Source organism: Caulobacter sp. GW822-FHT01G02 (assembly GCF_058802865.1).
Window position 1 is genome coordinate 167,691 of the sequence record NZ_JBXAON010000006.1, and the last position, 113,061, is coordinate 280,751.

At 67.2% G+C, this 113,061-nt stretch carries 101 protein-coding genes, 3 tRNA genes and 1 pseudogene (1 of these 105 cut by a window edge); 61 read left to right on the forward strand and 44 right to left on the reverse strand.

Annotated features, from left to right (window positions below; translation table 11 throughout):
* The first annotated feature begins 9 nt into the window (after positions 1-9).
* Positions 10-1,158, forward strand: a complete 1,149-nt coding sequence (locus tag AC1RNC_RS18400; protein ID WP_492887765.1) for an HlyD family secretion protein — start codon at positions 10-12, stop codon at positions 1,156-1,158.
* A gap of 21 nt (positions 1,159-1,179) precedes the next feature.
* Entirely contained in the window at positions 1,180-2,736 is a 1,557-nt protein-coding gene (locus tag AC1RNC_RS18405; RefSeq protein WP_492887766.1) for a DHA2 family efflux MFS transporter permease subunit, read from the forward strand.
* Between the two features lie 63 nt (positions 2,737-2,799).
* Here AC1RNC_RS18405 and katG read toward each other — a convergent pair whose 3' ends face one another.
* The gene (gene katG, locus AC1RNC_RS18410; RefSeq protein WP_492887767.1) at positions 2,800-4,977 is read right to left on the reverse strand and encodes a catalase/peroxidase HPI; all 2,178 of its coding nucleotides are present in this window, start codon (positions 4,975-4,977) and stop codon (positions 2,800-2,802) included.
* 343 nt (positions 4,978-5,320) lie between these two features.
* On the opposite strand from katG, the gene AC1RNC_RS18415 reads away from it, so the two are divergent.
* A complete protein-coding gene (locus AC1RNC_RS18415; protein ID WP_492887768.1) occupies positions 5,321-5,575 on the forward strand; it encodes a hypothetical protein in 255 nt (84 codons plus the stop codon).
* A gap of 76 nt (positions 5,576-5,651) precedes the next feature.
* Positions 5,652-7,478, forward strand: coding sequence for an acetyl-CoA hydrolase/transferase C-terminal domain-containing protein (locus tag AC1RNC_RS18420; RefSeq protein ID WP_492887769.1), 1,827 nt, complete (start codon positions 5,652-5,654; stop codon positions 7,476-7,478).
* Between the two features lie 110 nt (positions 7,479-7,588).
* On the opposite strand, the gene AC1RNC_RS18425 is transcribed toward AC1RNC_RS18420, so the two are convergent.
* Positions 7,589-7,663 (reverse strand) — tRNA-Thr (locus tag AC1RNC_RS18425).
* Between the two features lie 89 nt (positions 7,664-7,752).
* Here AC1RNC_RS18425 and AC1RNC_RS18430 point away from each other — a divergent pair.
* The 20 genes from AC1RNC_RS18430 to AC1RNC_RS18525 all read left to right on the forward strand — a co-directional run bounded on the left by AC1RNC_RS18430 (position 7,753) and on the right by AC1RNC_RS18525 (position 22,832).
* Entirely contained in the window at positions 7,753-8,205 is a 453-nt protein-coding gene (locus AC1RNC_RS18430) for a hypothetical protein (protein WP_492887770.1), read from the forward strand.
* A gap of 98 nt (positions 8,206-8,303) precedes the next feature.
* On the forward strand, positions 8,304-9,593 hold the full coding sequence (gene murA / locus AC1RNC_RS18435; RefSeq protein WP_492837999.1) for a UDP-N-acetylglucosamine 1-carboxyvinyltransferase: 1,290 nt from the start codon (positions 8,304-8,306) through the stop codon (positions 9,591-9,593).
* Positions 9,594-9,595: 2 nt separating this feature from the next.
* Positions 9,596-10,036, forward strand: a complete 441-nt coding sequence (locus AC1RNC_RS18440; protein WP_492887771.1) for a DUF2948 family protein — start codon at positions 9,596-9,598, stop codon at positions 10,034-10,036.
* A gap of 202 nt (positions 10,037-10,238) precedes the next feature.
* Positions 10,239-10,433 carry a hypothetical protein gene (locus AC1RNC_RS18445; RefSeq protein ID WP_492887772.1) on the forward strand — a complete coding sequence of 65 codons (195 nt, stop codon included), beginning with the start codon at positions 10,239-10,241 and terminating at the stop codon, positions 10,431-10,433.
* Positions 10,434-10,493: 60 nt separating this feature from the next.
* A complete protein-coding gene (locus tag AC1RNC_RS18450; RefSeq protein WP_492887773.1) occupies positions 10,494-11,936 on the forward strand; it encodes an NCS1 family nucleobase:cation symporter-1 in 1,443 nt (480 codons plus the stop codon).
* 76 nt (positions 11,937-12,012) lie between these two features.
* Positions 12,013-13,299, forward strand: a complete 1,287-nt coding sequence (gene hisD, locus AC1RNC_RS18455; RefSeq protein WP_492887774.1) for a histidinol dehydrogenase — start codon at positions 12,013-12,015, stop codon at positions 13,297-13,299.
* A 20-nt stretch (positions 13,300-13,319) separates the two neighbouring features.
* Complete coding sequence (locus tag AC1RNC_RS18460; RefSeq protein ID WP_492887775.1) at positions 13,320-13,814, forward strand: UPF0262 family protein; 495 nt, start codon at positions 13,320-13,322, stop codon at positions 13,812-13,814.
* 112 nt (positions 13,815-13,926) lie between these two features.
* Positions 13,927-14,382, forward strand: a complete 456-nt coding sequence (locus AC1RNC_RS18465) for an arsenate reductase ArsC (protein ID WP_492838005.1) — start codon at positions 13,927-13,929, stop codon at positions 14,380-14,382.
* Between the two features lie 97 nt (positions 14,383-14,479).
* The gene (infA, locus tag AC1RNC_RS18470; protein WP_035044427.1) at positions 14,480-14,698 is read left to right on the forward strand and encodes a translation initiation factor IF-1; all 219 of its coding nucleotides are present in this window, start codon (positions 14,480-14,482) and stop codon (positions 14,696-14,698) included.
* A 19-nt stretch (positions 14,699-14,717) separates the two neighbouring features.
* The gene (locus AC1RNC_RS18475; RefSeq protein ID WP_492887954.1) at positions 14,718-15,314 is read left to right on the forward strand and encodes a Maf family nucleotide pyrophosphatase; all 597 of its coding nucleotides are present in this window, start codon (positions 14,718-14,720) and stop codon (positions 15,312-15,314) included.
* Positions 15,311-16,357 (forward strand): ribonuclease E/G, encoded by a 1,047-nt coding sequence (locus tag AC1RNC_RS18480; protein ID WP_492887776.1) that lies wholly within the window; start codon positions 15,311-15,313, stop codon positions 16,355-16,357. The genes AC1RNC_RS18475 and AC1RNC_RS18480 overlap by 4 nt, the downstream gene beginning before the upstream one ends.
* Positions 16,354-16,527 (forward strand): DNA gyrase inhibitor YacG, encoded by a 174-nt coding sequence (locus AC1RNC_RS18485; RefSeq protein ID WP_492838007.1) that lies wholly within the window; start codon positions 16,354-16,356, stop codon positions 16,525-16,527. Before AC1RNC_RS18480 ends, AC1RNC_RS18485 begins: the two co-directional genes overlap by 4 nt.
* A 98-nt stretch (positions 16,528-16,625) precedes the next feature.
* Positions 16,626-16,701: transfer RNA gene (locus AC1RNC_RS18490), tRNA-Phe, on the forward strand.
* 568 nt (positions 16,702-17,269) lie between these two features.
* Complete coding sequence (locus AC1RNC_RS18495) at positions 17,270-18,172, forward strand: MotA/TolQ/ExbB proton channel family protein (protein ID WP_492838008.1); 903 nt, start codon at positions 17,270-17,272, stop codon at positions 18,170-18,172.
* A gap of 5 nt (positions 18,173-18,177) precedes the next feature.
* Positions 18,178-18,609 carry a biopolymer transporter ExbD gene (locus AC1RNC_RS18500; RefSeq protein ID WP_125158817.1) on the forward strand — a complete coding sequence of 144 codons (432 nt, stop codon included), beginning with the start codon at positions 18,178-18,180 and terminating at the stop codon, positions 18,607-18,609.
* 14 nt (positions 18,610-18,623) lie between these two features.
* The gene (locus tag AC1RNC_RS18505) at positions 18,624-19,355 is read left to right on the forward strand and encodes an energy transducer TonB (protein WP_125158816.1); all 732 of its coding nucleotides are present in this window, start codon (positions 18,624-18,626) and stop codon (positions 19,353-19,355) included.
* Positions 19,356-19,548: 193 nt separating this feature from the next.
* Positions 19,549-19,625, forward strand: a tRNA-His gene (locus AC1RNC_RS18510).
* Positions 19,626-19,836: 211 nt separating this feature from the next.
* The gene (locus tag AC1RNC_RS18515; protein ID WP_492887777.1) at positions 19,837-20,397 is read left to right on the forward strand and encodes a TOL_0243 family YfiR-like periplasmic protein; all 561 of its coding nucleotides are present in this window, start codon (positions 19,837-19,839) and stop codon (positions 20,395-20,397) included.
* Positions 20,394-22,121 carry an ATP-binding protein gene (locus tag AC1RNC_RS18520; RefSeq protein ID WP_492887778.1) on the forward strand — a complete coding sequence of 576 codons (1,728 nt, stop codon included), beginning with the start codon at positions 20,394-20,396 and terminating at the stop codon, positions 22,119-22,121. Before AC1RNC_RS18515 ends, AC1RNC_RS18520 begins: the two co-directional genes overlap by 4 nt.
* A gap of 183 nt (positions 22,122-22,304) precedes the next feature.
* Positions 22,305-22,832 carry a hemerythrin domain-containing protein gene (locus AC1RNC_RS18525; RefSeq protein WP_492887779.1) on the forward strand — a complete coding sequence of 176 codons (528 nt, stop codon included), beginning with the start codon at positions 22,305-22,307 and terminating at the stop codon, positions 22,830-22,832.
* Positions 22,833-23,267: 435 nt separating this feature from the next.
* On the opposite strand, the gene AC1RNC_RS18530 is transcribed toward AC1RNC_RS18525, so the two are convergent.
* The 4 genes from AC1RNC_RS18530 to AC1RNC_RS18545 form a co-directional block, all read right to left on the reverse strand.
* On the reverse strand, positions 23,268-23,549 hold the full coding sequence (locus AC1RNC_RS18530) for an HU family DNA-binding protein (RefSeq protein WP_066682603.1): 282 nt from the start codon (positions 23,547-23,549) through the stop codon (positions 23,268-23,270).
* Between the two features lie 204 nt (positions 23,550-23,753).
* Positions 23,754-24,185: a helix-turn-helix transcriptional regulator gene (locus AC1RNC_RS18535; protein ID WP_492887780.1), complete on the reverse strand. Its 432-nt coding sequence runs from the start codon at positions 24,183-24,185 to the stop codon at positions 23,754-23,756.
* Between the two features lie 136 nt (positions 24,186-24,321).
* A complete protein-coding gene (locus AC1RNC_RS18540) occupies positions 24,322-25,245 on the reverse strand; it encodes a LysR family transcriptional regulator (protein WP_492887781.1) in 924 nt (307 codons plus the stop codon).
* An 81-nt stretch (positions 25,246-25,326) separates the two neighbouring features.
* On the reverse strand, positions 25,327-25,761 hold the full coding sequence (locus tag AC1RNC_RS18545) for an Ohr family peroxiredoxin (RefSeq protein WP_492887782.1): 435 nt from the start codon (positions 25,759-25,761) through the stop codon (positions 25,327-25,329).
* A 242-nt stretch (positions 25,762-26,003) separates the two neighbouring features.
* On the opposite strand from AC1RNC_RS18545, the gene AC1RNC_RS18550 reads away from it, so the two are divergent.
* On the forward strand, positions 26,004-26,276 hold the full coding sequence (locus tag AC1RNC_RS18550; protein ID WP_492887783.1) for a hypothetical protein: 273 nt from the start codon (positions 26,004-26,006) through the stop codon (positions 26,274-26,276).
* 3 nt (positions 26,277-26,279) lie between these two features.
* Complete coding sequence (ligD, locus tag AC1RNC_RS18555) at positions 26,280-28,922, forward strand: DNA ligase D (protein WP_492887784.1); 2,643 nt, start codon at positions 26,280-26,282, stop codon at positions 28,920-28,922.
* A 151-nt stretch (positions 28,923-29,073) separates the two neighbouring features.
* Here the strand turns inward: ligD and ku are convergent, their stop codons facing one another.
* From ku to AC1RNC_RS18570, 3 genes are all read right to left on the reverse strand, one after another.
* Positions 29,074-29,904, reverse strand: a complete 831-nt coding sequence (gene ku / locus AC1RNC_RS18560; RefSeq protein ID WP_492887785.1) for a non-homologous end joining protein Ku — start codon at positions 29,902-29,904, stop codon at positions 29,074-29,076.
* A 54-nt stretch (positions 29,905-29,958) separates the two neighbouring features.
* On the reverse strand, positions 29,959-30,990 hold the full coding sequence (locus AC1RNC_RS18565; RefSeq protein ID WP_492887786.1) for a DNA topoisomerase IB: 1,032 nt from the start codon (positions 30,988-30,990) through the stop codon (positions 29,959-29,961).
* Positions 30,991-31,116: 126 nt separating this feature from the next.
* Positions 31,117-31,524 (reverse strand): helix-turn-helix domain-containing protein, encoded by a 408-nt coding sequence (locus tag AC1RNC_RS18570; protein WP_099576434.1) that lies wholly within the window; start codon positions 31,522-31,524, stop codon positions 31,117-31,119.
* Between the two features lie 217 nt (positions 31,525-31,741).
* Between AC1RNC_RS18570 and AC1RNC_RS18575 the strand changes: the two genes are divergently transcribed.
* Together AC1RNC_RS18575 and AC1RNC_RS18580 are read left to right on the forward strand one after the other, a co-directional pair.
* Positions 31,742-32,752 carry an NAD(P)/FAD-dependent oxidoreductase gene (locus AC1RNC_RS18575; RefSeq protein WP_492887787.1) on the forward strand — a complete coding sequence of 337 codons (1,011 nt, stop codon included), beginning with the start codon at positions 31,742-31,744 and terminating at the stop codon, positions 32,750-32,752.
* 22 nt (positions 32,753-32,774) lie between these two features.
* Positions 32,775-33,938 carry an acyl-CoA dehydrogenase family protein gene (locus tag AC1RNC_RS18580; RefSeq protein WP_125158800.1) on the forward strand — a complete coding sequence of 388 codons (1,164 nt, stop codon included), beginning with the start codon at positions 32,775-32,777 and terminating at the stop codon, positions 33,936-33,938.
* Between the two features lie 67 nt (positions 33,939-34,005).
* Here the strand turns inward: AC1RNC_RS18580 and AC1RNC_RS18585 are convergent, their stop codons facing one another.
* Positions 34,006-34,719: an energy transducer TonB family protein gene (locus AC1RNC_RS18585; RefSeq protein ID WP_492887788.1), complete on the reverse strand. Its 714-nt coding sequence runs from the start codon at positions 34,717-34,719 to the stop codon at positions 34,006-34,008.
* A gap of 193 nt (positions 34,720-34,912) precedes the next feature.
* On the opposite strand from AC1RNC_RS18585, the gene AC1RNC_RS18590 reads away from it, so the two are divergent.
* Positions 34,913-35,785 (forward strand): lytic transglycosylase domain-containing protein, encoded by an 873-nt coding sequence (locus tag AC1RNC_RS18590; RefSeq protein ID WP_492887955.1) that lies wholly within the window; start codon positions 34,913-34,915, stop codon positions 35,783-35,785.
* On the opposite strand, the gene AC1RNC_RS18595 is transcribed toward AC1RNC_RS18590, so the two are convergent.
* From AC1RNC_RS18595 to AC1RNC_RS18605, 3 genes are all read right to left on the reverse strand, one after another.
* Positions 35,772-36,962, reverse strand: coding sequence for a CaiB/BaiF CoA transferase family protein (locus tag AC1RNC_RS18595; RefSeq protein WP_492887789.1), 1,191 nt, complete (start codon positions 36,960-36,962; stop codon positions 35,772-35,774). The genes AC1RNC_RS18590 and AC1RNC_RS18595 overlap by 14 nt on opposite strands.
* An 83-nt stretch (positions 36,963-37,045) precedes the next feature.
* Positions 37,046-37,465 (reverse strand): nucleoside diphosphate kinase regulator, encoded by a 420-nt coding sequence (gene rnk / locus AC1RNC_RS18600; protein ID WP_492887790.1) that lies wholly within the window; start codon positions 37,463-37,465, stop codon positions 37,046-37,048.
* Positions 37,466-37,687: 222 nt separating this feature from the next.
* On the reverse strand, positions 37,688-39,478 hold the full coding sequence (locus AC1RNC_RS18605) for a hybrid sensor histidine kinase/response regulator (protein ID WP_492887791.1): 1,791 nt from the start codon (positions 39,476-39,478) through the stop codon (positions 37,688-37,690).
* Positions 39,479-39,632: 154 nt separating this feature from the next.
* On the opposite strand from AC1RNC_RS18605, the gene spbR reads away from it, so the two are divergent.
* Both spbR and AC1RNC_RS18615 read left to right on the forward strand, forming a co-directional pair.
* A complete protein-coding gene (spbR, locus tag AC1RNC_RS18610; protein WP_492887792.1) occupies positions 39,633-40,781 on the forward strand; it encodes a pole-localized protein SpbR in 1,149 nt (382 codons plus the stop codon).
* 54 nt (positions 40,782-40,835) lie between these two features.
* Positions 40,836-41,615 carry an NUDIX hydrolase gene (locus tag AC1RNC_RS18615; protein ID WP_492887793.1) on the forward strand — a complete coding sequence of 260 codons (780 nt, stop codon included), beginning with the start codon at positions 40,836-40,838 and terminating at the stop codon, positions 41,613-41,615.
* A 9-nt stretch (positions 41,616-41,624) separates the two neighbouring features.
* Here AC1RNC_RS18615 and AC1RNC_RS18620 read toward each other — a convergent pair whose 3' ends face one another.
* Genes AC1RNC_RS18620 through AC1RNC_RS18635 form a run of 4 tightly spaced genes read right to left on the reverse strand, consistent with a single transcriptional unit; the run spans position 41,625 to position 45,170 of the window.
* On the reverse strand, positions 41,625-42,275 hold the full coding sequence (locus tag AC1RNC_RS18620; RefSeq protein ID WP_492887794.1) for an ABC-type transport auxiliary lipoprotein family protein: 651 nt from the start codon (positions 42,273-42,275) through the stop codon (positions 41,625-41,627).
* On the reverse strand, positions 42,272-43,210 hold the full coding sequence (locus tag AC1RNC_RS18625; RefSeq protein ID WP_125158792.1) for an MlaD family protein: 939 nt from the start codon (positions 43,208-43,210) through the stop codon (positions 42,272-42,274). Before AC1RNC_RS18625 ends, AC1RNC_RS18620 begins: the two co-directional genes overlap by 4 nt.
* On the reverse strand, positions 43,210-44,058 hold the full coding sequence (locus tag AC1RNC_RS18630; RefSeq protein WP_492887795.1) for an ABC transporter ATP-binding protein: 849 nt from the start codon (positions 44,056-44,058) through the stop codon (positions 43,210-43,212). The genes AC1RNC_RS18625 and AC1RNC_RS18630 overlap by 1 nt, the downstream gene beginning before the upstream one ends.
* Complete coding sequence (locus AC1RNC_RS18635; RefSeq protein WP_492887796.1) at positions 44,055-45,170, reverse strand: ABC transporter permease; 1,116 nt, start codon at positions 45,168-45,170, stop codon at positions 44,055-44,057. Before AC1RNC_RS18635 ends, AC1RNC_RS18630 begins: the two co-directional genes overlap by 4 nt.
* Positions 45,171-45,416: 246 nt before the next feature.
* On the opposite strand from AC1RNC_RS18635, the gene AC1RNC_RS18640 reads away from it, so the two are divergent.
* On the forward strand, positions 45,417-46,973 hold the full coding sequence (locus AC1RNC_RS18640; RefSeq protein WP_492887797.1) for a methyl-accepting chemotaxis protein: 1,557 nt from the start codon (positions 45,417-45,419) through the stop codon (positions 46,971-46,973).
* Positions 46,974-46,976: 3 nt separating this feature from the next.
* On the opposite strand, the gene AC1RNC_RS18645 is transcribed toward AC1RNC_RS18640, so the two are convergent.
* Positions 46,977-48,029 carry a LacI family DNA-binding transcriptional regulator gene (locus tag AC1RNC_RS18645; RefSeq protein ID WP_492887798.1) on the reverse strand — a complete coding sequence of 351 codons (1,053 nt, stop codon included), beginning with the start codon at positions 48,027-48,029 and terminating at the stop codon, positions 46,977-46,979.
* A 231-nt stretch (positions 48,030-48,260) separates the two neighbouring features.
* Between AC1RNC_RS18645 and AC1RNC_RS18650 the strand changes: the two genes are divergently transcribed.
* From AC1RNC_RS18650 to AC1RNC_RS18660, 3 genes are read left to right on the forward strand one after another with little or no spacing between them, the layout of a single operon-like run.
* The gene (locus tag AC1RNC_RS18650) at positions 48,261-49,517 is read left to right on the forward strand and encodes an MFS transporter (protein WP_492887799.1); all 1,257 of its coding nucleotides are present in this window, start codon (positions 48,261-48,263) and stop codon (positions 49,515-49,517) included.
* A 20-nt stretch (positions 49,518-49,537) separates the two neighbouring features.
* A complete protein-coding gene (locus tag AC1RNC_RS18655; protein WP_492887800.1) occupies positions 49,538-50,344 on the forward strand; it encodes a TrmH family RNA methyltransferase in 807 nt (268 codons plus the stop codon).
* A 58-nt stretch (positions 50,345-50,402) separates the two neighbouring features.
* Complete coding sequence (locus tag AC1RNC_RS18660; protein WP_492887801.1) at positions 50,403-51,371, forward strand: alpha/beta hydrolase; 969 nt, start codon at positions 50,403-50,405, stop codon at positions 51,369-51,371.
* Positions 51,372-51,378: 7 nt separating this feature from the next.
* On the opposite strand, the gene AC1RNC_RS18665 is transcribed toward AC1RNC_RS18660, so the two are convergent.
* Positions 51,379-52,098 (reverse strand): helix-turn-helix transcriptional regulator, encoded by a 720-nt coding sequence (locus tag AC1RNC_RS18665; RefSeq protein WP_492887802.1) that lies wholly within the window; start codon positions 52,096-52,098, stop codon positions 51,379-51,381.
* A 93-nt stretch (positions 52,099-52,191) separates the two neighbouring features.
* On the opposite strand from AC1RNC_RS18665, the gene AC1RNC_RS18670 reads away from it, so the two are divergent.
* From AC1RNC_RS18670 to AC1RNC_RS18700, 7 genes are all read left to right on the forward strand, one after another.
* Positions 52,192-52,920, forward strand: a complete 729-nt coding sequence (locus AC1RNC_RS18670) for a glutathione S-transferase family protein (RefSeq protein WP_492887803.1) — start codon at positions 52,192-52,194, stop codon at positions 52,918-52,920.
* Between the two features lie 87 nt (positions 52,921-53,007).
* The gene (locus tag AC1RNC_RS18675; RefSeq protein WP_492887804.1) at positions 53,008-53,232 is read left to right on the forward strand and encodes a hypothetical protein; all 225 of its coding nucleotides are present in this window, start codon (positions 53,008-53,010) and stop codon (positions 53,230-53,232) included.
* Positions 53,233-53,567: 335 nt separating this feature from the next.
* On the forward strand, positions 53,568-54,332 hold the full coding sequence (locus tag AC1RNC_RS18680) for a FadR/GntR family transcriptional regulator (protein ID WP_492838035.1): 765 nt from the start codon (positions 53,568-53,570) through the stop codon (positions 54,330-54,332).
* A gap of 442 nt (positions 54,333-54,774) precedes the next feature.
* The gene (gene kduI / locus AC1RNC_RS18685; protein ID WP_492887805.1) at positions 54,775-55,623 is read left to right on the forward strand and encodes a 5-dehydro-4-deoxy-D-glucuronate isomerase; all 849 of its coding nucleotides are present in this window, start codon (positions 54,775-54,777) and stop codon (positions 55,621-55,623) included.
* Between the two features lie 52 nt (positions 55,624-55,675).
* Positions 55,676-56,884 carry a glycoside hydrolase family 88/105 protein gene (locus AC1RNC_RS18690; RefSeq protein WP_492887806.1) on the forward strand — a complete coding sequence of 403 codons (1,209 nt, stop codon included), beginning with the start codon at positions 55,676-55,678 and terminating at the stop codon, positions 56,882-56,884.
* A gap of 31 nt (positions 56,885-56,915) precedes the next feature.
* Positions 56,916-57,671, forward strand: coding sequence for a FadR/GntR family transcriptional regulator (locus tag AC1RNC_RS18695; RefSeq protein ID WP_492887807.1), 756 nt, complete (start codon positions 56,916-56,918; stop codon positions 57,669-57,671).
* A 112-nt stretch (positions 57,672-57,783) separates the two neighbouring features.
* Complete coding sequence (locus tag AC1RNC_RS18700; protein WP_492887808.1) at positions 57,784-58,110, forward strand: DUF8776 family protein; 327 nt, start codon at positions 57,784-57,786, stop codon at positions 58,108-58,110.
* A gap of 34 nt (positions 58,111-58,144) precedes the next feature.
* Here the strand turns inward: AC1RNC_RS18700 and AC1RNC_RS18705 are convergent, their stop codons facing one another.
* From AC1RNC_RS18705 to rhmD, 7 genes are all read right to left on the reverse strand, one after another.
* Complete coding sequence (locus AC1RNC_RS18705) at positions 58,145-58,570, reverse strand: VOC family protein (protein WP_492887809.1); 426 nt, start codon at positions 58,568-58,570, stop codon at positions 58,145-58,147.
* An 84-nt stretch (positions 58,571-58,654) separates the two neighbouring features.
* Complete coding sequence (gene rhaT / locus AC1RNC_RS18710; RefSeq protein ID WP_492887810.1) at positions 58,655-59,749, reverse strand: L-rhamnose/proton symporter RhaT; 1,095 nt, start codon at positions 59,747-59,749, stop codon at positions 58,655-58,657.
* 34 nt (positions 59,750-59,783) lie between these two features.
* Positions 59,784-60,098 carry an L-rhamnose mutarotase gene (locus AC1RNC_RS18715; protein WP_492887811.1) on the reverse strand — a complete coding sequence of 105 codons (315 nt, stop codon included), beginning with the start codon at positions 60,096-60,098 and terminating at the stop codon, positions 59,784-59,786.
* Complete coding sequence (locus tag AC1RNC_RS18720) at positions 60,098-60,997, reverse strand: amidohydrolase family protein (protein WP_492887812.1); 900 nt, start codon at positions 60,995-60,997, stop codon at positions 60,098-60,100. Before AC1RNC_RS18720 ends, AC1RNC_RS18715 begins: the two co-directional genes overlap by 1 nt.
* A 47-nt stretch (positions 60,998-61,044) precedes the next feature.
* On the reverse strand, positions 61,045-61,797 hold the full coding sequence (locus AC1RNC_RS18725; protein ID WP_492887813.1) for an SDR family NAD(P)-dependent oxidoreductase: 753 nt from the start codon (positions 61,795-61,797) through the stop codon (positions 61,045-61,047).
* Positions 61,794-62,657 (reverse strand): 2,4-didehydro-3-deoxy-L-rhamnonate hydrolase, encoded by an 864-nt coding sequence (locus AC1RNC_RS18730; RefSeq protein ID WP_492887814.1) that lies wholly within the window; start codon positions 62,655-62,657, stop codon positions 61,794-61,796. The genes AC1RNC_RS18725 and AC1RNC_RS18730 overlap by 4 nt, the downstream gene beginning before the upstream one ends.
* A 21-nt stretch (positions 62,658-62,678) precedes the next feature.
* Positions 62,679-63,857: an L-rhamnonate dehydratase gene (gene rhmD, locus AC1RNC_RS18735; RefSeq protein ID WP_492887815.1), complete on the reverse strand. Its 1,179-nt coding sequence runs from the start codon at positions 63,855-63,857 to the stop codon at positions 62,679-62,681.
* Positions 63,858-64,018: 161 nt separating this feature from the next.
* On the opposite strand from rhmD, the gene AC1RNC_RS18740 reads away from it, so the two are divergent.
* From AC1RNC_RS18740 to AC1RNC_RS18755, 4 genes are read left to right on the forward strand one after another with little or no spacing between them, the layout of a single operon-like run.
* On the forward strand, positions 64,019-64,822 hold the full coding sequence (locus AC1RNC_RS18740) for an IclR family transcriptional regulator (RefSeq protein ID WP_125158772.1): 804 nt from the start codon (positions 64,019-64,021) through the stop codon (positions 64,820-64,822).
* Between the two features lie 32 nt (positions 64,823-64,854).
* Positions 64,855-65,616 (forward strand): L-rhamnose 1-dehydrogenase Lra1, encoded by a 762-nt coding sequence (gene lra1, locus AC1RNC_RS18745; protein WP_492887816.1) that lies wholly within the window; start codon positions 64,855-64,857, stop codon positions 65,614-65,616.
* Between the two features lie 2 nt (positions 65,617-65,618).
* The gene (gene lldD / locus AC1RNC_RS18750) at positions 65,619-66,752 is read left to right on the forward strand and encodes an FMN-dependent L-lactate dehydrogenase LldD (RefSeq protein ID WP_492887817.1); all 1,134 of its coding nucleotides are present in this window, start codon (positions 65,619-65,621) and stop codon (positions 66,750-66,752) included.
* Between the two features lie 32 nt (positions 66,753-66,784).
* Positions 66,785-69,055 (forward strand): hypothetical protein, encoded by a 2,271-nt coding sequence (locus AC1RNC_RS18755; RefSeq protein ID WP_492887818.1) that lies wholly within the window; start codon positions 66,785-66,787, stop codon positions 69,053-69,055.
* Between the two features lie 126 nt (positions 69,056-69,181).
* On the opposite strand, the gene AC1RNC_RS18760 is transcribed toward AC1RNC_RS18755, so the two are convergent.
* Positions 69,182-70,564 carry a pectate lyase gene (locus AC1RNC_RS18760; protein ID WP_492887819.1) on the reverse strand — a complete coding sequence of 461 codons (1,383 nt, stop codon included), beginning with the start codon at positions 70,562-70,564 and terminating at the stop codon, positions 69,182-69,184.
* A 234-nt stretch (positions 70,565-70,798) separates the two neighbouring features.
* Between AC1RNC_RS18760 and AC1RNC_RS18765 the strand changes: the two genes are divergently transcribed.
* The 3 genes and pseudogenes from AC1RNC_RS18765 to AC1RNC_RS18775 all read left to right on the forward strand — a co-directional run.
* On the forward strand, positions 70,799-73,510 hold the full coding sequence (locus AC1RNC_RS18765) for a TonB-dependent receptor (RefSeq protein ID WP_492887820.1): 2,712 nt from the start codon (positions 70,799-70,801) through the stop codon (positions 73,508-73,510).
* A gap of 83 nt (positions 73,511-73,593) precedes the next feature.
* Entirely contained in the window at positions 73,594-74,931 is a 1,338-nt protein-coding gene (locus AC1RNC_RS18770) for an oligogalacturonate lyase family protein (RefSeq protein WP_492887821.1), read from the forward strand.
* Positions 74,928-75,010: pseudogene (locus AC1RNC_RS18775) on the forward strand (hypothetical protein); the annotation flags it as partial. The gene AC1RNC_RS18770 and the pseudogene AC1RNC_RS18775, both read left to right, overlap by 4 nt.
* Positions 75,011-75,045: 35 nt before the next feature.
* On the opposite strand, the gene AC1RNC_RS18780 reads toward AC1RNC_RS18775, so the two are convergent.
* Genes AC1RNC_RS18780 through AC1RNC_RS18790 form a run of 3 tightly spaced genes read right to left on the reverse strand, consistent with a single transcriptional unit; the run spans position 75,046 to position 81,767 of the window.
* Positions 75,046-76,407 carry a glycoside hydrolase family 28 protein gene (locus AC1RNC_RS18780; RefSeq protein ID WP_492887822.1) on the reverse strand — a complete coding sequence of 454 codons (1,362 nt, stop codon included), beginning with the start codon at positions 76,405-76,407 and terminating at the stop codon, positions 75,046-75,048.
* A gap of 8 nt (positions 76,408-76,415) precedes the next feature.
* A complete protein-coding gene (locus tag AC1RNC_RS18785; RefSeq protein WP_492887823.1) occupies positions 76,416-79,508 on the reverse strand; it encodes an alpha-L-rhamnosidase in 3,093 nt (1,030 codons plus the stop codon).
* A 3-nt stretch (positions 79,509-79,511) separates the two neighbouring features.
* On the reverse strand, positions 79,512-81,767 hold the full coding sequence (locus AC1RNC_RS18790) for a glycoside hydrolase family 88 protein (protein ID WP_492887824.1): 2,256 nt from the start codon (positions 81,765-81,767) through the stop codon (positions 79,512-79,514).
* Positions 81,768-82,013: 246 nt separating this feature from the next.
* Between AC1RNC_RS18790 and AC1RNC_RS18795 the strand changes: the two genes are divergently transcribed.
* The 3 genes from AC1RNC_RS18795 (at position 82,014) to AC1RNC_RS18805 (ending at position 86,849) form a co-directional block, all read left to right on the forward strand.
* Positions 82,014-84,968 carry a TonB-dependent receptor gene (locus tag AC1RNC_RS18795; protein WP_492887825.1) on the forward strand — a complete coding sequence of 985 codons (2,955 nt, stop codon included), beginning with the start codon at positions 82,014-82,016 and terminating at the stop codon, positions 84,966-84,968.
* Between the two features lie 58 nt (positions 84,969-85,026).
* Positions 85,027-86,133: a pectinesterase family protein gene (locus tag AC1RNC_RS18800; RefSeq protein ID WP_492887826.1), complete on the forward strand. Its 1,107-nt coding sequence runs from the start codon at positions 85,027-85,029 to the stop codon at positions 86,131-86,133.
* A 92-nt stretch (positions 86,134-86,225) separates the two neighbouring features.
* A complete protein-coding gene (locus AC1RNC_RS18805) occupies positions 86,226-86,849 on the forward strand; it encodes a LamG-like jellyroll fold domain-containing protein (RefSeq protein ID WP_492887827.1) in 624 nt (207 codons plus the stop codon).
* Positions 86,850-87,130: 281 nt separating this feature from the next.
* On the opposite strand, the gene AC1RNC_RS18810 is transcribed toward AC1RNC_RS18805, so the two are convergent.
* Positions 87,131-87,562, reverse strand: a complete 432-nt coding sequence (locus AC1RNC_RS18810) for a glycosyltransferase (RefSeq protein WP_492887828.1) — start codon at positions 87,560-87,562, stop codon at positions 87,131-87,133.
* 189 nt (positions 87,563-87,751) lie between these two features.
* Here AC1RNC_RS18810 and AC1RNC_RS18815 point away from each other — a divergent pair, with 189 nt between their 5' ends.
* The 5 genes from AC1RNC_RS18815 to AC1RNC_RS18835 are packed head-to-tail and all read left to right on the forward strand — an operon-like array spanning position 87,752 to position 93,673.
* Positions 87,752-88,918, forward strand: a complete 1,167-nt coding sequence (locus AC1RNC_RS18815) for a glycosyltransferase (RefSeq protein ID WP_492887956.1) — start codon at positions 87,752-87,754, stop codon at positions 88,916-88,918.
* Positions 88,915-89,874, forward strand: a complete 960-nt coding sequence (locus AC1RNC_RS18820; RefSeq protein WP_492887829.1) for a hypothetical protein — start codon at positions 88,915-88,917, stop codon at positions 89,872-89,874. Before AC1RNC_RS18815 ends, AC1RNC_RS18820 begins: the two co-directional genes overlap by 4 nt.
* Positions 89,875-89,911: 37 nt before the next feature.
* The gene (locus AC1RNC_RS18825; RefSeq protein ID WP_492887830.1) at positions 89,912-90,769 is read left to right on the forward strand and encodes a glucosamine inositolphosphorylceramide transferase family protein; all 858 of its coding nucleotides are present in this window, start codon (positions 89,912-89,914) and stop codon (positions 90,767-90,769) included.
* On the forward strand, positions 90,757-91,893 hold the full coding sequence (locus tag AC1RNC_RS18830; RefSeq protein ID WP_492887831.1) for a glycosyltransferase: 1,137 nt from the start codon (positions 90,757-90,759) through the stop codon (positions 91,891-91,893). Before AC1RNC_RS18825 ends, AC1RNC_RS18830 begins: the two co-directional genes overlap by 13 nt.
* Positions 91,883-93,673: an ABC transporter ATP-binding protein gene (locus AC1RNC_RS18835; RefSeq protein ID WP_492887832.1), complete on the forward strand. Its 1,791-nt coding sequence runs from the start codon at positions 91,883-91,885 to the stop codon at positions 93,671-93,673. Before AC1RNC_RS18830 ends, AC1RNC_RS18835 begins: the two co-directional genes overlap by 11 nt.
* A gap of 95 nt (positions 93,674-93,768) precedes the next feature.
* Here AC1RNC_RS18835 and AC1RNC_RS18840 read toward each other — a convergent pair whose 3' ends face one another.
* The 5 genes from AC1RNC_RS18840 to AC1RNC_RS18860 form a co-directional block, all read right to left on the reverse strand.
* Positions 93,769-94,176 carry a hypothetical protein gene (locus tag AC1RNC_RS18840; RefSeq protein ID WP_492887833.1) on the reverse strand — a complete coding sequence of 136 codons (408 nt, stop codon included), beginning with the start codon at positions 94,174-94,176 and terminating at the stop codon, positions 93,769-93,771.
* 160 nt (positions 94,177-94,336) lie between these two features.
* Complete coding sequence (locus AC1RNC_RS18845; RefSeq protein WP_492887834.1) at positions 94,337-95,722, reverse strand: efflux transporter outer membrane subunit; 1,386 nt, start codon at positions 95,720-95,722, stop codon at positions 94,337-94,339.
* A gap of 2 nt (positions 95,723-95,724) precedes the next feature.
* The gene (locus AC1RNC_RS18850) at positions 95,725-97,668 is read right to left on the reverse strand and encodes a MacB family efflux pump subunit (RefSeq protein WP_492887835.1); all 1,944 of its coding nucleotides are present in this window, start codon (positions 97,666-97,668) and stop codon (positions 95,725-95,727) included.
* Positions 97,668-98,858 carry an efflux RND transporter periplasmic adaptor subunit gene (locus tag AC1RNC_RS18855; RefSeq protein WP_492887836.1) on the reverse strand — a complete coding sequence of 397 codons (1,191 nt, stop codon included), beginning with the start codon at positions 98,856-98,858 and terminating at the stop codon, positions 97,668-97,670. Before AC1RNC_RS18855 ends, AC1RNC_RS18850 begins: the two co-directional genes overlap by 1 nt.
* Before the next feature lie 130 nt (positions 98,859-98,988).
* Positions 98,989-99,552, reverse strand: a complete 564-nt coding sequence (locus tag AC1RNC_RS18860) for a hypothetical protein (protein ID WP_492887837.1) — start codon at positions 99,550-99,552, stop codon at positions 98,989-98,991.
* Positions 99,553-99,901: 349 nt separating this feature from the next.
* Here AC1RNC_RS18860 and AC1RNC_RS18865 point away from each other — a divergent pair, with 349 nt between their 5' ends.
* Together AC1RNC_RS18865 and AC1RNC_RS18870 are read left to right on the forward strand one after the other, a co-directional pair.
* The gene (locus tag AC1RNC_RS18865) at positions 99,902-100,945 is read left to right on the forward strand and encodes a LysR family transcriptional regulator (RefSeq protein ID WP_492887838.1); all 1,044 of its coding nucleotides are present in this window, start codon (positions 99,902-99,904) and stop codon (positions 100,943-100,945) included.
* Positions 100,946-101,322: 377 nt separating this feature from the next.
* Positions 101,323-102,144: a flagellin gene (locus tag AC1RNC_RS18870; protein ID WP_492887839.1), complete on the forward strand. Its 822-nt coding sequence runs from the start codon at positions 101,323-101,325 to the stop codon at positions 102,142-102,144.
* Between the two features lie 198 nt (positions 102,145-102,342).
* Here AC1RNC_RS18870 and AC1RNC_RS18875 read toward each other — a convergent pair whose 3' ends face one another.
* The 3 genes from AC1RNC_RS18875 to AC1RNC_RS18885 all read right to left on the reverse strand — a co-directional run bounded on the left by AC1RNC_RS18875 (position 102,343) and on the right by AC1RNC_RS18885 (position 104,104).
* Positions 102,343-102,840: a sigma-70 family RNA polymerase sigma factor gene (locus tag AC1RNC_RS18875; RefSeq protein WP_492887840.1), complete on the reverse strand. Its 498-nt coding sequence runs from the start codon at positions 102,838-102,840 to the stop codon at positions 102,343-102,345.
* Positions 102,841-102,944: 104 nt separating this feature from the next.
* A complete protein-coding gene (locus AC1RNC_RS18880; RefSeq protein ID WP_492887841.1) occupies positions 102,945-103,508 on the reverse strand; it encodes a cytochrome b in 564 nt (187 codons plus the stop codon).
* 26 nt (positions 103,509-103,534) lie between these two features.
* The gene (locus AC1RNC_RS18885; RefSeq protein ID WP_492887842.1) at positions 103,535-104,104 is read right to left on the reverse strand and encodes a TolC family protein; all 570 of its coding nucleotides are present in this window, start codon (positions 104,102-104,104) and stop codon (positions 103,535-103,537) included.
* 111 nt (positions 104,105-104,215) lie between these two features.
* Here AC1RNC_RS18885 and AC1RNC_RS18890 point away from each other — a divergent pair, with 111 nt between their 5' ends.
* Positions 104,216-104,662 (forward strand): Crp/Fnr family transcriptional regulator, encoded by a 447-nt coding sequence (locus AC1RNC_RS18890; RefSeq protein ID WP_492887957.1) that lies wholly within the window; start codon positions 104,216-104,218, stop codon positions 104,660-104,662.
* A 247-nt stretch (positions 104,663-104,909) separates the two neighbouring features.
* Here AC1RNC_RS18890 and AC1RNC_RS18895 read toward each other — a convergent pair whose 3' ends face one another.
* The 4 genes from AC1RNC_RS18895 to AC1RNC_RS18910 all read right to left on the reverse strand — a co-directional run bounded on the left by AC1RNC_RS18895 (position 104,910) and on the right by AC1RNC_RS18910 (position 110,831).
* On the reverse strand, positions 104,910-106,016 hold the full coding sequence (locus AC1RNC_RS18895; protein WP_492887843.1) for a LacI family DNA-binding transcriptional regulator: 1,107 nt from the start codon (positions 106,014-106,016) through the stop codon (positions 104,910-104,912).
* Positions 106,017-106,019: 3 nt separating this feature from the next.
* Positions 106,020-107,045: a cupin-like domain-containing protein gene (locus AC1RNC_RS18900; protein WP_492887844.1), complete on the reverse strand. Its 1,026-nt coding sequence runs from the start codon at positions 107,043-107,045 to the stop codon at positions 106,020-106,022.
* Complete coding sequence (locus AC1RNC_RS18905) at positions 107,038-107,763, reverse strand: SapC family protein (RefSeq protein WP_492887845.1); 726 nt, start codon at positions 107,761-107,763, stop codon at positions 107,038-107,040. Before AC1RNC_RS18905 ends, AC1RNC_RS18900 begins: the two co-directional genes overlap by 8 nt.
* Positions 107,764-107,897: 134 nt before the next feature.
* Positions 107,898-110,831, reverse strand: a complete 2,934-nt coding sequence (locus tag AC1RNC_RS18910; protein ID WP_492887846.1) for a TonB-dependent receptor — start codon at positions 110,829-110,831, stop codon at positions 107,898-107,900.
* 294 nt (positions 110,832-111,125) lie between these two features.
* Between AC1RNC_RS18910 and AC1RNC_RS18915 the strand changes: the two genes are divergently transcribed.
* The gene (locus AC1RNC_RS18915) at positions 111,126-112,340 is read left to right on the forward strand and encodes an MFS transporter (protein ID WP_492887847.1); all 1,215 of its coding nucleotides are present in this window, start codon (positions 111,126-111,128) and stop codon (positions 112,338-112,340) included.
* Positions 112,341-112,370: 30 nt separating this feature from the next.
* On the opposite strand, the gene AC1RNC_RS18920 is transcribed toward AC1RNC_RS18915, so the two are convergent.
* A protein-coding gene (locus tag AC1RNC_RS18920) for a pectate lyase-like domain-containing protein (RefSeq protein ID WP_492887848.1) crosses the window boundary here: on the reverse strand, positions 112,371-113,061 show its 3' end. 1,088 nt of this gene lie beyond the right edge of the window; 691 of the gene's 1,779 nt are visible here — the last part of the coding sequence; its start codon lies off the right edge, out of view; the stop codon is at positions 112,371-112,373.

Below are 113,061 nucleotides of genomic sequence, written 5' to 3' on the forward strand. Positions count from 1 at the left end.
TTGCCCCTAATGTCCGATCAACAACCCGCCGCCTCCCAAGCCGCGGCGAACAACAAGCGCCGCCGCCAACTGACCCTGCTGGGCGGCGCCGTCGCCGTCGGCCTCGTGGGCTACGGCGCCTGGTGGCTGGTCTTCGACAGCCACTATGTCGAGACCGACGACGCCTATGTCGGAGCCGAGACCGCCCAGGTGACCGCCTTGTCGCCCGGCCCGGTGGCCAAGATCTTCGTGGTCGAGACCCAGGCCGTGAAGGCCGGCGACCCGCTGGTCATCATCGACGACGCCGACGCCCGCATCGCCGTCGCCCAGGCCGAGGCCGCCCTCGGTCAGGCCGAGCGCAAGGTGAAGGGCTACTTCGCCAGCGATACGGCCCTGGCCGGCCAGTTCGACGCTCGCCAGGCCGAAGTCCAGCGCGCCGACGCCCAGATCGTCGCCGCCAAGGCCGATGTCGACCGGGCGCGCCTCGACCTCTCGCGCCGCCAGGCCCTGGTGGGGCAAGGCGCCGTCTCGGGCGACGAACTGACCAGCGCCCAGAACCGCTTCGCCAACGCCCAGGCCGCCCTCACGGGGGCTCAGGCCGCTCGCGCCCAGGCCCTGGCCAGCCGCGCGGCCGCCATCGGCACGCGCGAGGTCAACACCGTGCTGATCTCCGGCGTCTCGGTCACCGAGAACCCGGAAGTGAAGGCCGCCCAGGCTCGGCTCGACGCCGCCCGCCTGGCCCTGGCCCGCACCGTGGTCCGCGCCCCGACCGACGGCGTCGTCGCCCGCAAGTCGGTGCAGGTCGGCCAGCAGGTCGCCATGGGCACGCCGATGATGGCCGTGGTGCCGACGGCCCAGGCCTATGTCGACGCCAACTTCAAGGAAGTGCAACTGGACAAGGTGGTCCCCGGCCAGCCGGTGGTCCTGACGTCCGACCTCTATGGCGGCGGCGTGAAGTTCCACGGCAAGGTCCGCGGCCTGGCCGGCGGCACCGGTTCGGCCTTCTCGCTGATCCCCGCCCAGAACGCCTCCGGCAACTGGATCAAGGTCGTCCAGCGCGTCCCGGTCCGCATCACCCTGGACCCCGCCGAACTGGCCAAGCACCCGCTGCGCGTGGGCCTGTCCATGAAGGCCAAGATCGACGTCGCCCAAGGCGGCGCCCAGACAGGCGCGCAGTAGTCCGTTACCAGGAGCCGCCCCATGGCGTCCGAACAATCCCAGGCGGCCGGTCCGCCGCCGATGACCGGCATCTTGCTGGCCGTCACCTCGATCGCCTTGGCGCTCGGCACCTTCATGCAGGTGCTGGACGGCACCATCGCCAACGTCTCGATCCCCACGATCGCCGGCAATCTCGGCGTCAGCTCCAGCCAGGGCACCTGGGTGATCACCGCCTTCGCCGTGGCCAACGGCGTCTCGGTGCCGCTGACCGGCTGGCTGATGGGCCGCTACGGGGTGGTGAAGACCTTCGTCGCCTCGGTGATCCTGTTCACCATCGCCTCGCTGCTGTGCGGCCTCTCCTGGAACCTGGAGTCACTGATCCTGTTCCGGATTCTGCAGGGCGCGGTGTCCGGGCCGATGATCCCCGGCTCGCAAGCCCTGCTGATCATGATCTTCCCGCCCAACAAGCGGGGGACGGCCCTGGCCATCTGGTCGATGACCACCCTGGTGGCCCCGATCTGTGGGCCGATCCTGGGCGGCTATATCTCGGACAACTTCTCCTGGCCGTGGATCTTCCTGATCAACATCCCCGTCGGGATCCTGTGCGGCGTCATCTGCTGGCGCAACATGGCCAATCGCGAGACGCCGACCCGCAAGCTGCCGATCGACCGCACCGGCTTCATGCTGCTGCTGGTCTGGGTCGGCGCGCTGCAGGTGATGCTGGACACCGGCAAGGAAGCCGACTGGTTCGCCTCGCCGGCCATCGTCGTCGAACTGTGCATCGCGATCATCGGCTTCATCGCCTGGGTGATCTGGGAGCTGAACGAGAAGCACCCGATCGTCGACCTGTCGCTGTTCAAGTCCAGCAACTTCGTCATCGGCACGATCGTCTTCTGCCTGGCCTATGCGGTGTTCTTCGGCAACAACCTGCTGCTGCCGCTGTGGCTGCAGACCCGGATGGGCTACATCGCCACCTGGGCGGGCCTGGTGGCCGCGCCGAGCGGCGTGGTGGCTGTGTTCCTGACCCCGTTCATGGCCCGGCTGATGAACAAGGTCGACGCCCGCTGGATGGCGACCTTGTCGCTGGCCGCCTTCGGCCTGTCGTTCTTCATGCGTTCGGGCTACACGCCGGACGCCAACTTCTGGGCGCTGGTCATGCCGATGCTGGTCCAGGGCGTGGCGATGAGCACCTTCTTCATCTCGATGGTGACCATCTCGCTGAACGGCATCCCGCCGAACCAGACGCCGGCGGCCTCCGGCCTGTCGAACTTCTCGCGGATCACCGCGGGCAGCTTCGCCGCCTCGCTGGCCACGACGATCTGGGATCGCGGCGAGGCCGTTCACCAGACCCGCCTCTCCGAGGTCATGAGCTCGGGCAGCCCGGCCTGGATCGATGCGGTGAACAAGCTGCAGGCCGCGGGCATGAGCCATCTGCAGGCGGTCGGGGCGGTCACCCAGCAGGTGATCAACCAGGCCTACCTGCTGGCGGCGCTGGACTTCTTCCGCGTCTCGGCCTGGCTGTGCTTGATCCTGATCCCGCTGATCTGGCTGACCAAGAAGGCTAACGCCAGCGGCGCGGCCCACGCGGCGGCCGACTAAAAATGAGGGGCGCTAGCCAAGCCGGCTAGCGCCCTTTTTCATTCCGGGCCGAAGCCTCTGTCGTCAGTTCAGGTCGAGGCGGTCGGCGTTCATGACCTTGGTCCAGGCCGCCACGAAGTCCTTCACGAACTTCTCCTGCGAGTCCGAGCAGGCATAGACCTCGGCGAAGGCCCGCAGCTCGGCGTGGGAGCCGAAGATCAGGTCAACGCGGCTGGCGGTCCAGCGGGCCTCGCTGCTCTTGCGGTCGTGGCCGGCGAAGGCGTTGACCGCCGTCGGGGCCCAGGTCGTGCCCATGCTCAACAGGTTGACGAAGAAGTCGTTGGTCAGCGCGCCGACGCGGTGGGTGAACACCCCGTCCTTGCTGCCGCCGGCGTTGGCGCCCAGCACCCGCAGGCCACCGACCAGGACCGTCATCTCCGGCGCGGAGAGGCCGAGCAGCTGGGCGCGATCAACCAAAGCCTCTTCCGGGGCCATGAACTGCGTGCCGCTCTTACGGTAGTTGCGGAAGCCGTCCGACAGCGGCTCCAGCGGCTCGAACGACTCCGCGTCGGTCTGCTCGGCCGAGGCGTCCATGCGGCCCGGGGCGAACGGAACCTCGATGGGCGTGCCGGCGTCGGCGGCGGCCTTCTCGACGGCGGCGGCGCCCGCCAGCACGATCAGGTCGGCCAGCGAGACCTTCTTGCCCCCGGTTCCGTTGAAGCCCTGCTGGATGCCTTCCAGCGTCGACAGCACCTTGGCCAGGACCGGCGGGTCATTGACCTCCCAGTCCTTCTGCGGGGCCAGGCGCACGCGGGCGCCGTTGGCGCCGCCGCGCTTGTCCGACTTGCGGTAGGTCGAGGCCGAGGCCCAGGCGGTCGAGACCAGTTCCGAGACCGACAGGCCCGAGGCCAGGATCTTCTCCTTCAGCGCCTTGGCGTCGACGGCGTCGATCAGCGGGTGATCGACGGCGGGGATCGGGTCCTGCCAGATCAGGGTTTCCTTGGGCACGAGCGGGCCGAGGTAGCGGCTGATCGGACCCATGTCGCGGTGGGTCAGCTTGAACCAGGCGCGGGCGAAGGCGTCGGCGAACTGGTCGGGGTTCTCGTGGAACCGGCGCGAGATCTTCTCGTAGGCAGGGTCGAAGCGCAGGGCGAGATCCGAGGTCAGCATCCGCGGGCGCTGGGTTTTCGACGGATCGAAGGCGTTCGGGATGTCGGCCGGCGCGTCCTTGGCTTCCCACTGGTGGGCGCCGCCGGGGCTCTTGGTCAGCTCCCACTCGAACTTGAAGAGGTTGTCGAAGAAGTGGTTGCTCCACCGTGTCGGCGTCTGGCTCCAGGTGACTTCCAGGCCCGACGTGATCGCGTCGGCGCCAAGGCCTGTACCGTGCTTGCTGCGCCAGCCGAGGCCAGCGTCCTCGATCTGGCCGCCTTCCGGCTCGGGACCGACGAACGAGGGATCGCCCGCGCCGTGGGTCTTGCCGAAGGTGTGGCCGCCGGCGATCAGGGCGACGGTCTCCTCGTCGTTCATCGCCATGCGGGCGAAGGTGGCGCGGATGTCGCGGGCCGAGGCGAGGGGATCGGGGTTGCCGTTCGGGCCTTCCGGATTGACGTAGATCAGACCCATCTGCACCGCGCCCAGGGCCGGATGCAGCTGACGCTCGCCACTGTAACGCTCGTCACCCAGCCACGAGCCTTCCGGACCCCAGTAGAGCTCCTCCGGTTCCCACTGGTCGGCGCGGCCGCCGGCGAAGCCGAACGTCTTGAAGCCCATCGACTCCAGGGCGACGTTGCCGACCAGAACATAGAGGTCGGCCCACGAGATCTTGCGGCCGTACTTCTGCTTGATCGGCCACAGCAGGCGGCGCGCCTTGTCCAGGTTGGCGTTGTCCGGCCAGCTGTTGAGGGGGGCGAAGCGCTGCTGACCGCCGCCCGCGCCGCCGCGACCGTCCGAGGTGCGATAGGTGCCGGCGCTGTGCCAGGCCAAACGGATGAACAGGCCGCCGTAGTGACCGAAGTCGGCCGGCCACCAGTCCTGCGAGTCCGTCATCAGGGCGTGCAGGTCGTTGATGACCGCGTTCAGGTCGAGGCTCTTGAATTCTTCGGCGTAGTTGAACGCGTCGCCCATCGGATTGGAGCGCGGCGAATGTTGGTTGAGACTTTCCAGGCGGAGATTCTCCGGCCACCAGTCGCGGTTGGCTCGTCCGCCCTTGCCACGCCCCATCGGGCATTGACCTTGCACGCTGTCGTCGACCTTGGCGTCCATCGTCGTTTCCTCCGCGCTGCTCGCGCCTGGCTGTCGTTTCCCCCGACCGCGCCCTAGAGAGCCGCCGTTTTCGGCCATTGGTAAAATTGATTGTTCCTATCATCGCGATAGGCAAAATCTTTGCCCTGACGTACGCGGAGGAACTTCAGCTCGGGCGCGGGCGCTCAACTGGGCCTGAGTGTCGTGGCGTTCGGGCGCCGCATTAAAGATTGGACAGGATTGCGCAATGTCCGGGGAGTCCCCTGGCATCGCGCGACAATTCTTGTCAGAAATGTGTCCGACTCGGCTGGGCGAGCAGTAACATTACAAACAGTTCATGATAGCGCTGAGCAAGACTCGGTGGGTGCAAGTGCTCATCGGCGAGAACCACTGGAAAGATGCTGTTATATCCCAGCTGGAGGCCGGCGATATCTTCCGCTTGGCTGAGCCTAGTGGGGCGCTCGCTCATGGCGGCAAGATCTATGTGGTGAGGCAAGCGCCCCAAGTCATCGCCCAGGAATGGCCGGCCGAAGACGATGCGGTCGTGGTCGCGTTCAGCGCGGAAGTCGAACCGGCAACGGCGGCCATCCGGCCAGGGCGCTCAACGCCGCCGAGGTGAAGGCGCGGCTGGAAGCGTTGTCCCGTAAGTAAGGCGAAGGCTTCCAGCCGGCGGAAGGCTGGTCCAAGCTGGTGGGATGACGGACCGCTTCACCGACTCCGAAGTCCTGGCAGACGCCATCATCGCCAAGGTCGGCCGCCGCATCGTTCTGGGTCTGCCGCTGGGCCTGGGCAAGGCCAACCATGTCGCCAACGCCCTGTTCGCGCGGGCCATGGCCGATCGGTCGCTGCACCTGCACATCTTTACCGCCCTGACCCTGGAGCCGCCGCGCCCCAAGTCGGAGCTGGAAGCGGCCTTCCTGGGGCCGGTGATCACGCGTACCTTGGGCGGCTATCCGGCCCTAGCCTATGCCGAGGTCCAGCGCCGCGACGCCCTGCCGGACAACATCGAGATCGACGAGTTCTTCTTCCAGGCCGGCACGCGCCTTTCCGTCGAGAGCGCCCAGCGCAGCTACATCTCCGCCAACTACACTCACGCCGCCCGCTATCTGCTGGATCGCGGCGTCAATGTCGTGGCCCAATTGGTGGCCAGGGACGGCGACCGCTACAGCCTGTCCTGCAACACCGACATCACCCTGGACCTGCTGGCCGCGCGGCAAGCCGGGAAGGCTCAATTCCTGCTGGTCGGCCAGGTCAATGACGAGCTGCCGTTCATGCCGGGCGACGGCGACCTGCCGGCCTCGGCGTTCAGCCACCTGCTGGAAGGGCCCGCCGTCCAGTTTCCGCTGTTCGCCCCGCCCAAGGAGCCGATCTCGGACGCCCACTACGCGATCGGCTTCCACGCGGCCGGCCTTGTCCCGGATGGCGGCACGATCCAGATGGGCATCGGCTCGATCAGCGATGCGGTGACGCAAGGCCTGATCGTCCGCCATCGCGACCCGGCTGGCTTCCTCGACACCGTTAAGCGCCTGTCGCCCGCCGCGGGGCCGCCCAGACATGCCGAGCCGTTCCAGAAGGGCCTCTATGCGGCGACCGAGATGTTCGTCGACTGCCTGCTCGACCTCTGGAAGGCCGGCGTGCTCAAGCGCGAGGTCGACGGGGCGGTGCTGCACGGCGGTTTCTTCCTGGGCCCGCGCGCCTTCTACGCGGCCCTGCGCGAGCTGCCGGCGGCGGACCGCGCCAAGTTCCAGATGCGGGCCATCTCCGGGATCAACGAACTCTACGGCGACGAGGCCGCCAAGCGCATCGCCCGCGTCGATGCCCGCTTCATCAACACCGCCATGATGGTCACCCTGCTGGGCGCGGTGGTGTCCGACGGCCTGGAGGACGGCCGCGTCGTCAGCGGCGTGGGTGGGCAGTACAACTTCGTGGCCCAGGCCTTCGCTCTGGAGGACGCGCGGTCGGTGATCACGCTTGACGCCGTGCGCGGGGCGGGGAAGGCGGCCCGCTCGAATGTCCTGTGGTCCTACGGCCACGGCACCATCCCGCGCCACCTGCGCGACATCGTCATCACCGAGTACGGCGTCGCCGACCTGCGCGGCCGCACCGACCGCGACGTGATCGTCGCCCTGCTGAAGGTGGCCGACAGCCGCTTCCAGCCGGCGCTGCTGGAGCAGGCCAAGGCCGCCGGCAAGCTGGAGCGCGGTTACGCCCTGCCGGCGCAGGTTCGCGACAACACCCCCGAGCGCATCGCCGAGGCGCTGGCGCCGGCCCGCGCGGCCGGCCTGGCGCCGCTGCTGCCATTCGGCTCGGACTTCGATCCGCTCGAGGAGAGCCTGCTGCCGACGCTCGGCCGGCTGAAGGCGGCGCAGGCCGAGCCGAAGGCCCTGCTCGGCCTGATTCTGGACGGCCTGGGGGCCAGGAGCGATGATGGGCCGGCCTTGAAGCGCCTTGGTCTTGAGCGACCCCGAGGTCTCAGCCAGCGCCTGACCGCCCTGGCCGTGCGCGGCGCCCTGCGTCGCTAGAGGGTTTCGAATACGGAACTTCGTCCTGCCGTCGAGCGCTTTGCGCGTCGGCTCTGAACAGTTTTGATTTTCAGGGAATGGTGGGGATCCAAGCTAAGCTTGGATCCCCATGGTGCCACGACAGGGACTCGAACCCTGGACCTCAGCCTTACCAAGGATGCGCTCTACCACTGAGCTACCGCGGCGAAGAGGAGGGGCGTATAGCGAGGTGAATCGCGAACGCCAAGCCCAAAATCGTCTTGACCGACGATCTTTGTCGCCGCACCCCCGACGCATGGCGATCAGCGACGACAAATCCACCCGCGAGGCCAGGCTGGCCGAGGCGCTCCGTATGAACCTCCGCAAGCGGAAAGCCGCCGCCCGTGGGCGTTTGGACGATTCCGCCCCTGCGATCACGGCGGCGGAGGCCGCGCCGAAGCCGTATAGCGTCGTTCGCAAACTGCTGGGGATAACTCATCGCGGCGGCGAGCGGGTCGAGCTGGCGATCGAGCTCTCCGCGCCGTTTCCGAATCCGGATGGTCAGGGTTGGGCGGTCGCGGTGCGGCTGACGGGCGACGGCGGACAGTTCGACACCGAGGTCGGCAAGGCCGCCTTCGGGCGCGATGGACTGGCGGCGACGCGTCAGGCGATCGAGCTGGCCCAGGTGGCTCTCGACCTCGCCAGCACGACCCATGAGCTGCGCTGGCCGGATGACGAGCGTCCCTACGATCTTTCGGCTCCAATTTAGAGGCGCAGCCCTTGCAAGCCCCCTTGCAACGGATAGAACCCGCCCCTCACATGTTGAACCGCGCGGCGACCCCCACCCCGCGCGTTCGAGGGACCTGAATGGATCGCATCGCCATCACCGGCGGCGCGCGGCTGAACGGATCGATCCCGGTCAGCGGCGCCAAGAACTCCGCCATCAAGCTGATGGCGGCCAGCCTGCTCACGGATGAGCCGCTGCGCCTGACGAACATGCCGCGCCTGGCGGATACGCGCTTCCTGGGCAAGCTGCTGTCGCGCCTGGGCGTCGAGGTGACCGAGCGCGACGGCGCCGACGGCCAGGAAACCGTGCTGCACGCGGCCGAGATCACCAGCGGTTTCGCGCCCTATGACCTGGTCCGCCAGATGCGCGCCTCGTTCAACGTGTTGGGCCCGCTGGTCGCCCGCTCGGGCCAGGCCAAGGTCTCGCTGCCCGGCGGCTGCACCATCGGCGCGCGTCCCGTGGACCTGCACCTGCAGGCGTTGGAGGCCCTGGGCGCCAAGATCGACCTACACGAGGGTTATGTCTACGCTCAGGCCCCGCGCGGCCTGAAGGGCGCGGAGATCGTCTTCCCGATCGTCTCTGTGGGCGCCACCGAGCACGCCATGCTGGCCGCCGTGCTGGCCGACGGGATGACCGTGATCCAGAACGCCGCCTGCGAGCCGGAACTGGTCGACCTGCAGGAGTGCCTGAACGCCATGGGCGCCAAGGTCGAAGGCGCGGGCACGCCGACCATCACCATCACCGGCGTCGCCCGCCTGAAGGGCGCGACCCACGCGGTGATCCCCGACCGCATCGAAATGGGCACCTACGCCGTGGCCGCGGCCATGGCCGGCGGCGAAGTGCGCCTGACCAACGCCCGTCCCGGCCTGATCGACAGCCTGCTGGTCAAGTTGGAAGAGGCCGGCGCCGGCGTCGAGCACACCAACGACGGCTGCATCATCCGTCGCAACGGCCAGCGCCTGAACGCCGTCGACATCGAGACCGCGCCGTTCCCGGGCTTCGCCACCGACCTGCAGGCGCAGTTCATGGCCCTGATGACGACCGCGAAGGGCGAGAGCCGCATCCGCGAGACCATCTTCGAGAACCGCTTCATGCACGCCCCCGAGCTGATGCGCCTGGGCGCCGATATCTCGGTCTCGGGCGGCGAGGCCCGCGTGCGCGGCGTCGAGCAACTGGAAGGCGCCGAAGTGATGGCCACCGACCTGCGCGCCTCGGTCAGTCTGGTGATCGCCGGCCTGGTCGCGCGCGGCGAGACCACGGTCAGCCGCATCTATCACCTGGATCGCGGCTTCGAGCGCCTGGAAGAGAAGTTGGGCGCCTGCGGGGCCCAGGTCCGTCGCATCAAGGGCGACGGCGAGCCGGAGCTCTGAGGATGACCGAAACCGCAAAGCCGCTGCGCCTGCTGGCCCACGACGCCGACGATCTCGGCGTGCTGTCGGCCGCCCTGCAGGACGCGGTGGCCAAGATCGGCGACATCCGCTGGGACGCCCAGGGGCGCACCCTGACCATCGCCTGCAACCGCTTCCGCTGGGAGGCGGCCAAACGAAAGCAAGGCGAGCGCGTGCGTTCGGCTCTGCAGTTCGGTGATGTCACCGGCGTGCAGGGGCGCAACCTGCGTCGCGACGCCAGGGGCGCGGTGGTCGAGCTGCTGTCCATCGGCTTCACGCCGGGCGACGAGGCCCCGGCGGGTATCGTCACCCTGACCTTCGCCGGCGGCGGCGATCTGCGGGTCTGCGTGGACTGCCTGGACGTGGCCCTGGCCGACGTTTCGGATCCCTGGACCACGCCCCGGACGCCGGGGCACGCGGACTAGGTCTTCCTGGACCCAAGCTGCTGAATTAGGCGCCTGCTCAATTCCTGAGCGGCGCCTTTTTTCTGGTCTGTTGACGGGCAGGCGCTCCGCCCGGGATTCGTCCCACGCGGTAGTGATCGGTTGGCCAGTTCGCCTGCTGGGCGAGCAGTGTTAGGTTAACGCCATGCGCCCGACAGAGGCGTGCTCGTCAGGGAGGCCTTCGATGGCCAGAAGGACAGCCTATTCGACTGGGGAAACCCAGTCGGTTTTCTTCCGTGCATGTGACATCACCAAGCCCGAGCCGCCGGTGCTGCGCCATGGCGGTCCCTGCTTCGACTGGGGCCGCGCGACCCTGGTGGCGCTGTGCGTCGTGTTCTTCGCCGGACTGGCGACGCTGGCCTACGCCGCGCTGGGCTGATCGGCGGAACGTCGTTCGGTCGATTGCCTGGGACGGCCAAGCGGGCCTAAGCTTCGCCGCATGAGCACGCCAGACAGCGACCTGTGGAACGAGGACCTGGCGCCAACCAGCCAAGCCCAACGCACCTGGCGCTGGCGGCACTTCGCGGCCCTGTGGCTGGGCATGGTGATCTGCGTGCCGGCCTACATGCTGGCCTCGGGCTTGATCGAGCAGGGCATGTCGGCCGGGCAGGCGGTGCTGACCGTGCTGCTGGGCAACCTGATCGTGCTGGTCCCGATGCTGCTGATCGGCCATGCCGGCGCGCGCTGGGGCGTGCCCTATGCGGTGCTAGCGCGGGCGTCGTTCGGCTGGAAGGGCGCGCGGGTCCCGGCCGTGGCGCGGGCCGTCGTCGCTTGCGGCTGGTACGGCATCCAGACCTGGATCGGGGGCGGCGCGCTGCTGACCCTGCTGGGCGTCATCGTCGGCCGGAAACTCGAGGGCGCGCCACTGCCGCTACTGGGCGTCGGCGCCGGTCAGCTTTTGGCCTTCTTCGCCTTCTGGGCCATCCAGCTGCTGTTCGTCACCAAGGGTCTGACCGCGGTGCGCAAGCTGGAGACCTGGACCGCGCCGATCAAGGTTCTGATCTGCGGCCTGATGGTCTGGTGGGCGGTCAGCAAGGCCGGCGGCCTGGGGCCGATCTTCCACCAGCCCTCGGCCTTCGTCGAAGGCGGGGCCAAGGCCGGCCAGTTCTGGAGCGTCTTCGCGCCCGCCCTGACGGCCATGGTCGGTTTCTGGGCGACGCTGGCCCTGAACATCCCCGACTTCACGCGGTTCGCCCGGACGCAAGGCGACCAGATCATCGGCCAGGCCCTCGGTCTGCCCGCGCCGATGGGCCTGCTGGCCCTGGTCAGCGTGGTGACGACCTCGGCCACCGTCCTGGTGTTCGGCAAGGCGGTCTGGGACCCGGTGCAACTGGCCGGCGACATCGGCGGGATCGCGGTGGTCGTGGGCCTGCTGATCATCAGCCTCGACACCGTCTGCTGCAACATCGCCGCCAATCTCGTCGGACCGGCCTATGACTTCTCGGCCCTGTGGCCCAGCAAGATCAGCTATCGCACGGGCGGCTGGATCACGGCCGGCATCGGCGTGCTGATCATGCCCTGGAAGCTGCTGGAGACCACCCAGGGTTACATCTTCACCTGGTTGGTCGGCTATGGCGCGCTGCTGGGGCCGATCGCCGGGATCCTGATCGTCGACTACTGGATCGTGCGGAAGGCGGAACTGGCGGTGGATGACCTCTATGTCCGCGACGGCGCCTATGCCTACCGAGGCGGCTGGAACCCGGCGGCGATCGTCGCCCTGGTCCTGGGCGTGCTGCCGAACCTGCCGGGCTTCCTGGCGGCCGCGGCGCCGCATCTGTTCGGCGGCGTCGGGGCGTTCTGGACCGGGCTCTACACCTACGCCTGGTTCGTGGGCCTGGCGATCGCGGCGATCGTCTATGGGCTGATGATGCGGAGGGCTTGAGCTTCACCTTCCCCCATCAAGGGGGAAGGGGGCATTTGGCTCTTGCCTCCCCGCCAAAAAACCGCATCTAGCAGCCATGCGCCGCTTCTCCTTCGCCGACCCCAGCTTCCAGGCCGCCTTCAAGGCCTTTCTCGACGAGCGTCGCGGCTCGCCGGCCGATGTCGACGCCGCCGTCGCCGAGGTGCTGGAGGCCGTGCGCACCAAGGGGCTCGAGGCGCTGCTCGACTACGCCCGCAAGTTCGACAAGGTCGAGCTGACCGCCGAGACGATCCGCGTCACGGCCGAGGAGATCGAGCAGGGCGCGGTCGACACCCCCGCCGACGTTCGCGAAGCCATCGCCTTCGCCGCCGCCCGCATCCGCGCCTATCACAGCCGCCAGCGACCGGCCGACCAGGCCTGGACCGACGAGGCCGGGGTCGAGCTGGGCTGGCGCTGGAGGGCGCTGGAGGCCGTGGGCGTCTATGTCCCCGGCGGTCGCGCGGCCTATCCCTCGACCGTGCTGATGAACGCCGTGCCCGCCCAGGTGGCCGGCGTCGACCGCATCGCCATGGTCACCCCGCCCGGCAAGCTTCAACCTGCGGTGCTCGCAGCAGCCAAGGAGGCCGGCGTCACCGAGATCTGGCGCGTGGGCGGCGCCCAGGCCGTCGCCGCGCTCGCCTATGGCGCCGGTCCCATCCAGCCGGTCGACAAGATCGTCGGCCCTGGCAACGCCTATGTCACCGCCGCCAAGCGTCGCTTGTACGGCGTGGTCGGCATCGACGCCCTGGCCGGCCCCTCCGAGATCGTCGTGGTGGCGGACAACCAGAACAATCCCGACTGGATCGCCGCCGACCTGCTGAGCCAGGCCGAACACGACCCAGCCGCCCAGTCGATCCTGATCACTGACGACGAGGCCTTCGCCGCCAAGGTGGAGGAGGCGGTCGCCGCCCGCCTGAAGACCCTGGCCACCGGCGAGGACGCCGCCGCGTCCTGGCGCGACCACGGCGCGGTGATCATCGCCCCGCTGGACGAGAGCCCGGCCCTGGTCGACGCCATCGCGCCCGAGCACGTCGAGTTCGCGATGGACAATCCCGAGCGGCTGTCCGACCGCGTCCGCCACGCCGGCGCGATCTTCCTGGGCCGCGTCACACCCGAGGCCATCGGCGACTATGTGGCCGGCTCCAACCACGTGCTGCCGACCAGCCGCGCGGCGCGGTTCCAGTCGGGCCTGTCGATCTACGACTTCATCAAGCGCACCTCGATCGTGAAGTGCGATTCGGCCTCGTTCGGCATATTGGGTCCCCACACCGTGGCGCTGGCCAAGGCCGAGGGACTGCCGGCCCACGCCTTGTCGGCGTCCATACGGTTGCCTTCGGGCGACTGACGCGCGAACGTCCGCGACAGATGAGCACCGCCGACTCCGCCAGCCACAAGATCAAGTCGATCGAGATCGACGAGGACAGCCTCGCGGCCGCCTCGCGCGACCAGGAACAGGAACGCCAGGTCGCGATCTTCGACCTGCTGGACGACAACTATTTCGAGCCCGCCGAGGCGTCGGGCGGGCCGTACGACATCAAGCTGTCGCTGATCGAGAACCGCCTGGCCTTCGACATCGTCGGCCAGGGCCCTGAAGGGACGCGCTACGCCAAGCGACATCTGCTGTCCTTGTCGCCCTTCCGAGGGGTGATCAAGGACTACTTCATGATCTGCGACAGCTACTATTCGGCGATCCGCGGCTCGACGCCGCAGCAGATCGAGGCCTTGGACATGGGCCGGCGCGGCCTGCACAACGAGGGTTCGAACCTGCTGCGCGAGCGCCTGGAGGGCAAGGTCAAGACCGACCTCGACACCGCCCGGCGCCTGTTCACCCTGATCTGCGCGCTGCACTGGCGGGGTTAGGGCGCGTTCCGTGAAAGTGGATCCGGTTTCGCGATGAGAACGCGCCCCAGCTTTAAGTTGGTAAAGCCTCCTTATCCCGATCGGACGAAGTCCGCTCGGGGGAGGCTTTAGCGTGGGCGAGCTACCCGACGCCGTCCTCTTCACCTGCAACTACAACCGCGTGCGATCGCCGATGGCCGAGGGGCTGTTCAAGCGATTCTACGGCACCCGGGCCTTCGTGGACTCGTGCGGGCTGAAGCCGGATCCGGCGGGGGAGGGGGTCGACCCCTTCGTCGTGGTGGTGATGGACGAACTGGGCCTGGACGTCTCGGGCCACAAGCCCAAGACCTTCGCCGAACTGGAGGACGACAGCTTCGACGTCGTCGTTTCCCTGACGCCGGAAGCCCAGCACCGGGCCGTCGAACTGTCGCGTGATCGCGCGGTCGAGATCGAATACTGGCCCACCCACGATCCAACGTTGACGGACGGTTCGCGCGAAGCCCGGCTGGAAGCCTATCGCCTGGTCCGGGACGCCCTGGCCGAGCAAATTAAACGACGTTTCGGGGCGCCATCGACGTTTGGGGGGTGAATGCGTTATAGAGGCGCCTCGCCGCGAAGGGCCGCGTGCTGACTCACTCGTCAGCGCGCCCTCGTGGCTATTCGATTCGCTCCATTTGAGAGGCCTGATGGCTAAGGAAGAACTGCTCGAGTTTCCCGGTACGGTCAGCGAACTGCTGCCGAACGCCACCTTCCGGGTGACGCTTGAGAACGCGCACGAGATCATCGCCCACACCGCCGGCAAGATGCGCAAGAACCGCATCCGCGTGCTGGCCGGCGACAAGGTCCTGGTCGAGATGACCCCCTACGACCTGACCAAGGGCCGTATCACCTACCGCTTCAAGTAGGACGCCCGTGGCTCCCGAGATGGCCGCCCGGCCATCGCTGGTCCTGGCCAGCGCGAGCCCGCGGCGCCTCGACCTGCTGGCCCAGGTCGGCGTTACGCCCGACCGGGTCGACCCCGCCGACATCGACGAAAGTCCGCTGCGCGACGAGACCCCGCGCCGCCACGCTCTGCGCCTGGCGTCGGAGAAGGCGCGCGTGGTCGCCGCGCGCGCGCCGGGCGACTTCGTCCTGGCCGCCGACACGGTGGTGGCCGTTGGCCGGCGCATCCTGCCCAAGGCCGAAACCGAGGCCGACGTCCTTTACTGCCTCAAGCTGCTGTCCGGTCGGAACCACAAGGTGCTGACTGGCGTGGCCCTGATCGCGCCGGACGGCCGCATGGGCTCGCGCCTGGTCGAGACCAAGGTCGGCTTCAAGCGCCTGACCGACGCCGAGCGCGACGCCTATGTCGCCGGCGGCCAGTGGCGGGGCAAGGCGGGCGGCTATGGTGTCCAGGGCCTGGCCGGCGGCTTCATCACCGAGCTGCAGGGCTCATATCCCAGCGTCGTCGGCTTGCCGCTGTACGAGACCCTGAACCTGCTGGAAGGCCTGGGGTATCGCCCCAAGAGCGAGCCGGCATGAGCGAGCGCAGAGCTTATCTTCACAAGGGCGTCGGCGAGACCGTCGGGGTGGTGACGCTGGACGGCCGCCCCGAGCGCCTGTTCGTCGCCTGGCCCACCGACGACCCGCTAGACGCCGAGGGCGTGCGAGGCGTGGCCCGTATCAAGTCGATCGAGAAAGCCTTCAACGCGGCCTTCGTGGCCCTGCCGGGCGGCCAGGACGTGATCCTGCCGCTGCGGCCCGACATGCCCAGGCTGGTCGAGGGCGGGCTCGTCGAGATCGAGATCAAGACCGCCTCTCGCGCCGACAAGGCGGCCGTGGCCCGCTTCGTCGCCGAAGGGGAGGGCGAGCCGCGCGTGCTGGAGGCCGCGCCGTCGGTCGAGGAGCGCCTGCGGCAGGCCGTGAAGGCCGGGTCACCCACGACGGGTGACAAGGCTCTCCTCGCCGTCGAGGAGGCCGAGGCCGACGCCTTGACCACCGTCTTCGCTCTGCCAGGAGGCGGCGACATCGCCGTGGAGCCCACGCGAGCCCTGACGGCGATCGACGTCGACCTGGGTGGTCGCGAATCCGCCGATTCGAAGCGCGCCGCCCGTCAGGCCAACATGGCCGCGCTCGCCGTCGCGGCCCGCGTGCTGCGGTTGAAGGGGCTGGGCGGCATCGTCGTCTTCGATCTCGTCGGCCGCGGCCATGATGGTCAGGCCCTGACCACGGCCGCTCGCAACGCCTTCTCTCCGGATAACCCCGGTGTGGGAATCGGGGCGATCAGCAAGTTCGGCACGCTGGAGATGATCGTCCCGCGCCGCGCGCCGCCGATTCTCGACCGCCTGCTGACCCCGAATGGGGCCGCGAATCCCCGCTACGTGGCCCGTCGCCTGGCGCGAGCGCTGGAGCGCGAGGGGAGGGCGGACCCCGGCGGCCGTCTGACGGGGCGTTGCGCGCCCGCCGTGGCCGAGGCCTTCATGGACGAGCTGGACGCCGGCGTCGCCGAGCGCCTGGGTCGCCGTTTCGTCGTCGAATCCCGATCGGACTGGCCGGTCGACCGTCTTGAGGTGTACGCCACATGAGCACGGGGTGCCCTACTTGCGGCAAGCCGGTCGATCCGGCTTTCCGTCCCTTCTGTTCCAAGCGTTGCGCGGACGTCGACCTTCAGCGCTGGCTAAGCGACCGTTACGTCGTCCCGGGCGGCGACGACGACGAGGAAAATCCTCTGTCCGAAGACATCCACAGAGAATGAAAAAGGGCGCTGGACATCCCATCCGGCCTCACTTATAGACCCGGCTCCTCGCTGCAGAGCGAGGTCGCCGAGGCGGTTTAGACCGCCGAACGCTAGATGCCTGGGTAGCTCAGTTGGTAGAGCAGCGGATTGAAAATCCGCGTGTCACTGGTTCGATTCCGGTCCCAGGCACCACTTCCCTTCGGAAGCTAGACTCCTTCTCAGACCGCCTGAATCCGGGCCGGTCGCCTTGTCGTTTTTCCGTCATGATGGCGGTTGACCCGCCTGCGAGACGCCCCACCTGCTGAGAGGGCAGGCGCCTTTCTTCATCGACCGGCGTTTTATTGCTATGCTGCAGTGCAGCATGGTTTTTCTCGTTGTCAGGGAAAAACCGCCCCTTTTTCCGGAAAACCCTTTTGTGCGCTGCGGTGGGCCCGGGGGGTAAGGGCCGTCGGCGATGTATTTGTGCCCAAATGATCCCCTTGACGGTGCGAAAAGGGGTTGCCAAAGGACCACAGCCGCAATTCTAACATTGCGGTAAGACCGGAGCCCCAAAAGGGCGTCGGTTGCCCGCGCTTCGAAACGATCCTTCTGGAGGCTTTGGTCCTCGTGAGGGGCGTAACGGGTCGAGCGCAGCGAAGCGGGTCCGCCAGGTTGGAAGAGAAATCGACCGCCAGGTGGGCTATTCAGAGTTAGGGTGGAGACGCTCTCGCGCGACGACCCTCGGTCCAAACGTGCTAGACCAATCAGGAACTGGCGACAGATGCTCGACATTAAACGGAAGACCCCCCTCATCGCTCTCGTCGGCGCCATGGCGCTGATGGCGAGCGCCCCGGCTTTTGCCCAGGACGCCTCGGCTCCCGCCGCCGCCTCCTCCACGCAAGCCGCTCCCGCCGACGCCGCCGCTCCGGCCGCGACCCCGGCTCCGGAAGCTCCGCCGGCCGACACCGCCGAAGCTGAAGGCGAAAAGAAGGGCGGCCACTCGCTGACGCCCGTCGGCATGTTCCTCGCCGCTGGCGCCGTCGTTAAGGTCGTCATGATCGGCCTGCTGCTGGCCTCGGTCTTCTCGTGGGTGCTGCTGCTCACCAAGATTTTCGAGTTCGCTGGCCTGAACAAGCAATCGGACAAGTTCCTGGAAGCCTTCCGCGGCGCTCGCTCGATCGCCGACATCGCGCGCATCAGCTCGTCGGAAGAATTCGAAGGCAACCCGATGGCCGACATGGCCGCCGCCGCCTCGCAGGAAGTTGAACTGTCGCGTCAAGCCGGTCTCGCCGTCGCTGGCGAACACCGTGACTCGACGCTGGCTCGCGCCACCTACGCCATCAACGCGGTGCAAGCCTCGCTGGCCAAGCGCCTGTCGGGCGGCATGGTGTTCCTGGCCTCGGTCGGTTCGGCCGGTCCGTTCATCGGTCTGTTCGGTACGGTGTACGGCATCATGACGTCGTTCATCGGCATCGCGAACACCAACACGACCAACCTCGCCGTCGTGGCGCCGGGTATCGCTGAAGCGCTGCTCGCCACCGGTATCGGTCTGTTCGCCGCTATCCCGGCCGTTATCTTCTACAACTACTTCCAGACCCGCATCTCGGGTTACGGCACCCGCTCGGAAGGTTTCGTTGCTGAACTGATGAACGCCATCTCGCGTCAGCTCGACAAGGGGGCGTAACACCCATGGCCGCCAAACTTTCAGGCGGTGGGGGCGACAGGTTCAACGTCGAACAGAACAGCGACATCAATGTCACGCCCTTCGTGGACGTCATGCTGGTGCTCCTGATCATCTTCATGGTGGCCGCTCCGCTGGCCTCCGTGTCGGTCGAAGTGAACCTGCCGCCGGCGGTGGCGAAAGCATCTCCAAACCCGCCGAAGCCGGTTTACATCTCGATCAAACAGTCGGGTCAGATCTTCATTGGGGATTTCCCGACCACCGTGGACGAGATGGGACAGGACATCGCCAAGAACATTGGCCGACGTGATCCGTCCAAGGAGCGCATCTTCATCCGGGCCGACGAAAAGGTTCGCTACGGGGCTTTCATGGAGGTGATGAACACCCTCCAGGATAACGGCTTCTACAGCGTGGCTCTCGTTGGCCGGGATGATAGCTAAGGTAGGGGTGCTGCATGGCTGAACAAAATACGCCCGAGCATCGCCACTACGATCCGCTCACCTCGGACGGCCCGCGTCGCAAGAAGGGTATGGGGCCGTTCGGCGTCGCCCTGATCGTGGTCTGCGGTCTGCACGGATTGCTCTTCGCCTACCTGGCGAAGCAGAAGTTCGAAGCGGTGTTCCAGGAGTACTCGGACGAAGCCGTGGATGTGGAGTTGCCTCCGCCGCCGCCGCCGCCTCCGCCGCCTCCTCCGCCGCCGCCGCCGACCAACGAACCGCCGCCGCCTCCGGCAGTGGTCCAGCCGCGTCCCCCGGTGGCTCCGCCGCCGGACGTGACGCCGCCGCCGCCGCTGCCGATCCCGCCCGTTGAAAAGCGGGTCGAGACCACGGCTCCGCCGGTGATCTCGGCGGTCCCGCCGGTGCCGACGGCTCCGCCGGCCCGCGCGTCGGTGATCACCCGTCCGGACTGGGCCCGCAAGCCCTCCGGCGACGACATGGCCCGGTACTACCCGGACCGTGCTCAACGGATGGAAGTCAGCGGTCGTGCGACGATCTCGTGCACCGTGACGGCTCGCGGTACGCTGGAAGGCTGCTCGATCGTCTCGGAATCGCCCGCCGACATGGGCTTTGGTGATGCAGCTATCAAGCTGTCGCGCCTGTTCCGGATGAAGCCGAAGACCCTCGACGGCGCGCCCGTCGACGGTGGCCAGGTGACCGTCCCGCTGGTGTTCCAAGTCCCGCAATAGGGCCTGGACGCGAGCGACACACAAAAGAAGCGCCCCGGAGTTTCGGCTCCGGGGCGCTTTTTTTACGCCAAATGAGATCGAGCGCGTTTCTTTGGAACGGCTCAAGAATGAACGAGCGCTTTCTTGTGAAAAGAGCGTGTTTCGGCGCTTGATCCGGGGAGCCTGTCCGACTAAAGACACTCCCTCGCGATGCGCCGCCTTAGCTCAGTTGGTTAGAGCGCTGGTTTGTGGAACCAGAGGTCCTCAGTTCAAGCCTGAGAGGCGGTACCATCGCAGACATGAAAGCCCGGGCTTGGTCCCGGGCTTTTTGCTTATCTATCCCCTGCGCAGAAAGGCCCGACGGGTCCCGCCTCCAAAATGTCATGGGGATGGGATCGAAACGGTCATGCTTCGCGTTCAGATCGCTAAGGGGGACTGGCGTATGGTCTTGGGCTTCCCGACGAGCCCCCTGGGGTGGATCCCTGGACGGCGTGCTTCGCCGTTGCGCGTCATCGCGGCGGTGTGTGCGCTTTGCGCCCTGGCCAGCGTGGCCCAGGCCGGCGATCACCGCCCCGTCGCCCACGCCGAAGGCCGCGATCCGACCTACGCCATAAAGGCCGGCTATCTCTACAAGCTCACCGCGTTCGTCGGGTGGCCCGCCGCCGCCTTTGAGGGGCCCGCCAGCCCGTTCCGCCTGTGCGTCGCCGGGCGCGACCCGTTCGGGGGGATGGTCGATCACGCCGTGCGCGGCGCGCGGGTCGGCGAGCATCCGGTCGTGGTCGTGCGCATGCCGGCCGTGGCCAAGAGCACGCCCTGCCACATGCTGTTCCTGGCCGCCGCCCGCACCCAGACCCCGCGGGAGATGCTGGCCATGATCGCCGGACAGCCGCTGCTGACGGTCGCCGACGAGGGCCTCGACGCGCCCGGCGCGATGGTCCAGTTCGTCACGGTCGACAGCCGCATCCGCTTCGCGATCCGGGCGGACGCCGCCCAGGCCGCCGGCCTGACCGTCAGCTCCAAGCTGCTGGCGCTGGCCGCCCAGCCCAGGGAGACCGGCCGATGACGTCGTCTTCCGGACGGCTGGCCTGGCGCCCCGTCCTGACCGTCTCCATGGCGATCGGGCTGGCGATCGCCATCGTCGCGGCCGCGTTCGCCCTGGCCGCCTATAACGAGCACCTGGGCCAGCAGGAGCGCTTCCGCCAGGCCGAGGTGCAACTGCGGATCCTGGCCGGCAGCATGGCCGCGCCCCTGGCCTTCGACGACCGCTCTGCGGCGCGCGAATATGTCGGGGCCCAGAGCTCCAACCCCGATGTCGAGGCGGTCGCCGCCTACGACATGCAGGGGCAATTGGCCGCCAGCTACGTCCGGGCCGGGGCGCCGCCGCCGCCGGCCCGCAACGTCCTGGGGCCGCCGCGCAACGACGGCGCGCGCCTGATCCTGACCTCGCGGGTCACCGAGGGCGAGACCGTGCTGGGTTCGGTCTATCTTCGCACGGTGCTGGAATCGCCTGGCCGCCGCGCCATGCGCTATGCCGGCTTCGCGTTGCTGATCGTCATGGCCGCCTTGCTGATCGGCGTGCTGGGCGCGGCCAACGCCCGCGAAGCCGAGGCCTATCGTCGCCTGAGCCGCGAGACGCGCGAACGCCAGAAGGCCGAGGAGGCCCTGCGCCAGTCGCAAAAGATGGAGGCCATGGGCCAGCTGACCGGCGGTGTGGCCCACGACTTCAACAACCTGCTGATGGTGGCCTCCAGCGGCATGGATCTGCTGGAGCGAACCACCGATCCGACCCGGCGCGAGCGTCTGCGCGCCGGCATCCGCCAGGCCATCGACCGCGGCGCCAGCCTGACCCAGCAACTGCTGGCCTTCTCGCGCCGCGCGCCGCTGAAGCCCGAGGTCGTCGACATCGAAAAGCGCCTGAATGGCATGCACACCTTGCTGGACCGCTCCCTGCGCGAGGACGTGACGGTCGAGATCCGGCTGGCTCCGGACCTGTGGCGGGTCGAGGTCGACGCCTCGCAGCTGGAGGTGGCCGTGCTGAACATCGCCATCAACGCCCGTGACGCCATGCCCGAGGGCGGCGTGATCACCATCGAGGGCCGCAACGAGCCATCCGGCAAACCCGATGGGGCGGGCGACATGGTGCGGCTGTCGATCCGCGATACCGGGGTCGGCGTGGCGCCCGAAGTGCTGAGCCGCCTGTTCGAGCCGTTCTTCACCACCAAGCCGGTCGGCAAGGGCACCGGCCTTGGCCTGTCGCAGGTCTATGGCTTCGCGCGCTCGTCGGGCGGTGAGGCGGGGATCGAGAGCGTCCTGGGCGAGGGGACGACGATCTGGATGCGCATCCCGCGCTGTACCAAGGCCATGGCTCAGGAGACCGCGCCGGCCCTGCTGCGCAAGGCCGGTCCTCAGGCGCGGCGCATCCTCATGGTCGAGGACGACGACAGCGTCGCCCAACTGGTGGAGGAGATGCTGCGCGAGCTGGGCTACGACGTCGTGCGGACCAGCGACGCTCTGTCGGCTCTGGAGACCCTGCGCCAGGACGCCGCCTTCGACCTGGTGTTCAGCGACATGGTCATGCCGGGCGATATCGGCGGGCTGGACTTGGCGCGCGACATCTCACGGCTGCGGCCCGATTTGCCTGTGGTTCTGACGACGGGCTACAGCGCCGCGGCGGCGGCCGCCGCCAACGAGGGCCGGCGGGTGCTGATCAAGCCCTATCGGATCGAAAGACTGGCCACGGAGCTGGACGCGGTGTTCTCGGGCGTCAGCGGGCGAGCCAGGGCTTAGGAGCCGCCGTTCCGGCAATGTCCCAGGGGCGCCGACCGGGTCGCTATCATGCGGTCGAATGTCGGCCGCCTGACACTATCCAGGCCCAGAAAACGCTTCTCGATTAAGAGTTTACCGCAGAGGGAACGCGAGCCAAGACATGCGAGTTGGTTGGCGGTCGGGAGACATCCAAGGGAGACTTTCATGGCCGCCACCGCCAAGACCACCGCCAAGTCCGCCAAGCCGCGCCGCACGCGCCGCACCGCTCGCCGCGATCCGCTGGCGATCAGCCTGCTGAAGAAGGACCACCGCGAGGTGGAAGGGATGTTCGACGAGTACGAACAATTGGAGAAGGACGCCGAGAAGCTGGCCCTGTTCGGCAAGATCGCCCTGGCCTTGAAGGTCCACACCCAGATCGAGGAAGAAATCCTCTATCCGGAGGAACGTGGCGAGGTGGACGATGACATGCTGGACGAGGCCTATGTCGAGCACGACGGGGCCAAGAAGCTGATCGCCGAGATCGAGGCCATGAAGCCCGGCGATGACTACTACGACGCCAAGGTCAAGGTGTTGAGCGAGTACATCAAGCACCACGTCAAGGAGGAGGAGCAGCCCGGTGGGTTGTTCTCGCAGGCCAAGAAGGGCGATGAGGATCTCGACGCCATGGGCGAACGCCTGAAGGCTCGCAAGGATGAGCTGATGGCGCAGTATAGCGGTAAGGCCGTCAACTAAACGCCATTTCCCTGCCCCGGCGAACGCCCGGTCGAATGACCGGGCGTTTTGCCAAGTCCGCCCCGCCAGCCTTGGCCCCGCCGAGGATCCTCCACGAACGCCCTACAGGCCCGCGCCTTGGCGTTTCGCGTACGGCACGCCCAGCGCGACCGTGGCGCCCGCATGGGCGTCCTGCGACGGGGCGTCGGCCGGAAGCCACTCTCTCGAACACCATCGGCCGCTCACGGCGCCAGGCCACGCAGGCGTCGGGTGCTTGGCGTCCGAGAGGATGGCGCGCTTATGCCCGAGATCGAGAACGGCCATGCGTGGCACGTTATCGTTCTCTATTTGTTCTATAAAGTTTTCACGCGCGACAAGCGCAAGAGGCGCAATGTCGCGCGTGAAGGAAAGCGTCGGGAGGCGGACACTTTGCGGCGTCCGCCTCTCGCTGATGGATTAGCCGTTGACGGCGTCCTTCAGTTGCTTGGCCGGCGTGAAGGCGACCTTCTTGCTGGCGGCGATCTCGATGGTCGCGCCCGTGGCCGGGTTGCGGCCGGTGCGGGCCGGCTTGGCCTGGACCTTGAACTTGCCGAAGCCCGGGATCGAGACTTCTTCACCCTTCACGGCGGCGTCGGAGATCGACTTGAAGACGCCGTCGATGATGGCCTTGGCTTGGGTCTTGGTCAGCTTGTCGTCAGCGGCGACAGCGGCGTCGACCAGATCGGAAACGTTCGTCATCTCTAAGCTCATTCCTGTGAATCAGGGAAATGTGAGCCTGACGAGACGGATCGCGTTTGTCACCCATTAGGAAAGGTTAAAAAGCCGATTCACGGGGACAAAACGCCCGTGAGCCGGGGATTTTCAAGGATTCGCCGCCCGCGGAACGGTCAAGCTGGGCGAAAAAGCGTTAACGACCGTCCCGAAAGCAGACTTTCCCGCGATTCACTGCAGCGCGATTCCGGCCTGAGTCGGGGTCCAGCGGGCCCGTCGCCAGGCCAATGGGCTCTGGCCGACGTGCTGGCGGAAGAGGCGCGACAGGTGGCTCTGATCGGCCAGGCCGACCGTCAGAGCGATCTGCGAGAGGGGCTCGCTGGTGGTCAGCATCAGGTCGCGAGCCAGGGCCATGCGCTCGCCCGTGATGTAGGCGTGGGGAGCGACGCCGAAGCTCTGCTTGAAAGCGCGGCCAAAATGGCTGATCGACAGCCGGACCAGACCGGCCAGTTCCTCGACCGTGATGTTGCGGTCGAGATTGCCGTCGATGTGGGCCTCGACGGTCCGCATCTGCCAGGGGGCCAGACCACCGCGCGCGATGTCGAGCGCGTCGAGGTCGCGGTCCTGGGTTTCGCTGCGGACCTGGATCTTGCTGCCGTCCATCGTCTTGCTCCGGGGTGTGTGTTTCCTTGAGCAAAGGGATAGGCCGGCGGTGATCAGCCGATAATCCGGTGTTTCGGTTCTTCAGTGTTTCCAAAACCGCACTAATCGCCGTTCGTCGAGCGCGTCGCGCGGTCGATCAGTGCTCGATCCCGTGCGCCCAGGGCTGTTTGGAGAAGTTCTCGCGCAGGAATTCCAGCAGCACCCGCAGACGCGCCGGTCTGGCGCGTCCCGGTGGCGTGACCAGATGCACGGGGACCGGAACCAGGGTCCATTCCTTCAGCACCTCTTCCAGGCGCCCCTCCTGCAGTTCGTTCCAGATGTAGACCTCGGGCTGAAGCGTGATCGCCAGGCCCTCCAGCAGTACGGGCACCGCCGCCAGGCCGTTGTTCATCCGGATCGAGCCCTGCACCATGACTAGGCGCTCGCCGTGCACGGGATGGAAGAACCGCCACTCCTGAGCCTCGCGCACATGGGTGTAGACCATGGTCGGCATCTTCAGGATGTCTTCGGGCTGTTCGGGACGACCGTACTTGTCGAACAGGGCCGGCGCGCCGACCACCGGCAGGCGGTGGGAAAACAGGCGGCTGGCGCGCATCGAGGAGTCGGCCAGCTGGCCCACCTTGATGACGCCGTCGAAGCCGTCCGCGATCAGGTCGATCTTGGTGTCGGTGATCTGCAGGTCGAGCTCGATCTCCGGGTAGAGCTTGAGGAACTCCGGGATCAGCGGCGCCAGGGTCCGCACCCCGAACGCGCCGGTGCAGGCCAGGCGAATGAGGCCGCGCGGGATGGCCGCCTCCTCCAGGATCTCGGCCTCGACCGCCTCGCCGTCGTTGAGGATGCGCAGCGCCCGGTCCAGCGAGGCCCGGCCGCTCTCGGTCAGGGACAGCTGGCGGGTGGTGCGGTGGAGCAGGGTGGTGCGCATCCGCTCCTCCAGCCGGGTCACGGCCTTGGAAACGGTGGTCTTGGCCAGGCCCAGCTCCTCGGCGGCCGCCGAGAACGAGCCGCGCTCGGCCACCTTGGCGAAGATCGCCCAGGCCTCGAAGTCCGGCAGATGCGGCATGCGACGGTTCCCCAGCGAGTCGCCGAAAGACGACCCGGGCGATCGAAGCGCGACGCGCCGCCGAGCTCAAGGGAAACGACGCTACGTCACCTGGATCCTGACCTCGACGACCTCGCGCAGGGCGCGGGAGTAGGGGCAGAGGGCGTCGGCGTGGGCGACCAGGGCCTTGGCCTCTTCCGGATCGAGGCCGGCCAGGTCGACCGAGAGGCCGATGCGCAGGGCCGGCTTGGCGTCCTCCTCCGAATGGCCGATGGCGACCGTGGTGGTGACATTGGCGTCCTCGACGACGGCGATCTTCAGTTCGGCGGCGGCGGCGGCGGCGGCGGCGCGCAGCGCGTCCAGGAAGCAGGCGGCATAGGCGGCCGCGAACAACTGTTCGGGATTGCTGCCCGCGTCGCCGCGACCGCCCAGGGCCTTGGGCGTCGACAGTTTGACCTTCAGTGCGCCGTCGATGCTGCCGACCCAGCCGTCGCGTCCGCCAACGGCGGTGGCCTGGGTGGAATAGAGGATGTTCATGGGCCTCGCTCTGCGCCGCGATGACAGCGCGGCAGGGGAAACCTACGTCGCGGCATGCGCCAGGACTATCCGGCTTCGGGTCACTTCATTGATGCGGATTTGGCGATAGTCCGGCCAGACAATAGGGATTGAAGACCCTTGGTCTGGATCGCGGCGCCGTTGCGTGATGGCTTGGCGCCGTGAAGGGATCGGAACGCAGCCGACCTCCAATCATTTCTCCTGCAGGCACAGGAGAGACGGCCATGACCGACATCGACAACGGCTACGACGAGCAGGACGGCGCCGAGGCCATGGACGACGACGTGATCGGCAAGGATGGCGAGTTCCGCACCTTCGAGGAGCTGCCCGACGTGCTGGACGTCACCCAGGCCGAGGGTGACGAGGATGACGACGACGCCCTGACGGCTGAGGACCTCGACGACGATGAGATCGTCGATCTTGAGCAGGAGGCCGACGCCGGCGATGGTGTCGACGAGGACGACGACGTGCGCCCGCAAGTCTTCGACGGCGAATAGGCGATGGCCGCGCCGAAGCTGGCCGCCTACCAGGCCAAACGCGACTTCAAGCTCACGGCCGAGCCTTCTGGCGAAGCCAAGGTCGCGGCTTCGGCTCGGGCTCGGTTCGTCATCCAGAAGCACGACGCCACCCGGCTGCACTACGACCTGAGGTTGGAGCATGAGGGCGTCTTTCTCTCGTGGGCGGTGACCAGGGGGCCGTCGCGCGATCCGCACGACAAGCGCCTGGCTGTCCATGTCGAGGACCATCCGCTGGCCTATGGCGACTTCGAGGGCACGATCCCCGAAGGCCAGTACGGCGGCGGCACGGTGATGCTGTGGGATCGCGGCTGGTGGGCGCCCGAGCCGGGCTTCGATCTGGAGAAGGGGCTCAAGAAGGGCGAGATCAAGCTGGTCTTCGCCGGCGAACGGATGAAGGGCGGCTGGGTCCTGGTCCGGATCAACAACGACAAGTTCGCCAAAGGCGGCAAGCGCGAGAACTGGCTGCTGATCAAGCACCGCGACGCGTTCGCTATCGAGGGCGATCTCGATTTCCTGGAGGATACGTCCTTCTCGATCGCCTCGGGCCGGACGATGGAAGACATCGCGGCTGGCAAGGGCAAGGCGCCGACGCCGTTCATGACCAAGGCCGGTCCGACGCCGGACGCGGTCTGGAGCAGCACCAACTCGCCCGAGGCTAGCGCCGAGAAAGCCGCCGAGGACGCTGGCGCGCCGAAGAGCAAATCCTCCAAGGCCAAGCCGAGCGCGAAGACGGCGACGCCCGAGGCGGCCATGCCGGACTTCATCCCACCGCAGCTGTGCAAACTCGTCGACCGCCCGCCCACCGGCGAAGGCTGGGTGCATGAGATCAAGTTCGACGGCTACCGGATGCAGTTGCGCATCGAGGGCGGCAAGGCGACCTTGCGCACCCGGACGGGCCTCGACTGGAGCCAGCGCTTCCCGCAACTGATCGAGGCCGCCAAGGGCCTGCCCGACGCCCTGATCGACGGTGAGGTCGTGGCCCTGGACCAGGCCGGTTCGCCCAGCTTCGCGGGGCTGCAGGCGGCGCTGTCGGAGGAGAAGACCGACGACCTGATCTTCTTCGCCTTCGACCTCCTGCACGCCGACGGACAGGACTTGACCGACCTGCCATTGTCCGACCGCAAGGCCCGGCTGAAGATCTTGCTGCCCGCTGACGGCGAGCGCATCCGCTATGTCGAGCACTTCGCCAGCGGCGGCGAGGCGGTGCTGCGGTCGGCCTGCCGGATGTCGCTGGAGGGCGTGGTCTCCAAGAAGCTCGATGCGCCCTATCGCTCCGGCAAGGGCGCGACCTGGACCAAGGCCAAGTGCCGGGCCGGCCACGAGGTGGTGATCGGTGGCTGGACCACGACCGGCGATGCGTTCCGCTCGCTGATCGTCGGCATCTACAACGACGAGGGGGAGCTGGCCCATGTCGGCCGGGTCGGCACGGGCTTCGGCCGCGACAAGGTGGTCAAGCTGCTGCCGGCCCTGAAGACGCTGGCGCGGAAGACCTCGCCCTTCGGCGGTAAGGGCGCGCCGCGGGGCGGGGCGGACATTCACTGGGTGGAGCCGGAGCTGGTCGCCGAGATAGAGTTCGCTGGCTTCACGGGAGACGGCTCGGTGCGACAGGCTTCGTTCAAGGGATTGCGCGAGGACAAACCGGCGAGGGCCGTCGAGGCCGAAGCGCCCGCGCCGGTCGAAGACGTCGCGCTGGCTCAGCCCAAGGCAGGGCTCGCGAAGCGCGCCGGCGGCAAGGCCTCGGTGCTAGGCGTGGCGATCTCCAATCCCGACAAGCCGCTGTGGCCGGACGCCGGCGATGGGACGCCCGGGACCAAGCTGGATCTGGCCGAATATTTCGAGGCCGTCGGTCCGTGGATGCTGGAGCACGTCAAGGGGCGGCCCTGCTCGGTGATCCGCATGCCGGACGGCGTCGGCGGCGAGACGTTCTTCCAGCGCCATTCGGGCAAGGGCGTCTCGGCCCTGATCGACGAGGTCACGGTGAACGGCGACCGCAAGCCGTACCTGGTCTTCAATACCGTCGAGAGCCTGGTCGCAGCCGCCCAATGGGGCGCGACCGAGCTGCACCCTTGGAACTGCCGGGAGGGCGCGCCGGAGGTCCCGGGTCGCCTGGTCTTCGACCTCGACCCGGCCCCGGACGTCTCTTTCGACGTCGTGGTCGAAGGGGCGCGCGAGATCCGCGACCGGCTGGAAGCCCTGGGCCTGGTCCCGTTCTGCAAGACCACCGGCGGCAAGGGGCTGCACGTGGTCACGCCGCTGAAAGGGACCAAGGTCGATTGGGACGCCGCCAAGGCCTTTGCCCGCGAAGTCTGCGCCCGTATGGCCGCCGACAGTCCCGACCAGTACCTGATCTCGATGGCCAAGAAGGATCGGGGCGGGAAGATCTTCCTCGACTACCTGCGCAACGACCGGATGAGCACGGCGGTGGCGCCGCTGTCGCCGCGTGGGCGTCCCGGCGCGCCGGTGTCGTGGCCCGTGGCCTGGACGCAGGTGAGGAAGGGTCTGGATCCGGCGCGGTTCAATATCCGGACGGTTCCCGGGATGGTGAAGGGGCTAGACGCCTGGGACGCCTACGCGGACAGCGAACGGGACCTGGCGGCGGCGATCAAGAAGCTGGGGAAGGGGTGAGCCAGACCCAATACCGATCTTCCCGGCGAAGGCCGGGATCCAGATCCATCCAGCGCCTTTGCGGTGTTCGCGCCTTACGCCGGCGCCGGGGTCTCGGTCGCCCTGGGTTCGATCTGGGCCCCGGCTTTCGCCGGGGAAAACGGAAGAAGGGTTAGCTGGCCTTTCTCCGCGCCGGAGCCTTGGCCGCAGGCTTCTTCGCCGGCGCCTTGCCCAGGCTGCTCCGCAGCGCCTCCATCAGGTCCACCACATTGGTGTCCTCGGGCTCGGCCGGCGCGGAGACCTTTCGCCCCTTGCCCTTCTGCTTTTCCTTGATCAGCGCCCGCAGCGCGTCCTCGTAGCGGTCGTTGAACTGCTCGGGATCGAAGGGGCCTTCCTTCTGCTCGATGATCTTCTGGGCGATCTGGATCATCGCCGCGTCGGGCTTCTTATCGGGGATGGCGTCGAAATAGGTCGCGGCGTCGCGCACCTCGCGGCGGTTGCGCAGGCTCCAGGCGACCATGCCGTTGTCGCGCGGCTCGATGGCCAGCAGGCGCTCACGCTGGTGCATGACCACGCGGCCCAGGGCGACCTGGCCCTCCTTGCTCATCGCCTCGCGGATCACGCCATAGGCCTCGGCGGCCGGCTTGCCGTCAGGAACCAGGAAGTACGGATTGTCCCAGTACAGCCGGTCGATGTCGTCCGCCGGTACGAAGGTCTCGATGTCGATGGTGCGGGTGCTTTCCAGGCGCACGTCGTCGATCTCGTCTTGGGTGATGACGACGTACTCGCCCTTCTCGTACTCGTAGCCCTTGACGATGTCCGAGCGCTCGATGGGGCCCAGGTCCGGATCGGTCGGGATCATCCGGATCCGGTTGTGGGTCTTCTTGTGCAGCATGTTGAAGTGCACGTCGCCGCGCGCATCGGTGGCGGTGTACATCGCGACGGGACAGGTCACGAGCGACAGGCGCAGGTGGCCTTGCCAGGTGGGACGGCCGGCGGCCATGGGCGTTTTCTCCGTTCGAGCCGACTCAACGGCGCTCGGCGCTGGGGCGTTCCGCTAAGCTTCGGCGCATGAGGCCTGGGCCGCCTCCAGGAAGCGGATGGTGGCCAGTTCAAAGGCGCGCTCCGACCGGCCCGGCTTCAGCGGCAAGACGCCTTGCTGATAGGATTCCAGCACCAGCGGATGGATGTAGGACCCGCGGCAGACGGCGGCGGTGTTGCCCAGCAGGCCGGCGACGGCCTTCACGCAGGTGTTGACGTTGCGCTTGGCCTCGGTGGCGCTGGTCGCCTTGGGGATCAGGCACAGGGCGCGCGCCGCGGCCAGGGTGCCGGCCCAGGTGCGGAAATCCTTGGCCGAGAAGTCCTCGCCCATCGCCGCGCGGATATAGGCGTTGACGTCGGCGCTCTCGACCGAGCGCCGCTGGCCGTCGTCGTCCAGATATTGGAAGAGCCTCTGACCCGGAACGTCTTGGCAGGCCTTGACGATGCGGGCCAGGCGACGATCACGGAAGCCGGTCGTGTGGACCACGCCGCTCTTACCCTTGAACTGAAACGCGCCGCCGACGCTGGACAGCCTGGCGTGGCGATCGCGCAGGGTGGTCAGTCCGAAGCTCTTGTTCTCCTTGGCGTAGGCCTCGTTGCCCACGCGGATCAGGGTCAGCTCCATCAGCCGCACCACGGCGGCGACGACCTTGTCGCGGGGAAGGCCGCGGAGGGCGAGATCCTTTTCGACCTGGGCCCGCAGCTTGGGCAGGGCTCGACCGAAGGCGATCATGCGGCCGAACTTCAACCCGTCGCGGTCGCGCCGCCAGCCGTCGTGATAGCGATACTGCTTGCGGCCCCGCTGGTCGCGGCCGGTAGCCTGGATGTGACCGCGCGGCGAGGGGCAGATCCAGACGTCGGTCCAGGCCGGCGGAATGGCCAGGGCGCGGATGCGGTCGAGCGTCCTGGCGTCGTCGACGCGGTCACCGTCGGGATCGCGATAGTCGAAGCCGTCGCCGCTCTTGATCCGCCGCAAGCCGGGATCGTCGTCGTTGACGTAGAGAAGGCCGGGCGGGGCCGGCTGGAGATCGACCGTGTCGCGTGGCATGTCCTCGGCCTCGTCAGCGCTCCGTCGCCGGATCAACGGCGGGCGTGAGGAGGCGGTTCCGAATGCGAAAAGGCCCGCGATTCGCACATCGCGGGCCTTTCGAAAGCGGTACTGGGCGGAAGCCGTTTAGGGCGCGTCGTCGTCCACCATGGCGCGGACCAGGTCGACGACCCGGCGGCGCAGGCGGCGGTCCGACAGGCGCGGGAACAGGCTCGCCAGCTCCAGGCCTTCGGGCGTGGAGACGAACTCGGTCATGCGCTGGGCGAAACCATCGTCGATGCCGCCGTCGGTGTCCTCAAGGCCCTCGAAGAAGTAGGAGACAGGCGCTTGCAGCAACTTGGCGGCATCATAGAGCTTGCTGGCGCTGATGCGGTTGGCGCCACGCTCGTACTTCTGGATCTGCTGAAAGGTGATGCCCAGAGCGTCCGCGACTTGGGTCTGGGAAAGTCCCATCATCTTGCGGCGAATTCTCAGCCGGGCGCCCACATAGAGATCAACGGGGTGGGCTGGTTCGACTGCGGGTCGATCGTTCATCCGCCTCTATTCCATCTGCGCCGCTCGGCGGCCTTCATGCCAATGTTAACGGGTATAGACACAGCTTGGCTGCATCGTCACGTCCGGACGTGCACGGAACGGGTCTTCGCGCCAAAGTGTCGCGCTCGATTTACTATCGTTAATGATGAATAGATCGAGTAACCAGCATGGTCATTCCGGACTTGACGTTCGCGCGCCTGGAAGGTGTTTGCGCGCCATGACAGTTCAATCAGGCGCGCGTATCGCCGTGGCTGGCGCCGGCGCTTTGGGATCCGCCGTGGCGCTGCGCCTGGCGCGAATAGGGTTCAAGGTCACGATCTTCGATCCGGCCGCGCCGGGTGACAATGCCTCCGGCGTGGCAGCCGGCATGCTGGCGCCGGTCAGCGAGGCGCTGTTCGATCCCGCCTCGCGCGGGCACCTCTCCATCATGCGCCGCGCCCGCGACCTGTGGCCGGCGTTCGCGGATGACCTGGGAATCGCCCTGACTCGCGCGGGCGTGCGGTTCGAGGGTTCCCACGCCTGGCGCGGTCAGGTCGGCGAGCGACTCGCGGCCCTTGGCTTGCCCGACGCCGACACGACCGCCGAGGACTGGCGTATCGAGGCGCAACCCGCGCTGGCGTCGATGCGCGCGGCGGCGCTAGCCGCCGGAGCGCGGTTCGAGACCGGAACGGTCGAGGCCTTCGCGCCCGGCGTCCTGACCTTGGCCGACGGTCGGACCGAAGCCTTCGACGCCCTGGTGCTGGCCACCGGCCCTGGCGTGCGAGATGGCCGCCTGGCGCCCGAGACCCAGGTCCTGGCGCCGATCAAGGGCCAGATCCTGCGAGTTTCCGCCGAGGCCGTTGGCGCGGTGGTGCGTGGCGAGGGCGTCTATCTGGCGCCGGGCGAGGACCTGGCCATCGGCGCGACCATGGAGGCTGGCCGCGACGACCTCGCGCCGGACGCTTCGGCGACACAGGGCCTGCGCGCGGCGGCCTGGGCTCTGAGGCCGGAGCTGGATCTCGACGCGGCCAAGGTCGAGGTCGGCGTTCGCGTCACCACGCCCGACGGCCTGCCGCTGGTGGGCTGGAGCCGGGCGCCCGGCGTCATGCTGGTCGTCGGCGCGCGGCGCAACGGCTGGCTGTTCGCGCCGCTTGTGGCCGACATGGTCGCGGCGTATCTGAATGGCGATAACCCGGGCCCGGACGCCGCTGTCATGGACGCGCGCCGTTTCGAGAAGTCCGAGGGCTGACAACGCAGGGGAGTAGGGCCGGATGTCCGGATTCTGGTTGACCGAAGAGCAGGAAGCCATCCGCGAGGGCGTCGCCAAGGTGTGCGCCGCCTTCGACGATGAATATTGGCGTCGCACGGACGAGACCGGAATCTTCCCCGAGGAATTCGTGGCCGCCATCGCCGAGGGCGGCTGGCTGGGCGTGGCCATGCCGGAGAGCGTCGGCGGGGCCGGCCTGGGCCTGACCGAGGCCGCCGTGATGATGCAGACCGTGGCCCAGTCCGGCGCGGGCTTCTCGGGCGCCTCGGCCATCCACCTCAACATCTTCGGCCCGATGCCGCTGGTGAAGTTCGGCTCGGACGAGCAGCGCGATCGCCTGCTGCCCCGGATCATCTCGGGCGAGGACAAGATGTGCTTCGCGGTGACCGAGCCGAACTCGGGCCTCGATACGTCCAGCCTGGAGACCCGCGCCGAGAAGGTCGACGGCGGCTATCGCCTGAATGGCCGCAAGATCTGGACCACCGGCGCCCAGCGCGCCAACAAGATCCTGATCATCGCCCGCACCACGCCCAAGGACCAGTGCGCCAAGCCGCACCAGGGCCTATCCCTGTTCTACACCGACGCCGAGAAGATCGAGGCCAAGCCGATCCCGAAGATGGGCCGCAAGGCCGTCGAATGTAACATGCTCTTCATCGAGGACTTGTTCGTGCCGGCCGAGGATCTGGTCGGCGAGGAGGGCAAGGGTTTCGCCTACCTCCTGCATGGCCTGAACCCGGAGCGGGTGCTGTTCGCCGTCGAGGCTATCGGCCTGGGCCGCGCGGCGTTGGCCAAGGCCACCACCTACGCCAACGAGCGGATCGTGTTTGGCCGGCCGATCGGCAAGAACCAGGGCGTGGCTCACCCTCTGGCCAAGTCATGGGCCGAGCTGGAGGCGGCCAACCTCCTGGCCTTCAAGGCCGCCGCTCTCTACGACCAGGGCAAGGACTGCGGGGCCGAGGCCAACGCCGCCAAGTACCTGGGCGCCGAGGCGGGCTTCCACGCCTGCGAGAACGCGGTCCTGGCGCATGGCGGCATGGGCTACGCCAAGGAATATGACGTCGAGCGCTACTTCCGCGAGGCGATGATCGCCCGCATCGCGCCGGTTAGCCGCGAGATGATCCTGAACTTCATCGCCGAGCGCGTGCTGGGACTGCCGAAGAGCTACTGATGATGACGAAGGGCCGGGTCGCGGAAGGCTAAGCGACCCGGCCGCCGTTTCAGCGCCGGAGGGGGCTTCAGGCGCCCGCGCTGAACCGGATCGGGATGCGGACCGTGGCGCCGTCCACGGCCTGGCCGTCCTCCATCTGCGGCTTCATCCTGAAGAAGCGCGAAATCTTCAGCGCCGCATTGCCGAAGCCTTCGTCGGCGGGCGTTTCGGAGGCCACCACGCAATCGCGGACCGCGCCGTTGAGGGCGACCGTGCAGCTCAGCGTCGCCGAACCGGACAGGCCGCGCCGCTGGGCGCTTTCCGGATAGTAGCGCGAGACTTCGTCCGCCGAGGGCGTGCGCAGCCAGTTGGCCCGGGTGATCACCTTGGGCTGGGGCGCGGGCGGTGGCGTCGGCGCGGCCGGGATCGTCGGCATCACCGGCGGGCCGGTGACGGTCGGGCCGGGAGGAATCTCCACGGGCTTGATGGGGAGGGGATCGGGTGCGGGGATGGGCGTTGGAACTGGCGTGTGTAACCGGATCTGGTTCCGAGGCGGCGGCTGGGTCGTTGGCGGGGGAGGCGGCGGCTTCGGCGGCGTGTAGGGCAACTCCAGCCTGAAGCCCGGATCCTCCTGCGCCATCGGCAGCGGCGTGACGTACTTGGTGTAGGCGAGGTAGCCAATCAGGCCGAGATGCGCGGCGGCCGAGACGGCGATGCCGATGACCAGCACCTTCGAGGGCTTGCGCGGGGTGTCGTCCAGGCCGGGGATGCCGGAGCCGCTAGGATGGAGAGCCAGGTTCATGTCGATCTCCTACGCTGGATTACAGTTGTAGGATCAGGTCAGCACGAACGCGTGTGGCTGTAAATTGACAATCGTAATCTCAGTGGCGATTTGTCTTACGCTTGTAAGAATGGGTGCGGCATGTCGTCATACGGGGACGGTTGGTCAACGTGGTTAATCGCGAATTAACCATAGTCGCCGACTCCTGATGTCCATGCCCGCCGTCAGTTCCATCCGCAGCGTCGTCGAGTCGGCGATCCAGCGCGCGTCCAGCGCGACGGGGGTCGACTTCACGTTCCTGATGGGCACGGCCAAGCGCGAAAGCGGCTTCAACCCGGCCGCCAGAGCCCGAACCTCCTCGGCGTCGGGCCTCTTCCAGTTCGTAGACCAGACCTGGTTGTCCACGCTGAAGAAGCACGGCTCCAAGTATGGCTACGCCCGTTATGCCGATCTGATCTCGCAGGGGCCCGACGGTCGCTATCGAGTCGATGGCGACGAAGCCCGCAAAGCCGTGCTGGGCCTCAAGGCCGATCCGCACGCCGCCTCGCTGATGGCGGGTGAACTGACCTCCGACCACGCTTCGTATCTGCGAGGGCGGGTGGGACGCGACCCGACCTCCGGCGAGCTCTACGCCGCCCACTTCCTGGGTCCGGCGGGTTCGGCTCGGCTGATCCAGGCCGCCACGGCCTCGCCGGGCGCCAGCGCCGCGGCGATGTTCCCGGACGCGGCCCAGGCCAACAAGTCGATCTTCTACAAGGACGGCCGCGCCGCCACGGTGGGCGAGGTCTACGCCAACCTGACCAGGACCGGCGGCGCGACCCGCGTCACCGAGCAGCCGGATACGGTCAAGCTGCCCGAAGGCGATCAGGGCTTCATGCAATATGCCGGCGGCCGCCGTCTGGAGCGCATCCGCCAGCAGGAGGCGATGGTCGACCTGATCCTGCGCGGCTCGCAGGACGCCGCCAACCCGTTCGGCGGCTCGGGCGCCTCGAGCATGGGCGGTGGTCAGCGCCTGGCCAGCTCGATGTTCTCGGCCGAGATGCTGCGCGTGCTGGCCGAGGCCAACGACAAGGTCAAGCAGCGCTGAGCTTGGTTAGCTCTGATACCTGATCCTCGGACCAACCCAACTCTCTGAACACCGCCGCTGTGTCCGCGCCCAGCTTCGGCGCGGGTCCGCGCGGGCCGTCCTCCGCGCCGGGAAAGCGGGCCGGAGCGGCGGGGGCCTTGAACGTGCCGCCCGCGCCGTCGGGCGTGTCGACGAAGCAGCCGGCGGCTTCCGCCTGCGCATCCGCGGCCAGCTCGCGCGGGGTCTGATAGGGCGCCCAGGTGATGTCGCCGGCGTCTAGGGCTTCGGCGGCGTCGTCATAGGCCATGGCCCCGAAGGCTTCATCCAGGATGTCGACGAGCGCCTGGCCGTTCTCGCGGCGGGCCTTGGCGTTGGCGAAGCGGGGATCCTGGACCAGCTCCGGCCGACCGGCGGCGGCGGCGATACGCGGCCAATCGACCGAACCCTGGCGGGGCAGCAGGCAGATCCAGCGACCGTCGGCGGTCTTGTAGAAGTTGGCCAGCGGCTGCACCGCCTCGCGCCGCCCCCGCGTCGAGGCCAGTTTCCCGAACCGCAGCTGGATCGCCATGTCCGAACCGATCGCGTAGACGCCCGTACGGAGCAGCGAGGTCTCGACCAATCGGCCAACACCGGTGCGTTGTCTCTCGTGGACCGCCGCCAGGATCGCCGACACGGTGGCCAGCGAGGTGACGTGGTCACCCATGCCGGTGCGGATCGGGAAGGGTTCGGTCCCCTTCGGCGCGGTGATCGATCCCACGCCGGCGCGGGACCAGAAGGCCGCGACGTCCATGCCGGGCTTGTCACGATCAGGGCCCGTCAGGCCGTAGCCCGTCAGGCTGCAATAGATCAGGCGCGGATTGACCGCTTTCAGCGCCTCGTGGTCGAGGCCGGCGCGGGCCAGGGCGGCGGGGCGGACATTGGTGAGGAAGATGTCGGCCGTGGCGGCCAGGGCCTTCAGCGCGTCGCGGCCCAGGTCGGACCGGATGTCCAGCACCACCGCCCGCTTGCCGCGGTTGTCGAGCTCGAAGATCGGGTTGGCGTCCTGGTCCGAGCCGATGGTGTCGAAGAACCGCCGCATCGGATCGCCCTCGGGCGACTCGACCTTGATCACTTCGGCGCCCCAGTCGGCCATGATCCCGGCCGCGCCGGGGGCGGCGATATAGGTCGCCAGTTCGACGACCCGCAGTCCCTCCAGCATCGCTCTCTCCCTTTTCTCATTGCGCAAGAGTGTGCGGATCGGGGAGGAGGTTGGAAAGGCTTACCTGGCGGCAAGCCCTCCGTTCAGAACATGATACAGCCGGGCGGTTCGACCTTGAGGATGCGCAGCGAACGCTCGTGACCGTCGCGATCGGGCCACTGGATCGACTGGCCGACGGAGAGCCCGATCAAACCGGCGCCGACCAGGGACAGGACCGAGATCTTGCCGGCGGCGATGTCGGCCTCCTTCGGATAGACCAGCAGCACCGAGCGCGCCACGCCATGGGCGTCGTCCTCGAACCGGACGGTCGAGCGCATGCGAACGACGCCATCGGGCATGTCGCCGTCGGGGCGGATCTCGGCGCGGTCGATCTCCTGCAACAGCATGTCCGCCGCGAGCGGCGCCGCCTGCTCCATCTGCAGGGCCAGGGTGGAAAGGCGGTCGACCTCGGTCTCGGCCATGATGATGCGCGGACGCGCGACGGCGTCCTCTTGCGGGGGCATGGAAAGCTCCTGGCGATGATGTAATGGCGCGACGGCGCGGGCGGCGCGCCGTCAGATGACGATGGGAGTGATGTTCGCCCCGAACGCCCGCGACGGATGCGCGGACGGTTCGGGGCTACGAGCCCGCGAGCAGGCTACCGCCGTGATGGCGAAAACGCCGAAAGGTCGAGCGCGAGAACATGCGTCATTCTCCACTCGCCGTCTGGCTTGTCAAACCGAAGCTCAGGCGGCTTCCGATCGAGCGGCGCGACGGTCGAGCGCGGCGGCGTCGGCCAGGGCGCGGGCGACGCCGGCCACGCTGACCGGCTTGCGCAGCATGATGTCGGCGCCGGCCTCCAGGAAGCCGGTGGCCTCTTCGCCGTCGCCGTCGATGATGGCGACGATCGGGGCGTGGCGGTTGGGGCCTTCGCTGTCGCGCAGGCTGGCGGTGGCGGTGGGGCCGTCCATCACCGGCATATGGTGGTCCAGCATGAGGAGGTCGAATTCGGCGATCTTGGCCAGGTCGGCGGCGCGGCGTCCATTCTGGGCGTGAACCACCTGATGGCCCAGCTGCTCCAGAATGGCGCGCAGCATCGCCGCGTTCAGGGCGTCGTCCTCGGCGATCAGGATGCGCAGGGCGCGCGGCGCGCCCGAGGTGTCGGCGGCCGCAGCCTCCATCTCTTCGGCGTCGGACGCGTACTGTGCGTCCGGATCGAAGGGCAGGGTCAGGGTGAAGCAACTGCCGACGCCCACGGCGCTACGCGCCTCCAGGGCGCCGCCCATCAACCGGGCCAGCTGGCGCGATAGCGACAGGCCCAGGCCCGCCCCGTTGACGCCGGCGCCGGTGCGCTCGATGCGGCGGAAGGGCTCGAACGCCTGCTCGATCTCCTCGGTCGACAGGCCGGGGCCGGTGTCGGCGATCTCGATGGCGATCTGCCCGTCGCGGGGTTCAAGACGAACCTCGATGCGACCGCGCACGGTGTACTTGACCGCGTTGCCCAGCAGATTGGCGATGATCTGGCGGGTGCGCAGGGCGTCGGCGACGGTCGCGCCCCTGTCGCGGATGCGCAGCAGCGGGTCGACATGGACCGTCAGCTCCAGGCCCTTGGCCGCGGCGTGCGGCTTATCCAGCAGGGCCAGGTCCTGGACCAGGCGGACCGGGTCGAACGGCTGAGCCTCGACGCTGAGGCGGCCGGACTCGGCGATCTCGGAATCGAGCGTGGCGTTCAGCACCGCGATCAGGTCCTGGGCCGCGTCGAGGGCGGCGTTCAGCTGTTCGCGCGAGGGCGCGGCGCGGCCGCCCTTGCCGGCGGCGGCGGCCAGCACGTGGGTGACGCCGGTCAGGCCGTTGCGGATCTCGTGGCTGAGGGTGGCGACGATGTCCGACTTGCTGCGCGCGGTGCGCTCGGCCGCCTCCAGCACCCGCAAGCGTTCGTCGACCAGATGTTCGTGTCGGACGGCCAGGTCGTGCTGGCGGCGGAACATTCGGTTCAGGATCAGCGCCAGGGTCATCGCCAGGGCGGTGGCGCCCCAGGTCAGCTCGCCCAGCTGGCGGTCGCTGGCGAAGGAGGCGATCAACGGGCCGGCCGCGGCGATCGGCGCGACGATCAGCAGGCCCGCCAGATAGGGCGCGGCGAAGAAGGCGCAGAGCACCGCGCCGGCCGTGGCCAGCATCAGCAGGGGCTCTCGCGCCGGTCCGGCGCCCAGGGCGAAGACCGAGACCTGCACCGAAGCCAGGGCCCAGAGCACGCCGCCCATCACCTGGACTCGTGCTCTGCGGTTAAGATCTTGCGACGCTTCGTCGCGCAGCCAGTTCACCACCGCGTAGAAGGCGCCCCAGTTGATCGCGAACACCGCGAAGCTGGCGGTCATCCAGACGCGGTTGGCGGCGAACGATCCGATCCATACGAACAGGGGCAGGCTGACCGCGAAAACCCCAAGCGCGTAAGGCAGCAACGCCGTCTGGGCGTCCAGGGCCTTGGCGAGGTGGGCGCCCTCTGTCGAGATATCTTGTGGGCGGCGCTCGGCGAGCAAGGTCGCGCTCCTCGTGATTGAGGACGCACCTTAGGGGAGCGTGGTTTGTACCCGGTTACGGGGTATCGTTAATCCACAGGTACAAAGTTCAAACAATCATTAAGCCTAACCGTCGAAGATGAGGCTCCAAGTCCCAGACTCTCGGCAGGCGACCATGGCCACCACACGCGCCGCTCTCACCGATTCCGACATCCGCATGCTCGTGAAGGGCGCGACGCCGGACGAACGGGCGCTGGCCGCGCACAAGCTGTGCCGCACCATCGACCGCGGCGCGCTCAGCGATGAGGACCGCCAGGTAGCGCACGAGATCCTGCGGGTGATGGCCGCCGACGCCGCCGAGCTGGTGCGTCGCGCCATGGCGGTGACGCTGAAGAATTCCATGGCTCTGCCGCCGGACGTCGCCAACCGCCTGGCCCGTGACGTCGAAAGCGTCAGCCTGCCGATCATTAGCTTCTCGCCGGTGTTCACCGACGCCGACCTGGCCGAGATCGTCCGCGTCGGGGGCGCGGCGCGCCAGAAGGCGGTGGCCAGGCGTCCCAAGCTCTCCAGCCGTATCACCACCCTGCTGGTCGAGCAGGGGGACGAGGACGTGGTCGCCACGGCCTGCGCCAACGACAACGCACGCTTCTCGGAAGTGACGCTGCAGAAGGCGCTGGATCGCTTCTCCAAGTCGGAGAGCGTGCTGCAGGCCGTCGCCTATCGCGCGGCTCTGCCTCTGGCGGTCAGCGAGCGCCTGATCGACATGGTCGGTGAGCAGCTGCGCGACCATATCCTGACCAGCCACGCCCTGTCGGCCGAGCGCACGATGGAGCTGATCATCGGCGCCAAGGAACGGGCGACGATCGATCTGGTCGACCAGGCCGGCCGCGCCGGCGACCCGAAGGCTTTCGTGGCGCATCTGAGCAAGGTCGGCCGCCTGTCGCCGTCGCTGCTGCTGCGGGCCCTGGCCCACGGCCACATGACCTTCTTCGAGTGGGCCGTCGCCGAACTGGCCGGCATTCCGCACCACCGCACCTGGCTGATGATCCACGACGCGGGCCCCCTGGGCCTGAAGGCGATCTGCGAGCGGGCCGGGCTGCCGCCGCGCCTCTACTCAGCCTTCCGCGCTGGCGTCGACGCCTTCCACGGTCTGGAGTTCGACGGTGGCGCGAACGACCGGGAGCGTTTCCAGGAGCGCATGATCCAGCGCTTCCTGACTTCGTCGCACACGGTCTCGCGCGAGGATAGCGAGTACCTGATGGACCGCATGGATCGCAGCGCCAACCGCCGTCGCGCCAATCGCGAGGATCAGGGCGCGGCCTAACAACTGTTCGAAAGGGGTATGGGCAAGCTCGCGCGGCGGCGCCAGACTTGCCGCATGTCCGACTCCTCGCAAGGCGCGATCCGCCTGGCCGCCACCGTACTGCTGCTTCGAGACGCGCCTTCGTTCGAGGTGCTGATGGTCAAGCGGCATCACCAGATCGACTTCGCCGCCGGGGCCCTGGTGTTCCCTGGCGGCAAGAGCCACCAGGGCGACAGCGATCCGCGCTGGCGCGAGCTGGCCATCGGGTTCGACGAGGTCGGCCCAGGAGAAGGGGGGCAGGATGGCGTGGCCCTGCGCATCGCCGCGATCCGCGAGGCCTATGAGGAAGCCGGCGTGTTGCTGGCCCGCGACAGGGACGGGGCCTTCTATGCCGGCGAGGCGGCCAAGGACGTCCGCGCGGCGGTGGCCGAGGACAAGGTGGCCTTTCTTGACGTGGTCGAGGACCTGGGCCTGAAGCTGGATCTCTCGGCCCTGACGGTGTTCGCGCGGTGGATCACCCCCAGGCTGATGCCCAAGCGCTTCGACACCTGGTTCTACGTCACCCACGCGCCCCTGGCCCAGCAGGCGATCTGCGATGGCCACGAAGCGGTCGACGCCGAGTGGATCGCCCCGAGCCTGGCGCTCGACCTGGCGGCCTCGGGCGAGCGCAAGGTGATCTTCCCCACGCGCATGAACCTTCAGCTCCTGGCCGAGAGCACCAGTCCCGTCGACGCCGTGACGCGGGCCGAGGCCCGGGAGCTGGTCACGGTCGAGCCTTGGGTCGACGGGCGAGTCCTGCGGATCCAGGAGAACGCCGGCTATGGCGCGGTGACCGAGCCCCTGGAAGCGCTCTGAGCGCGCGCTTTAGGTCTTGATGCCGGGTCCCGCCGCGTTGACCCAGCCCACCACGTCGCCCAGCACCTTGGCCACGGCCTGGTCGTAGGCCGGCACGATGGCCGAGACGCGGTTGTCGGCGGCTTTCACCCTGGCCTCGAAGATCTGGTCGCCGACCAGGGCCCGGTCGCTGTTGCGGTTCAGGACGCCGCGCACGCGGACCACGATCTCGGGAGCGGCCTTGGGGCCGTTGACGTAGTCGGCCTCGAACTTTCGAACCTCCAGGCGCAGCACCAGGTCGGCCTTGGCCACCTCGCCTCGACCGATCAGGCGAGCGCGGCCCGGATCGTTGTCGAACGCGCGGGCGATGGCTTCCTCGAACAGGATGAAGGCTGGGGAAACCCACCGCGCGTCGGCGATATAGGCCACTTCGCCATTGGTCACGGTCAGGAGGCGGTCGCCCGCCGCGGCGCGGGTGAAGGCCGACGGGGCCTTCAGAACGCCGAACATCGCGCCGGGAGGGCTCTTGGCGACGCTGAGGTCAGCGTCGCCGAAGCGATAGGTGGTCACCGGCTTGGTCTTCGGGAAGACGCTGATGCAGGCCGAGAGGCTGAACGCCACGGCCGAGACGGCCAGGACGCGTCCAAAGGTCTTGGCGACGTTGCGGATCATCGGGCTCACGGCTTGACCTCCACTTCCTTGGCTGGGGCCTTGCCGACCACGCCACGGGGGTTCTGTTCGACGTCGGCGACCAGGCGGTCCAGGGACTCGGCGGCCGACTGCAGGGTGACGATGGCCGCCGAGAGTTGGGGCAGGCCGGTGCTGGCGAAATCGCTGGTCGGGCCTTCCAGCTTCGAGATCATCGAGCGGGCGTCCTTGGCGGCGGCCTTGAGCTCGGCGGCGGCGTCGCCGGCCTCCTTCAAGGTGCGCTTGGCGTCGCCATCGACCAGACCGTTGGCGCTGTTGGCCAGGTTGGTGATCGACTGAGCCGTCGCATCGATGCTCTGCAGAGCCTTCTGCGCGTCGGCGATGATTTCCTTGCGCTCGCGCAGCTCGGCGGTGACCGCCTGGACGTCGCTGAGCGAGGCGCTGAAGGTCTTGATGTTCTTGTCCGAAAGCACGCGGTTGACGCGGTCCAGGGCCTCGATGGTTCGTGTCAGAACCGTGCCGCCGCCCTCGAGCAGGTCGGAGAGGGCGCTGCGCTGGCTGCGCAGGACGGGGACCTTGCCGTTCTTGACGGTGTCCTTCAGCAGCTCCTTGTTCGGCGAGCCGGCGGTGATCTGCACGTAGTTGACGCCGGTGATGCCTTGCGGCTCCAGCGTCGCGTAGCTGTCGACCTTGACCGGCACGTCCGAGGTCATGCGGACGCGGGCGATGACGCGGTTGGGATCGGTCTTGTCCAGCTCGATGCGGCTGACCTCGCCGACCTTGATGCCATTGAAATGGACCTCGCCGCCCGTCGACAGACCGCGCACCGGACCGATGAACAGGATGTCGTAGAGATCGTAGTCCTTGCTGAAGCTGACCTTGGCCAGCCAGACCACGAAGATCACCAGGCCCATGAACAGGGCGAGGGATATGGCCCCGACCAGGGCGTAGTTGGCGTTTCTTTCCATCAGACGTTCGTCCTTGCCTCGGCCAGAGCCTCGGCGGTCGCGGCGGCGCGTCCCCGGGGGCCCAGGAAGTATTGCTTGATCCAGGGGTGATCCGAACGCTCGAGTTCGCGAACGGGCGCCACCGCGACGACCTTCTTGTCGGCCAGGACGGCGACACGGTCGGTGATGGCGTAGAGACTGTCCAGGTCATGGGTGATCATGAACACCGTCAGGTCCAGGCTGTCCGACAGGTCCTTGATCAGGGAGTCGAAGGCTTCGGCCCCGATCGGGTCGAGACCGGCGGTCGGCTCGTCCAGGAACAGCAGTTCGGGGTCCATGGCCAGCGCGCGGGCGAGACCGGCGCGCTTGCGCATGCCGCCCGAAAGCTCGGCCGGCTTCAGGAGCGCGGCGCGGGCGGGCAGGCCGACCATGGCGATCTTCAGGTCGGCGATCTCCTCGATCTCGCGGCGAGGCAGCTTGGTGTGCTCGTAGAGCGGCGCGGAGACGTTCTCGCGCACGGTCAGGTTCGAGAACAGCGCGCCCTGCTGGAACAGCACGCCCCAGCGCCGCTCGACCGACGACCATCGCCGACGCGAGGCCGTGCGCATATCGCCGCCGAACAGCCGGACCGTGCCGCCGTCGGGGGGCTTCAGGCCGATGATGGTGTTGAGCAGCACCGATTTGCCGCTGCCCGAGCCGCCGACGACGCCCAGCACCTCGCCGCGCTCGACCTTGAGGTCAAGTCCGTCGTGGACAATGTTGTCGCCGAAAGCGGAGACTAGGCCCCGCACGTCGATCGGGTGCCTCTCGGCTTCGGCTGTGTCGACGAAGGGCTCGGACTCGGGCGCGTTCTGTGTGGAGCGGGTCAAATGTCCAGCTCCATGTAGATCAGGGCGAAGACCGCATCGATCAGGATGATGGCGAAGATGGCGTGCACCACGGCCGCCGTCACGCGTCGGCCCAGGGACTCGACGTCGTTGCCGACCTCCATGCCCTGGCGGCAGCCGATCGCGGCGATCACCGCGGCCATGACCGGCGCCTTGGACATGCCGATCCAGAAGTGGGTGGCGCCGACGAAGTCGATGATCCGCTGCAGGAAGAAGGTCGGCGACAGATCCAGCACGGCCCAGACCACCAGCATGCCGCCGGCCAGGCCCGCGATCGTCGCCACGAAGACCAGCAGCGGAATGGTGAAGAGCAGGGCGGCGAAACGCGGCAGGACCAGCGCCTCGTAAGGGTCCACGCCCATGACCTGCATGGCGTCGATCTCCTGGTTCATCTTCATCGAGCCGATCTCGGCCGCGAAGCTGGAGGCCGAGCGGCCGGCCAGCAGGATGGCGGTGATCAGGATGTTGAACTCGCGCATCACCGAGATGCCGATCAGCTCGACCGAATAGACCTGGGCCCCGAAGTCGGTGAGCATGTTGGCGCCCAACAGGGCCACCACCGCACCGATGAAGAAGGTGGTGACCGCCACGATCGGCATGGCGTCGAGGCCGGCGCGCTCGCACAGGGCCACGATCGGCGCCCAGCGGATACGGCGCGGGTCGACGACGCAGCGGCCCAGGGCGACCAGCAGGTGGCCCAGGAAGATCATGGTGCCGTAGCCGTCCTGGAACAGGCCGAAGACGCCGCGGCCGATCCGCTCAAGCAGGGCGTGGACGCCGCCTGGGCGAATCGTCGGCTCGGGCTCGACCTGGATGGCGGCGCGGACCAGCTCCAGCAGGCGCAGCACCTCGCGGCGGGCCTGGACGTTCTGCGGCTCAAGGTTTTCGCCGCCCGCGCGCAGAATCGCGTAGGCGCCGGCGGTGTCGCAGCGATTGACGCCCGTGAGGTCCATGTCGAGCGCGTGCTTGCTGGAAAGGGCGCTATCCAGGCGCAGGCCCGCGTCGAGCAGCCCCCGTGCGGTCCAGTCCCCGGTCAGCACGGCGGTCGTGCGGCCGTCCTGGTCGGTCAAGGTGAAGTCCGCCGGTAAAGCCATGAAGTCCTGGGGGCTCGTTTCCTGGTTATATCCAAGCCCGGCCATGGACCTGACAAGCCCAAAACGCGCCAAGGCGCAGCTTGTTGCTGGATAAGGCCCGCGAGCTCGAAAAAAGGCCGCGTGCTCGCCACGCGACATAGTGGTGCAGCAGGGCCGCGCGGGGAGGTGAACTTTAGTCTTGGTTAACGGATTCCCTTCACGAACATGGCCGACGAATTCCTATGTGCCGGACTGGAGTACTAACGCATGAGCGCGCACGCCAAGCTTGATCAGCGAATGGCTTTCATGCGTTTCGACGAGCGTTCGCGGTCGGCTCTGCGAGGCCTCAAGCCCGTGATCGACGCCGAGATCAACGGCGCGCTGGGCGCGTTCTACGCCCAGGTTCGGGCCTTCCCCGAAACGCGCGCCAAGTTCCGCGACGACGCCCACATGGCCGGCGCCGAGCGCGCCCAGGCCGCGCACTGGCGCAGGATCGTCCAGGCCGACTATAGCGACACCTATGTTCGCGATGTCGAGCGGATCGGTCGCGCTCACGTCAACGCCGATCTGCAGCCGCGGTGGTATATCGGCGGCTACGCCCTGGTGGCCGAGGCGCTGATCCGCGCCGTCGTCGCCAAGCGGGCCAAGGGCCTGTTCAGCAACGCCGCCAAGTCGGACGCCGACCTGGCCGACGGCCTCTCGGCCCTGACCAAGGCCGTGTTCCTCGACATGGAACTGGCCATCTCCAGCTATCTCTCGCTGCTGCAGGAAGAGCGCGAGGCCCTTGAGGTCGAGCGCGAGGCCGCCGAGCAACGCCAGGCCCAGGCCGTCAAGGCGGTCGGCGAAGCCCTGTCGCGCTTGGCCGCGGGCGACCTGTCGGCCCGCGTCGAGGGTGATCTGGCGCCCGAGTTTCAGGGCCTGAAGGTCGACTTCGAGCAGGCTGTCGGCGCCTTGGGTGAGGCCATGCGCTCGGTAGAGCACTCGGCCGGCGGCATTCGCTCGGGCGTCGAGGAGATCGCCCGCAGCGCCGAGGACCTGTCGGAACGTACCGAACGGCAGGCCGCCACGCTTGAGCAGACGGCCGCCGCCGTCGAGCAACTGACCGGCGCCGTCGGCAGGACCGCCAAGAGCGCCCGCGAGGTCTCCTCGCGCATCACCGAGGCCTCGACCGAGGCCGAACGCTCGGGCGACATCGTCACGCGCGCCGCCGAGGCCATGACCAAGATCGAGGCCCAATCCTCGCAGGTGAACCAGATCCTGGGCATGATCGACGAGATCGCCTTCCAGACCAACCTGCTGGCCCTGAACGCCGGCGTCGAAGCCGCTCGCGCCGGGGATAGCGGCAAGGGCTTCGCCGTCGTGGCGCAGGAGGTGCGGGCCCTGGCCCAGCGCTCGTCGCAGGCGGCCAGCGAGATCAAGTCACTGATCACTGAATCGAGCCGCCAGGTCAGCGAGGGCGTCGACCTCGTCGGCCAGACGGGCGCGGCGCTGCGCGGCATCCACGAGAAGGTTGGCGGTATCGACGAACTGGTCAACGCCATCGCCGCCTCGGCCAGCGAGCAGGCCACGGCCTTGGGCCAGGTCAATTCGGCCGTGAACCAGCTGGATCAGGTGACCCAGCGCAACGCCGCCATGGTCTCGCAATCGACCGAAGCCACCCATGCCCTGCGCGTCGAGGTGGCCGACCTGTCGAACCGCGTCGGTGTCTTCCGCCTGGACGGCCGTCCGCAGAGCTTCCAGCCGGCTCACCGCGAAGAGTCCGCCGAGAACCCGGTCCACGCCGCCCGGGCGCGCGTCGCCGCCTTCGCTCGTCCGGGGCGCTAGGGTCTACTTCGGCGGCGGAGCCGTCGAGGCGCGGTGGATCAGTTCGAACGGCAGGAGCTCGTCCACCGGTCGTTCGGGCGGATCGTTGCTCCTGGCTTGAGCGATCAGCAGCTTGGCCGCCACCGATGACATCTCCGCCACGGGCTGACGCACGGTCGTCAGCTGCGGGCGGCTGAAGCGTGAGCTGGGGCTGTCGTCGAAGCCGGCCACGGAGACATCGCCCGGCGTCATCAGCCCGGCCTCGGCGATCGCCGCGATGCAGCCCAGGGCCATGTCGTCGTTGCTGGCGAAGATCGCCGTCGGGCGCTCGGGCAGGGCCAGCAGAGCCTTGGCCTGCTCCAGGCCCGACTGGAAGGTGAAGTCGCCCTGGCGCACCCAGTCGTCGACCACAGGCAGGCCGCGCGCCTTCATGGCCTCAAGATAGCCTTGCCGTCGCGCCTGGCTGGCGCCGTAGCGCGGCTCGCCGACGATAAAGCCGATCCGTCTGTGGCCGAGGGCGGCCAGGTGCTCGGTCATCTCGCGGGCGGCGGCGACGTCGTCCATATGCACGCGGGGGCCAAGGCCTTCGGCGCGTTCGGGGCCGACGCGAACATAGGGCGTGCCGGTCTTGTCGAGGATTTCCAGCACGCCGGGATTGTCGGAGGAGGGCGGGGTCAGGATCACGCCGTCCGGCTTCAGCGCGGCGATGAAGCCGGCCACGTCCTGGCGCACATTCGGGCCGTCGTTGTCGATCAGCTCGATCAGCAGGTGATAGCCGGCCTCGCGGCAGCGCAGGGTCGCGCCCAGTTGGATACGGCTGAGATAGTCGGCCCCGCGCTCGCTCTGCCAGTGGTCGATGGTCAAGGCCGCGTCGACGAAGACGGCGATCACGAACGAGCGCGAGCCGGCCAGGCTGCGCGCTGACAGGTTAGGGCTGTAACCAAGCTCGCCAGCCGCCTCCAGGACACGATCGCGCATGGCGGGCCGTACGTTCGGCTCCTTGTTCATCACCCGCGAAACGGTCTTGATCGAGACGCCCGCCCGCGCGGCGACGTCGTAGATCGTCACCGAGGCCATCAGACCGTCCCGATGCTGTTCTGACTCATGCTCATAGAGCCAACCTAGAGCGTCCCCGCGCGATAGGGAAACTCCCTGCTCACCCACACGCGACCCCTTGTGCCGCAACGAAGGCGCGGCCACTGTCCGGACCGGACGCGGCGAAAGACCGCGACGAGCCCGTTGAAAAGCGGGCTCTATCAAAAGCGTTCGGGAGCGTGGCGGTCGCCGTGTTCCTGGGGGAGGTGATGAGTGCGGCCTGACGATGGGGCCCGGCCCAAGGAGCCGGTGCGCGCGAACTTCATCGCCGCCTATACCCTCGCCCAGATCGGGGCCTTTGTTTCGTTCCAACCGCTTCTGCAAGTCCTGCTGCCGCTGAAGGCCGAGTCGATCGACGCGGCTTCCAAGGCGGTGGTGCTGAGTCAGGTCGCCTTCTATGGCGCGATCGCCGCCAGCATCGCCAACCTGCTGGCCGGAGCGATCAGCGACCGCACCACCTCGCGCTTCGGCCGCCGGCGGCCCTGGATGGTGGTCGGCGCGATCGGCGCGTCCCTGGCCTATCTGGCGATCATGAACGCCAAGACGCCGCTGGCCCTGATCGGCGGCGTTATCCTGTTCCAGCTGACCTTCAACCTGTGTTTCTCGGCCCTGGTGGCCGTCATGCCCGACCGGGTGCCCGACACCCAGAAGGGCATGGTGGCGGCTTTCCTCAGTCTGGGGAACCCAATCGGCTCGGCCGCCGGCGCGGTGATCATCGGCGGCCTGCTGGTCGTCGAGTGGCAGCGCTACGCGGTGATCTCGGCGGCGCTGCTGTTGGGCCTGGCGCCCTTCGTGCTGCGCCTGAAGGACCCGCCGCTGGCGAAAGCCGATGTGCCGCCGTTCCACCTGCGGGAGTTCATCGCCGGCCTGTGGGTCAGCCCGCGCGAGCATCCCGACTTCGCCTTCGCCTGGGCCGGCCGGTTCATGGTGCTGGTCGCCCTGAGCCTGGTGCAGAGCTACATGCTCTACTTCCTGCAGGACGTGGTGGAGTATCCGCGTCTCTTCCCGGGTCATCGCTCGGAGGAAGGCCTGGCGATCCTGGCGACGGTCTCGACGGTCTTCAACGTCGCCTGCGCCATGGTGGGCGGGGTGCTGTCGGACCGGATGCAACGGCGCAAGCTGTTCGCCTTCGGCGCCGCCCTGACCATCGCCGCGTCGATGGTCGTGTTCTCGCTGACCTCGGACTGGAACGTGCTGCTGGCCGCCTATGTCGTCTATGGCTGCGGGGCGGGTTGCTACTGCGCCGTCGACATCGCCCTGGTCACCCAGGTGCTGCCTTCGCAGCGCGATGCTGGCAAGGACCTGGGCGTGATCAACCTGGCCAACACGCTGCCTCAGGCCTTGGCGCCGGCCCTGGCCGTATGGAGCCTGGGGCCGACCCACGGGAACTTCCAGCTGTTCTTCCTGATGGCCGCGGGGCTGGCTTTGGCTGGCGGTCTGGCGATCCTGCCGATACGAGGGGTGCGCTAACTACCGCCTCAGGGATCGCCTTGCCCCAGTTCCGCGTCGTCACCGATCCCGAAGATCCCGCCGTCGCCCCGTTCCGGGCGATCAAGGAGCGGGACCTGGTCGGGCGCGAGGGCCTGTTCATCGCCGAGGGCGAGACGGTGCTGCGGGCCTTCGTTCGCGATGCGCCGCGGCGCGTGGTCTCGCTGCTGATCGATCCGAAGCGCAAGGACAAGCTGGCCGACGTCTTCGCGGGTCTGCCGGAGGACGTCCCCGTCCACCTCGCCGAGCAGGCGGTGGTCGACGCCATCGCCGGCTTTCATCTGCATCGCGGCGTGCTGGCGGTGGGGCGCAAGCCCGATCCGATCCCGGCGCGCGACCTGCTGGCCGGCCTGCCGGCGCGAGCGATCGTGCTGGTGCTCTGCGGCATCGCCAATCACGACAACATCGGCGGCATCTATCGCAACGCCGCCGCGTTCGGGGCCGACGCGGTGATCCTCGACGCCGATTGCTGCGATCCGCTGTATCGCAAGGCCATCCGCGTTTCGGTCGGAGCGGCGCTGTCGATCCCCACGGCCAAGCTCGATCGCGGGGAGGACATCGCCAACCTGCTGGCCGCGACGGGTTTCGAAGGCTTGGCGCTGAGCCCCTCGGCGACCGAGATCCTGGCGCGGCTGACGCCCGCGCCCCGAACGGCGGTGCTGCTGGGCGCCGAGGGACCCGGCCTGACGCCCGAGGTCATGGCGCGGGCGAGGACCATCGGCATCCCGATGGCGGGCGGTTTCGACTCCCTGAATGTCGCCACGACCAGTGGGATCGTGCTGCATCATCTTCGGTTCGCACAGGGCTAGGAAACCGGTTTCCCAGGCACTAGGGTCCGCCAGAACATCCCGTCAGAAGGCTAGATCCATGCTGAACCGTCGCGGCGCCCTGGCGACCTTTGTCACCGGCTTCCTCGCTTCGCTGGCGGCCAAGAGTGTCGAGGCCGCGCCCGTGGATCAGGATCCGACCGAAACCATCGTCCTGTGGCCAGCCGGCGCGCCGGGCGGCGAGGCGGTCACCGTCACCGAGCAGATCCTCGAACGGGGCGATCCCAACGGCGTGCGCGACCGGGCCATGGCCCATACCCGCAAGCCGGTGCTGATGGTGTTCCGGCCCAAGACCCCGAACGGCGCGGCGGTGATGCTGATCCCCGGCGGCGGCTATGTGCGGGCGGTGCTGGACAAGGAGGGCTACGAGATGGCCCGCTGGCTGAACCAGCGCGGCTACACCTGCTTCGTCCTGTTCTATCGCATGCCGGGCGACGGCTGGACGGCGGGCGCCGACACGCCGCTGCAGGACGCCCAGCGCGGCATCCGACTGATCCGGTCGCGGGCGGCCGAGATGGGCTTCAGCCCTGACCGCGTAGCGATCATGGGCTTCTCGGCCGGCGGCCACCTGGCGGCCAGCCTGACCACCCGCTTCGCCGACAAGACCTACGCCTCGGTCGACGCCGCCGACGATCTTTCGGCCAAGCCCAACCTGTCCGGCCTGATCTATCCGGTGATCAGCATGGACCCGGCCATCGCCCACGCCGGTTCGCGCAAGGAACTGCTCACCGCCGACGCCTCGCCCGAGCGGGCCGCGGCGATTTCCCCCGAGCGCCTGGTGACGACAGGCCTCTCGCCGGTGTTCCAGTTGCACGCCGCCGACGACAAGTCCGTGCCGGTGGACAACAGCCTGGTGATGTTCGCGGCGCTGAGGGCCAAGGGCGTGCCGACCGAGATGCACATCTTCGAGGAGGGCGGTCACGGCTTTGGCCTGCGCGGCACGCCCGGTAAGCCCGTGGCGGCCTGGCCCAGCCTGTTCGAGACCTTCGCCAAGCGGCACGGGATCTAACAGAGCCTCAGCAGTCCGCCTTTTCCTTCAGCTTCCAGGCGGCGATCTCGGCGTCGCGGAACTTGATCCACTCGCCGCGCAGCACCGCCGGCCGTTTGCCGTGGCGTTCCTCCAGGAACTCCGCGCCGACCACGCGATCGGTGCGGAAGGTGCGGAACGCCTCGCGCAGTTCGCACCAGGCGATGATCATGCGGATCGTCTCGCGATAGCCGACCGTGACCGGCCAGATCACCCGCGCGCTGACCGCGCCGGCCCCGTCGCTGTAGTCCAGGCGGATCTTGCGGCCGGCGTGGATCCAGGCGCGGACCTGGGCGACGTCGATGCGGTCGGTTTCGGGCTTCCAGGCCGGTGAGGCGCCGATCGCCGGCTCCAGCACATAGGGCCGCAGACGATCGGGCACGGCGGCGGCGATCTTGCTGATCAGGTCGTTGGCGGCCTTGGCCAGGACCGGATCGCCGCGCCCGGCCACCCACTGCGCGCCCAGCACCGCCGCCTCGATCTCGTCCGGGGTCAGCATCAGGGGCGGCATGTCGAAGCCGGCCTCCAGCACGTAGCCGATCCCGGCCTCGCCGCGGATGGGCGCGCGCTGGCCGACCAGGGCGGCGATGTCGCGATAGACGCTGCGTTTCGACGTCTCCAGTTCGGCGGCTATGGCGTCGGCGGTCACCGGCGCGCGACTGCGGCGCAGGATCTGGATGATCTGGAAAAGGCGTTCGGCGCGTCTCATGGGCTCGAATATCGGCGATCGCTACTGACAGCATGCTGGCAGTAGCCTGGCGGTAGCAAGTCGTCACCACGACATTCGTGATGGAGAGGGACGATGATCACGCTATTCGCCGCCGGAGCCGGGTTCGGGCTGCCTGAGATCAGCCCCTATGTGACCAAGACAGAGGTCCAGCTGATGATGGCTGGTCTCGACTACAAAAAGACCAAGGGCAGTCGCGAGACCGCGCCCAAGGGTCAGTTGCCGTGGATCGAGGACGCCGCCGTGGCGATCGGGGACTCGACCTTCATCCGCGCTCACATCGAGCAGAAATACGAGATCGATCTCGACATCGGCCTGTCGGGCAAGGAGCGCGCCCAGGCGTGGGCGATCGAGCGCATGATCGAGAACCAGCTGGGCTGGGTGTCGGCCTATTTCCGGCACCTCGATCCGGCCAACTTCGCCAAGGGCGCCGCACGGTGGTTCGACGAGGCGCCGGAGCATGTGCGGGAAGATCTGAGGCGCGGCCTGCAGGAAGCGATCGCCGCCAATATCCGCGCGGTCGGCGTCGGCCGTCATCTGCGCGAGGAGGTCGTCTGGCTGGGCGGCCTGTCGCTACGCTCGCTGGATGAACTGCTGGAGGACAAGGCCTATCTGATGCGCGACAGCCATCCGGTCGGCGTCGACGCCACGGCCTTCGCCATGCTGGCGGGGATCATGACGCCGCACTTCGAGTCGCCGTTGCGTCGCGAGGCCGAGAGCTATCCGCGTCTCGTCGACTATGTCGGGCGGATGATGGCCCAGTTCTATCCGGCTCACCCGTGGGGGCTTCGGCAGGCGGCGTGAAATTGGCGGGAACGGGACTGTAACCAAAGAGGTCCATCGTCCGAATGACCCACGGGCGCTTGTCGGCGCCGAGCAGGGGAGCAGGCGATGGCCATCAGCGGCGACTACCCACAGCCGGTCACGGTGAACGGTTTCTCGTGCAAGAACTGCACGGACGTCGACTATGCCAAGAAGCACATCGATCCGGCCCATCCCAAGGATGGGCCCTACGGCGTCAACGCCAAGGATCACGACGCGGAAAAGGACAAGGCCCGCGCCGGTTCGCGGAAGGCCTGGTCCGAGCCGGGCGTGGCCCTCGACGTCGAGATTTGAGAGCGCTAACAAATTGGTCGTACAAATCTGACCGAATTTGATGAATTGGTCAGGCCATTTTTCGTTGCGCGCCTAGCCAATTTCGCTAGGGTGGGTTGGCGCGATGGAATGGAGCTCACCTCCGTTCAATCGCTTGCTCGTCGACCACAGGCGTTGCGTACCTTGCGCCAACCTCCTCCCGGGGCGGCCGACGATGGCGGCCGGAGTCCTCCCTCCGGTCGCCCCGCCGGGAGGGTCTGGTAAGGCCACCTCCGGATCGGATGCTTGTGAGCCGACTGGACGCGCGCTAGTCCTGTGTGACGCGCCGATCGTGGCGCCTGTCTGTGGCCCTCGTGATGTCGACCTCTTCGCCGGATTCAAGGCTCTATCAGCAGGTCGCCGCGACGATCAGCGGCGCGATCGCCGACGGCGTCTATCAGCCGGGCCATCGCCTGCCGTCCGAGCGCGACCTGGCCGACGAGTTCGGCGTCTCGCGTCCCACTGTCCGCCGCGCCGTCATCGCGCTGGAGATGCGCGGGCTGCTGGAGGCCCGCCAGGGCTCGGGCGTCTATGTTCGTCTCGACCAGCCGCCGCCGCCGGTGAAGGACCTCGACATCGGGGCGTTCGAGCAGGCCGAGGCGCGTCGTTTGTTCGAGGGCGAGGCCGCGGCCCTGGCGGCCACCCTGATCACCGACGAGGAGTTGGCCTATCTTGAGACCCTGGTCGCCGAGATGAACAGCGACGCCTCGACCAAGGAGCAGTCCGAGCTGGCCGACCGCCAGTTCCACATCTCCATCGCCCAGGCCACGCGCAACAACGCCGTGGTGCGGATCATCGAGAGCGCCTGGGACCTGCGCTACCGTTCGCGCCTGTGCATGCAGATGCTGGAGAAGGCCCGCCACGTGCGCAAGCGGCCGCTGAAGGACGAACACCAGGAGATCGTCGAGGCCCTGCGGACGCGCGATCCCAAGGCCGCGCGCGCCGCCATGCAGACCCACCTGGGCGGGCTGATCGAGAACCTGCTGCTGACCGCCGAACTGGAGGCCATCGAGCGCACCCGCGAGAGCCTGGCGGCCAAGCGCGAAGAGATCGCCCTCCGCGCGGCCAGCGCCGCGAAGTAGGGAAGAGCGCGGCCAGCGCCGCGAACTAGACCCAGCGCCCTCCATAAAAGCCGGCTGGATCCGCGGCGGATGCGGAGTGCGCGGCGGCCGACGTGGAGGCGAGCGGTGGCGATTGGATGCCGCGGGCTCATGTCGACCACATATTGGTATGTCCAAATAATGGTAGATGGTCAGGCCGCTTATCGAGCGGCGCCGTTCCGCGAGCGGATTTGGCCTGGGTGGGTGACTTCGTTGTCCAATCCAACGGTTGGCTGGGGGAGCACGAGCTGGTGACAACGTTAGCATGGAATCGGGCGCGTTCAGCCTTTACGGCTTTACGATCAGATTGGTAATGTCAGTTTCGCAACCAGTGAAACGGGGGATGGATGCGCGTCTTGGAGCGACCGCCGGTGAAGGCGGCGACCGGCCAGCAACCTTCCCGAAGTGGAGGCCAGTTCGGCCGATGAGCGTTCAGATGGACTATCGTGAGAGCACCGATCGCGCCGGCATGAGCCGCATGACGGTGCGCGAGCTGCGCGACACCTTCGTGATCGACAGGCTGTTCCGGCCGGGCGAGCTGTCGCTCAGCTATCTGGAGATCGAGCGGGCGGTGGTCGGTTCGGCGACGCCGACCGATACGGCTCTGAGCTTGCCGACCCACAAGGAGCTGGCCTCGCGGTTCTTCTGCGAGCGCCGCGAGGTGGGCGTGATCAACATCGGCGGTTCGGGCGTCGTGACCCTGGACGGCGAGCGCTTCGATCTGGCCCGTCACGACAGCCTCTATATTGGCCGTGGAACCGAGGTCGTCAGCTTCGAGAGCGACGATCCGGCCGATCCGGCCAAGTTCTACTTCGTCAGCTACCCGGCTCACGCCAACCACCCCAGCAAGCGGGTGCGGCGCGACGAGGCCAGGACGATCCAGGCGGGGGAGGCGACGACCGCCAACCGCCGGGTGATCCGCCAGGCTATACGCCCCGGCGTCGTCGACACCTGCCAGCTGGTGATGGGCTTCACCGAGCTGGCCGACGGCAATGTCTGGAACACCATGCCGCCGCACACCCATCGCCGGCGCAGCGAAATCTACATGTACTTCGACACCGACCCCGGCCGGGTCATGCACCTGATGGGGGAGCCGTCCGAGCCGCGCGCGGTGTTCATGGACGAGGGCGAGGCGGTGTTCTCGCCCAGTTGGTCGATCCACAGCGGGGTCGGCACCTCGAACTACACCTTCGTCTGGTCGATGGGCGGGGAGAACCTGGAATTCGACGACATGGACGTCCTGGCGGTCTCGGATCTCGGCCCGAATATCTAAGACCAGGCGCCTGGACGAAACGCATAAGAACAAGACGGGAGGAAACGCATCCATGACCTTCAAGACGCTTCTGAAGGCAGTCGCGGCCGCCGCGATCCTGGCCGGCGGCGCGGCGCCGACCATCGCCGCGCCCCGAGCGGCTGGGAAGGCCGCCGTCGTCAGCGTTCCGGCCTCGTCGGTCGACGCGGCCGGCCGCAAGGTGGCGGCCTGGCAACTGGCCCACATGGACAACTTCGACTACGTGCCGGTCACGGCGTTCCGCAAGGACACCGAGGCCCCGCGCGACTGGATCCAGGCGGCCTTCTATATCGGCCTCTATACTTTCGCCGACGCGACCCAGGATCCGTACCTGACCACGGCGATCCTCAAGCATGGCGAGGCCGAGCAGTGGGGCTTCGACCACCGTCCGCGCCACGCCGACGCCGACGCCACCGGCGCGGTCTGGGTCTGGGCCGCTGGTCGCACCAAGGACCAGAGCAAGCTGACGCCGATCCGCGCCCGCTTCGACGCGGTGCTGGCCGACCCGTCCAACGTGTCGCTGGACTTCGAGCCGAAGCCGGCCAAGGGCGACCCCTATTGCCAAGCCCGCTGGTGCTGGAGCGACGCCATCTTCATGGCTCCGCCGGCCTGGGTCAGCCTCTCCAAGGTCACCGGCGACAAGCGCTACCTGGAACACGCCGACAGCGAGTTCTGGGCGACGACCGACTATCTCTACGACAAGACCGACCACCTCTATTTCCGCGACAGCCGCTTCATCAACCGGCGCAGTGACGCGGGCGCGAAGATCTTCTGGGGCCGCGGCAACGGCTGGGCCTATGCGGGCATCGCCCGGATCCTGCAGGACCTGCCGGCAGGCCATCCGAGTCGCCCGAAGTACGAGGCGATCTTCAAGCAGATGTCGGCCAAGATCGTGACTCTGCAGGGCGCGGACGGCTACTGGCCCGTCTCCCTGCTGGAGCCGCAGAAGACACCGGAGACCAGCGGCACGGGCTTCTTCGTCTACGGCCTGGCCTGGGGCGTGAACCACGGCCTTCTGCCGCGCGCCAAGTACGGCCCGGCGATCGATAGGGGCTGGAAGGCGCTGGACGCGGCGATCGAGCCGGACGGCCGTCTGGGCTGGGTGCAGCGCGTCGGCGTCGCCCCCGACCAGGTGGGCCGCGACGATACTCAGCTCTATGGCGTCGGCGCGTTCCTGCTGTCGGTCAGCGAAGTTCGCAAGCTGGCGCAAGGCTCCGCTTCCAAAGGTCAGACCTCGCGTTAAGATGGACCCGCTCCATTCTAAGCGAGGTTTGATGCGCGCGGCGCAGGATCCCCAGAAGCTCTACCAGCAGGTGGCCCGCTCGATCGCGGCCTCGATCGCGGAGGGACGCTATGTTCCGGGCGACCGTCTGCCATCCGAGCGGGGACTGGCCGACTCGTTCGGCGTCAGCCGGCCGACGATCCGCGACGCGATGATCGCCTTGGAGTTCCAAGGGCTGGTCGAGGCCCGGCAGGGCTCCGGCGTCTACGTCACCGCCCGGGTCAAGCCCGAGGAGGACGCCGCCGAGGCCGAGGTCAGCGCTCTGGAGCTGACCGAGGCCCGCCGCCTATTCGAGGGCGAGGCCTGCGCCCTGGCCGCCGCCGCCGTCAATGACGAGCAGATCTCGGGGCTGGAGCGGATCGCCCGCGACCTGGACGCCCTGGCCGCAACGGAGGATGGCGAGCGGCTGGAGCACGACTTCCACCTGGCGGTGGCTCATGCCACCCGCAACGCCGCCATCGTCGCGGCGGTCGAGGAGATCTGGACGTTGCGCCGGCAGTTTCCCGACTGCTCCGGTCAGTTGCGCCGCGTGCGGCTGGCCGATCCGAAGAGCTTCGCCGAGGATCACCACCGCATCGTCGCCGCCTTGCGCGACCGCGATCCCAAGGAAGCGCGGCGGGTGATCCACGATCACCTGAACCGCACGGTCGAGGCTCTTCTGTCGATGGCGGAGCGCGACGCGCTGGAGCGGACCCGCCGCGAGATGGCCGAACGCCGAGACGAATTGTTGCGTCGGACCACCATCTGACGTTGTTTCCGACGGTCGCTGTCCCGCCGCGATAATTCGCCGCACAAATCAAGGGCTTGCCGTCACTGGGCGGCGCGTGCTCACGTCCCCTTAAGGGAATCAGGGGGTACTGATGTCGGATAAACTCGCGCCTGCGAGCGTTGAAACGGTGCTGAAGGCGATCTCGACCGAGATGTCGATCGCCGCGGTGGCGTGCGGACATCTGGACGTCGCCCTCGGCAAGATCCTGGAAGTCGTTCCGGACGAGCATCGCTTGTCGGTCATGCAGGAACTGCACACGGTCGACCTGCTGGCTCAGCACATCACGGCCATCACCGACTTCACCGGCAATCTGTCGCAACAGCACGGCCAGGGCGTTCTCGAGGTCAACGACTCGCTCAACGCCATCACCCTGGGCGACGTCGCCGCCCGCCTGCGCGCCTCGATCTCGGCCGAGTAGGCTTGCGGCGGGCGACTGCCGTCAGGCCGCTATATCAAGGCTGCGCCGGGATGGTGTTGATCATCCACGGGATGCCGAACTTGTCGGTGAAGCTGCCATAGCCCGGCGACCAGAAGGTCGCGGCGAAATCCATGCCGACCTTGCCGCCTTCCGAGAGCGCGTCGAACACGCGGCGCGCCTCGGCGGGATCGTCCGTATGATAGGTGACGTCGAAGCCGTTCTTGGGCTTGTCGATATTCGGGGCGAACTCGGGCGGCATGTCCGCGCCCATGATCGCCTGGTCGCCGATCTCCAGCCAGGCGTGCATCAGCCAATCCTTGTACCGGGCGTCGACCGGCATGTCAGGCGGGCCTTCGCCGAAGGGGTAGGCGGCGGTGACCTTGCCGCCCAGGACCTGGGCGTAGAAATCGAATGCCTGGCGGCATTCGCCTTTGAAGCTGAGGCTTGTGACGATCTTCACGGTAGTCTCCTCGCTGTGTCCTGGGCGCTAGGGCGGCCCTTTGCAGCCGACCCTAGCGCAGGACCGTGACGGGAGACAGACAGTCTACGCAGCCCCGATCTTGTTGCCGTAGCCGATGACGATGGTCGCCAGGATCAGCAGGGCGATGCCGCCCCAGACCGTTGCTTTCACGCCCGGGCGGGCGTCCTTCCACTCGCGCAGGGCAAAGCCCCAGACGGTGCCGAAGATGATGATCGAGGCCATGTGCAGGGTCCAGCTTGAGAAGCCGAACTTGCCCATCTGGCTCTCGCCCATCGTGTAGAAGAAGAACTGGAAGTACCAGGCTGTGCCCGCGAGAGCGCAGAGCAGGTAGTTGGCCAGCAGCGGCGGTTTGGCCTTGGCGGCCTCCTGGGAAGGGGCCTCTTCGGACGGCGCCGCGCCGCCCAGCCATTGGCCGGCGCTCTTGTTGCGGACGATCAGGAAGCCGCACCAGACGCCGTTGGTCAGCAGGCCGCCGAACATGACAAGGCACAGCACCGGCAGGCCGGTCCACAGCGGGCCGGTGCCAGCCGCGGCCGACAACGCCTTGATCGGCTCGCCCGCCGCCAGACCGAAAGCGAAGCAGGCCGACATGATCCCCGAGAAGATCGCCACGGCGACGCCCTTCTTGAAGTCGAACTCGGCGATGACGGCCTTCTTGGCGTCCTCGGAGAGGGCGGCGTCCTTGCGCGCGCCCGCCAGGGCCACGACGACGATGCCGGCCAGGGTGATGACGAGGCCCAGCAGGATGATGCGGCCCGAGGCGTTGTTCAGCAGCTTCTCGGCGAAGTCGCCTTGGACGATCGGCGGGATCAACGTCCCGAACACCGTGCAGAGACCTAGGACGACGGCCATGCCCAGCGACAGGCCAAGGTAGCGCATCGTCAGGCCGTAGGTCAGGCCGCCGAAGCCCCAGAGCACGCCGAACAGGATGCAGAGGCCGGCGATGTTGCCCGGCACCTGGCTCATCACGCCTATCAGGTCGCGGGTCTGGATCGCCGCGAAGAACCACGGAGCCAGCAGCCAGGAGAAGATCCCCCCAGTCAGCCAGAAGATCTCCCACGACCAACGGCGCACGCCGCGATAGGGCACGTAGAAGCTGGCCGAGGCCAGGCCGCCCAGCCAGTGGAACAGCACGCCGAGCAGCGGATTGGGCGTCATGGTCTTCTCCCGTTCTTGTCTTTGTTATGGTGTGTCATGCGAGGTGGAACAGGGTGTCCAGCGGCACGCTGACCGGCGATTTGTCCGGATTGACTTCCATCAGCGGCGCCATGGCTTCCCACCAGCGCCGCATCACCGGATGGGCGGGCAGGTCGTCGAGTCTCTCGGGCGTGGCGCACCACATCACGGCGAACAGGGCGTTCGTCTCGGGATCGTGGTGGATCGAATAGTCGGAGATCCCGCAGCTTTTCAGCAACTCCGCCAGCTCCGGCCACAGGGCGTCGTGCCGGCGGCGGTACTCGCCCAGCCGGCCGGGTTTCAGCCTCATGCGGGTGGCGATCTTGCGCATCAGAGGTCCAGCCCCAGGCGGTAGAGGCGGTTGGCGTTGCGGCCGAACAGGTCGCGGCGCTCGTTCTCGCTGAAGCCGGCGGTGATGGCGGCATAGGCGGTCAGGTGCCTGTCCAGGCTGCCGAACAGCTTGTCGGTCGGCACATCGCTGGCGAACATGCAGCGATCGGTCCCGAAGATCTCGATGGCTTCGAGAATGAGGGGCCGGATCTGCTCTTCCGTCCACTGACGGTGGACGAAGCCGAAGCCCGACAGCTTGGTCGAGACATGGGGCAGGGCGGCCAGGGCCTTCATGCCCTCGCGCCATTCGGCTTTGTCGGCGTCCACGGGCATGCCGGCGTGGTTGATCATCACCGGCGTGTCGGGATGGCCGGCGAACAGGTCGACCAGGCCCAGCATCTGCCCGGGATAGCACTGAAGGTCGAAGGACAGGCCGTATTTGGAAAGCAGGCCAAAGCCCGCGCGCCAGGCTGGATCGCCGGTCACGTCGCGCGGCGTGTAGGTGCGCCGGGGATCGGCGTGCCAGTTGACGATGTGGCGGACACCCCGAACGCTGCGATGGGCGGCGTGAGCCTCCAGCAGCCCCTCGACATCCGGCGCGTCCAGGGCGGCGAAGGCGACGAGGCCGCTGGGCAGGCCGCGCTCGTCCGACAGCGCCTGCAGCCAGCGGGTCTCGTCCAGCGCCGAGGCGCCTTCCGCGCCCGCGTCCACATGCACCGCCCCGACGACGTTCCAGGCCTTGGCGTCGGCCAGGTAGTCGTCCAGCAGATAGGCGTGCGCGATCGCCTCGACGCTGCCGTTCGGGCCGTTGTCGTCGAACGGCGGCGTCAGCCAGGGATAGCGGATGCGCTCCAGGTCCCACAGGTGGATGTGCGCATCGACAAAGGGCAGGGCGCCCATGGGTGTCCTCTCCTAACTCGCGCCCGGCGTTCCGGGTCGCGCGGCGATCAGAAGGTGGTCCGGCCGCCGGAGGTGTCGAAGGTCGCGGCGGTCGTGAAGCTGCACTCCTCGCTGGCCATGAAGCAGACCATGGCCGCGCTCTCGTGGACCTCGCCCAACCGGCCCATCGGGATCTTGCCGCGCATGTAGTCGACCTGGCTCTTGGGCAACTGCTCCAGGATCGGGCTTTCGAAGGTGGCGGGGGTGAGGGCGTTGGCGATCACGCCCTTGGTGGCCAGCTCCTTGCCCAGCGACTTGGTCAGGCCGATCACCCCGGCTTTCGACGCCGAATAGGCGCTGGCGTTGGGATTGCCTTCCTTGCCGGCCACGGAGGCGACATTGACGATCCGGCCATAGCCGTTGGCCAGCATGTACGGCACCGTCTCGCGGCAGCAGTAGAAGATGCCGTTCAGGTTGATGTCGATCACCCGCTTCCAGCTGTCGACCGGGAACTCGTGCACCGGAACGGTGGCGCCGGTGATGCCGGCCGAGGCGACGAGGATGTCGATCTTGCCGAGGGCCGCGTTCGAGGCCTTGGCGGCCGCCGCGACGGCGGCCTGATCGGAGACGTCCAGGGGCACGGTGTGACTGGCGCCGATTTCGAGGGCGGCGGCTTCCAGGTTCGCGGCGTCCAGGTCCCAAAGGGCGACCTTGCCGCCCTCGGCGACGATGCGGGCGGCGACGGCCTTGCCTAGGCCCGAGGCGCCGCCGGTGATGACGGCGGTGCGGCCCGCGAAACGATTGGCGTAGGGAGCGCTCACGCGACGCCTTCCTGGGTCCAGGCCACGACGGTTTGCTGTTGTTCACCCAGCTTCTCGATGCCCAGGCGCATGACGTCGCCGGCCTTCAGGTAGATAGGCTCGGGCTTCTGGCCCATGCCGACGCCGGGCGGGGTGCCGGTGGTGATCAGGTCGCCCGGCTCCAGCGTCATGAACTCGCTAATGTACGAAACGAGCTTGCTGATCGGGAAGATCATGGTCTTGGACGAGCCGTCCTGCTTGCGCTGGCCGTTGACGTCCAGCCACATGCCGAGGTTCTGCGGGTCGCCGACCTCGTCCGAGGTGACCATCCACGGGCCGACCGGGCCGAAGGTGTCGCAACCCTTGCCCTTGTCCCAGGTGCCGCCGCGCTCGATCTGGAAGGCGCGCTCGGAGACGTCGTTGATCAGGACGTAGCCGGCCACATGGTCCAGGGCCTCGGCTTCGCTGACATAGCGCGCCCGCGTGCCGATCACGACGCCCAGCTCGACTTCCCAGTCGGTCTTCAGCGAGCCCTTGGGGATCGTCACCGGATCGTTCGGGCCGGTCAGGCAGCTGACGGCCTTGGTGAACAACACAGGCTCTTCGGGGATCGGCAGGTTCGACTCGGCGGCGTGGTCGGCGAAGTTCAGGCCCACGGCGATGAACTTGGAAACGCCGTTAACCGGCACACCGTAACGGGGTGAGCCCTCGACCAGCGGCAGCGAGGCCGGGTCGATGGCGGCCAGGGCCTTCAGGCTGGCCGGCGACAGCTGGGCGCCGGTGATGTCGGCGACGTGGCCCGACAGGTCGCGGATCTGGCCCTCGGCGTCGAGCAGGCCGGGTTTTTCGGAGCCCTTGGGGCCGTAGCGAAGCAGTTTCATGGGTCTACGCTTTCGAGAGGATCAGCGGGCGTAAGGACGGTGCAAGCCGACCTCGCGATTGAGTTCGACGCCGAAGCCGGGCGCGTCGGAGAGCTTGAGCTTGCCATTCACCGGCACGGGCTCGCCGATCAGCTGCGGGTGGAACATCGGCACCACCTCGTCGGCCTTCGGGGCCATCATCAGGAACTCGGCGAACGGGCTGTTATGGCGCGTGATGACGAAGTGATAGCTGTAGACGCTGGAGCCATGCGGGATGCAGAGCACGCCGCGGCTGTCGGCCAGGTTCGAGATCTTGATGATCTCGGTCATGCCGCCGCACCAGCCCACGTCGGGCTGGATGATGTCGCAGCACTCCATCTCCAGCAGCATGCGGAAGCCCCAGCGGGTGGCTTCGTGCTCGCCGGTAGTGACCAGCATGCCCTTGGGCGCGTTCTTCTTCAGGTCGCGATAGCCCCAGTAGTCGTCGGGGCTCAGGGCTTCCTCGATCCACTTGAGGCCGTACTCGTGGGCCTTGTGGGCCAGCTTGGTGGCGTAGTTCAGGTCCAGCGCCATCCAGCAGTCGAACATCAGCCAGAAGTCCTCGCCGCAGCGCTCGCGCATCGTGGCCAGCTCTTCGAGGTTCTTGCGCAGCCCTTCCTCGCCCTCGGCCGGGCCGTGGTGCAGGGGCATCTTGCCGCCGATAAAGCCCATCTGTTTGGCCAGGTCCGGGCGCGCGCCCGTGGCGTAGAAGGTCAGCTCGTCACGGACCTTGCCGCCCAGCAGGTGGTAGACCGGCTCCTGGCGCAGCTTGCCCAGCAAGTCCCACAGCGCCAGGTCGACGCCGGAGAGGGCGTTCACGACCAGGCCCTTGCGGCCGTAGTACTGGGTGGAGAAGTACATCTGGTCCCAGATCTTCTCGACCTCGGTCGGATCGCGGCCTTCCAGGAAGCGGGCCAGGTGCTTCTCGACGATGTAGGCGGCCGGCTCGCCGCCGGTGGTCACCGCGAAGCCGATCGTGCCGTCGGCGGCCTCGATCTCCACGACCAGCGTGCCCAGCACGTTGATGCCGAAGCTCTGGCGGCTCTGGCGATATTCCGGGTAACGCGACATCGGCGTGGCGATGTGATCGTCGATCCAGTGGCCGTCACCCTGGTCGTGATAGTCGGCCCCGCCGCCCCGGACGACATAGGCCCGCACGGCGCGGATCTTCGGAAAACTCATCGGCGTCGACTCCCCGAGGCAGGCTCTGATTTCGCCCGAATGCACGCTAGTCCCATATTTCGGGAACGCTCTGGCTATTCACGGCCGTGATCTGCAAACTGACGTCCAAAATGAAGGTCCGAAGGAGTGGACTTTCACAATGTGAGAGGTATGTCTAGAGAATGGAACAAGAGGCGTCAATCAAGCGCGGCGATGCGGATGGGGACGGAAAGCCGTCGGGCAGCCAGACCCTTTTGCGCGGCCTGGACGTGATCGAAGCCGTCGCCAACGGTCCCATCGCCCTGACCGAACTGGCCGAGACGCTGGGCCTGACCCGCAGCACCACGCACCGCCTGGCGGCCGCCCTGGTCGATCGGCGGATGCTGACCTTCCGTCCGCGCGAGGGCTATGCGCTGGGGCCGAAGCTGCTGGAACTGGGCTACGCCGCTCGGGAGCAGATGCACCTGCCGCAGGTCGCGCGCCCGTACCTGGAACAGCTGTCCAACGCGACCAGCGACACCGTCCACCTCGGCGTGCTGGAAGGCGACCTGGCCCTCTATCTGGACAAGGTGCCGGGCCGCCGGCGGGTCGAGATCGGCTCGCGCATCGGCGAGCGTCAGCCGCTGTCGTCGACTGGCCTGGGCAAGGCGCTGATCCTCGATCTTGGCGAAGAGCGCTGGAAGCAGCTGTTCACGGCCGAGACCGGTCCGCGCGCGCTCGGCCTGCCGGTCTGGCTGGAGCGCATGCGCGGCTACGCCGCCGCCGGCCGCGCCTTCGACCTTGAAGAGAACGAAGATCAGATCCGCTGCGTTGCCGCGCCCATCCGGGGCGTCGACGGCAAGACGGTGGGCGCCATCAGCCTCTCCAGCGCCGCCCAGTACATGGACGACGCCCGGATGGAGGCGCTGTCGGACGACGTCCGCAACACTGCCGACGCCATCAGCCGCGAGCTGGGCTGGAGTGAGCGGTCCGCGCGCAAGAAGTAACGAGTAACGGGCCAACCCCGGGAAGGAAGCCTATGCTGTTGAAGGACAAGGTTGTGCTGGTCACCGGCGCCTCTGGGGGCATCGGCAAGGCCGCGGCCATCGGCTGCGCCCAGCACGGGGCAGACGTCGCGATCAACTACCACTCGGACGAGGCGGGCGCTGCGGACGCGGTGCGCGAGATCGAGGCGCTGGGTCGTCGCGCGATCGCCGTGAAGGGCGACGTGGCCGAGGCCGCTTCCGCGCCGGCCTTCGTCCAGGCGGCGGTCGAGGCGTTCGGCAAGGTCGACGTCTTCGTCAACAACGCCGGCATCTGCCCCTTCCACACCTTCCTCGACATGCCGGCCGAGGTCATGGAACGGACCATGCGGGTCAATCTGCATGGCGCCTACTACATGGTCCAGGCCGCGGCCAACCAGATGGTCAAGCAGGGCCACGGCGGCGCGATCATCGCCGTTAGCTCGATTAGCGCCCTGGTCGGCGGCGGCATGCAGACGCACTACACCCCGACCAAGGCCGGCGTGAACTCGCTGATGCAGTCGACCGCCATCGCGCTGGGTCCCTACGGCATCCGCTGCAACGCGGTGCTGCCGGGTACGATCGAGACGGCGATCAACAGGGAAGATCTCGCCGACCAGAAGAAGCGCGACTACATGGCCGGCCGCATTCCGCTGGGCCGTCTGGGCGAACCCGACGACTTGGCCGGCCCGATCGTGTTCCTGGCCTCGGACCTGGCCAAGTACGTTACCGGCGCGGCCCTGCTGGTCGACGGCGGCGCCTTCGTGAACCTGCAGTAGCGATGACCATCGTCTCCTCGACCACGGACTTCCGGGAGGCGGCGCGTCGTCGCCTGCCGCGGTTCCTGTTCGACTATATCGACGGCGGCGCCTATGCCGAGCGGACCCTGGCGCGCAACGTCGCCGACCTGGCGGATCTGTCGCTGCGCCAGCGAGTGCTGAAGGACGTCTCGCGGGTCTCGACCAAGGCCAACCTGTTCGGCGTCGAGCAGGCCATGCCGATCGCCCTGGCGCCCGTCGGCCTGACGGGCATGTACGCCCGGCGGGGCGAGTGCCAGGCCGCCCGCGCGGCGGCCAAGAAGGGCGTGCCGTTCTGCCTGTCGACCGTCGGCGTCTGCGACGTTGACGAGGTGGCCAGGGCCTCCAGCGCGCCGATCTGGTTCCAGCTCTATGTGCTGCGCGACCGGGCCTTCATGCGCGACTTGCTGGCCCGCGCGGCGGGGGCGGGGGCGACGACCCTGGTGTTCACGGTCGACATGCCCGTGCCCGGCGCCCGCTATCGTGACGCCCACTCCGGCATGAGCGGTCCCAACGCCGCCGCCCGCCGTATCATGCAGGCGGTGTTCAAGCCCGACTGGGCCTGGGACGTCGGTGTCATGGGCCGTCCCCACACTCTGGGTAACGTCGCACCGGTGTTGGGCGCGAACTCGGGGCTGGAAGATTTCATGGGCTGGCTGGGGGCGAACTTCGACCCGTCCATCCAGTGGAAGGACCTGGAGTGGATCCGCGAGGTCTGGAAGGGCCCGCTGGTCATCAAGGGCGTGCTGGATCCCGAGGACGCCAAGGCCGCCGCCGATATCGGCGCGGACGGCATCGTGGTCTCCAACCACGGCGGCCGGCAGCTGGATGGCGTGCTGTCCTCGGCCCGAGCCTTGCCGGCCATCGCCGAGGCGGTGGGCGACCGGTTGACGGTGCTGGCCGACAGCGGCGTGCGCTCGGGCCTCGACGTCGTGCGGATGCTGGCCCTGGGCGCGCATGGCGTGCTGCTGGGCCGGGCCTGGGTCTACGCCCTGGCCGCCCGCGGCGAGAGTGGCGTGACCCAACTGCTCGACCTCTTCGAGAAGGAAATGCGCGTGGCCATGGCCCTGACCGGGGTCAACAGCGTGGCCGAGATCGACCGTTCGATCCTGGCCTAGAGCCACGCCAAAAAGACGATTGGGAGTAAACGATGAAGCGCGTTCTGATGGCCGGCCTCGCGGCCGTGTGCCTCTCCACATCCGCCTTCGGCCAGCCGATCGACCGCCACGCCCTGGTCAGCCGGCATGACGTCAAGCTCACGACCGTCGATCCCTCGTCACCGCTGATGGTCGGCAACGGCCAGATCGGCTTCACCGCCGACATAACCGGCCTGCAGACCTTCCCAGAGGCCTACAGCAAGATCGCGCCGCTGCTGACCGAGGCCCAGTGGGCCTGGCACGCCTTCCCCAATCCGAACCACTACACCTATGCCGACGGGACCGTTCCGATCGACGTGCGCGGGACGAAGCAGCCCTACGCCTACATGGCCGACTGGAACGAGGGCGAAAAGCGGCCGGCCCTGCTGTGGCTGCGCGAGAACCCGCACCGCTTCTCGCTGGGCCGCGTGGCCCTGGACCTGCGCGACAAGGCCGGCAAGCCCGCCAAGTTCGCGGACCTGAAGCAGACCGAGCAGACGCTGGATCTGTGGAGCGGCGTGCTGACCAGCCGCTTCACCTATGACGGCGAGACCGTGACGGTGCGGACGCGCGTGCATCCGACGCTGGATATGATCGTGGTCGACGTCGACTCGACCCTGGTTGAGCAAGGCCGCCTGAAGCTGTCGGTGAAGTTCCCCGGCGTCTCCAAGACCCTCAATCCCGATCCGTCGGATTGGGAGCACCCCGAGCTGCACACCACCAAGGTGACCGGGGAAGGGACGACCCGCCTGGACGTCTCGCGTCGGCTGGACGAGACCCGATATGTCGCCGCCCTACAGGCCGACCGCGCGGTCGACTTCACCGCCGCCGGCCCGCACGCCTTCGTCGTCGCACCCAAGGCCAAGGGGCGGACGCTGGGGCTGGAGGTGGCCTTCTCGCGTGCGCCACTGCCGAAGCAACTGCCGACGGTCACCGTCGCCGACCAGGCCACGCGGGCGCACTGGAAGTCCTATTGGACGCAGGGCGCGGCCGTCGACTTCTCGGGCAGCACCGACCCGCGCGCGGCCGAGCTGGAGCGACGCGTGGTGCTGTCGCAGTACCTGATGGCCCTGAACGGCGCCGGCGAGGTCCCGCCGCAGGAGGAGGGGCTGTTCTCCAACAGCTGGAACGGCAAGTTCCATCTCGAGATGCACGCCTGGCACGCGGGCCACTTCGCGCTCTGGAACAAGCCCGAATACCTGGAGCGCAGCTTGCCCTGGTATATGAGCCACCTGAAGGACGCCAAGGCCCGCGCCGCCAGTCACGGCCTGAAGGGCGCCTGGTGGCCCAAGATGGTCGGGCCCGACGGCGTCGACAGTCCCAGCAAGGTCTCGCCGTTCATCATGTGGCAGCAGCCGCATCCGATCTGGATGTCCGAGCTGATCTGGCGCGACAAGCCGACCAGGGCGACCCTGGCCAAGTACGGCCAACTGGTTTCCGAGACCGCCGACCTGCTGGCCAGTTTCCCGCACAAGGACGACAAAGGCCGTTTCATCCTGGGGCCGCCGATCATTCCGGTGCAGGAGAACTACGACCCGCTGACCACCTTCAACCCGGCCTTCGAGCTGGAATACTACCGCTGGGGCCTGGAGACGGCGCAGCAGTGGCGCACCCGCGCCGGGCTGAAGCGCAAGCCCGAATGGGACGCGGTGATCAAGGGTCTTGCCCCGCTGGCGACCAAGGACGGCCTCTATCTGCCGGCCGAGTCCGTGCCGGACTTCTGGGACGTGGCCAAGAGCGCCGCCTGCTCCAAGCACGCCGTCGATCCCAAGTGCATGAACCGCGACCACCCCTCGTTCCTGATGGCCTACGGCCTGATCCCGGGGAAGGCCGACCCGGAGACCATGCGGCGCACGCTGCGCGCCGTCGAGACCGACTGGGACCTGCGCCAGACCTGGGGCTGGGACTATCCGATGGTGGCCATGACCGCCGCGCGCCTGGGCGAGCCGGACAAGGCCGTCGACTGGCTGTTCTACGAGGCCAAGAACAACAAGTTCGGCGTCTCGGGCATGACGCCGCGCGTACACCAGGACGAACACGCCCAGGCCTTCGTGCCCACGACCGTGGTGTCGGGCGGCCAGATCGTGCCGGCGGGCGAGGCGGTGGGACCGGACGGCCCGGGCTATCGCCGCGCGGCCGAGACCTACTTCCCGTCGAACGGCTCGCTGCTGGCGGCCGTGGCGATGATGGCGGGCGGCTGGGACGGCTCGAAGGGACCGACGCCGGGCTTCCCGAAGGACGGCCAATGGACGGTGAAGGCCGAGGGCTTCAAGGCGTTGCCTTAAGCTAACTTGTCATCCCGGAAAGCGCGGAGCGCTTGTCCGGGACCCAGGGGCGGCCCGCACAGCGTTCACGCACCCCCTGGGTCCCGGACAGCCTCTGCGAGGCTTCCGGGATGACAAGCGCTTTGGCTAGCGAACCAGCCCGTTCACATACTCTTCGATGTTCGTATAGCCGTCGCCATCGCGATCCTTGGCCGCGTCCGAGGCGTCCTTCGGGTTCAGCTTGTGGGCCGTCTCCCAGGCGTCGGGCATGCCGTCGCCATCGGTGTCCTTCGGCGCGGCGGTCGAGGCGGCTTCGAACCAGCCGCCGACCTCTTTCTGGCTGTTGATGATCTTGCCGGTGCGGTCGATCACGCTCTTGATCACGCGGGCGTCGATCGGGTCGCGCTTGCGCGAGGCGCCGGCCTTGGCCAGCACAGCCTTGTAGGCGTCGGGCGCGCTCTGGGTGACGACGGCGCTGAACGGGAAGGGCGTGTCGACCACGTGCTCGCCCGGCGCGTTGGACGAGGCCAGGACCAGGGCCTTCTGATCGGCGACCAGCTTGTCGTCCATGTAGTTGCCGGCGAAGTGGGTCAGGCCGCTCTTGTTGCGGATGTAGAGGGCCAGCGGACCGCCGGTGTTGGCGCCCTGGATGTAGTAGTTGCCCACGAAGTTGGAGTGGGTGGTCGAGTTGGTGTTGAGATCCTCGCCCGCGGCGAACTTCGAGGCGTTGTCGGGACGGCCGTAGAACGGGTCCATCGAGTAGCCGCGACTGACACCCGGCTCCCAGTTGTAGAAGTCCGTCGTGGCGCCCTGGCCCCAGTTGTAGAAGACGTTGTTGCGGAAATCCAAGGTGATGCCCTCGGCGTCGTCCTTTGCGCCGGCATAGTTGCCGATGCGGGGCATCCGCGCCTCGTGGTGGGCCCACAGATTGTGGTGGAAGCTGTACTTGGCGCCGAACGAGCCCTGGATCAGGCTGCCATAGCCGTGCTCGCCCTTCTCGTGGATCGAGTGGTTCAGGCTTTCGGCGATCAGCGACCACTGGATCGTGACATTGGTCAGGTGCTTGACGTCGGGCGTGACCTTCTGGGTGACCGACAGGCTCTCGTCGATCGACCAACCCGACGAGATGTGGTCGAGGATGATGTCAGAGCCGCCGCCCAGCGAGATCGAATCGTACTCCTTGCCGGCCACATCGCCGACGCGGACGTGCAGGTAGCGGACGATCACGTGGTTGGCGTGGATCAGGAACTGGGCGTCGCGCAGGGTGACGCCATAGCCCGGCGCCGTCTGGCCGGCGATGGTGATGTGGTCGTTGGCGATCTTCAGGTCGCTCTTCAGGCGGATCACGCCGCCGACGTCGAAGACCACGATGCAGGGACCGTCGGCCTCGACGGCGGCGCGCAGGGAGCCGGGGCCTGAGTCATTCAGGTTGGTGACCTTGATCACCTTGCCGCCACGGCCGCCTTCGGCGAACCGGCCAAAGCCCTCCGCGCCCGGAAACGCCAGCGGCCTCACCACTTCGGCCGCCATAACCGAATTGGTAACTCCAGCCAGAAGGCCAGCAAAAACAAACGCCTTTTGCCAGTTCATGGTCGTTTCCTCGTTTCACCTAGTTGGCCGGATGCTCTGAAAACGCATCGGATTGGTAATACCAGAGTTGCAGGTTTTCGCGATGTGTTGCAAGGTATGAGCAATAGTTCCACATTTTGATATTTTGTGGAGCGTCAAACGATACCGGTGTCAAACCGGTTGAGGGGAGCGAACATGACCTCGACCACATTCCGCAAACGACTGATGGCCAGCGGCGCTTTGGCCGTTTCGCTGCTTGCCGCCGCCAGCGCGCATGCTCAGGACGCCGTGGCTGCCGCGCCGCAAAGCGCCCCCGCCGCCGAAGGGGCCTCCGAAGTCGAGCAGATCGTCGTCACCGGCTACCGATCCAGCCTGAGCAAGGCCCTGGGCGTGAAGCGCACCAGCATCGGCGCCGTCGACGCGATCCTGGCCGAGGACATCGCCGCCTTCCCGGACCAGAACCTGGCCGAAGCCATCCAGCGCCTGCCGGGCGTGACCATCGACCGCGTCGGGGGCGAAGGCCACCAGATCACCGTCCGCGGCCTGAACGCCGACTTCACCCGCGTCCGCATCAACGGCGTCGAGGCCATCGCCACGGGCGGCGGCAACCGCAGCCGCGGCTTCGATTTCAACGTTTTCGCCTCGGAGCTGTTCAACAGCATCACGGTGCGCAAGACCCAATCGGCCGACATCTCGGAAGGCTCGCTGGGCGCCACGGTCGACCTGCAGAGCGGTCGCCCGTTCGACTACAGGGGCTTCAAGGCCGCCGCCTCGGCCGAGGGCAGCCTGAACAGCATCACCGACCGCATCCTGCCACGCGTCGCGGGCCTGCTGAGCTGGTCCAATCCCGACCAGACCTTCGGCGTCCTGGCCTCGGTGGCCTATTCGAAGCGCCAGCCGGTGGCCGAGGGGTTCAACACCACGCGCTGGCAAGGCGCCGACGCCACGGACAACTTCGCCAGCTGCTCCAAGTGCGCGACGCCGGAAGAACTGGCCAAGGTGCAGAACGCCTTCTATCCGCGCATCCCGCGCTACACCGGCTCGCTGCTCGACTCCAAGCGCCTGGGGATCACCTTCTCGACCCAGTGGCGCCCGAACCCGAAGTCGGAGCTGTCGCTGGACGTCCTCTATTCGGACCTGAACCAGTTCACCGAAAGCCCAAACCTCGAAGCCATCTCGTTCAGCCGTTCGAATGCCGCCGGCGTGGGCGCGACCATCGTCCGCGACTACGCGCTCAACGACCGCAACACCTTCACCTACGGCGTGTTCGACAAGGTCGATGTCCGCTCGGAGAACGGCGCCCAGCGCGACCACACGACCTTCACCCAGGTCACCTTCAGCGGGAAGTATGAGTTCACCGACCGCCTGCGCGGCAACATGCGCGTCGGCGTGGCCAATTCCGACTACCGCATGCCCGAGCAGATCTCGTTCCAGCTCGATCGCAACGACGTCAACGGCTACGTCTACGACGCCCGCGCCAACGACCGCACGCCGATCATCACCTACGGCTTCGATGTCGCCAATCCGGCCAACTTCACCCTGACCGAGATGCGCTCGCGCGAGAGCACGGCGCTGAACATCGTGCGCACCGTCAACGGCGCGCTGGAGTTCGACGTCGACGAGCACCTGAAGCTGCGGGGCGGCGTCGACGCCCAGCAGTACGTCGTCAAATATCGCGACGCGAGCCGCAACCAGACCCTGACCGGCGCCAACCAGATCGTCGGCGTCGGCGCGTTCTCGAAAGTCGTCTCGTTCGGCCGCGACTTCCCGTTCCCGGGCGGCGACCGCAGCTACGTGGTGGCCGACATCGACAAGGCCGTCGCCTACACCAAGCTGCTCAGCTATCCGCTGATCGTGCAGACGGGGGACACCCGCGACGTGTCCGAGGACGACCTGAGCGGCTTCGGCCAGGCGGTGGTCGACGCCACCATCTTCGGCGGCATGCCGCTGCGCTCGGACTTCGGCTTCCGCGTGGCCCACACCAAGGTGACGGCCGGCGGCTTCGTCAACACCAACACCAACTACGTCACGATGAAGAACGACTACACGGACGTTCTGCCGTCGATGAACATCACGTTGGAGCCCCGCGACAACTTCATCCTGCGTGGCGGCATCGCCAAGGTCATGGCCCGTCCGACCCTGGGCAGCCTGACCCCGGGCGGTTCGGTCAGCGCCACGACGCGGACGGTGAACTTCGGCAACCCGGACCTGGAGCCGTTCCGCGCCACCAACTTCGACCTGGCGGCCGAATGGTATTTCGCGCCGGAATCGCTGCTTTCGGTGGCCTTCTTCTACAAGAAGATCGACAGCTTCATCGCCAGCCAGACCAGCCGCGCCGTCTACAACACGCTGGGCTTGCCGGAGAGCATCATCACCAGCGCCGGGGCCGTGGGCTCCGACATCTTCGACGTGACCCGTCCCTACAACGGCGACGGCGGCTGGCTGAAGGGCGTCGAGTTCCAGTACCAGCAGCCGTTCAACTTCCTGCCCGACGCCCTGCGCGGCTTCGGCTTCATCGGCAACTTCACCTATGTCGACTCCGAGGTGAACTACGGCACCAAGGCCGCGCCGAAGTACAACACCCTGACCGGGCAGTCGAAGACCACGGCCAACGCCACGATCTACTTCGAGCGCGGCAAGTTCAGCGCCCGCACCTCGCTGGCGAAGCGGTCGAAGTTCTTGACGGCCTTCCCGGGCTCGAACGGCAACAACATGGGCGGCACCCACGGCAGCACGTATTACGACTTCTCGTCGAGCTACAAGCTGCGGGACAACTTCGTCATCACCCTGGAAGGCATCAACCTGGGCGACAAGTTCACCGACGCCTATGTCGACACCGCCAACCGGATCAGCGACTACCGTCACACTGGCCGCGAGATCCTGCTCGGCGTCCGCTGGACCTACTGACCGCTTCCTCTTTCCCGGCCTCCTCCTAGGGCCTGGGGCGGTCCTTTCCCCGCCCCAGGCCCATCTTTTTTGGAGCATTCGACGTGATCGATCGCAGAAGCATCCTGGGCCTGGCCGCTGCCGCCCTTGCTACGCCGGCTCTCGCCGACCAGACCCCCGCCGCGCCGCCGGCGCCGATCGGCAATCCGCCCAAGGACTGGATCGACCCCAAGACCGGCCACCGCATCGTGCGGCTGTCGGAGGAGGGGGGCAGCAAGAACCTCTATTTCCACCAGAATGGCTACACGCCACAGGGCGACAAGCTGGCGATCACCACGCCAGCGGGCATCGCCCTCGTGGACCTGAAGACCTTCAAGCTGACGCCGCTGGCCAAGAGCAAGGACGCCGACCTGCTGTTCTTCGCCCGCGCGTCGCGGCGGCTCTACTACGCGGTCACCGCGCCGGGCGAAGGCCAGCCGGTGGACCGCGCCAAGACGATCTATGCGCTCGATATCGACAGCGGCAGGGCCAAGGTCGTGGGCAAGCTGGCCCAGGGCCAGATCGTCTCGATCAACGCCGACGAGACCCTGCTGCTGGGCGTCGTCACGTACGGCGGCAAGCCGCTGCAGCCCAACACCGCTGACGACCGCAAGCGCTTCGGCCAGGCCGAGTACGCGGCCAACGGCCCGGACGGCAAGCCGCTGTCCTTCGCCAAGGCCAAGGGCGTGCGGATGACCGAGCGCTTCGAGACGCCGACGCCGATGGAGATCTTCACGCTCGACCTGAAGACCGGCGAGCGCAAGATCGTCCACGCCTCGGACAAGTGGCTGGGTCACGCCCAGTTCTCGCCGACCGACCCGACTCTGGTGATGTTCTGCCACGAGGGACCCTGGCATCGCGTGGATCGCATCTGGACCATCCGCACCGACGGCTCGGCCCTGACCAAGATCCACACCCGGACCATGAACTTCGAGATCGCCGGCCACGAGTTCTTCGGCGCCGACGGCAAGTGGATCTGGTACGACCTGCAGACCCCGCGCGGCCAGGTGTTCTGGATCGGCGGCTACGAGATCGCCACCGGCAAGCGCCTATGGCGCCGGGTCGAGCAGAACGAGTGGTCGGTGCACTACAACGTCTCGGCCGACGGGACGCTGTTCGCGGGCGACGGCGGCGACGCCGACATGGTCGCCCATGCGCCGGACGGCAAGTGGATCTACGTCTTCAAGCCGGAGACCCCGCGCGACGCGGCGACCCAGTACTACACCGACGACCTGATCACGCCGGAGAAGATGGCCTCCGAGCGCCTCGTCGACATGTCGGCCCACGACTATCGCCTGGAGCCGAACCTGACCTTCACGCCGGACCAGAAGTGGATCGTCTTCACCTCGAATATGCACGGCGCGAACCATGTGTATGCGGTCGAGGTGGCCAAGTCCGCATAGCTTGTCATCCCGGCCGCAGCGAAGCGGAGAGCCGGGACCCAGGGAGACGACCGCACTGCGCTGGCCCCTGGGTCCCGGATAGCCTCTACGAGGCTTCCGGGATGACAAGAATAGCTACAGCCCCACCACGCCCGAGGACTCGACCACCTCGGGCTTCTTGCCGTCCAGGGTGTCGATCCGGCAGCGGGTGAAGCGCCAGTCCTTGGCGTCGGCGATCTTGCCCGCGGCCTGGACGTCGAGATCCAGATCCTCGAACGCGAAGCGCTCCAGCGGGGCCTCGGCGAAGGCGGCGACTTCGAAGGCGGTCTTGGCGCCGACCGACCTGACCTTGCTGACCCGCACATCGCTCAGGCGGCACAGGCCCTGCGCGCGCGGAACAGGCTGGGTCATGACCTTCCAGTAGGGCGGGACGTCCGTCATGCCCGCCGGGATCTCGGCGTAGCTGTAGGACGGGTTCCAGTTCAGGTTGACGCGGAAGACGGTCGGCACGTCCTGCAGATGCATGTCGCTGATGTCGATGTTCGAGATCGTCCCGCCGCGCGTGTGGGCCGACTTGAACAGGATGCCGACGGGCGTGGGATGATGCACCTTCAGGCCCGAGACCTTGATGTCGTGGAAGCCGCCCGAGGTCTCGCTGCCGAAGGTGATGCCGGCCGAGGCGTCGCGGATCACGCAGTCGCGGATGACGATGTCGCGGGTCGGCCGCGCCACCCGCAGACCGTCGGCGTCGCGTCCGGCCTTGATGCACAGGGCGTCGTCGTTGCAGGCCACGTCGACCCGTTCGACCAGCACATCGTGCGAGGAGTCGATGTCGACGCCGTCGGTCGAGGGGCCGCGGCCGCCCTCGTTATTGCGGATCTCCAGGTCGGCGATGTGGATGTCGTGCGAATAGCAGACGTGCACCGTCCAGAAGCCGGCGCGGCGCAGACGCGGCCCGGCCAGTTCGATCTCTTGGCTGTCGAAGATCTGGATCAGGCGCGGGCGCTTGCAGTCGTAGTCGGCGGCCCAGCGCAGGCCCTTGGGGTCGTACTTGCGGCGCAGGGCCCAGTAGCTGTCCCAGAACACCTTGCCGTCGCCGTCGACCGTCCCGTCGCCGACGATGCGGACGTTCTTCTGCTTGTAGACATTGATCAGCGCCGCCGGCCAGGTCAGCTCGACGCCCGCCACGCGGGTCGGCAGCTCGGGATAGTCGGCCAGATTCGTGGAGCCCAGCAGGGTGACGCCCTTATCGAGCCGCAGGGTGACGCCTGACTTCAGGAAGATCGAGCCCGTGCGATAGACGCCGGGTTTCAGCGCGACCGTCGCGCCGGTCTTGGCGGCCTCGTCGATGGCGGCCTGGATGGCGTTGGTGTTCAGCGTCTTGCCGTCGCCGACCGCGCCGTGGTCGTTGGCCAGGATCGCCTTGCTGGCGGCCAGCGCCAGGGTGGGCGCGGAGGCGGCGACGAGGCCGAGCTGAAGGAGGGCGCGTCTCTGCATGGAAAGCCTCAGGCGCTGAAGGTGAAGGTGTGCGCGCCCGAGCCGATCTCGACGGCGCGAGACGGCAATTCGACGCGAGCGGTGGTGTTGGGCGGGATGGCGACGTCCAGTCGGACGCCCTCGGCCGTGCGTTTCCAGGCGCTGGAGATGCGGCCGACCACGGACTCGTAGTCGCCGCCAGCGCCGGGCAGGCGCGGGTCGAACAGCGGACGGATGGCGATGCGGCGGAAGCCGGGCTCCAGGGCGTCGATGCCGATGATCCGTCGCCAGATGAAACCGCAGACCGCGCCGAAGGCGTAGTGGTTCAGCGAGCCCGTGACGACGCCGTCCTTCAGCCCGTCCCAGCGCTCGAACACCGTCGTCGCGCCCTGGCCGACCTGGTAGCCCCACGAGGGCAGGTCGGTCTGCAGCAGCAGGCCATGGGCCAGATCGGCGTGGCCGTGGTCGGCCAGGGCGTCGAGGATGTAGGGCGTGCCGATGAAGCCGGTCGACAGCTTGGTCCCGCGCCGGCGGATGTCGGCGGCGAGGCGATCGGCCGAGGCCTGGCGCAGGGCTGGCGGGACAAGGCCAAAGCGCAGGGCCAGGATGTGGCTGGTCTGGCTGTCGTTGCCGACCCCGCCGTCGGGGCGCACGAACTCGCGGGCGAAGGCCTGGCCGATCTTGGCGCGCAGGGCGGTCAGGCGGGCGGCGTCCACATCGCGGCCGGTGGCCTTGGCCATCTGGGCTAGCAGGTCGGTCGAGTGCGCCCAATAGGCGGTCGAGACCAATTCCTTGGGCGTGGTGACGTCCGAGCGGCTCCTGGCGTCGACCGACAGCCAGTCGCCGTAGTCCATGCCCCGCGCCTTGCGCCAGACGTGGTCGGGATTGAGGGTCAGCAGCCGCCGGCTCCAGCGGTCCATGGCGTCCCAGTTTTCGCCGATGACGCCGGTGTCGCCGCAACGCCGCCAGACCGTCCAGGGCAGGATCACCGCCGCGTCGGCCCAGCCGGGGGTGTTCTGGCCCAGGGCCCAGAAGGGCGCGGTGTCGGGCATCTCGCCGGTCGGCGCCTGGCCGGCCCGTATGTCGCCCATGAACCGGCGGGTGAAGGCGTCGAGGGCCATGTTGAAGGCCGCCGCATCCCAGAAGATCTGGGCGTCGCCGGTCCAGCCCATGCGCTCGTCGCGCTGCGGGCAGTCGGTGGGGATGCCGAGGAAGTTGCCGCGCTGGCTCCACAGGGTGTTGTTGACGATCGACTGCGCCAGCGGATGGTCGATGCGCGCCGCGCCGGTCAGGGCCGCGTCACTGTGCAGGACGACACCCTCGATCTCGGTCAGCGGTCCCGTGACCTCGACATAGCGGAAGCCATGGAAGGTGAAGCGCGGCTCCCAGGTCTCGCCAGCCGGATCGCCCTTAAGAACGTAGGTGTCGGTCTGCAGCGCCCGGCGGTTGGAGGTCGTGTTCAGCGTCCCGTCCGGCTTGAGCGCCTCGGCGTGGCGCAGGATGACCGTGTCGCCGGTCGCGCCCTTCGCGCGGATGCGGCACCAGCCGGAAAAGTTCTGGCCAAAGTCGACGATGCGGACGCCGGGCTTGGGCGTGGTGGTCGCGGTCGGCTTCAGGATCTGGATCGCGCGGATGCCGGGACCAGGCTGGGTGGCGACATGAACCGGCGGCGCCTCGCCTTTGCGCGCCGAGGTCCAGGCGCGGTCATCGAAGCCCGGTGCGTCCCACCCTGTCTCGTCCAGGCGCGCATCGTGGGTCTCGCCGTCATAGATCTCGGCCTTCAGCACGGCCGAAGGGGCCAGTTTCCAGTTGTCGCCGTCGGTGGCGATGCGGGTCGTCGAGCCGTCGGGGTGAGTCACTTCCAGCACCCCCGAGAACCGGCGGGGCGGTGGGCCGAAGGCGTAGCGCAGGTCCAGGAACCCGAACGGGCTGCCGAACCAGCCGTCGGCGACCAGGGCGCCCAGGACGTTGTCGCCGGCCTTCACCAGGTCGGTGACGTCATAGGCCTGGCTGAGGGCGCGGCTGCGGAAGTCCGTGGACTCTGGCGTCAGCAGTCGGTCGCCGACCTTCTTACCATTCAGCCGAGCCTCGTAGCCGCCCAGGGCGGTGACGTAGAGGCGGGCGCTGGCGACGGGCTTCTCCAGCCGGAAGGCCCTGCGCAGGCGCACGGCTGGGCCGGTGACCCAGGGATGGCAGGACGGGATCGTTCGCGCCGGAATAGCCGCCGGCCAGGCCATGTCATCGAAGCTCGTCTCGCGCCAACCATCGGGCGCGTTGAGCGTCGTGCGCCAGCCGTCCTTGGCGTGGATCCGCGTCACCGAACCGTCGGCGTTGGTGAGGGTCAACCGCGCGGCCAGGGCGCCGCCCAGCACGGGGCGCGGCTCGTCCAGCCGCAGGCCGACCTCGACCGCCAGCACATGCGGACCAGGCGCCAGACGGGGCAGGGCGAAGCTCGGGCCCTGGCCCCAGGCGGTGCGATCGCCCGGCTTGATCAGGTTCGCGCCGTCGACCCACAGGCCATTCAGGCTGTCCTTGGCGCAGACGCTGACGACGGCCGAGACCGCGTCCGCCGGCATGTCGAAGCGCCAGCGGAATCTGCGGGGTTTGGCGTCGTCGGTCTCACCCCAGACCCAGCGCATCCCCTCCAGGCGCTGTTCGCGCATGGCCGGAGTCTCGGCCTCCAGCCAACCGGCGGACCAGGGCTCCAGCAGGCCCATCTCGAACCACGCGGGCGTTGAAGCGCGGATCGGCTTGCCCGCGCCGTCCCACGCCTCGACGCGCCACCAGAGGCGTTGGCGGGAGGCCAGGGCCGGGCCGGCATAGGCGATGTCGAAGGTGGCGTCGGACGCGACCTTGCCGCTGTCCCACAGGAACGGACCACTGGTCAGCGACGTGCGGCTGGCGGCGACGCGGATCCGGTGGGCGCTCTGCTTCACGTCGCGCGCGCCAACCGCCTCGATCGTCCACGAGAAGCGCGGCCTCGGATTGTCGAGGCCCAGCAGGCTCTCGATCTGGTCGACGCGCGGCGCGGCGATCCGGGCCGTGCTCGGTGCGGCCTTGGCCGCGCCGGGGGGCAGGCTCGCGCCTGCGCCCGCGACGGCCAGGAACTGGCGGCGATCCATCGCCTAGCGGCTCGGGTTGAAGTCGGGCTTCTGCGCGAAGACGTAGGTTTCCCACTCGGCGCGCGAATGGAAGTCGAGGCCTTTGTCCCAGGCCGCGCCCATATAGTAGACGAAGGGCTTGCCCGGCTCGACCTTGACCAGCACCAGCCAGTCGCTGTCGGTCTCGGTCACCCCGACGATCTGCTTGGGATCGACCAGCAGGGCCACGCCCATCGTGCCCTTGTCGGGATCGGTGACATCCCAGAACGAGAACACGCCCTTGGCCTTGTCGGCGCGCAGGTCACCGGCCTGTTTGGCGGTCGGCCTCTTGGTGATCCCCAAGGCCACTGTGATCGGCCCCTTGGCGTTCGAGCCGAAGGTCGAGACCATCCGCGTGAAGTTCGTGCCCATCGGAAGGGTGAAGGTGCGGCTTTCCCAGACCTCGCGCTTTTCCGCGACCTTCCAGGGCGCGTAGCTGACCTTGAACGACGCCGCGTCGGGGCCGTCCTTCAGAATCTTGTAGTCCTTCCAGTTGCGCGACACCCAAAGCTTGCCGCCGTCCCAGACGCCCAGGCCGCCCGCGCCGCGGAAGGTCCCGACGTTGTAATAGTCGATGCCTTCGCCGTGATAGGCGTGCTGGTCGCCGGTGCGCAGTTGGCGGGTCATGAACGGGTAGCGGACGCTCTTGCCCCAGGCGTCGATCCCCGAGGTCGAGGGGGGCTCGAACTGCTCCAGGGCCGGACCGTAGATGCGGTGGGCCGTGCGGTCGTTCTCCCACAGGATGTCGTCATAGCGCTCGGGCGCGTAGCGGACGGTGGCGCGCGGCTTGTCCTGGCCGGCCGGCGGCGGGGCCATGCGGTAGATCATCTTCGGCGGCGTCGGCTGACCTGGCGCGGCGGGGGGAACCTGGGCGGGCGCGAGGCCCGGACCCTCGATGGCCGGATCGTAGGCGAGGGCGGCGACGGCCTTCATCTCGGCGGCGTGGCGCGCTTCCTCTTCTGGACCACGCACCGTGCGCGGCACGGGCGGCACGGGCGTCGAGGCGGCCACGAAGTCTGCGGCGTCCCGCGAAGGTTCTGCCAGGGGCAGGGCGGTGACGGGCTTGCCGAGGTTCATCACCTCCAGCCCGGCCAGCAGGAAGGCGCCCGTGCCGTAGGGACCGATGTCGTTCGCGGCCGTCGGCACCGGCTGGTCGCCGGTCTTCTGCACCGCCCCGATCATGCCGCTGGGCAGCACCTGCTTTTGCAGACCGGTCCAGCCCTTCACGACCACGGGCTGATAGGTCGCGCGGTCCAGGATCCCGTGATTGATCCCCCAGGCCAGGGCGTAGACGAAGAACGACGAGCCCGAGGTCTCGGCCTCGGGGAACTTCTCCGGCTGCATCAGGCTGGACGCCCACAGGCCGTCGGCGCGCTGCAGGCCTGCAACCCGCCTGGCCATGGCCTGGAAGATGGCGACATAGCGGGGCCGCGAGATGTAGTCGGACGGCATCGATTCCAGCACCCGGGCGGTCCCGGCCATCACCCAGCCGTTGCCGCGCGACCAGAAGAGCTTTCGGCCCTGCTCGTCGCGACGCTCGATGAAGCGCTCGTCGCGGAAATAGAGGCTGTCGTCCGGGCTGTAGAGGCGCGCGAAGGTGCGCCACCACTGCTTGTCCATGGCGTCGAGATACTTCTTGTCGCCGGTCTGCGCGCTCATCCGCGCCAGCACGGGCGGGGCCATGAACAGCGCGTCGCTCCACCACCAGACCAGGTGCTCGGGGATCGGCTGGCGGGCCAGGTGCGGCAGGGCCCAGTCCAGGCGCTGGCGCAGGGGCATGATCACGCCCTCCTGGCCGCGACGGGCGTAGAGCTCCTCATAGAGGTCGCCGATCGCCATCTCGTCGGCGTTCAGCATGGCCTTGCCGTTCTTCGCGCCGCGCAGGGCGTAGTTGTAGTGCTCGGCCGCGTCGGTCAGGAACTTCAGCGTCTCGACGTCGCCGGTCGCCCGCGCCAGGCGCGCGGCGCCGACATAGTAGGTCGCCGACACCCAGTTCGAGGACATTTCACGCACCGCGCCGCCGGTGGAGACAGGGATCGGCTCGGCCCGCATGGCGTCGATCTGAGCCTTGTTGGCCCGGTTCAGCACCGCCAGCACCTCGGCCGGAGCGGGCAGTTGCGTGGCGACGGCCGCTGGGCGCTTCGGCGCGCCAAGGGCCGGCGCTCCGACGGCGCACAAGGCCGTGGCGCACAGCAGGGCGGCCATGCCGGCCTGACGGAGGGGCTTCGAACGCGGGGTCATGGGCACTGGCGATTCCTCGGCGCGCCGACACTCATGGGGTCAGCGACGTTCATTATTTGGAATAGAATGTCAGATTTTGAAAGGTTGTCTACCGGGAGCGGCGGTCGGCGCCACCGGTGTCGCACCATAGGCGCACCCGCCCATTATTGCGCTTGTGGGCTTGCAAAAAATGGAAACCGATCGCAGCATGTGAAGACAATGATACCGGTGTCATCAAGAACACCAAACCTGGGAGGGTACGAGATAATGGCTTCATCCAAGAGTTTTGCCCTGCGTGATCGCCTTCTGACCGGCGCCGCGGGTCTGGCCGTCATGCTAGCCGCGGGCGCCGCCCAGGCGCAGCAGGCCGCTACGGCTCCCGCGGCTGATGACACGGTCGAGGCGGTGGTGGTCACCGGCTTTCGCAACAGCCTGCAGCAGGCCCTGAACGTCAAGCGCTCCTCGGCGGCCGCGGTCGACGCGATCTACGCCGAAGATATGGCCAAGTTCCCGGACCTGAACCTGTCCGAATCCATCCAGCGCATCCCAGGCGTCGCGATCTCGCGTGACGCCGGGGAGGGCCGCCAGATCTCGGTCCGCGGCCTCGGCGCCCAGTTCACCCGCGTGCGCATCAACGGCATGGAAGCCCTGACCACTTCGGGCGGCACCGACGCCTCGGGCGGCACCAACCGCAGCCGCTCGTTCGACTTCAACGTCTTCGCCTCGGATCTCTTCAACCGCATCACGGTGCAGAAGACCGCCTCGGCCGAGACGGAAGAGGGCTCGCTGGGCGCGACCGTCGACCTGAACACCGCCCACCCGTTCGACAAGCGCGGCTTCAATTTCGCGGTGTCGGGCAAGTACGGCTACAACGACCAGGCCAAGAAGGCCTCGCCGCGCGTGGCGGCCTTGATCTCGAACACCTGGCGCGACGACACCATCGGCGCTCTGTTCTCCATCGCCTATTCCAAGCGCGACCTGCTGGACGAAGGCACGAGCACCGTGCGCTGGCAAACCGGCACGGCCGCCGCGCCGGGCTTCCGCAGCGTGAAGGGCGTGACCTGCGCCACCAACGCCGCCGCCTGCGCCGAGGCCAATGGCGCGGTCCACCCGCGTATCCCGCGCTTCGACTGGTACAAGAACAAGCAGGACCGCCTGGGCATGACCGGGTCGCTGCAATGGGCGCCGGACGACAAGACCACGGTCTCGTTCGACGTGCTGTACGCCGACTTCAAGGGCGAGCGTAACGAGGACTTCCTCGAGACCTTCACGCCCCAGACCGCCGGCGCCTGTACGGCGACCTCGGCGCCCTCGTGCGGTATCAACCAGGTCGACGTGGTCGACTATACGATCACCAGCCCGCGCTCGAACTTCCCGGTCATGACCAAGGGAACGTGGAACAATGTCGATCTGAAGACCGAGCAGCGCCACGACGAACTGGAGACCGAATTCCGCCAGTTCACCCTAGCTGGCGAGCACCAGTTCACCGACAAGTTCAAGGCCAAGGGCGTGCTCGGCTTCTCCAAGTCGACCTTCTCCAACCCGGTCCAGAACACGGTCCAGTGGGACCAGTACAACGTCCAGGGCTACAGCTTCGACTACAGCGCCGGCGACGCCTATCCGGTGATCAAGTACGGCTCCGGCGACACCGTCAACGCCGACGCCTGGACCCTGGCCGAGATCCGCATGGTCCAGGGCTATGTCGACAACAGCTACAAGACCGGCCAGTTCGACCTGGCCTATGACTTCAGCGACGCCTTCAAGCTGAAGGGCGGCCTGTCCTACAAGGCCTATGGCGTCGAGAGCACGGCCTTCGCCCGCTCGAACGGCACGACCTCGAACATCAACCCGATCAGCTCGACCGACCTGAAGACCGTGCCGCGGTTCAGCTATGCGGAGACGATCGACTTCTCGAGCCTGAACATCCCGGCCGGCAACGTGTCGTCATGGATCACGCCGGACCTGAACAAGGCCCTCGCGGCCCTGCACATGGACGACGTGAACTACGGCAAGACGGTCACCACCACGCCGGGCACGGTCTGGGTCAGTCCGTTCGGCAATTCGTGCTTCACCCAGGGCTGCGGCATCTACAACCTGGGTCGCGAGCCCAGCCTGGGCAGCAACTACTCGATCGATGAGTGGGACACGACCGGCTACGTCCAGGGCGACTTCAAGTTCGACGTCGGCGGCGTGCCGGTGCGCGGCGATGTCGGCGTCCGCTATGTGAAGACCCGCCAGAAGGCGCTGGGCTATGGCGTGGTGCCCTCGAACGTCAACGGCGTGAACTATCAGACGATCTCGGCCACGACGGCCACGCGCGCCTACACGGACGTGCTTCCGGCCATGAACGTCGTCGTCGAGCCGCGCGAAGATCTGCTGCTGCGCTTCGGCGCCGCCAAGGTCATGTCGCGGCCGAACCTCGGCTCGCTGACGCCGGGGGTGAACATCGGCACGGGTTCGACCAAGTCGGTGACGTCGGGCAACCCGTTCCTGGATCCATACCGCGCCAAGACCGCCGACGCCGCCGTCGAGTGGTACTTCCAGCCGGGCGGCCTATTGTCCTTCGCCTACTTCTACAAGGACATCTCGACGTTCGTGCAGAGCTACACCTCGGCGCTGTCGACCTTCGACCAGAACCCGTTCGGCCTGCCGGACAGCGCGGCGGTCGCGGCCTGCGGCACCACCCCGGGTTGCTCGCCCAGCCTGCCGGTCTGGCAGTTCAGCACCTCGGTCAACACGCCCGGCGGTCCGCTGAAGGGCTTCGAGATCAACTACCAGCAGCCCTTCACCTTCCTGCCGGCGCCGTTCGACAAGTTCGGCTTCCTGGGCAACTACACCCACGTGACCTCGAACGTGACCTACCTGTCCTCGACCGGCGCGGTGGCGGCCATCGGCCCGCTGACCAACCTCTCGAAAGACAGCTACAACGCCACGCTCTACTTCGAGAACAAGAAGATCAGCAGCCGCATCTCGGCGGCCTATCGCTCCAAATATCTGACCCAGATTCCGGGCCGTAACGGTTCGGACGTCGAAGGCACCAAGGCGACGCTGAACTTCGACGCCTCGCTGACCTACACCTGGACCAAGAACCTGGCCTTCACGCTCGAGGCGGTCAACCTGACCAACGAGAAGCAGGACCAGTACTACGACAGCAGCCAGCTGGTGTCATTCTACCACGAGACCGGCCGCGAGTTCTTCGCCGGCTTCCGCTACACCTTCTAAGCCTCAAGCACGGCGCGGCTCTTCGGAGCCGCGCCGTGTCGCTTTGCGAGGGCGACCCATGTCCTATCTCTTCGATCGCCGGTCGCTGGTGCTGACCGGCCTGGCGGCCGCTTTCGCCGCCAACCCGGCCCTGGCCGCTTCCCGCGGAGCTTTCGACGCCATCGTCTCGACGGACGGAAGGAGCCGTGGCGTCACCAAGACCTACGCCTCCCTCGCCGAGGCGCTGGACGCCGCGCCGGCTGTCGGCGACCGACCGTTCCGTATTCTCGTGACCGCTGGGACCTGGCGCGAAAAGGTGACGGTGACCAAGCCGAACGTCTGGCTGATCGGCGAGGGCCGCCAGGCCACCACCATCGTCCATGACGACTATGCCGGCGCCCGTCGTCCCGGCGGTCCGGCCGAGATCGCCACCCTGGTCGTCACCGCGCCCGGCTTCCGGGCCAAGCGGATGACCATCGCCAACGACTTCGACTATCCGCGCCACATGCCGCCCGAGGTCGACTACGACCGCACCGGCGCCAGCGGGGCGCAAGCCACGGCGCTGAAGCTGGGCCAAGGCTCGGACAAGGCCTATTTCGAGGACGTGGCCCTGACCGGCTGGCAGGACACCCTGTTCGCGGACGCAGGCCGCAGCGTGTTCCGCGAGTGCTATGTCAGCGGCTGCGTAGACTTCATCTACGGCATGGGCTTGGCGGTGTTCGACCATTGCGAGATCCGCTCGCGCACCCGGCCGGGCAAGGACTTCCACGGCTTCATCGCCGCGCCGGACACCGACCGCCGCCAGCCCTACGGTCTGGTCTTCCTGGACTGTCGCCTGACCCGCGATGCGGACATGCCCAGGCGCACGATGGCGCTGGGCCGGCCCTGGCGGCGCACCATGAGCTTCCCGGACGGTCGCTATGGCAACCCGGACGCCGTGGGGCAGGCCGCCTTCATCCGCTGCTGGATGGACGACCATATCGTCCCCGAAGGCTGGTATCCGATGCACTACAATCTGAAGGGCGGCCGGCGGGCCATGTACCAGCCCGAGGATGCGCGCCTGTTCGAATACGCCAGCAAGGGACCGGGCGCGGGCAAGCCTTCCGAGCGTCGCCGCCAGCTGTCGGCCGCGGAGGCGCGCAACTATACGATCCCGAAGCTGATGTCGGGCTGGAATCCGGTTTGAGGAGTGAAGCGATGGGCGGTTGCGGACGACGCGAAGTCCTGGTCGGCGGAGCCGCTCTCGCTGGAGGGCTGCTGGCCGGCGAGGCTCGGGCGATGACCAGGCTCCCCGGCCAGACCCGCTGGGTCTTCGACCGCCTGTCGAACATTGGCGGCGCCGACACCAGGGTCGAGGGCGACCCGATCCTGGTCGACAGCCCCTATGGCAAGGCCGTTCAGTTCGACGGCGTCGACGACCGCCTGGTCATCGGCAAACATCCGCTGGCGGGCATGGGCCAGTTCACCTTCGAGGCTCTGTTCCGTCCCGATGGCGGGGCTTTCGCCCAGCGCTGGTTCCACCTCAACGAGGAGGATCCGACGCCCGGCGCGCCGCCCTCGGTCACGCGCGTCCTGTTCGAGATCCGCGTCAAGGACGGCGCCTGGAGCCTGGACGCCTTCGCCACGGGGCAGGGCTACAAGCAGACCCTGCTGTTCCTGGACAAGACCTTCCCGATCGGCCCCTGGTACTGGGTGGCCCAGAGCTATGACGGCAAGACCTACCGGTCGTTCGTCAACGGCGAGCTGCAGGGCGAGGCCGACATCGCCTACCAGCCGCAAGGCCAGGGCCGCAGCTCGATCGGGGCCCGCATGAACAAGGTCGACTACTTCAAGGGCGCCGTCCGAGAGGCCCGCTTCACGCCCCGCGCCCTGGCGCCGCAAGCGCTGCGGAAGACGCGCTGACGGGCGCTTGATCGCCGCACCGGCCTGGGGCGCGCCGAAATCCTCGACGTGCGTCCAAACATGGAGTTTCTGGGGAGTGGCTCGACACGCGTTTTCATGAAGCGCCAAGCTATTTTCGTGCAGCCGTCGCCGATGGGGCCGCCTGTTGGACAGATCGACATCGAACCGGCATGCCGCCGACGACGCTCTAGGGACGCCGAGCAGGATCGACCTCTAAACCGTCAGGTCGCTGCCGGCGCGCGTCGAGCGCAAGGGTTTTTTGGCGGATCCGGCGCCGGTCTTCACGTCGTCGGCCGTCGAGGGCTAACGAACAGCGTATGTAGACTGGCTACGACCGGCACATACAGCTGGCGACCTAGCTTGAGCGCCGACCAGCCTAGAGCGTCCGGCACCGAGAGGTGGATAAGGTCGGGTCCGAAGGCCTCGATATCCCGCCTTGTGGATGCGGTAAGGCCGAACGAAACGCGGTAGTCGCTTCGGAACGGAATTCTCACCGACGGTACGGAAATCAGATCGCCGACCGGTTCAAACGCCGGGGTCCGCGAAGTCGGAGAACAGATACGCACCCCAGTGTCCAATGTGCTTTGCAGGTGACCAACCAGGCGGTTAAGGGACTTATTTGCTCCATCCAGGGTGTAGTTGTAGTTCCCGGAGAACAAAGCGATGCGTGGCGGCCTCCTGAAACGGGTGGCCACCATTCTATTCATTTCCATGTCTGTCCCCGTGCGGTGGCCTCGGTTTTCAATTCAGACGACGCGCGCGCCGCGCCACCACACGGATTTTGAAAATCTTTTGAGGCGTGCGTCGACGCATGCCGTCTTTCTGTGAAAGCGCCCCGCGAGCCCCCGTCGCGCGGATGTTTAGGCGGTGCGGTCCGGCGGATCTCTGAGGTTCGAAGCGCGATGCGGATAGTGGATGTCGCCGAATTCTATTCGCCGACCGGCGGGGGCGTGCGGACCTACATCGACCGGAAATTGGAAGCGGCCGCGCAGCTTGGTCACGAACTCTTCGTGATCGCGCCGGGCCCCCAGGATGCCTTCGAAAAGCGCCAGGCTGGCGGGGTGATCCACGTCCGGTCCCCGAAACTGCCATTCGACGCCAACTATCACATGTTCTGGGATGCGGGGCCGGTGCACCGCTGGCTAGATCGACTGGCGCCCGATCTGGTCGAGGCGTCCTCGCCCTGGCGAGGCGCGTGGATCGTCGCCCGTTGGGGCGCTCCGGTCCCGCGCGCGATGTTCATGCATGCCGATCCCGTGGCCTCTTATCCCCAGCGCTGGCTTGCCCCTTTCGCCAGCCCACAGCGCATAGACCAGCTATTCGCGTGGTTCTGGCGCTACCTCCGCCAGTTGACCGGGCGCTTCGCGTCCGTCGTCACTGGAGGACCTTGGCTGGCCGATCGGCTGACGGGGCAGGGGATCGACGCGGTGGCCAGTGTTTCGCTAGGCATCGATCGCGAGGCCTTCTCGCCCGACATGCGCGACGCGGGGCTTCGGTTTCGTCTGTTGGCCGCCTGCAATTGCCCGGACGAGGCGAGACTGGTGCTCGGCGTCGGCCGTTTCCATCCTGAAAAGCGCTGGCCGATGGTCATTAGAGCGGTGAAGCGCGCCCGATGCGCCGCGCCGCTCGGCCTGGTTTTGATCGGCGACGGCATTGACCGTGCGCGCGTGGCCCGCGCCGCCGCCGGGGATCCCCACGTTCATATCCTGCCGCCGATCCGCGATCGGACGCTCCTGGCCGCGCACCTGGCGAGCGCCGACGCTCTGGTGCATGGCTGCGAGTCCGAAACCTTCGGGCTGATCCCGGCCGAGGCGATGGCCAGTGGCCTGCCCGTTGTCGGGCCTGATCGCGGTGGGTTCGCGCATATAGCGCGGCTGGAGACCTGCGAAATCTATCGCGCCGGCGACACTGTCGCCGCCGCGACCGCCATCGAACGTCTTTTCGCCCGAGACCCGCTCGCTTTGAAGAGCGCCGCGATCAAGGCGTCGGTTGGCGTGCGGCGCGACATCGACCATTTCGCCGAGCTTTTTGAACACTACGGCGCCGTCGCGGCCGGAGTTCGGACATGACCGGAGGCGCGGAGGCCGACGGTGTCGACCAAGCCGCCTCACGCGCGGCCGGCGGACGGACCCGGCGGCGATGGGTGTGGCTTGGCGGGCTTCTGTCGGTCGGGATGGTCGCGGCCATTGTCCTGCAGCTGGACGGCGCGACCGCGGAGGTACTGGCCACTATCGGCGCCTTGCCGCCGCTGGTCTGGCCAGCGCTCCTGCTGCTGTACCTCGTCCAGACGATCTCCGATTTCGCGATCTTTCGGCGGTTCTGGAACATGCCCATCGAGGGCTTCGAGACTCTGCTGCGCAAGAACGTCATCAATGAAGTGGTGCTGGGCTACAGCGGCGAGGCCTATCTATATGTTTGGGCGCGAAGGGCGGCGGGCGTCATCGCCGAGCCTTTCGCCGCCATCAAGGACGCCAACATCGTCTCGGCCTTGCTTGGCAACCTGTTGACGTTGGTTCTGGCGGCCGTCAGCCTGACGCAGCTCCGCGACATGGATTTCGCTCGGCGGATGGGGCCAGCCCTATGGTCGGGGATCATCCCGCTCGCCATCTCGCTAGGCGTCTTGCTCTTGGGGCGGCGAGTATTCTCGCTGCGCCCGTCTCAACTGACCTATGTCGGCCTTATCTGCTGTCTGCGCCTTGGGGTGTGGACCGCGCTGACCATCCTGGTCTGGCGTCTGGCGATGCCGGAAGTGCAGCCTGGCCTGTGGATTGTCCTGCTGGCGATCCGCTACCTGATCTCGCGCATCCCGCTGATCTCCAACAAGGATCTGGTGTTCGGCAACTTGATGCTGCTGCTGTTGGGCGCGCATTCGACCGTTGCCGTGTTGCTGGCGGCGCTCGCCCTGGTCACGCTGGTTCTACATCTGTCCGTGATCGTCGGGCTGGGCGCGCTCGATCTGACGCGTAGCTTGCGCCGCGCGAGCGGGGCGTCTTCGATCAAGGCCGGGGGTGTCCATGACTATTGATTGGCGCGCACGGATTCCTGGACGAGACATCTGGCGCGTGGGGCTGGTCCAGGCGCCGATCGCCCAGATTGCTCGGCTCGGTTTTTCCTCCGCCCCTCAGGTCCACTGGCTGGCCGAGGAGGCGAGGCTTAAGTTCCTGGCCGATCCCTTCGGCCTTTGGCGCGATGGGCGCCTGTACCTGTTCGTCGAAGCCTATGACTACCGAACTCGCCACGGCGTCATCGAGGTGATCGAACTTGGGTCGGACTTTTTGTCCCATCGACGGTCCGTGGTCCTGCGCGAACCCTGGCACCTGTCCTATCCGCAGGTCTTCGAGACCGACGGGCAAATTTGGATGCTCCCCGAGGGCTACCGATCGGGCGGGCTCACGCTTTACCGAGCGGCCGCGTTTCCCGACGTTTGGGAGCCGGTGGCGCGTTTCGAACTGGACACTCCCGCGATCGACGCCACCCCGTTCCGACACGGCGGGCTGTGGTGGCTGGCCTATTCTCCGACCGGCCCGCAGCGTTGGAAGCAGGGGCGCCTACACCTGGCCTTCGCCGAGCGTCTGACCGGGCCATGGCGCCCCCATGCCGGCAACCCCGTGCGCGACAGTCTGGCGTCATGCCGGCCGGGCGGCACGGTCTGGATGGAGGACGCCGCGCCGGTCCTGCCGGTGCAGGACTGCAGGCACACATACGGCGGCGGCGTCCGACAGTTGAAGATTTTGGAGCTGCGCCCAGATCGCTTCGAGGCCGAAGCCAGCGCACCGCTTGCGCCGCCGCCTGGCGTGGGGGGCTATTCGATGGGACTGCACACCCTGTCGGCCTGTGGTCCGGTCACCCTGTTCGACGTCAAGCGCATCGATCGCTCGCTGTGGGCGCCGCGCCGAGAGTCCGCGCCTTGCGCGTCCTGACCTTCTTGCACAGCTTCGAGCCTGGCGGCGTCGAGCGCATCGCGCTGCGGATGGTGCGTCATTGGCGCGAGCAGGGTGTCGATGCGCCGCTTTTCATGGGACGTCTCGAAGGGGGCATGCGCGACGACGTCGGCGCCGGCCTTGATCCGATCTCTCCGCCGGGCGCTGGTCCAGGCGTGGCCGGGATGGAAACGTTGTGGATGATCTGGACGCTTCCCAAGGTCGTGCGGCGGCTGCGTCCCGACGTCCTGTTCTGCGCGGGCAATACCTACGCGGTCATCGCGGTCGCGCTGAAGGTCCTACTGGGCCGCGACTGCCCGCCCATCGTGGTCAAGATCAGCAACGATCTCGACCGACGCGATCAGCCGCGCTGGTTCCGCTTCGCCTATCGCCTATGGCTCAAAATCCAGGGGCGGCGGCTAGACCACTTCATCGGCATGGAAGCGCCGATGGCCGAGGAGATCGGTGACTGTCTGGGCGTGTCGGCTGACCGCGTCACGATCATTCCGGATCCCGCCCTGTCCGGACCGCTGATCGCCAGGTTGCGGGCAAGCCGGCAAGCCCCGCGAACCAATGGCACCGGCCGCTGTTTCGTTTGCGTCGCCAGGCTCACGCCGCAGAAGAATATCGCCCTGATGTTGCGCGCCTTCGCGCGTGGAGCGCTCGCGGCCGATACGCTGACGATCATTGGTGATGGGCCCGAACGCGGAAAGCTCGAGCGTCTCGCGGTGGATCTTGGACTGAAAACGCGCGTGGTGTTCCGAGGTTACCTTCCAGATCCGGTCAACCAGCTGACGTCGTTCGACATCCTGCTGTTGTCGTCAGACTATGAAGGCGTGCCCGCGGTCATCCTCGAAGGGCTGGCCGCGGGGCTTGCGATCGTGGCCACAGACTGCGGTCGAAGCATGAAGACCTTGCTAGGTCATGGCGACTTGGGTCTGCTTGTCGAGGTTGGTGACGAGCGAGCCCTTGCCGAGGCGATCGCGACGGTCCGGCCAGGATCCCAAGACGCGCAGAAAAGCCTGGCCTTAGCTCAGCGTTTTACAATCGAATCCGCCTGCGAAACCTATTTGTCCACCATGTCCCGACTTTGCCGTGCTCAGGTGACGAACGATGCTCGATAACGATTTTAAGAACGAGCTGGACGATGAAACCGGGGAGGCCGTCCAGGTTTCGCTGCGGCGGGTGCTGTCGCTATTTAGTCCTTATCGACACCGCATCGCGGCGATAGCGGCGCTCATCACCTTAGGGGCGGCAGTCGGCCTGACGACCCCGTTCCTGCTGCGCGCGATCATCGATAAGGCGCTGCCTAACGGCGATATGGGTCTGCTCAGCCTCCTCGTCGCGGCCTTGATCGGCGTGGGGGCGATATCCGCGGTGATCAACGCGACCCACGCCATACTGTCCTCGCAGATCGGCCAAGCGGTCATGCATGACTTGCGTGTGCGGGTTTACGGGCACCTCCAGTCACTCTCGCTGGGCTTCTTCACCCACGCCCGCGCTGGCGAAATCCAGTCGCGTATCGCCAACGACATTGGCGGGCTGCAGTCTCTCGTCACCAACACCGCGCACGAGCTGGCCCGCAATCTCAGCCTCGTGATCATGACCAGCGTCGCCATGGTGTTGCTCGACTGGCGGCTGGCGCTGTTCTCGATGACGGTCATTCCGATCGTCGTGCGCCTGAGCGATCATGTCGGCCAGAAGCGCGAGGCCTACACCCATCGGCAACAGGAGCGGATGGCTGACCTTTCGTCGACGGTGCAGGAGACGCTTTCGATCTCGGGCGTCATCCTGGCCCGAACCATGGGGCGGAGAGATTTTCTCGTCCGACGCTTCGCCCGAACCTCGGCAGATGTCGGCGCGCTCGAGGTGCGCTCCAGCACGGCGGGTGAGTGGCAGTGGCAGCTCATCTATCTGCTGCTCCAGGTGCTACCGGCTCTGACCCTTCTCCTGGGCGGCTGGCTGATCAGCCGTGACGTGACGATCACCATCGGCACGCTCGTGGCGATGATCGCCCTGCAGGAGCAACTGCTCTGGCCCCTTGAGGAGGTTTTGCGCACGGGACTCGAAATTCGGACCACCCGAGCCCTATTCGCGCGCGTGTTCGATTATCTTGATCGGCCCGTGGAAATCGTCGAGCGCCCCGATGCTGTTGCGCTCCCGGCCGATCGCATGCGCGGCGCCGTCGCGATCGAGAATGTGAGCTTCGCCTACGACAAGGGCGGCGAGCCCACGCTGCGCGACGTCTCCATCGACATCCCCGCCGGATCGCACGTCGCCATCGTGGGCGCGACGGGGTCGGGCAAGACGACGCTCGGCTACCTTCTCGCGCGGTTGTATGACGTCGATCATGGAGCGATCCGGTTCGATGGCGTCGACATCCGGGACCTCAAACTCGCTTCGCTTAACGAAATGCTCGGCGTCGTGACGCAGGAGCCCTATCTGCTGAATGCGAGCATCGCCGACAACCTGCGCTTCGCCAGGCCCGACGCCACCGATGCGGATCTTGTCGCGGCGGCTCGCGCCGCACAGATCGCGGCGCAAATCGAGGCGTTGCCGGAAGGTTACGACACCGTCGTCGGGGAGCGCGGCTATCGCTTTTCGGGCGGCGAGAAACAGCGCCTAGCGCTTGCTCGCACCATCCTGCGCGACCCGCCGATCCTGCTGCTCGATGAGGCGACCAGCGCGCTCGATACTCAGACCGAGCAGGCGATGAGCGCGGCGCTGGCGGCGCTGTCGAAGGGGCGGACCACCATCACGATCGCTCACCGGCTCTCCACCGTTCGCTCGGCGGACATGATCGTCGTGATGAAACACGGCCAGGTCGTTGAACGTGGGACGCATGACGGGCTCATGGCGCGGGGCGGCGCCTATGCGGCCCTGCTGCGGCCAGAAGAAGACTAGGGCGATCCAAGCGCGAACGCCCGGAACAGTTATCCGCTAGGCGGGCTCACCGCCAAGCCGCTCATGGATGAGCATGCGCGACCAGCGCACCCCGATCAGGTTTTCAGGCTAAAGAGGTTTGCCTGCGTGTCGGTATCGGCAGTGGCTTCGCCAGCGCGTTCCTGAAGCCAACGGGTGTAGGTCGCGAGGGATGTCGTCGTTTCCTCACCTCGAGAAGCCTTCACCTCAAGGCCTCCTTCGCCGTACATGTCGCGCAGCTTCGCCACCGCATCCAAGGTCGTCGCCGCCTGTCGCGGCGACATGTCCGCCACATCGCTAAGCTGGGAACCATTCCGTTCCGTTGGTCGTCGCCGCCGGTGGTCTTTATCGAGCGCTTGGTTCCCAGCTTCTTGGGCTTGGTTTCGCGGGCTCGGCGCTGACGCCCTTTCGACACGGGTAATCGCCGACTGGCGTAAGGCGTGCGCGGCCGCCAGCAGCGCGCTCAGCGGGGATGAAGAGGTCATCGAGCCACCTACAGATAACGCCGCCAATCGATACGAAGCTGGTCACTCAACGCTTTGTGAGCCCGCCGGTTAAGCCGAAGGTGTTGTTTGACCGCTCGGTCCAGCCCTCGCTCAAGCGGGTGGAGCCGAAAGCCACTGTCCGCCATCACTGTCCTTGGCGTCATGGTTTGGCGGCCGGCTCGCCGCCCAAGGCCATATAGAGAACCATTTGGGCGTTGAGCTGATCAAAGCGGTTCTGAAGGACAGCGTTCTGGGCCACGCGCCGCCGCTCCTGGGCGTCCAATACCGTTCTTAGAGGGATAGCGCCGGCCTTGTACTGTTGGGCGTACAGGCTCTCGGCCTGACGGGCGGCGGACAGATCGCGAACGAGCTGCTCGCCTTGCATCAGCGTCACGGCTCTGTTGGAAAGCGCGTTCTCGGTATCGCGCAGCGCATCGTAGAAGGCTTGCCGGAACTGTTCGACCGCGAGCTCATAGTCGACCTTCGCCACGCCGACGGACAACCGAGCGCGACGGGCGTCGAGAAACGGAAAGCTCACCCCTCCGGTCAAGCCCATGCTTGGCGCGCGAAGAACGTTGCTGAGCGCGCTGCTCACGCCGCCGGCTGAGCCGGTGAGCGTAAGGCGGGGATAGGTATCGGCTAGCGCCGCGTCCTGCGCGGCTAGCGCGCGGCGAAGCCTAGCCTGCGCTGCCGCCAAGTCCGGGCGCCGAACCAGCAGGTCCGACGGGAGTCCCGCTGGGATCTCGGGCAGGTTGGCCGTCGGGAGCGCCTTCGGCTCCGGTCCACTATAGGCGTGTTCGCCTAGCAGCGCCGCGAGGGCGTTTCGCGCCTCCGCGCGAGCTTGCTCGAGTCGAATGCGTTGGGCTTCTTGCGATGCAATGCTTTGCTCGGCGTCCTCCATCTCGACAGCCGAGGTCGCTCCGGCCTGATACCGGCGGGCGACGAGGTCGAAGGTGCGTTGGGCGTTCATCAGACTCTGGTCGCCGAGCGCCATGCGCTCGTTCGCCAGCGCCAGCTGCCACCAGGCGCTCGTCGCCGAGCCAACCAAGGCCAGGCGCGTGGCCTCCAGATCCTGCTGGCTGGCTCGGGCCTCCCAACGCTCCATGTCGCGCTGAGCCGCCAGGCGGCCAAAGAGGTCCAACTCCCAACTCGTCGTGATCGCGGCGCTCGAGGACAACGACGACTGTCGTCGGCCCGTCATGGGCTGGCTAAGGCCATGGGAGACATCCGCGACGATGGTCGGCTTCAAGCGCTGACTCGCCAGGTCCAGCGCCAGGCGCGCGCGCTTGAGGCGAAGGCCGGCGGCGGCGAGACCGGGATTGCGCGTTGTCACCTGGTCAATGAGCTGGTCCATGCGCGGGTCACCGAGTGTTTTCCACCACATCGTCGGCCGTGGCGCGGGTTCGGACGGCGCGGCTGCCTGCCATGTCGGCGCGGTCGCCGTCGCGGGAGGAGTATAGGCGGCATGGGGGGCGAGGGCGCACCCCGCCAGGAGGGCGGTGATCGGCAATAGCGCCGCCGAATGGCGGAGACCGGGAATAGTCATGGCTAGACTCTGCTGAGTGCGTCGATCGGATCGAGGCGCGCGGCGTTGCGGGCGGGCAGGTAGCCGAAGGCCACGCCGATGAAGGTGGAGCAGGCGAAGGCCGCGATGATCGAGAGCGGTGAGAACTGCATGACCAGTCCAGATCCGGCCGCCGCCAGAACGCCGGCGATCCCGAGCGCCAGGGCGATGCCGATGACGCCGCCAAGAAGGCAGACCAGCACCGCCTCGATCAGAAATTGGTGCAAGATGTCCGCGCGCCGCGCGCCGACCGCCATGCGAAGTCCGATCTCGGCGGTGCGTTCGGTGACCGATACGAGCATGATGTTCATCACGCCGATACCGCCGACCACCAAGGATATGATGGCTATAGAGCTGATCAGCAGCGTCATCGTCTTGGCTGTATTCTCGATCATCTTTCGGATTTGGTCGTTGTTGCTGATGAAGAAGTCCTTCTTGCCGTGGCGCATCGTCATCAACTGCGTGACGGCGCCTTGCGCCGCGGCGACCGGAGACTTGTCGGAAACGCGCACTGTCACGCTGCTTAGATGAGAAACGCCCAGCATCCGGGTCATCACCGTGGTGTACGGCGCATAGATCGTCAGGCTGGAGTCGCGTCCGCCGGACGGCTTTCGCTGGATGACGCCGACAACTCTGGCCGGGGTCTGCCCCAGCATGATCGTTTGGCCGATGGCGGGCTCGCCGCGGGCGAACAGAGCCTTGCGCGCGTTGTTGTCGAGCACGACGTCCTGTCGAATGCTAGCGACCGCTTCCGCGTCGAAGCCACGGCCTTCGGCGAACTTCGAGCCCTTGACCCGGAAGAAGTCGGCGCCCACGCCTGAGACCTCGGCGTTGACGGTCAAGCCTCGGTATCGCGCGGCGACTGTCGTGAAGACGCCTGGCGTCACGCTGTCGACGTACGGCTGTTTCCTCAGCGCCTCGACGTCCGAGGGCGTTAACGTCTCGACCTTGCTTGCCTCGAGGTCACCGAAGTCCTTGCCCGGATAGAGATCGAGGGTGTTGGTCCCCAAGTCCGAGATCTGCTTCATGATCTGGCTGCGCGATCCGTTGCCGATCGCCACCACGGACACCACGGAAGCGATGCCGATGATCACGCCGAGCATCGTCAGAAACGTGCGCAGCTTGTGCGCGGACATCGCGATCAGCGCCAATTGGAAGCTCTCCGTGAGCTGATGAACGGCGGCCAGCTTGGGCTTGTGCGCCGCGACAGGACGAAGCGCGGCGCTAGGCGCACAAGTGCGGGGTCCTCGGTCGGCCACGATGAAGCCGTCGCTGATCTCGATGACGCGAGGCGCGTGTTGCGCGACTGATTTGTCATGCGTCACCAAGATGATGGTGTGACCTTCGGCGTGCAGGTCGCGCAGGATCTCCATCACCTTTTCCCCGCTGGCGCGGTCGAGCGCGCCGGTCGGTTCGTCGGCCAGGATGACCTCGCCGCCATTGATCAGGGCCCGGGCTATGGACACGCGCTGCTGCTGACCGCCCGAGAGCTGGCTCGGCCGATGCGAGAGCCGTTCGCCAAGGCCTAGGCGGACCAGCAGGTCACGCGCGCGCGCGCGCCGTGTCTCGCGCGCATCGCCCGCATAGATCGCGGGGGTCTCGACATTGGCGACCGCGCTCATCGCGGCCAGCAGATGGTAGCGTTGAAAGATAAAGCCGAACCGCTCGCGGCGAAGCGCGGCCAAGTCGTCCGGCCCAAGCTCCGCCGTATCCCGACCGCCGATTTGGTAGGTTCCCGCGGTGGGCCGGTCCAGACAGCCCAGGATATTCATCAGGGTCGACTTGCCCGAGCCTGACGCGCCGACGATGGCGACCATTTCGCCCGCGCGGATCTCAAGGTCGATACCGCCAAGTGCCGAGAACACGCCATCCCCGGTGGGATAGTCACGCCGGACGCCGACCAGGCGAATGAGGGGCGGGGCGTCCATCAGAAGCCGCCCATGAATGCCGCCGCCGGATCGATGCTGTCGCTGGCGACGGTCTCTCCCACCACCACCTTGTCGCCCTCGGTCAATCCATGGACGACCTCCACCAAGACCCTGTTGTTGAGGCCGATGCGAATAGGACGTGTGTCGATCTTGCCATTGGCGAGCCCGACCCGCACGGGGTAGCGTCCATCCGGGAGGCGCGGTCCCAGCGCGGTGGCTGGAATCCTCAGCACGCCGTGCTTGGACGCCAGGATGATGGAAACCTGCGTGGTCATCATCGCGCGCAGCCGCCCATCGGGATTAGGCACCTCGAACAGCGCGCTGTAGTAGATAGCCGAGGCTGCTGGCGCGCCCTGCGCGGCCGCGCTCGATGCCGTTCCCAGTTCATTGACGATCGCATCGGGGACCGCCTGCACCTGCGCGAGACGCGCATGGTAAGCCCTATCCGGATCGCCAAGGATGGTGAAGCGAGCCGACTGACCCGGCTTGACCTTGATGACATCGGCTTCGGAGACGCTGGCCTTGACCCGCATGGTGTCGAGCCTAGCCAACACAACGATGGTCGGGACCGCCAAGGCCGAGCTGACTGTTTGGCCTTGTTTGGTGACCACCGACACCACCACCCCATCGATCGGCGCGACGATGCGTGTGTAGCCAAGATTGACTTCAGCGTTGGCGACGCTGACGCTGGCCTGGCGAACTTGAGCCTGGGCCGAGATCACGGCGGCGCGGGCGCTTTTCAGTTCCGCTTCGGCCGCCTCGTATTCGGCTTGCGATGTCGCAAGGCCTGGGCCCATGTCCTGCTGACGTTTAAACGCCAGCTCGGCGCGGGCCAGCGCGGCTTGGCGTGCGCCCTCTTGGGCCTCGGCGTTGGCGAGCTCCGCTCGCGCCACGCTCAGGGCGTTGGTCTGGGGCTGGGGGTCGATTTGAGCGATAAGGTCGCCCTTGCGAACGTGTTGACCTAGCACGACCTTGAGCGCCTGGACCTGGCCAGATACCTGTGCGCCCACGCCCACGAGCTGGCTTGGCTCAAGCTTGCCATTCGCGACGACGGCTTCCTCGATATCGCCTCGCGTGACGACCGCCGTGAGCAGCTGAGGTGACTTGCGAGACGCGAGTATCGTGGCAATTGACACGGCGCCGACGGCTACGGCGGTAAGGGCTGCACCGACAATCATGCGACGTTTCATGGCGCAGGTGATGCTCCAGGATTAGGGAGTGCGGGGATTGGCCGACCTTTCGCGGTTGGCGACAGGTTTGGGTCTGGCTCTGGCCGTGCCGAGGGGACTCCGCTGGCTCAAGCCAGCGGCGAAAGCACGCCTATCGGGGCGTTTCGCATCCCTTGGCGGCGCGCACACCGCGCAGGAAGCCGCGGCGGGCCACGCCCGTGGTGACGGCTTTCTCCAAGCGACGGTCCGCGGACGCCGCGCCCGAGACCTGCCGCACCAAACCGCGGAAAGGAATGATGCTGCCCACCAGTATCTTGCCGCCTTCTTCGGCCATCTTGCCGGGGCCGCTCTTCGGTTTGTCGCCAGCGTCGAAATCGGGGCCAAGCGCTTCGTTCAAGGAGGCGATCTCGGCCTCGATCGCCTTGCAGCTGTCGAGGTCCTTCAAGCCGTAGGGCGCGTCGTAAGCCTTTTGGAGGGCGGCCGGAATCTCGGCTTTGGCCACGCCCAGGTCGCGCGCTGGCTGGGAGCCGATGTCCATGGCTTTCTTGCGTGCATCGCCCGGGCGGTTCGCCCCGGTCTTTTGGGAGGGCTTGGGGGTGCTCTCAGCGGGACGCGGTTCCGCCTTGACCTGAGCTAGAGCAGGCGTGGTGAGGACCGTCGCGGCGCTAAACATAGAAAGAAATACATGTTTCTTCAGAGAGATCGTGTGGCCCATGGGTTATCTTTCGGTAGGCTGTTCGAATGTTCCGCGTTGAATAAAATTCTCAACACTATTAACACGAAGTCGATTATTGTAGGCGATGTGACAATGAATACCGAGATATGTTGTTGTGCTGGGCTGGGATTCTGAGCATGCATTTGTATAATGTGCTCGCAAATTGGTTGTGCTGCTCCGCGGGACGCGGTCTGCGTCAGCGCCAGAACCGCCGGCGAAGCTCTTATGCGGTAGCGTCGTTATGCGGGGGTGGAGCGTTCGTGGAGGGAGCGTGGAGGGCGTCAATTCCCTCTTGGTGGGGGAAGGGAAAGCTCTAAGACCGGGGGCGCTTACGGCGCGGCGGTCCAAAATGTTGGAAGAGTTCGACCTCAATCTCCTGACGACTCTGCATAACCTCATCGTTACGCGCAGCGTCACGCTGACCGCCCAGCGACTGGGCGTCAGTCAGCCGGCTGTCAGCCGCTCGCTCGGCCGGCTGCGTGAGCTTCTCCACGATCCGCTTCTCATCAAGACCAACAGCGGCATGGCGCTAACCCATCGCGCCAAATCTCTGGAGGGGCCTCTCTATCGATGGCTCGGCGAAACGGAGGCCCTCCTGCGCCGAGGCCCGGCCCAGGAGCCGCGCGACTTCGCCGGGGTTTATCGGATCGCTTCTTCGGATTATGGCGTTCTGACGGTGCTTGCTCCGGCCTTGGAGCGGATCAGTCGGGCTGCTCCGGGTCTATGCCTTGAAGTCGAGCCGCTCTTGCCGACGCATCTGAACGCCCTGGCTGTCGGCGATGCCGATCTTGTCCTAACGAGCCATGATCCCCGGCCGACGCGCGCCTTCGAGCGACTGCTTTTTGTTGAAAACTACCAATGCGTCCTTCGCGCCGATCATCCGCTCATGGCGACAGGGCGTGCCTCGCATCGCCCCGCGCGTCTGACGCTCGATGAGTTTCTGGCCTGGCCGCATGTGGTCAGCACAGTGCAAGGCGAAGATGACGATCCCGCCGAGCGCCGCCTCGCTATCCTGGGGCGGGAGCGGCGGATCATCATGCGTGTTCCCTATTCCTCGTTGGCGGCGCCTCTCATACTAAGTTCTGACGCGATCATGGTGGTCCCCGATAGCGTGGCCCGCCTGCTGACAGCCGGCCATCACGATCTGGTCGTGCTCGACGCGCCGTTTGACTTGGAGCCCTTCAGCTATTGGCTGCTTTGGCGCGGACGTTCGCGTGAGGATCCGATAGTCCTATGGCTCGTGGATCAACTCGCCCAAGTAGCCGATCCCAAGCCTGGATTTGGCTTTGAGCGCCGTCGGGTCGACGGTTTCGCGGAGCCATCCGCGGCGGAAGTTCCGCCCCATGGCGCCTCCACCGAACCGCCACGTTCGCGCAACGACGCCGCGCGATAGTTCGGCGCCCCGTGGCGTTCTGGCCGCTCCCCGCATCCCCGCGGTCGCTTCGTCCCGGGCTATATGAAGAGGTGTCGAGCGGGTCTGGAACCCTCGCCGCGCCTCTTGCGAGGCCTTCCGTCCAGGCAGGTCTCATGGCCGCGGCGCGGCAGCCACTCGCGCCGCGGTCACCCCCTGCCGGCATCATGAGTATGCGTGGGTCCATGTGCGGGGGCTGGTGATCGACGGAAAATAGTCTCGATTATAACTGAAATGGATTTTGAATATCTAATCGAGTAAATTAACGAAATCCCGCTTTTGGCGGCGGAAATTGCCCGAAGGCAAAAAGCCGATCAACGATCTTTGTGTCGTTGATAGCACAAAGGGCAATGTGAATTATGGCTATTAACAGCATAAACACTAACTCTGGCGCGATGATTGCGCTTCAGAACCTGAATAATACGGCTTCGGATCTGAGATCAGTTCAGCAACGGATCAGCACTGGCAAGAAGGTCGGCAGCGCCAAGGACAACGGCGCCATCTGGGCCATGTCCAAGACGCAATCGTCCACCGCTCAGTCGTTGAACTCGGTGAAGGACTCGCTGCAACGCGGCCAGTCGACGATCGACGTGGCCCTGGCCGCCGGCGACACCATCACCGACCTGCTCGGCAAGATGAAGGAAAAGGCCCTGGCCGCTTCCGACACCTCGCTGAACACCGCCTCGTTCAATGCGCTGAAGTCGGACTTCAACTCGCTGCGCGACCAGGTGCAGAAGGCCGCCGACAACGCCAAGTTCAACGGCGTCAGCCTTGCCGACGGCAAGGGCACGCAAATGACTTTCCTGGCCAACTCGGACGGCTCGGGCTTCACCGTCAAGGCCCAGACCCTGGGTCTGGCCGGCCTCGGCCTGTCGGCGGGTTCCAGCTTCGCCAGCGCCAGCGTGGCGAAGTCGATGATCGCCACCGTCGACAAGGCCATCGGCACGGCCACCAACAAGCTGGCCTCGCTGGGTACGGCCTCGACCGGCCTCGACACCCACCTGACCTTCGTCGGCAAGCTGCAAGACAGCCTGACGTCGGGGGTTGGCAATCTTGTGGACGCGGACCTCGCCAAGGAAAGCGCCAAGCTGCAGGCGCTGCAAACCAAGCAGCAGCTCGGGGTGCAGGCTTTGTCCATCGCTAACCAATCAACTCAGTCGCTGTTGAGCCTTTTCCGATAAGAGGCGCGAGCCGCCTCCGCTTGGGATGCGGGGGCGGCGCTTTTCAAGGTTGGCTTCTGGTCGCGCTGGTCCCGAAGACGACCTTCGTCAATTGCCTAGGCTATCGGTTAGCGACGCTCGGCGCCGCGGTGTCCGCCCGCGTGCTGGAGGGCGCGCGGCGTGGGCGCGGGCCGATCCGGGCGCCCATACCGCCCTTGCTCACCCGTGGGATGCCGCGAGCAGGTGTTTGATCGCTCGGCTGATGTGCTTTTCGACCGCGCTTCTTGAGATTCCAAGCTGTCTGGCGGTTTCGGCATGGGTCAGGCCGTCAAGCTTGTGCAGCGTGAATACGCGCTTTGTCATAGGCGGCAGAGCGCCGAGGGTGTGGGCCAGTCTTTCAAGTCGGAGGCGAGCGTCCACGGCGGCCTCGGCGTCCGCCGCGTCGGCGATGGCGGTGGAACCCAGACTCGTATGATTGACGTCTCGCCAAGCCGCGTCGCGCGCGGCGGACCGATACTTGGCGCGTAGACGATCCAAAGCCAGATTTGACGCTAGCCGATATAGATAGGCCGAGGGGTTTTCGATCGCCTCGCCGTTCACGCGCTGGACCTTGAGATAGAGGTCCTGAATGAGATCGTCGACGTCTCCGCCTCCGGCCGTCCTGGCGGAGAGGAAGCGACGCAAGTCCTCGCGCCGCACGAAGTAGGCGATGATCAACGGAGAGGTCGAGGACGAAGGCGAAGGAGTCACGGAACTTGGCCTCGATGGCTGAAAGCCGATGTTGGGCAAAGGTCTTCGATGACGAGGGGGCTAGGTCGGCGTCACAGCATTCGGCCGAGCACGTCGCTTTCGCCGCCGCGATCCACGAGGCGGTGCTTCAGCGCCCCGATCACGTGCAGGAGAGCCAGGGCGAGCAGCGCGTAGGCCAGAATCCTGTGCAGCCATTGGAAAACGGCGAAGCCGAGATCGCTCTTGGGCAAGAGCTCCGGAAGCATCATGAACAGGAACGGCACGCCGTCGCTGTCGACATAGGAACTGGACATCGCGTAGCCCATCAGCGGCACGACGATAGCCAGGACCAGCAGCGCGCGGTGCGTGAAGCGCGACAGGATCGCTTCAAAACGCGACAAGCCGCGAGGCTCGGCGGGGTGAACCGAACGTCCGCGAACAAAGAGCGCGGCGATGGCGATGAGAAGGACAGTCACGCCCAACTGCTTGTGGATCGGATAGAGGGCGAACTTGATCGGCGCCGCTTCGGGAAGAGCGGTCATGTACCAGCCCAGAGCGATCAGCCCGACCAGCAGGAGCGCGCGAAGCCAATGGAGGGCGCGCATCGAGAAGGGATAGCGGTCGGGGCGGCCGAGCTCGCTCGTGACGGGTCTCATTTTTGACGCTCCTTCGATATCGTTTTTCACGACGCCGGCTCCAGACCGCCACCGAGCGCGGCGTAGAGTGTGACCATGGCCGCTAGCTGGTCGCGCCGAAGCGAGAGCAGCGTCTGACGGGCCGCATTGCTGGCGCGCCGCGCGTCGAGCGGTTCGAGGCGGCCCTCCAGGCCGGCGCGGTGCCTGAGGTCCGACAAATGCAGACGAACGCGCGCGGCCTCGGCCACGCCTTCCTGAACATTGACCTGGTTAGCGAACCTGGCCTGGGCGGCGAGGCTGTCGGCCCGATAGGGCGTGGGATCGATCTGGAACAGCGGCTGGCCGGCCGTGACATCACCCCCCTGGGTGAAGAGCCGACGGGTTACGACGCCCGACACCCGGGGGCGGATCTCGGCGGTTCGGAAGGCGACCATGCGACCAGGCAAGTCATCCATCGGTATGACGGTCGCGACGTCCGCGGTCGCCACCGCCACTTCGGTGGGCGAGGGCGACACGCCGACCTCGGCCTGCCCGCAGGCGGCCAGGATCGAGGCGCAAACCATAAGGGGCGCGGCGATGCGCGGCGGGTGGCGGTTCATGAAGAGTGAGGCTTCCAAGGCGCGCCGCTCGAGGCGCCGCGAGCCTATGCCCGAGCGCGGTTGCCTGATCGTGGAGGGTGTGTTGCGACTTCGTGGAGGGCGCTGGCGCCGCCCGCGTAACGATGGCACCTGGAGCCCGGCGACACGCTCTTCGCGCAAGGGCAGGCCAAGGCGCGCCTGTATATCGTCGCGTCCGGGGTCTTCGTGGTCTCGCGGGAAGGGGCGGGCGGCGCGGACGAGGGGCTGGGGCGGGTCGGCCCGGGCGACTACCTTGGCGAGATCAGCCTCCTGGCGGGCGAGCCTTTGCGCGCAAGCGCCCGCGCCCTGACCCATGGCGAGGTCTATGCCCTAGACCGCGAGGCGCTGGCCCCGGTGGCCAAGGCCAATCCGGAGCTTGCCACCACGCTGGAGCGTTCCGCGCGGCAAGGACTTGGCGTCCTCGACCGGCGCGCCGCGGCCTTGGCTGGACCGGAGGCAGGGCCGAGGGGATCGCTCCTCGAAGGCTTACGCCGCCTGCTCCGGCTTCGCCGTGGCGGCCGCAAGGACCCGGGCGCCGAGAACTCGCCCTTCGGTTAGGGGAAAACCGCCCCACAAGGTGTCCCGCTGCAGGCAACGCGCGGCGCGCGTTGTCGGGCTCGTTTGGCGCGGCCGAGTGTCCGCGGTGAGGTTTCGTATCCCACTGCTGAAGAAGTCTCCCGACGAGCGATGAAGTTAGCTATGTCGCCGCCGGTGGCCTCGGAGAGAATGGCGACGGGCCCATCAGGTCCGGATAGCCATTGGCGCGATCTGGCGTCTCGATGATGCGCCAGCGGCGCGGGACGGCTCAGGCCGGGGGAGCCAGCGCCCGCGTCGAGTTCCGCACGGCGAGGGTTGGAGGGATGACGATCGGGCCGCCCGCGCTAGCCTGACCCGTTCTTGCGGCGATGATCAGTTCGACGGCCTGCGCGGTCCCCTCGGCGACCGGCTGAATGATCGCGGTTAGCGGCGGGTTGGCCAGACGGACGATCGGAGTGTCGTCGAAGCTGACCAGCGAGATGTCGGACGGCACATCCAGGCCTCGCCCGCGCACGGCGGCCATGGTGGCCAGCGCCATCTGGTCATTGCTGGCGATGATCGCGGTCGGCGCCGCGCCGTCGAGCAGGGCGCGCGCCGCCTCGAGCCCAGACCCATAGCTGAAATCGCCGTGCGCCAGCAGACCTTCGACCGGCAGGCCCGCCGCCGCCATGCCCGCGCGCCAGCCGTTGATGCGCCAACCGCTCAGCTCATAGTCGGGCGAGCCGGCGATAAAGCCGATGCGACGATGACCGAGCGCCAACAAATGCTCGGTGGCCAGGCGGGCGCCGCCCTCGTCGCCCAGCGTGAGCGTGAAGCCTGGCCCCTCGGCCAGGGAGCCGATCCGCGCGACGCTGATGCCATGACGGTCGAGTAGGTCGAGAATCACCGGGTTTTGCGAATGCGGCGGCGTGAGGATGGCGCCGTCGGGTTGCAGGGCCGCCACCGCCGACAGCAATTCGCGCTCGATGTGATCGCTGTCGGTATCGATCAGTTCGACGATCATCCGATAGCCGTGCTTCGCGCAGGCGAGCATGCCGCCGAGCATCATTTGGCCGATCCAGTCGCTGCCCTCGCGCGCGCGCCAGTCGGCGATGGTGCGTTCGCGGTCGTTCAAGGCCAAGATAAGATACGATCGCGAGCCGCTCATCCGCTGCGCCGCGATCGACGGCACATAGCCCAACTTGTCGATCGACGCCTGCACGCGCCGCGCCATCGCCGGGCTAACTCCGGGCTCCTTGTTGATGACCCGGCTGATCGTCTGCAGCGACACGCCGACGTCCGCCGCCACGTGCCGAATGGTTACTGACTGCCGCCGCCGCGCCATGCTCGCTTTCCAATCCCTTTCGCGCCGCGCCGCCGTTACGGTCGCGATCAAGGCCTACCGGTTGAGTTGTCGTAACAGGAAGGCGTGCAGGCGACCGGCGCTTTCGGCGGTCAGCGGGTCCAACACGCCCCGCCCACCCTGGGGGATATGAGCGGTCACCTGGGCGTCGTTGTCGAACACATAGTGGTCGAACAGAGCGCGCCAATGACGCTTTTCTGCCTCGGGCAGGTCGCGGATGGTCAGGAGAGCCAGATTGAGCGCGTTCTGGGGCTGGCCCATCCACCGGGGCGTATCGCGCCACCAGTAGTTGACCAGAACGTTGAACGGATCCAGCGCCTCGACATGGTGCCACCACATCGTCGGGATATGCAGCGCGTCGCCGGCCGCCAACTCGACATATTGGGCGTGACGCAGCGCCTCGCGAAAGCGGGGGAACCGCTCGAAATCCGGCGCATGAAAATCGACCAGGCTTACAGCTCGCCCGCCGGGCGTGTTGTCGATAGGGCCCAGATAGAGATTGGAGAACTGCTCCGGCGGAAACAGCGTGAACCGGCGACGACCGGCCGCCACGCAGGCCAGATTGTCGGGAAAGTCATTGTGGGCGGCGACCCGCGTGCGCGTGCCGATCCAAATGCTGGCCAGACAGTCCCGCCCCGCCAGAGGCACGTGATTGGCCTCGTGCAGTCCTCGGAAAAAGTCGTGAACATCGACGCCCGCCAGATAGAGCGGCGAAGCGTCCGCCTCGCCCTCCTCGGCGTTCATCCGCTCGAAGATTTGGGACAATTTCGCGCGGTCGGTGCGGAAGTTCATGCCCATGGCCTGGTCATAGAACATCCGCCCGTCGCTCCCTGGGGCGCCGGTGGCGACCGTGAAGGGCACGTCCCGATGCAGACTCAGCAGATAGGCGCGCGCCTCACGGTCCGAATGGCGGGCCGCGGCGACCAGGGGCCAATCGGCCACCAGGCCGCGCACGACGAACGGCGCGGCGGCCTCGCGCAGACGGACGTCGAGCGCGTCGGGGTCGGCCACGGTGATGGTCGGCGTTTCGGCCATGGCGTCCCAAATACTGGCCTCAGTCATGGCGCAGCCGCCGGTTCTTGCGGGCGATCAGGGCGGCGAGATTGGCCAGCGAAGCGATCGCCATATAGATCGGCTGCAAATGCCCCTCGGCATGCAGGGCGGCGATCGAGTCGGCGTCCAGGGCGGCCAGACGCGCCTCGTCGATGACATGGAAGCCGACCAGGCGTTCGAAGCCGCCGTCCTCCAGCATCATCTCCACGGCCAGGGGCTCGAGCAGGTCATGTCGACGCAGCGCCGAGAAGAAATCCGCCGATCGCCAGTAGCCCGCATCGAGCGCGCCCAACTGTTCGGCGATCGTTTCGAGATAGTCGGTCGGTCGGCCCGCCTCGTCGAACACCGCCGCGCCTTCCGCGTCCGGCGCGCGAAGGATCCGCAGGCTGGCCATATCGATATGGACCGAGGGGGCGCCCCCGGGGGAGGTCGGGGCGCCGATCAAGAACGGCTGGATCGTCATGGCCAGGGGCAGATAGGCGGCGTCCCAGCCGTCCGCCTCCAGGAACAGATTCTCGCCGGGATGAAAGCCAAACAGCGCCACCGCCTGGAAGCGGTCGCCTCCCGGCGGACGATGGAACAGGATCGGATAGTGGTTCTGCGCCTGGCGAAACTCGTCGGGCGGGATGAGACACGACATCACCGCGTCGCCGAGGGCCGGGTCGCGCCGGGTGTCGATGCGCAATGCGCGGTGCGCCTCTACCGTCAGAAGGAGGTGGTTCGACATCAAGATCCCATTGCCGTGCGTAGCGGGCGGCGGTTCCCGCGCATCCTGAACGCCGCCTGCCGTCGGGCCGTTGGAAGAGCCACCCGCCCTCGGGCGAGCGGCTCTTCCACCTTCACGGTCGCGACGGCTCTGGCCTAGAAGGTGAAGCGGATGCCGGCGGTATAGCGGGCGAAGCCCGGCGCGGCGACCGTCACGTACTGCTTCGAGCGCTGATGGCCCCGCCGACCTTCGCCGGTCAGGTTCAGGCCCTCGACGAAGGCCGTCAGCCCGGGCCGGATCTCATAGCTGGCGTTGGCGTCAACTTGACCATAGGCCTCGGTGTAGCCCGGATTAGGCCCGTTCCCCGAGAGGAACTCGTCGCGCCAGTTATAGGCGACGCGGGCCTGGATCCCATGCTTGTCGTAGAACGCGACGACATTGGCCGTATCGCTCAGACCCGTCAGCGCGAACTGGGTGGCCGTCGCCGGCAAGGTGTTGTCGTAGCGGACGTCGCCATCGACGATGGTGTAGTTCAAGATCACGCCCAGGCCCGTATCCCAGAAGCTGTGCTGGAAGGCGAACTCCCAGCCGTGGACGGAGGCGGTCTGGCTGCTGTTGACCGGGGTCGAGACCTTGAAATTGACCAGGTTGTCTTCCGGCAGGCCGATGATCGTGCCGGTGTAGTTACCCGGCGTTCCGCCCGTGATCTTCACCGAATTGGGATAGTTGGCGAAGATGTACTGGCGGATGTCGGCGACCGTCGCGTTGGGGCCCAGCGCGGCGCGCGCGGCCTTGAAGCGCGGACCGTCCGCCGGATTGGTCAGGCCGAAGGCCGAGGTGTCGACGCGCGTGGACGACAGGAAGTTCTCGACGTCCTTATGGAAGTAGCCGACCGAGATATAGCTGTCGGGCTTGTAGTACCACTCGGCCGACAGATCGATGTTCTTGGACTTGTAAGGCTCCAGACCCGGATTGCCCTGGCTGCCCGAGCCGGCGTCGATCCGGAACAGCGAGTCCAGCGTTCGCCCGCCCTGCAAGCTGCCATAGTCGGCGTGGGTGATCGTGTGGCTGTAGGAAGCGCGCAGCTTGACGTCGTCACGCGGCGCGATGTCGAAATCGATCGCCGGCAACCAGTTGTCGTATTCGCCCTTGAAGTTCGTGAAGTCGCTCTTGCCCGAGTAGACGACGTTGAACTCGTTGTTCGACACCCACTCGGTGCCTGTCGGGACCGGCACCAGCGCCGACGAGTCGACCTTGGTCTTTTCATAGCGCAGGCCGCCGACCAGATGGACGGGCCAATTGAAGGCGTCGAACCTGGTCTTCACCTGCAGATAGGGGGCGGCAGTCTTTTCGTGGATCCGCCGATCGACCGTATAGGTCGCCAGGCAGTCGCCATCGCCGCCGCAGAACTTGTAGAGCCGGTCCAAAAGCGGAACCACGGTCTTGAAATCAAAGGTGTAGATCTGCTGGACCAGGTCGGCGCCATTCACGCCGATGCCCGGATACTTGTCCGGGATGGTCGCCAGGGTGAACAGGTTGTCGGGAAGATCCGAAGCCGGACCGGCGCCGCTCCAGGTGTTGTTCTGGATGAAGCCGTAGGCCGACCGCACCTTGTTGTCGACATAGGAGACGCCGAAGTCGATTCCGTCGAGCCAGCCGTCGCCCTCATAGCGGCCCATGACCTGGCCTTGGTTGATCTCGTCCCGGAAATAGCCGTTGCGGAACGAGTTGCCGCTGGCCTGGATCAGCGACGCGTCGAGCGCGCTGATGCCGGGTTGCATCGTGTAGGACAGGATCGGCGCGTTCTTCTTGAACGTGATGCTCTGGCTGGCGACGCCATAGATCGCGGTGCTGACCGAGGTGCTGGTGCCATATTTGTTGGTCGGCTTGGACTCGGCGGTCGAATGGTGGCCGTCGATCTCGAAGGTCAGGCGATCGCCAGGGGCCTTCCAGGTCAGGTTCCCGCCGATGGACTTATTCTCGGTGCGGTTGGCCGTCAGATTGGCGACGTAGGAGAGATCCTTCTTTTCGCTGGCCTTGAAGGTCTCGGTGTAGAAGTTCGGCGCCGCGATCGGCCCGTTGGTCCAGTCGCTGCTGGTGGCGTTGTGATTAAAATAGACGCCGACGCTGTTGTTGCGGGTTTCGACGGTGTTGCGCGAATAGGTGTAGTCGACGGTCGCGGTCAGGGCGTCGGTCGGGCGGAATTGCAGCACCAACTGACCGTTGATGCGTTCGCGCTTGAAGTTGTTGATGCCGATGCCGGCGTTGTTGGGCACCGAATAGACCGTCGTTCCGGTCGGCCGGTTGACGATGTTGGCCGACCGCGGATCGCTCGGCTGGGGCAGTTGGCCGGCCGGATTGGTGGCGACATAGCCGTCGCGCCAGCCGACATAGGCTTCGTTGTTGCCGCCTTCGCGCTTCTGATACGTACCCGACGCCAGGACGCCGATACGGTTGTCGAGGAAGGTGTCGCTGAAGATGCCCGACACTTCGGGCGTGACGGGGTCCTTGTCATTGCCCGACTTGTCGTAGACCGCCTTGACGCCGACGCTGCCGCGCGGGCCGGGTCGGTCGAGTGGGCGGGGCGTGCGGATATTGATCGTCGAGCCGATGCCGCCCGACTCTATCGTGGCGCGACCGGACTTATAAACCTCGACGGCGGCGACGCCTTCCGAGGCCAGGTTGCCGAAGTCGAACGAGCGCGACGAGGGCGCGGTCGCGCCGCCGCTCAGCTGCGCGGTGGGCATCTGGCGGCCATTTAGGATCACCAGGTTAAAATCGGGGCCGAAACCGCGAACGGTGACAAACGAACCTTCGCCCATCGAGCGATCGATAGAGACGCCGGTGATGCGCTGCAGGGACTCGGCGAGGTTGGTGTCCGGGAACTTGCCCATGTCTTCGGCCGAGATCGCGTCAACCACGCCTTGCGCGTCGCGCTTGATGTCGGCCGACTGGCGCAGGCTGGCGCGGATGCCGGTGACGACGATCTCGCTGACCTCGCCGCTGTCCGACGGGGCCGAAACCTTGGCGGCCTCTTGCGCCATCGCCAGGCTCGGCAGGCTCAGGATCGCCAGCGTCGATGCGCTCAAGGCCAGTCGTGACAACCTAAGCGACGTGGAGTTCGGCATGATATTCCCCGTGTTGTGAGGCTCGTCCAAGCCCCAACATTCAAAAATGTGAACGTTCACTGCCCGGCGAAAAATTGGCTGTCAACCGCACACCAAAGGCTATAAAAAACAATACAAAAATCGTCACATAACTGTAGTGAACATTAACTCCAGCTTTCATTTCTTCGTCATCTTCCGACGGTAAGGACGGGCGCTAGTTAGTCTTGCGCTTGCTGATTGTGGCGGGGGCGGATAAGGCCTCGATCGTCAAGCGCGATGCCCAAACCCTCGCCCACCCCCGTGGCCTCGCCGAACCGCCGATCCTGGCGGTTTCTCCTGGTCTTCGCCCTGGCCTATGCCGGCGGAACCATGGGCTATTTGCCGCTCGTGGCGTTCTTGCTGCCGATCAAGGTGGCCGCCATCGCCGGCGACGCGCGCATCGGCCTTTTCACCGCCACGGCCCTGTGCGGCACCGTCAGCGCCATCCTGGCCAACCTCCTCTTCGGCTGGCTGAGCGATCGCTCCGTGGCCAAGGGCGGCGGGAGGCGGGGCTGGATGGTCGGTGGGGTGCTGGCCACCGCCGGCGCCTACGGACTGGTCCTGGTAGCGAACACGCCGGTCACCCTCGTGGTCGCGGTGGTGATCTTCCAGGGCGCGGTCAACGCCATCCTCGCCCCGATGCTGGCCATCATGGCCGACGAGATTCCCGACACGCAGAAGGGCCTGGTTGGCGGCTTGCTGGCCTTCGCCTATCCCCTGGCCGCGGGACTGGCGACGGTCGTCGTCGGCATGGCCCGGCATGGCGAAGCGGCGCAGCTGGCCGTCATTGTCCTGGCGGTGGCGATCTGCGTCGCGCCGTTGGTCTTGACCCCCGCCCAGCCGGCCCCAGCCCCGACTGAACCGCCGCCGCCCCGAAGCCTGACCCAGCACGATCTGAGGATCGCCTGGCTCGCCCGTCTTCTGCTGCAGGCGGCCGGCAATTCGCTGACCCTCTACCTGCTGTACTATTTTCAGAGCCTTGAGCCCAACACTCCACCGCTGGTTTTGGCGGGCTATGCGGGCCACATGCTGACCCTGGCCTATATCTTGCCGCTGCCTTTCGCCATCCTGATCGGACGGCTCTCGGACCAGCTGGGCCGGCGCAAGCCGTTCCTGCTCGGCTCGGCCCTACTGACCGCCGTCGGTCTGACGCTGATGGCCCTCGCGAGCAGTCGGACGGCCGGGGCCGTCGGCTTCATCACCTACGCCCTCGGTTCGGAGATCTTCCTGGCCCTGCACGCGGTGTTTTGGATGCAGCTGTTGCCCAGCGCCCGAAATCGCGGCCGCGACCTTGGACTGCTCAACCTCGCCAACACCCTGCCCGCCCTGGTCGGGCCGCTCCTGGCCTATGCCTTCGCCACGCCGGGCGACTTTGGCGGACTGCTGTTGCTGCTGGCGGGACTGACTCTGTGCGGGGGTCTCGCCATGCTGGCCATTCGCGGACGCCGCTGACGCCCGCGCCGTCTCTTCCGGGGCGAGGGATCAGGGGTAGCGCGCCAAGGTCTGGCGAATCGCGCCGGGCCGCGCGGCGGCGCCTTGGTCATTGACCAGATGCGCGATGCTGCCCACCCCGCCGCCCAGGGAGACGGTGGTCACGCTGGTGAAACGAACACCGGGCCGTCGCGGCGCCTCCACCGCGCTTTCGACCACGATGGATGGATCGGCGGTGAAATAGGCGTAGACGCCCAGCCCCACGGCCTCGTGCCGTTCGACCGAGTCGGCGACCTTGTAGGCGGCCCAGCCCAGCCCGTCCGCCCTGTAGGCGGCTTGGCTCGGCGGATCATAGGGCAACTCGCTCTGATAGAAGAAGGTGCGGCCCCGCTCGCCTCGCCAAACGGTCTGGTGTCGTTGGAAATGCTCGACGAACAGGCCGTACACGGTCACGTCGTCGCCGCGCACGATCAGGCCCTGGTCGCCGGTGCTTTCGGCCCAGCCGACATGCGTCCGGCCGCCGTCCAGATCGCCGTGATCTGCGCGCCAGATCCACAGGTGGTCGCCGATCACGTGATGGCTGTTGATCTCGAGGCAGGTCTCCGCCTTGCCGACGGCGACGCCGCCGACCCGGAAGAACAGGTCGGCCAGCAGAGTCGGGTTGGCGGCGTGGTCGCCCGAGGCGTCGGGCGGCCCCACCGTCATCAGCACCGGCGACTCCAAGGGCCCCGCATCGATCAGC

Bases quoted from the DNA above. Each gene is read 5' to 3' on its own strand.
- AC1RNC_RS18400 (WP_492887765.1), top strand. From the start codon at position 10: ATGTCCGATCAACAACCCGCCGCCTCCCAAGCCGCGGCGAACAACAAG.
- AC1RNC_RS18405 (WP_492887766.1), top strand. From the start codon at position 1,180: ATGGCGTCCGAACAATCCCAGGCGGCCGGTCCGCCGCCGATGACCGGC.
- katG (WP_492887767.1), bottom strand. From the start codon at position 4,977: ATGGACGCCAAGGTCGACGACAGCGTGCAAGGTCAATGCCCGATGGGG.
- AC1RNC_RS18420 (WP_492887769.1), top strand. From the start codon at position 5,652: ATGACGGACCGCTTCACCGACTCCGAAGTCCTGGCAGACGCCATCATC.
- AC1RNC_RS18430 (WP_492887770.1), top strand. From the start codon at position 7,753: ATGGCGATCAGCGACGACAAATCCACCCGCGAGGCCAGGCTGGCCGAG.
- murA (WP_492837999.1), top strand. From the start codon at position 8,304: ATGGATCGCATCGCCATCACCGGCGGCGCGCGGCTGAACGGATCGATC.
- AC1RNC_RS18440 (WP_492887771.1), top strand. From the start codon at position 9,596: ATGACCGAAACCGCAAAGCCGCTGCGCCTGCTGGCCCACGACGCCGAC.
- AC1RNC_RS18445 (WP_492887772.1), top strand. From the start codon at position 10,239: ATGGCCAGAAGGACAGCCTATTCGACTGGGGAAACCCAGTCGGTTTTC.
- AC1RNC_RS18450 (WP_492887773.1), top strand. From the start codon at position 10,494: ATGAGCACGCCAGACAGCGACCTGTGGAACGAGGACCTGGCGCCAACC.
- hisD (WP_492887774.1), top strand. From the start codon at position 12,013: ATGCGCCGCTTCTCCTTCGCCGACCCCAGCTTCCAGGCCGCCTTCAAG.
- AC1RNC_RS18460 (WP_492887775.1), top strand. From the start codon at position 13,320: ATGAGCACCGCCGACTCCGCCAGCCACAAGATCAAGTCGATCGAGATC.
- infA (WP_035044427.1), top strand. From the start codon at position 14,480: ATGGCTAAGGAAGAACTGCTCGAGTTTCCCGGTACGGTCAGCGAACTG.
- AC1RNC_RS18475 (WP_492887954.1), top strand. From the start codon at position 14,718: ATGGCCGCCCGGCCATCGCTGGTCCTGGCCAGCGCGAGCCCGCGGCGC.
- AC1RNC_RS18480 (WP_492887776.1), top strand. From the start codon at position 15,311: ATGAGCGAGCGCAGAGCTTATCTTCACAAGGGCGTCGGCGAGACCGTC.
- AC1RNC_RS18485 (WP_492838007.1), top strand. From the start codon at position 16,354: ATGAGCACGGGGTGCCCTACTTGCGGCAAGCCGGTCGATCCGGCTTTC.
- AC1RNC_RS18495 (WP_492838008.1), top strand. From the start codon at position 17,270: ATGCTCGACATTAAACGGAAGACCCCCCTCATCGCTCTCGTCGGCGCC.
- AC1RNC_RS18500 (WP_125158817.1), top strand. From the start codon at position 18,178: ATGGCCGCCAAACTTTCAGGCGGTGGGGGCGACAGGTTCAACGTCGAA.
- AC1RNC_RS18505 (WP_125158816.1), top strand. From the start codon at position 18,624: ATGGCTGAACAAAATACGCCCGAGCATCGCCACTACGATCCGCTCACC.
- AC1RNC_RS18520 (WP_492887778.1), top strand. From the start codon at position 20,394: ATGACGTCGTCTTCCGGACGGCTGGCCTGGCGCCCCGTCCTGACCGTC.
- AC1RNC_RS18525 (WP_492887779.1), top strand. From the start codon at position 22,305: ATGGCCGCCACCGCCAAGACCACCGCCAAGTCCGCCAAGCCGCGCCGC.
- AC1RNC_RS18530 (WP_066682603.1), bottom strand. From the start codon at position 23,549: ATGACGAACGTTTCCGATCTGGTCGACGCCGCTGTCGCCGCTGACGAC.
- AC1RNC_RS18535 (WP_492887780.1), bottom strand. From the start codon at position 24,185: ATGGACGGCAGCAAGATCCAGGTCCGCAGCGAAACCCAGGACCGCGAC.
- AC1RNC_RS18540 (WP_492887781.1), bottom strand. From the start codon at position 25,245: ATGCCGCATCTGCCGGACTTCGAGGCCTGGGCGATCTTCGCCAAGGTG.
- AC1RNC_RS18545 (WP_492887782.1), bottom strand. From the start codon at position 25,761: ATGAACATCCTCTATTCCACCCAGGCCACCGCCGTTGGCGGACGCGAC.
- AC1RNC_RS18550 (WP_492887783.1), top strand. From the start codon at position 26,004: ATGACCGACATCGACAACGGCTACGACGAGCAGGACGGCGCCGAGGCC.
- ligD (WP_492887784.1), top strand. From the start codon at position 26,280: ATGGCCGCGCCGAAGCTGGCCGCCTACCAGGCCAAACGCGACTTCAAG.
- ku (WP_492887785.1), bottom strand. From the start codon at position 29,904: ATGGCCGCCGGCCGTCCCACCTGGCAAGGCCACCTGCGCCTGTCGCTC.
- AC1RNC_RS18565 (WP_492887786.1), bottom strand. From the start codon at position 30,990: ATGCCACGCGACACGGTCGATCTCCAGCCGGCCCCGCCCGGCCTTCTC.
- AC1RNC_RS18570 (WP_099576434.1), bottom strand. From the start codon at position 31,524: ATGAACGATCGACCCGCAGTCGAACCAGCCCACCCCGTTGATCTCTAT.
- AC1RNC_RS18575 (WP_492887787.1), top strand. From the start codon at position 31,742: ATGACAGTTCAATCAGGCGCGCGTATCGCCGTGGCTGGCGCCGGCGCT.
- AC1RNC_RS18580 (WP_125158800.1), top strand. From the start codon at position 32,775: ATGTCCGGATTCTGGTTGACCGAAGAGCAGGAAGCCATCCGCGAGGGC.
- AC1RNC_RS18585 (WP_492887788.1), bottom strand. From the start codon at position 34,719: ATGAACCTGGCTCTCCATCCTAGCGGCTCCGGCATCCCCGGCCTGGAC.
- AC1RNC_RS18590 (WP_492887955.1), top strand. From the start codon at position 34,913: ATGCCCGCCGTCAGTTCCATCCGCAGCGTCGTCGAGTCGGCGATCCAG.
- AC1RNC_RS18595 (WP_492887789.1), bottom strand. From the start codon at position 36,962: ATGCTGGAGGGACTGCGGGTCGTCGAACTGGCGACCTATATCGCCGCC.
- rnk (WP_492887790.1), bottom strand. From the start codon at position 37,465: ATGCCCCCGCAAGAGGACGCCGTCGCGCGTCCGCGCATCATCATGGCC.
- spbR (WP_492887792.1), top strand. From the start codon at position 39,633: ATGGCCACCACACGCGCCGCTCTCACCGATTCCGACATCCGCATGCTC.
- AC1RNC_RS18615 (WP_492887793.1), top strand. From the start codon at position 40,836: ATGTCCGACTCCTCGCAAGGCGCGATCCGCCTGGCCGCCACCGTACTG.
- AC1RNC_RS18625 (WP_125158792.1), bottom strand. From the start codon at position 43,210: ATGGAAAGAAACGCCAACTACGCCCTGGTCGGGGCCATATCCCTCGCC.
- AC1RNC_RS18635 (WP_492887796.1), bottom strand. From the start codon at position 45,170: ATGGCTTTACCGGCGGACTTCACCTTGACCGACCAGGACGGCCGCACG.
- AC1RNC_RS18640 (WP_492887797.1), top strand. From the start codon at position 45,417: ATGAGCGCGCACGCCAAGCTTGATCAGCGAATGGCTTTCATGCGTTTC.
- AC1RNC_RS18645 (WP_492887798.1), bottom strand. From the start codon at position 48,029: ATGGCCTCGGTGACGATCTACGACGTCGCCGCGCGGGCGGGCGTCTCG.
- AC1RNC_RS18660 (WP_492887801.1), top strand. From the start codon at position 50,403: ATGCTGAACCGTCGCGGCGCCCTGGCGACCTTTGTCACCGGCTTCCTC.
- AC1RNC_RS18665 (WP_492887802.1), bottom strand. From the start codon at position 52,098: ATGAGACGCGCCGAACGCCTTTTCCAGATCATCCAGATCCTGCGCCGC.
- AC1RNC_RS18670 (WP_492887803.1), top strand. From the start codon at position 52,192: ATGATCACGCTATTCGCCGCCGGAGCCGGGTTCGGGCTGCCTGAGATC.
- AC1RNC_RS18675 (WP_492887804.1), top strand. From the start codon at position 53,008: ATGGCCATCAGCGGCGACTACCCACAGCCGGTCACGGTGAACGGTTTC.
- AC1RNC_RS18680 (WP_492838035.1), top strand. From the start codon at position 53,568: ATGTCGACCTCTTCGCCGGATTCAAGGCTCTATCAGCAGGTCGCCGCG.
- kduI (WP_492887805.1), top strand. From the start codon at position 54,775: ATGAGCGTTCAGATGGACTATCGTGAGAGCACCGATCGCGCCGGCATG.
- AC1RNC_RS18690 (WP_492887806.1), top strand. From the start codon at position 55,676: ATGACCTTCAAGACGCTTCTGAAGGCAGTCGCGGCCGCCGCGATCCTG.
- AC1RNC_RS18695 (WP_492887807.1), top strand. From the start codon at position 56,916: ATGCGCGCGGCGCAGGATCCCCAGAAGCTCTACCAGCAGGTGGCCCGC.
- AC1RNC_RS18700 (WP_492887808.1), top strand. From the start codon at position 57,784: ATGTCGGATAAACTCGCGCCTGCGAGCGTTGAAACGGTGCTGAAGGCG.
- rhaT (WP_492887810.1), bottom strand. From the start codon at position 59,749: ATGACGCCCAATCCGCTGCTCGGCGTGCTGTTCCACTGGCTGGGCGGC.
- AC1RNC_RS18715 (WP_492887811.1), bottom strand. From the start codon at position 60,098: ATGCGCAAGATCGCCACCCGCATGAGGCTGAAACCCGGCCGGCTGGGC.
- AC1RNC_RS18720 (WP_492887812.1), bottom strand. From the start codon at position 60,997: ATGGGCGCCCTGCCCTTTGTCGATGCGCACATCCACCTGTGGGACCTG.
- AC1RNC_RS18730 (WP_492887814.1), bottom strand. From the start codon at position 62,657: ATGAAACTGCTTCGCTACGGCCCCAAGGGCTCCGAAAAACCCGGCCTG.
- rhmD (WP_492887815.1), bottom strand. From the start codon at position 63,857: ATGAGTTTTCCGAAGATCCGCGCCGTGCGGGCCTATGTCGTCCGGGGC.
- AC1RNC_RS18740 (WP_125158772.1), top strand. From the start codon at position 64,019: ATGGAACAAGAGGCGTCAATCAAGCGCGGCGATGCGGATGGGGACGGA.
- lra1 (WP_492887816.1), top strand. From the start codon at position 64,855: ATGCTGTTGAAGGACAAGGTTGTGCTGGTCACCGGCGCCTCTGGGGGC.
- lldD (WP_492887817.1), top strand. From the start codon at position 65,619: ATGACCATCGTCTCCTCGACCACGGACTTCCGGGAGGCGGCGCGTCGT.
- AC1RNC_RS18755 (WP_492887818.1), top strand. From the start codon at position 66,785: ATGAAGCGCGTTCTGATGGCCGGCCTCGCGGCCGTGTGCCTCTCCACA.
- AC1RNC_RS18760 (WP_492887819.1), bottom strand. From the start codon at position 70,564: ATGGCGGCCGAAGTGGTGAGGCCGCTGGCGTTTCCGGGCGCGGAGGGC.
- AC1RNC_RS18765 (WP_492887820.1), top strand. From the start codon at position 70,799: ATGACCTCGACCACATTCCGCAAACGACTGATGGCCAGCGGCGCTTTG.
- AC1RNC_RS18780 (WP_492887822.1), bottom strand. From the start codon at position 76,407: ATGCAGAGACGCGCCCTCCTTCAGCTCGGCCTCGTCGCCGCCTCCGCG.
- AC1RNC_RS18785 (WP_492887823.1), bottom strand. From the start codon at position 79,508: ATGGATCGCCGCCAGTTCCTGGCCGTCGCGGGCGCAGGCGCGAGCCTG.
- AC1RNC_RS18790 (WP_492887824.1), bottom strand. From the start codon at position 81,767: ATGACCCCGCGTTCGAAGCCCCTCCGTCAGGCCGGCATGGCCGCCCTG.
- AC1RNC_RS18795 (WP_492887825.1), top strand. From the start codon at position 82,014: ATGGCTTCATCCAAGAGTTTTGCCCTGCGTGATCGCCTTCTGACCGGC.
- AC1RNC_RS18800 (WP_492887826.1), top strand. From the start codon at position 85,027: ATGTCCTATCTCTTCGATCGCCGGTCGCTGGTGCTGACCGGCCTGGCG.
- AC1RNC_RS18805 (WP_492887827.1), top strand. From the start codon at position 86,226: ATGACCAGGCTCCCCGGCCAGACCCGCTGGGTCTTCGACCGCCTGTCG.
- AC1RNC_RS18810 (WP_492887828.1), bottom strand. From the start codon at position 87,562: ATGGAAATGAATAGAATGGTGGCCACCCGTTTCAGGAGGCCGCCACGC.
- AC1RNC_RS18815 (WP_492887956.1), top strand. From the start codon at position 87,752: ATGCGGATAGTGGATGTCGCCGAATTCTATTCGCCGACCGGCGGGGGC.
- AC1RNC_RS18820 (WP_492887829.1), top strand. From the start codon at position 88,915: ATGACCGGAGGCGCGGAGGCCGACGGTGTCGACCAAGCCGCCTCACGC.
- AC1RNC_RS18835 (WP_492887832.1), top strand. From the start codon at position 91,883: ATGCTCGATAACGATTTTAAGAACGAGCTGGACGATGAAACCGGGGAG.
- AC1RNC_RS18840 (WP_492887833.1), bottom strand. From the start codon at position 94,176: ATGACCTCTTCATCCCCGCTGAGCGCGCTGCTGGCGGCCGCGCACGCC.
- AC1RNC_RS18845 (WP_492887834.1), bottom strand. From the start codon at position 95,722: ATGACTATTCCCGGTCTCCGCCATTCGGCGGCGCTATTGCCGATCACC.
- AC1RNC_RS18850 (WP_492887835.1), bottom strand. From the start codon at position 97,668: ATGGACGCCCCGCCCCTCATTCGCCTGGTCGGCGTCCGGCGTGACTAT.
- AC1RNC_RS18855 (WP_492887836.1), bottom strand. From the start codon at position 98,858: ATGAAACGTCGCATGATTGTCGGTGCAGCCCTTACCGCCGTAGCCGTC.
- AC1RNC_RS18860 (WP_492887837.1), bottom strand. From the start codon at position 99,552: ATGGGCCACACGATCTCTCTGAAGAAACATGTATTTCTTTCTATGTTT.
- AC1RNC_RS18865 (WP_492887838.1), top strand. From the start codon at position 99,902: ATGTTGGAAGAGTTCGACCTCAATCTCCTGACGACTCTGCATAACCTC.
- AC1RNC_RS18870 (WP_492887839.1), top strand. From the start codon at position 101,323: ATGGCTATTAACAGCATAAACACTAACTCTGGCGCGATGATTGCGCTT.
- AC1RNC_RS18880 (WP_492887841.1), bottom strand. From the start codon at position 103,508: ATGAGACCCGTCACGAGCGAGCTCGGCCGCCCCGACCGCTATCCCTTC.
- AC1RNC_RS18900 (WP_492887844.1), bottom strand. From the start codon at position 107,045: ATGACTGAGGCCAGTATTTGGGACGCCATGGCCGAAACGCCGACCATC.
- AC1RNC_RS18905 (WP_492887845.1), bottom strand. From the start codon at position 107,763: ATGTCGAACCACCTCCTTCTGACGGTAGAGGCGCACCGCGCATTGCGC.
- AC1RNC_RS18915 (WP_492887847.1), top strand. From the start codon at position 111,126: ATGCCCAAACCCTCGCCCACCCCCGTGGCCTCGCCGAACCGCCGATCC.